The sequence below is a fragment of the Brevibacillus fluminis genome (assembly GCF_003710825.1).
In the GTDB taxonomy this organism is placed as follows: Bacteria; Bacillota; Bacilli; order Brevibacillales; family Brevibacillaceae; genus Brevibacillus_D; species Brevibacillus_D fluminis.
In genome coordinates, this window is record NZ_RHHQ01000007.1 from 57,672 (window position 1) to 173,014 (window position 115,343).

Sequence of the window (115,343 nt, forward strand, 5' to 3'; positions counted from 1 at the left end):
CACGCTGTGGACATGATTTCCTTCACCGGCGGTACTGTAACAGGCCGCAGCATTATGAGAGCGGCTACAGGAAACTTGAAAAAGATTTCCCTGGAGCTGGGCGGTAAATCCCCGAACATCATTTTCGCGGATGCCGATTTCGAAACAGCGGTTGATTACGCCCTGTTCGGAATTTTCGCCAACCAAGGCCAAGTTTGTTCCGCAGGCTCCCGCCTCTTGGTGGAAGAGTCCATCTACGATCGCTTCATCGAGCGATTGGCAGAACGCGCTTCCCAAATCCGCGTAGGCAACGGCCTGGATGAGGGCACAGAAATGGGCCCATTGGTTAGCCAACAACACATGGAAAAAGTTCTTTCCTACATTGAAATCGGCAAACAGGAAGGCGCTCGCCTGATCTGTGGTGGTAACCGCATCACGGCGGACGGCAAAGACAAAGGATATTTCGTAGAGCCAACCATCTTTGTCGATTGCAACCAAGACATGCGCATCGTCCAAGAAGAAATTTTCGGACCTGTGCTGGCCGTTTCCAAATTTAAAGATGAAGCAGACGCGATCCGTCTGGCAAATGATTCGATCTATGGCCTTGCTGGCGGTGTCTTCACGAAAGACGGCGCGAAAGCAATGCGCGTGATCAAAAAACTGCGCGCAGGTATCACCTGGATCAACGCCTACCACCCAACTTACAACGAAGCGCCATGGGGCGGTTACAAACAAAGCGGTATCGGCCGCAGCCTGGGTACATTCGGTTACGAAGAGTACACAGAAGTGAAACAAATCAACATCAACCTCGATGTTCAACCGACAGGCTGGTTCGAGAACTAACGATTAGCCGGGTTGGTATCAACCTTTTAGCGGGTTCGCGCTCAAGCGAACGAGCCCGCTGCTCATTTGGGGAATCATAAAATTTACCTTATATAGGAGGGCAACAACATGACAAACCAAACTGCTACCTCAGCAAAAGAAAAATACGCAAGTGTATACGAGTATTCCAATCAAGTACTGGATCTGATCGCAAAGCAAGACATCACGAAGGAAGAAGCGGCATGGGTAACACGCCAAACCGTTGAAAACTTCCGCGATCACGTAAACCCAGGCTTCCTGCAATACCGCAAATCCGTAACAAAAGATACCCAGTTCGCATCCGTAGAGTGGAAAGACTCCGGTCTGAACGCTTTCCAAGATGTTAACGGCAAAGAATACATCGACTGCTTGGGCGGTTTCGGTATCTACAACGTAGGTCACGGCCATCCAAAAGTAAAACAAGCGGTTATCAACCAAATGAACCGTCAAGCACTGCACAGCCAAGACTTGCTCGACCCATTGCGCGCAATGCTCGCAAAAATCCTGGCTGACGTAACACCAGGCGACCTGAAATACGCTTTCTTTGGTAACTCCGGTACAGAAGCTGTGGAAGCAGCTTTGAAACTGGCGAAAATGTACAGCAGCCGTACAACTTTCATCGCAACAACAAAAGCTTTCCACGGTAAGAGCTTGGGCTCCCTGTCCGGTACAGCAAAAGGCGTATTCCGTAAACCATTCCTGCCAATGATCCCAGGCTTCAAGCACGTTCATTTCGGCGACATCGACATGATGCGCAAAACGTTCGAAGCTTGCGCAATGACAGGTGAAGACGTAGCAGCGGTAATCCTCGAGCCAATCCAAGGTGAGGGCGGCGTTAACTTGCCACCAGAAGGTTACCTGCAAGCGGTTCGTGCACTTTGCGATGAGTTCGGCGCACTGCTCATTTTCGACGAAGTACAAACAGGTATGGGCCGTACAGGTAAAATGTTCGCTGCAGAACACTACGATGTTGTACCAGACATCATGTGCTTGGCAAAAGCATTCGGCGGCGGTATCATGCCAGCAAGTGCGACCATCGCTTCTGAGAAAGTATTCAGCAGCTTCTTCGAAAACCCATTCATGCACACAACAACATTCGGTGGTAACCCACTGGCTTGTGCGGCAGCGATCGCTACTTTCAACGTACTGATCGAAGACAACTTGCCACAACGTGCATCTGAGCTGGGCGACTACATGCTGAAAGGCCTGCGTGAAGCAGCTGCCAACTACGGCGATAAAGTAATGGAAATCCGCGGTCTGGGTCTGTTGATCGGTGTAGAATTCCACAACGACGAGATCGGTTACGAAGTGTCCAAGGGCTTGTTCGATAACGGCATTCTGGTTGCGGGTACACTTATCAACGCGAAAACCATCCGTATCGAACCACCACTCACACTGACGTATGAAGAAGCGGATAAAGTTATCGCTACCTTCAAAAAAGTGTTGGGCGAGGTTAAAATCTAAGCTCCTTGCAAGAGAAGAAAGAGGACTGTGTCTACACGAGTCCTCTTTTCTTTTTCACATAGATAGAATCAGTATCGAAATACGATTATAATAATGTTAGAAACTGACTAAGTAGTCTACAGGAGGATTTATGGCTTCGAAATGGTTCGTGAGAAAGGCTTACACTGTTTCATTTGAGTCATCTGCGAATGAAGTGTGGAGCATCATGTCTCGTTACAATGAACCGTATGTCTTTATTACGGACCCGCATAACGAGGGTAGGATTGCGGCGTTCATTCGCAACACAGACATCATTCCATTTTTCGATAATACCGAATGGATGAAACGGTCGGTCCGTGAACTGCCGTATCACACCCATTTGATCAGCATACAGCGCGGTGCAGACATGCTAGACTTCTTCAAGGTGTTCGGCGAGGAAGTCGTGGTGATCTTGAATCAGGATGGCGAGCATGAGGGCTATTTGCAGCGCGAGGATATTCTCGCTTATTTGCTGACCAACCAATCGACAGACTGGATTCGCTCGCTGCTGAACTCCATTCCGATGGGGATTTTGATCGCAGATGTGCATGGACGAATTGAAAATTTCAGCTTGGAAGCATTGCGGATGATCCGCGTCGAGCCTGATGAACTGCGTCAGCAGCGCGTGGGCGATCTGCTGGATGCGGAGCAATTCGCCAAGGTTGTTGAAAACGGGGAAACCATCCTCAACCATATCATCATCAATGACCGGATCGGGGTTCTCGCCGATTTCGGACCTGTTCGCAACCAGTACGGAAAAGTAACCGGCGTTATCGTCGTCCTGCAAGACTTGCCGTACATCGAGAACATGGCAATGGAGCTCGAGTACGTCAAAAACTTAAACATGGACATGCAGGCGATCCTTTCTTCCATTTATGACGAGATTTTGGTCGTCGATGAAAAAGGCGTGCTCTTGCGTTACAGTGGCAACTTGATCAAAGACTTCTGGGAAATTGACAAGGAACAGCTGATCGGGATCAATCTGATGGAGCTGGAGCATGAGGGGACGTTTTTCGCCGCGATCGTCAAGATGGTCTTGGAGCGCAAGAAAAAAGTATCCGTTACGCAACAGAGCCGTTCCGGCAAAGACGTGCTTGCCGTAGGAAATCCGATTTTTGATGATAAAGGCAAGCTGGAGCGGATCGTCATCGCTCTTCGCGACATCACCGAAACCGTGATGCTCAAGGAAGAGCTGCGGCATGCGCAGAAGATGTCGGAGAAGTACAAGAAAGAGCTTGAAACACTGCTCGATCAAAAAACGTACGTGAAAAACCACCAGGTGATTTACGGCAGCGAAAAAATCGAGAAAGTGATGAAATACATCCAAAAAATCGCCGCAACCTCTTCGACGGTTTTGCTGACGGGTGAGTCGGGTGTCGGGAAAGAAGTGTTTGCCCGGACGATTTATGAGATGGGGCCGCGCAGCAGCAAGCCGTTCGTGAAGGTAAACTGCGGGGCGATTCCGGAAGCGCTGCTGGAAAGCGAGCTGTTCGGCTATGAAAAAGGCGCGTTTACCGGCGCCAACGCCAGCGGCAAGCCCGGATACTTCCAGATGGCCAACAAGGGGATTCTTTTCCTTGACGAGATCGGCGAGATGCCGCTCAACCTGCAGGTGAAGATTTTGCGCGTCCTGCAAGAGCGCGAGATCATTCCGGTCGGTGGCTCAGAAGTGGTGGAGGTCGATGTGCAAATCATCGCCGCTACGAATAAAAACTTGGAGAAGATGGTGGAGGAAGGTACGTTCCGCGAAGACTTGTATTACCGACTGAACGTGATTCCGATCCAAATTCCGCCTCTGCGTGAGCGTCCAGAAGACGTGCCATTGCTCGCACTCCATTTTCTGCAAAAGTTCAATGAAAAGTACGACCGCCACACACAGCTGTCGCAAGATGCCTTGGACGTGCTTGAATCATATACATTCCCAGGCAACGTGCGCGAGCTGCAAAATATTATCGAGCGAATTTGCGTAACATCCGATGAAGAGCTGATTGAATCGGACGTGATCATTCCGTTGCTGAAAAAAGGGAAGAAAAACCAGATGGCCAAACGGATGAACAAGATCATGCCGCTGAAGGAAGCGACGAAAGCGATGGAAGAAGAACTGATCAAAATGGCGATGGATGAATTCAAAACAACCTCGATGGCAGCAAAAGTCCTGGGAGTCAGCCAATCAACCATAAGCCGAAAATACCAGGAGATTACGGAGAAGCTTAGTCGAGGTGAGAAGGTTGGGTTTAAGATTTGACGTGGTCGCTCCCCGCGACGGCTCCATTGAACGTGTCATGCTGCGCGAAGGCGAAAAAATAGAAGAAGGCACGCCGATTTTTTCGCTGCAGTCCAATGGGGTCAATTGCGAAATCCTTGCCCCCGTTACGGGGATCACGGAATCGTTGGAAGTTGAGCAAGGGGATATCACGATATCTGGCATGATTTTGGCTGTCATTGTTCAGCGGTAGCGCAATGCTGTACAAGGGAATGGCACAAACACATGAATGGTTCATATTCGTTTTACTTGCATGAAAGTGTATCCGCGAAAACAACGGGTACACTTTTTTGTAATTTCCGTCTCAAAAAGTAAAAAGCTGCTCCGTACATGGATGTAACCATGACACGTAGAGCAGCTTTTTTGTTCTTCGCTAGTTATTGACTTGCAGCGTTTCATCCAGCCATTCAAACATACGCTGGTTGAAGTACAGCAGGGCACCGAATTGGCAATGCTCCTCCGCGCTTTCTTCTGCGGTGAAGCGCATGAATGTTTTCGGGCAGGTGAGCGCGTCGTATAGCATCTGAGGTTGACCGGCAAAGAAGTGATCTTCGGCCGCTTCAACTACGAGCGTCGGGCAGGTGATTTTGTCCGCTACACCGGCCAAAGTGATTGGCTCGGTTTTTTCGATCAGCTCATGGATATTTTTTGCCTGGTAGGTGAACATCCCGTTTTCAATCGCCCAGCGAACCCCGATGCTTTTGCTCATCAACACACCGATAAATTGCTCAACGAATGCTGGATTTTCGAAGTCCTGCGGGTTGCCTGGATAAAATCTGCGTCCGATTTCACCGAATTGATTGGAAAACAGGCCGTCGTTCGCCACGCAAGCAGCGAGGCGATGTTCATAGGCGGCAGCGCGAGGAGCCAGGTAACCGCCGAGGCTGATGCCGATGATCGCGATCCGTTTGGCATCCACTTCCGGCCGCGTCTCCAAATAATCAACCATAGGTGTCACGACTTTTTCCCAGTCATGGCGGAAGGGGAGCCGTTGCTCACGGATAACCGCGCCTTGGCCCGGCCCTTCGAACGTCAGGCAGTTGTAGCCTCGCTGCAGTGCTGACGCCACTACTTCTAAGTACAGCTCTTCCCCAGTCGAATCGAAGCCTCCATGAATGAGCAAGGTCGGTCTTGGCGACTCATCCACCCGATAAAAGTAGCCTGGCAAAAACGTGTCTTCATACGGGATTTTCACTTCATCGACCGGCGTATCAAACAGCTGGATGGCTTTGCGGAATGCGTTGCGGCTTTTTCCCCATGTATCCAGAATCCGCGGATCGTTTTGGTCGCCGTGCAAAAAGAATTCCGCAGTTCGGTAGTAGTTGTGCGCGCGTAGGTAGCACTCCCGCGCACTGACCCGTTTGCCGCGCGACATGCTTTCTTCCGCGAGCGCATGAATCCGCTCGGCAGTTTTGTACCACTCGTTGTACCAGCTTTCGAAATTCCCCTCCTCGATACGATAAGCGGTGGTCAGGCATTCCCCGATATCGGCTCCGCCGAAGGGCGCGTACCCCATCGTACGCAGCAGTTCAAAGGAAAAGGTTTGGTCTTCAAAAATACATTTCATAATGGATGAGTCCTCCTTTAATCGATGACAATTTATAGGTTCGATTTGATCTAAAACAAAAATAACCTAAAATCAATTTTAAGTCAACAATAATATAGGTCATAATTAACCTATTTTCGTGAAGTGAAGTAATTAATGTTTGAAGAGAGATTAGATCGTGAAAGCTCTGACTTTTCGTGGGTGGATTGCTGGTTGAAAAATATTAGGTTAAAATTAACTTAGGTTAATATTGTTACTAAAGAAAACAAGGGAGTTGTCTTGATGAGTGCAATCCGTTATGTCCTGCTTACCTTGTTGGTGCGCGAACCGCTTAGCGGCTACGATATCAAACAGCAAATGAACAGCCGGATCGGTCCTTTTTGGAAAGTGGGCAGCAATCAAATCTATCCCACGCTGTCAAAGCTGCGAGCGGACGGATACGTCAAACTGCAAGGCGTCAAGCTGCATGAGTATCGCCCCGCACGAAAGCTGTATGAGATTACGGAGCAGGGGAGAGAGGCATTGAAACAGTGGACAGTCGAATCGGGCGGGCTTGGCACGATCCGCGATGAATTGCTGCTGAAGGCGTACAACCTGTGGTTGGTCGACCCGGCCAAAATGATCGTTCGGGTTGAGGAGATCAAAAAACAGCACGAGGGGATACTAGCTGATTATTTGGCAAAAGTCGAAGAGCTAAAGCCCTTGCGCGATTCACGCTTGAAGATGGACCCGATCTCATCGAGCGTCGCGGTTGTCGAGTTCGGAATCCAATATGAAAAGCTCTATATCGACTGGTGCAATCGTTTGCTGGCGGGAATGGGCGATGATTAATCTTTGATCTGGTGGTGAAGTGGTAATCGAGGCCATGTATTGTCGAGCGAACTGTGGTAATGTATTTTTATAGAAAAAAGAAAGTTTATCAAAGGGGGAGCTTATGTCAGTCTTGGCCGGCATTCAAACATCCATCGAGTATTTCAAACACACCTACCCAGAGGAAGAAGTGTGCCTCGCGCTTTATGATTCCGAGAAACTGATTGCCTATTTACCTGGGAAAACGATCGATTTCAAGCTTTCCATCGGCTCTCCGTTGTCCGGCATCGCAGGTACGGTCACGGAACAATCCTTTCGCGCGGGACGTTCAATGCGCGATGAACGCGGCCCTGAAGCATTCGGATTTTCCTATATCGCATCGGCCACACCGATCTATGAAGAACAGCGAATTGTAGGTGTGCTGACCGCAATCGTCTCCAACGAGAGAGTGGACTCGCTGCGTCAATCAGCGGAGGATTTATCTGCAGTAGCGGAGGAGGTATACGCTACATCGGAACAAATGACGAAAGGGACTGACAAAATCACGACATTGCTGCAAGAGCTCTCGGAAAAATCAAGCCAGATGACAACAGATATCACCAACATGAATCGACTTCTCGAGATCGTGCACGAAATGGCGGCACAGTCGCATTTGCTCGGGTTGAATGCGGCGATCGAAGCAGCGCGAGCAGGCGAGAATGGACGCGGCTTCGCGATTGTAGCGCAAGAAATCCGCAAAATGGCTGCTCAATCGAAAAAATCGGCGAGCGATATCGCCGTGCAGCTGCAGCACTTTCTTCAAGACATCAAGACGATGGATCGATCCATACAAGAGATTGCCGCTTATGCAGAGCAGCATTTGTCTGGTATGCAGGAGTTAAATGCATCGTTTGAGCAAGTGTCCAGCACAGCTTTTCGGTTGCACGAGGGGGCATCGGTGAGCCGGAAGCAGTAGTTTTGTTGCTTTTCAAAAAACCGCTGGTCGGTATTGCGTTATGTGAAACAATCATTTCTTTTCGACACCGAACGATCGCCAGTGTGTATTTATCAAAACTTCATAATTTGGCAGTAAATCAAAGGGGGAAAACAGAGCGAAATCGGTTACAATAGAAGAAATACTCTCTACAACGAAGGAAGAATGACCAGTGTCTGAACTGAAAAACTTATTTTCGCGATGGATTGCGACCAGACAACTACTGCGAATTGAGGTGGTTCGGGAAAAAGCGGAGCGCCAGTCATTTGCTGGCCGTCTTCTGCAGTATTCAGAAGAAAACGAGCTCTTGCTGATCTATCATGACGACGAAAAACAAATCTACAATTTCAAGCTGAATGAAATCGATAGTATACAACCAGCAGGAAAAGGCACCGATTGAAAAGCTTCGTTACATTAATGAAGCTTTTTTATTTTTCATTCCTACGGTATGATTGAATGGAAGAAAAGGGAGTTGCTTCCAAGAAGATGGATGATTTTAAAAACATAGGTTATTTGTCTATCGGCACACCGCGTCAGCGAGAGGCCTTCACGGTCATGAAAAAGCTTGGGATCATGGAGACGCTGCAAGCGTTTGATCCGATTTTGGTAGGGACGATCCCGCTGGATATTGATATCGGGTCGAGCGATCTGGATATCGTCTGCTGTACCACAGAGATGGACCGGTTTTCTCAGACGGTTTTTCGCGCGTATAGGCAGCTTGGCGCGTATGCCGAAAGCCGCACGATTGTGCGCGGAATCGAAACTGCGGTGATCCAGTTTCAATGTGACGGCTTCTTGTTCGAGCTGTTCGCGCAGCCTGTACCGAGTGATCGGCAAAACGGGTATCGGCATATGGTGATTGAGGCCCGGATGCTTGCAGCCGGTGGAGAGCGCATGCGCGATGAGATCAGGAGGCTGAAACGCGCGGGGATGAAGACCGAACCTGCTTTTATGCATTATTTGCAATTGGCTTGTGATGATCCGTATGAAAGATTGCTTGCATTTGAAATGGTGTGCGATGAAGAGCTTTCGCGCATGCTCGCTCGTTGACGGGGGTGGTTGGGTGGAATACCAGTGCAGACATGTCGGCGATCAAGCGATGGATGTGGTGTTTGAGCAAGTCATATGCGAGCGCATCAATCAACTGGTGAACCGATTGCGCAAAAGCTTGGAGCGGCGCCAGATCAAGGGCGTTATCGAAATGTTGCCGTCATACGCGGTACTGACGATCTATTATGATCCAGCGCTGCTCGCTTACGAGCGACTTGTTGCCGCAATTGAAGCATCGTACCGAGACTTGCGGCATGAGCCAGCAAATGTGCGCAAAATGTGGCTCCCGGCACTCTATGGGGGCAGTGGCGGCCCCGATTTGGCTGATGTGGCACGGCTCGCTGGATTGACCATCGATGAGGTGATCAGGCTGCATGCGGGTGCGGTCTACCGGGTTTACATGCTAGGCTTTGCTCCCGGCTTCCCGTATCTGGGCGGATTGCCGGATTCGCTGGAAACGCCAAGGCTGGCAACTCCGAGAGCAATGGTGCGAAGCGGTTCGGTCGGGATCGCGGGCTCGCAAACCGGCATCTATTCGCTTGATACGCCAGGTGGTTGGCGCATTATCGCGCATATGCCTGTTCCGCTTTTTCAACCAGAAAAGGAACAGCCCTTTTTGCTCGCTGCCTCCGATCTAGTGCAGTTCGTACCGGTAGAAATGGTGGAATATTTCGATATTTGCCGCGAGATTGAGCGCGGAATCTATCAGGTAAAGGAGGAAATCACATGCCCATCGATTTGAACTGTGACATGGGAGAGGGCTATGGCCGTTATCATGTTGGAAACGACGAAGGGATCATGCCCTACATCAGCTCGGCCAATATCGCCTGCGGGTTTCATGCTGGCGACCCGCAGGTGATGCGCCGGACGGTACAATTGGCCAAGCTGCACGGCGTAGCCATCGGAGCCCATCCGGGTTTGCCTGATTTGGCTGGCTTCGGCAGGCGGGAGATGGAGCTATCTGCAGACCAGCTGTATGCGGACACCGTTTATCAAATCGGGGCGTTGAACGGGTTTTGCTTGGCGGAAAACGTCCGAATGTCGCATGTCAAGCCGCACGGAGCTCTATACCATATGGTGAATCGAGACCGCGAGCTGGCATGTGCGCTGGTGGAGGCGGTGATCGCAATCGACCGCGAGCTGGTCATCTATACATTGCCGCAAGGGGAGCTCGTGCAAGCGGCGCAAGCAGCGAATCTGCGGGTCGCGCGGGAATTTTTCGCTGATCGCGCCTATCAGGCGGACGGCACGCTCGTCGCACGCACGCATCCGCAAGCCATGATCAAGGATGCGGCCAGTGCGGCAGCGCGCGTTGTGAACATGCTCGCCGGGCAGCGAGTAGTGACGGTGACCGGCGAGGAGATTGACATGCAGGCTGAGACGGTCTGCATTCATGGTGATGAGCGGCAGGCCGTCCTATTTGCGCGCAGTATCCGCACCGAGTTGGAGCGGTTGGGAGTCGTGGTGAGTGCGTGTGAACGAACGTGATGGCCAGATTGAAGTCGTGAAGCCTGGGACGCTGACTACAGTTCAGGATTTGGGGCGGTACGGCTATCAGCAATACGGCGTACCGGTGAGCGGTGCCGCCGATTCGATTGCGCTGCGCGTCGCGAATCTTTTGGTTGGTAATCCGGAATCGGCTGCCGGGCTGGAGCTGACGCTGACAGGTCCAATCCTGCGGTTTGCTGCAGACAGCTTGATTTGCTTGACAGGCGGGACCGTCGGCGCGACGCTCGACGGCAACCCGATCGATATGTACAAAAGCATCATTGCACAAGCGGGCTCGACGCTTCGCGTGGGTCCGATCGTGCGTGGATGCCGCGCCTATCTCGCTGTGCACGGCGGAGTCGACGTCCCGCACATCATGGGAAGCTGTTCCACTTACCTGAAAGGCAAGATCGGCGGTTTTCAGGGAAGGGCGCTTAGCGCAGGTGATCGCCTCGCAATTGGCTCGGGCCGAAACGGTGGTGAGACGCACGCCAAAGTGTTGAAGCAGATGGCCAACCGCCGCCTGCATCCGTCGAGAATACCGGATTACCCCATGAAAAAGCAGGTGCATGTCATCTTGGGACCGCATATCGATGCATTTACGGAAGAAAGCGCTAAGCGATTTTGGGCAGAGAGCTATGCTGTGACGACTCAGGCTGATCGGATGGGCTTGCGCTGCCACGGCGAGCCACTCAGCCATAAAAGCGGTGCAGATGTAATCAGCGGAGCTGTTCCCGTTGGTGCTGTGCAGATTCCGGCAGACGGTCAGCCGATCATTTTGCTTTGCGATCGGCAGCCGACAGGCGGTTATACGCGGATCGGGACGGTCATCACCGCTGATTTGCCGCTCGTCGCGCAGGCGAGACCGCAGGATATGCTGCACTTTCAACCGGCTTCGCTGCAAGAGGCACACCGGCGTTTGGCAGAGAGCGAAAGGTGGTTGAGACAGCTGCGCCTCGCATGCTTGGCAGGAAGGAGGGAGTGTTTATGAACGAGCCGTGGAGCAAAGAGAAAAAATGGTTCTTGTCGGAAGTAGAGGGATTGCTGGGGATGATCCCTTTTCCCATGCTGGTCGTATCGGTTGAGGGAAAGGTTCTTCATGTGAACAGCGCGGCTGAATACGTCTGGAACTGCCCGCAAATTACGCTGTTTCAGCAATCGCTTGGCCAACTGGTCGATTCTGCCCTCTTGCTGGAAACCGTGCGAAAAGGCAAGCCGGTTCGGGATTTGGCGGTGACGATCGTCGACCAGTCGGGCAAAAGGCTGTCCTATCTGTGCAAGGTGCACCCTTTGTATGTGGAGCGCGTAGCCGAGGGAGCGATCCTACAATTCGCCAAGCCTCCCGCAGAACAGGAACGCGAGCAAAAACGGCGAAATGCCACCCGCTACAGTTTTGATGACATTCGCGGGTCAAGTCCTGCGCTCCTTGCCTTGAAGGAACAGGGGCGCAAAGTGGCCGGCAACGACTCAACCGTGCTGATCCGCGGCGAAAGCGGGACCGGCAAGGAGGTGCTGGCCCAAGCAATCCATTCTTCGAGCGAAAGGGCTGGCGGTCCCTTTATCGCGATCAACTGCGCGGCGATACCGGAATCACTCTTGGAAAGCGAATTGTTTGGCTACGAGGAAGGGGCATTCACTGGCGCGAAAAAAGGCGGCAAGCAAGGCAAGTTCGAGCTGGCGAATGAAGGCACGCTTTTTTTGGACGAGATTGGCGATATGCCGCCGTTTTTGCAGGTCAAGCTGCTGCGCGTCTTGCAGGAGCGGCGCGTAGAGCGGATCGGCGGCGCTGTGAGCATTCCGGTAAACGTCCGCGTCATCGCCGCCACACACAAAGACATTACAGAAATGATGATGACCGGGCAGTTTCGTGAGGATCTGTTTTTCCGACTGAACGTCATTCCGCTGTACGTGCCTCCGCTGCGTGAGCGGAAGGAAGATTTGTATGAGCTGATTTTGCATTACATGAAGAAATTCGGCGAGAGGTTTCAAAAGCCGCCGAAGCGGCTTTCCACTGAAGCGTTCCAATGCCTGCAGCGCTATCGGTGGCCCGGCAACATCCGGGAGCTGGAAAACATCGTCGAATATATTGTAAGTTTGGAAACGGGCGATTTAGTCACCGTCAACAGTTTGCCGGGATCGGTTCGCGAACGGCTGCAGGAAGCGGTAGAGCAGCCCGAATTGCCGCAGCAGACAGAAGGGCGTATGCCGGGGATCGATACGCAGATGCCGTTGGAAAAAACGGAAGAACTGTTGATCATGCACGCCTTGCAACGCTTCGGCCAAACGACGGAAGGGAAGAAAAGGGCGGCGGAATCACTCGGGATCAGTGTTGCGACCTTATACCGCCGTTTACATAAGCTGCAGCGGCAGCAAAAATTCTCGAAATGAGAAAGCTCGCGAAAATTTGATTGAATACGCGAAAAACTGCGAAATGATTAACTTATCATCTCTCTCATCTTGAAGTAAGTTACTCGCAGAGGCCAAAACCTCTCTTTTTTTTTGCGAAACATGCTTACGAATGATTGGCACAATTATTGAAAAAGAAAAGAAAGAAGGAGGTGCGTCGCGTGAGAATGTGGATTCATGAGCGGGACGTGCTGGCTATCGCCCAAGGTGCGGAGTATTTGGGCTCTGGAGGTGGAGGCATTTCGCCGATTTTGCAAGGTTTGACCGCCAGAGCTGTCGCCGAATATGGTCCGGTTCCACTTGTGCCGGCATTTGAACTGAACGATCAGGATTGGATTGTTCCGGTATCCTTCATCGGCTCCCCGCTGATGTTTAATGAAAAATTCATGACCGGCTTCGAGGTGGTTGAGGCGCTCCGCGAGCTGGAGCGTGTTCGCGGGATTCAGGCAGCCGGTTTGACAACGCTGGAAATCGGCGGCTTGAATGCGTTGACCCCGATATTTACCGCCGCTATGACCAGGCTGCCCGTCATCGACTGCGATGGCATGGGGCGTGCATTTCCCCAGCTACAAATGACGAGCTTCCACGCGTTCGACATACCGGCAAGCCCATTTGTATTTTGCAGCGACCGAGGGCAGTGCAATTTGCTGGAGAATGCGACCAGTTGGCAAATCGAAGAGGCGCTGCGTGCTAACGTGCTGATGATGGGCGGTTGGGCGGTTTGTTCCGGTTATTCCATGCAAGCGAGACGGTTGAAGGAGAGCGCGTTTCTTCAATCGTACTCCGTATGTCTGGGGCTTGGCGAAGCGGTGATTGCCTCTGGCGGAGATATCCACCGTTTTTTTGCGAGCATGGAACAGACCTTTCAATCCTCGCTTTACGGCAAACCGGTAAAAATTATCGAGGGAAAAGTCGTGGACCTGCAGCGTGAGATACGCGACGGGTTGCTGAGCGGTCAGTTGATCGTGCAGGGGACAGGCAGCCACATTGCCGAGCAGGTGGAGGTTTCGTTTTTGACGGAATTCACACAGGTGAAGCGTGGCGGGAAGACATTGGTCACAGTACCGGACCTCATCTGCATCCTTGATGCCGACACAGCAGAGCCGATCATGATCGAGGATTTGGAAAATCACTACAAAGTTTGGGTCATCGCGATTCCGTGCCCGTACTTGATGAGGCATCCGAAAATGCTGGAAGTGGTGGGACCCGCAAGCTTCGGCATCGCCAGCGACTACGTACCGGTCGATCAGCGGTGGCAGCAGGGCGAGGTGATGAAATGATGTACCGATTAGGCATCAGCATCGATAAAAACTGGGCTTCCTGCGTGCTGGTCGATGCAGGAAATCAGATCGTCGCGACTGCGGATGGTTCAGGAAACATTGGCGTCACGGATACGATTGTCACGCTGCTCAGGAGGCTGTTTGCGGATAAGGAGATCACGCTGCAGGAGATCAGCCATGTGATGATCGCGACAAATTGCGCCTTGTCCCGTCTGCAGGACAGCGAGCAGCTGTCACGTGTAGCAGTCATTCGGTTGGGACAGGCATCCGACAGCCTCCCGCCGCTGTGGGGAGCTGACGAGACGCTGCGCCAAGAGCTCGGTCTCTGGTGCGGGCGATTGAAGGGCGGACATGAGATCGACGGGACGCCGTCGTTTGGCGGAGGGCCGTCCATTGCAGACACCGAGCGGTTATTGGATAGCATTCAGCTAGAGCAGTATCGCTCCTTTGCCGTCACTGGCATTTTTTCTCCGGTCAACAAAGAGCAGGAGATTCGCATTGGCTCGTGGCTGCATCAGCTAGCAGGGGAGCATACCAATGTCACCTTCTCATACGAGCTGGGCGGGATTGGCTTTATGGAGCGGGAGAACGCGGCGATTTTAAACGCTGCGCTGTCTTTGCGCATGCGCGCGGATTTTGAAGGGATGCGGGAGCGGATTCGCTGCTTCGGCTTACAGGCGCCGCTGTTTTTTGTCCAAAATGACGGAACCCTGCTCCCGTTCGATGCTGCACTGCGCCAACCGTTGCGCCTGTATTATTCGGATTTTTCCGGAAGCTTGCTTGGCGGACTGCACGCTTGCGGGCGGAAGGACGCGATCGTTATCGATGTGGCGAGTCATGAGATAAGGATCGGAATGCTGGAGAACGGGTTTCCAAAAGAGCGCAGGCAAGGCCAGCGGACCGCAGGCGTCCGCTTGAATCTGCAAATTCCCGATGTGGTCACCATCGCGTGGAGGCGCGGCGAATCGGTCGGCAGCAGGCTAATCGAGCTTGTTTTTCACGCGATCCAGCGGTTTCAGCCTCATTACGACCGCTTACCGCTCATTTTCGTAGGGGAACGAAGCCAGCAGCTTGTATCGAGCTTCACCTATCCGTGGGCAGAAGTATTTGTCCCGGGCATGTATCGAACGGTCCGAGCGGCAGGTGCATGTATCGCGCCGGTCGGCGGAACGGTGGACCGGATGTATTGGCTTGAGGAGATGAGCGAGGAGCAGGCGTTGGCAAGCGCGCAAGAGGAAGCGGTGTCAGTGGCAATTGAGGCGGGAGCGGAACCGGAAAGCGTCCAGGTGCTGTCTGTGCAAAACATTCCGCTGGCCTATGTGCCAAGCAAAGCCGTGCGGATCAAAGCCAAGGCGATCGGCAGGCTCCCACAAGCAGGCAGTCCTATCGGCGTTTAGCTTCCCTGAACCTTTTCGTTTTTTTCGATCACCGCGTGGCAGCATGTGGCCTGCCAGCAGTTCGGGGGAGTTGATCGATCCCCTCCAAAGTCCTAGACAATCTCTGGAAATCAAATGGGAACCATGACGCCGGACACTATCACGCCTTAAAGGATGTGACTATAATGGAAAAAAATGAAAAGGTAAGGGAGCTATTCGAGATGCTGTACCAACGCAAAGAAGGGTTTCGCTATCGGTTTCCCACCCCGCACGATGCGATGCTGACGATTGAGCAGGGAGAGCGCCCCATTGGGCAAAAAGATCAGGTCAAGCTGCTCGATATCAGCTTGGGGGGAGCCAAATTATCCGCGCCAGGCCTTAACATCCGGTATGAGCAGGAGCCCAAGCATGTGTCACTCTCTTTTTTGCTCAATGACAAGTCGTTTACCATTCGCGGCATGATGATATGGAAGCAGCTTTACCTAGGCGAATATCGCTATGGCATAAGGTTTGAGGCGGAGCGGTACTCGCAATCGGAATTATTGAACGAACTAAAAAAATGCGCAAAAAAAGAGGCTTCTTGCTGAAGCAGCAGGAATAATTCGCCAATTGTCGAATCTAATCGAACGAGGACAGCATGGAGGAGGAGAACAATATGGGGGGTTCCGTTCGGGCCAAGATGTTTGGCGGGTTTATTCTCGTCTTGCTGCTGCTTATTATCGTTGGCGTAGCAGGCATCATTCAAATGAACGGATTAGGCAAAAAAATCGATGAGGCGAGCAAAGTCTGGGTTCCAAAGGTCACCTTGCTAGGTTCATTAAACACGCAATTATCTGACATCGAGAGACAACTTTTGCAAGTGATGAGCGAACCGATTCCTAGCGAGGTAGAGCGGCTGGAGGAGAATTTGACTAAGTCCATCGAAGACTTCACGAAAGCGGAACAAAGCTATGTGCCGATGATTTCGTCTGCGCAAGAGAAAAAGAGTTTTGGCGATTTCGAAAACACGTGGGCATCGCTTCAGAAAAAGATTCCTGTCATCGTTCAGGCGAAGCGGGACGGAAAGCAATACGAGCAATTCGTATTTTTCCGGGATGCGCACACGGATTATTTGATCGCGAGCGGACTGATCAGCGATTTGGTGGAACGCAACAAAAAGGACGTCAACAATGACGCGGCGGAAGCGGCAATCGCTACAGTCAATGGACTGATACTCATTATGATCGTTTGCGTTGTAGCGATTCTCATCGGCCTCGCGATCGCTTTCGTTATTTCCAGAATGATTAGCCTACCGCTTTCGATGATCGCACGCCAGGTAAAACAAGTGACAGACGGCGATTTGCAAGTGGAGCCGCTGCCGACCAAGCTGAAGGATGAAGTGGGCGACCTGATCCGCAACTTTAACCAGATGACGGCCAATTTGCGGACGGTGATCGGACAAGTCTCGATGAACTCGCATCAGGTAGCCGCCACTTCGGAAGAGCTGGCCGCGATCGCGGAGCAGACGGTCCATTCGTCCATGCAGATCGCCAGCTCCATCCAGGAAGTCGCTGCAGGATCGGAAAAGCAGATCGTTGCCGTCGAGCAATCGACAAAAGCGGCTGAACAGATTAAAGAAGGCATGGACGATATTGCCCAAAGCATGGAGCAGGCGACCCAGTCTTCCCAAACGGCTGCCGACAAAGCGACGGCGGGGAACCGCATGGTCGTCCGCGTCGTGGAGCAGATCAACCAGATTGACCAGAAAGTGTCAGGCTCAGCAGAAATCGTCTCCCTGCTGGGGACGAAATCGCATGAAATCGGCAGCATCGTTTCGATGATCACCGATATTGCGAGCCAGACAAACTTGCTTGCGCTCAATGCAGCGATCGAGGCGGCGCGCGCTGGCGAGCAGGGCCGAGGGTTCGCGGTAGTAGCCGACGAGGTCCGAAAGCTGGCCGAGCAGTCGGGTTCTGCGGCAGGGCAAATCAGCCAGCTGATCAGCGAGATTCAGGCAGAGACCGAAAAGGCGGTCGCTTCCATGCAAGAGGGTACTATCGCGGTCAGCGAAGGGAAACATCTTGCGCAAGAGGCCGGTGAGGCGTTCCAGGAGATTTTGTCCGCAGTCGATCAGGTACTTGAGCAGGTGAAGGACGTGTCCGCTGTCGTCGCGCAGGTAGAGGGCGGAGCCGACTCGATGGTCGATTCGATTCAGCATATCGCAGAAGTGACCTCGACCGCCCAGCAAAGTGCGGAGGAAGTCGTTGCGGCAACGCAGCAGCAGAGCGCTTCCATGCAGGAGGTCGCAGCTTCGACCGACAATTTGGCGAAAATGTCAGAGCAGCTGCAGCAGACGGTCGGCAATTTCCGTCTATAATGCATCACCACATGCCCCTAAGCGTAAAAGCTTGGGGGTTTCTTTATGCGAAAATTTCTTGCCACATACTGGACAGCGATTTCATGGTAAGATGAGGGAAGTTGGTTTATGGGGGTTGGAACATGCGTTATGTCAGCATTGAGCAGGTGGAACCAGGAGACGTATTATACCGCAGCATCTATACCAGTGATGGTTTGACACTGCTGCAGGCCGATATGCAGCTGACGGTCGGCATGATCAACAAGCTGCGCCGATTCGGCGTTACCATGTTGTACATAAAAGATCCGTTAATGGACGATGTCAAGATGGAGGACGTGCTATCGGAATCCACGCGCAAGGAAGCCATCTCCAATTTGTCCACGGCTATGCAGTGCGTTCAGACGGGAAAGTCGATCGACTTGCGCGGCATACAGAAAACATCGACGAACATCATTGATGAATTGCTGAAAAACAGGAAGGTTCTCGTCAACCTTACCGATATCAGGACAAATGATAACCATTTGTTCATTCATTCGCTCAACGTGTGCATGATGGCGACTGTGATGGGGATTAGTTTGGGATACAATATGAATCAGCTGAAGGAACTGGCGATGGGCGCACTTCTGCACGACATCGGCAAAGTAAGCAAAGATGATGAAGACGCGGCGAATGGCGAGCTGGGCGAACAGCATCACTCGTGGGTAGGGTTTAATTTGCTGCGCCGCAAGTACGAAATGAGCATCGTGTCGGCACATGTCGCGCTCCAGCACCATGAATGGGTGAATGGTAAAGGCGAGCCGCGCGGGATGGTCGGTGCCGATATCCATGACTTTGCCAAAATCGTAGCGATTGCGAACTACTATGACAATCTGATCTCCCCGTTTTCCACAGAGGAAGAAACGCTTCACCCGTATGAAGCGTGCGAAAAAATTACGGCGCTGGCCAACTTCCGTTTCGATCATGAGATGGTGATCCGGTTTTTGCGCTCGGTGGCGACGTATTCGACAGGCTCTTCGATCAAATTGAGCACGGGCGAGGTAGGAGTAGTGATCGATCAAAACCGAGGGCTCCCGACTCGCCCGGTCGTACGTGTGATTAAACGGGACAAGCCGGCAAGTAAGCGGATGGATGAGGACCACGAAGTGGTCGATATCGATCTCAGTGCGGAGACAACGATCTTCATTACGGGCGTTTTGACATAAGATTGTGACAAAATCGAGTCATGCCGAAGCAAGCGCTGACATAGAATGACGCTTCCCCTCGTATGTATAGAGAAACGAGGCGGGGAGGCGAGTGACAATGCTGCTGTTTCTTTATGCGACATTTGCTTTTTTACTATTTGTTGGTTTTTTTGCTTACAAGGTGTATCGGTTTACGGTGGAGGATACGACTGCACATGACATGAATTTTGTCTGGGTGGACTTCCCCATTACACGAAAAGATATCCGTATCAAGTAGTTTTCAAGTAACTGCGTCTAGCAGTGCAAAAAAAAAAGCCTAGCTGGATCAGCTAGGTGAAAAAAACGAACGTCTATCTGATATATCGGCATAATAAAAATATTTTTTACGTTTCCTTAAAAGTTTATACTTCATACATGGGCTGCTTCCGCACGGGGGCGGCTTTTTTAACTTTGCAAACGAAGTAGCGACCGGCGAAATGGTAGAGCTTTCCTTTACAGGAATGCGACGAACGATTTACATCGCTTTCACATGCGATTAATAATCGTTCGATACAATCAAATCAACAAGTAGATAACGTAAGGTTGGAGCCGAGGAGAAACCTTGCAATAGGAGCTGTACCCCGTGACATATGTCAAAAGGGGGGCGGATGCCTATGCGAGGTTTCTCCTTTTTGTATCGAGAGGGGCATAGCGGATGATCAGTCAAGCGGAGTTTTATGAAAAGCTGACGAGTAAGCGAAAAATCGCTTCGGTAAAGGAAGCGAAAAATTTGGAAAAAGCATTGCAGGCAGATGTGAGCGCAGCTGTTCTTTCGATTGGGAATATCGGCATGATCCAGCGCTACGTCGACTTGTTTAAAAATCATCGGCTTCCTGTCTTTTTACATGTTGAACGCATCGGGGGCTTGGCGCAGGATCGTGAGGGCATCGCTTTTTTGGCACATATCGTCAAGCCGGACGGAATCGTCACGACCCGCAACAGTTTGATCAAGCTAGCAAAGCGGGAAGGTCTTTTGACCATTCAGCGGCTGTTTCTTGTGGATAGCGATGCGATTCGGTCTGGAATGAGCTCGGTACAGGAGACGCAGCCTGACGCCATCGAGCTGATGCCTGCGCTTTTGACCGATTCCATCGAGCGCTGCCGCCAAGAAGTGAATGTGCCGATTATTGCGGGCGGATTGCTCAAAAATCGGGAGCAGATGCTGGCCGCATTGGCGGCGGGCGCATCGGCCGTATCGATGGGAAGCCGTGAGCTGTGGAAGGAGAAAGTCGAACATGAACAACTATGATTGCCTGCTTTTTGATCTGGATGGCACCTTGCTCGACAGCAGGGAAATCGTGATTACAGCCGTGCATGCAACGGCGGAGCAATTTATTCCTGGGGTGTATTCCAAAGAGGCGGTGCTCGCTCGATTCGGCGAGTCGTTTACCGATTTTTTGGCCGAGTGGGATTCCATGCTTCAAGGCAGGTATGAACGCGATGATGTGTACCAAGCCTACCTGGCTCAGGCAAAAGAGCTAGAGGAAAAGTCGGTTCCGCTGTTTGCAGGCGTGAAGGAAAGCTTGTCCCGACTTGTGGAGCAAGGCTATCGCGTCGGTCTTGTCACCAACAAGCAGCGCGAAATCACGCTCGTGAATTTGGAAGCGGCCGGAATTGGCGGACTGTTTGAAATCGTCGTGACGTTGGATGACGTTGGAAACGGGAAGCCGAGCCCGGAGCCGCTGGAAAAGGCGATGGCGTATTTCGGCGTATCGCCAGCACGAACGTTGATGGTGGGAGACAGCATCTACGATTTGGAGGCGGCGCGCGCAGCACGTGCGGCATGCGCGATTTTGGAATGGTATGGCCCGGGAGAACTCGGCGAGCGATCCCCTGATTATCGATTTGCTAGCCTCGACCAATTGCTCGAGAGTTTGACCCAAGCCCAAGCGGAGGAGAAAGGAAGGGTAGCGCATGGCACAAGTGTTGTTGAAGCAGGTGGAAAAAACGTATGACAAGCAGGCGGTAGTGAAAGAATTGCAGCTTACGATACCAGACGGTTCATTCACGGTTTTGCTCGGGCCATCCGGCTGCGGCAAATCGACGACCCTGCGCATGATTGCCGGATTGGAGAGTGCCACCAAAGGAGAGATCTGGATTGGCAATACGCGTGTCAATGAGCTTCCGCCTGGCAAGCGCGACATCGCCATGGTGTTCCAAAACTATGCGCTGTACCCGACGATGAGCGTCTACAACAACATTGCGTTTGGTCTGAGGAACCGCGGGGTTTCCCGCACGGAAACGAAAAAGCTGGTTTACGAAATTGCCGAGATTGTCCAGCTGACGCCCTATTTGGACCGTAAGCCGAGCCAGCTGTCCGGCGGGCAGCGGCAGCGTGTGGCATTGGCGCGGGCGATGGTGAAGAAGCCGCAGGTGTTCCTGATGGATGAGCCGCTTTCCAACCTGGATGCGAAGCTGCGCAACCAGATGCGCACCGAGCTGACGGACTTGCACAAGCAGTTGGGCACGACCTTCATTTATGTGACACATGACCAAGTGGAAGCGATGACGATGGGCGACCAGATTGTGGTGATGAACAACGGGCAAATCCAGCAGGTCGCATCACCTCTTGACATGTATCGTGATCCGGCCAATCTGTTCGTCGCCCAATTTATTGGCTCGCCGCCGATGAACATTCTTTTTGCAGACGATGAGAAGCCGTTCGTGATGGGATTCAGGCCGGAAAAAGCAGTGATCAAAAGCGGGGGTTCCCAAGCGAGGGCGGCGTTGGCCGGACAGCTGCAAGACTACCATATGCGAGGCGAGATTGCATCCCGTGAGATTCTCGGCTCGGAAACGCTCTATCATATCACCACCCCGCAAGGACGGGTCACAGTCAAAACAACGTCCGATCAGCTGCATGAGATCGGCAAGGCAGTCTCCTTAACGATTTCGAAGGCTGATTTGCATTTCTTTGAAAAACGGACGACCGCTCGGATTAATGGCGATCATTCCGGCATTTTGGACAGTTTGCAAACGGGGGTGCTGGTGTAGATGGTCTGGGCGAAGGTTCGGCCCTATGCGTACATAGCGCCTGCACTCATCAGTTTCGCCGTGTTCTTGTTTTACCCGATCCTATCCATCATCTATCTCAGCTTTCATGACTGGACGCTGTTGAATCTGGAAGAGATGGACTGGGTTGGGCTGCAAAACTATGCGGATTTGTTCGCCGAACGCGATTTCCAAGAAGTGCTGTGGAATACCACGTTGTACACACTCGTTACGGTCGTCCTCGGATTGGGGCTGTCCTTTTTGCTGGCACTGTGGCTCAACCGCAAGGCGAAAATTTACGGCATCATGCAGGCGATGGTGTTCAGTCCCCATATCATTTCGCTCGTCTCCGTCTCCATGCTCTGGGTATGGCTGATGGACCCGCAGTTCGGGTTTCTCAACGCGCTGTTGGAGTGGCTCGGCTTGCCGGGGTACACATGGCTCACCGATCCTAAGAGCTCGCTTGCTTCCTTGATGCTCGTCAATATATGGAAAGGCTTGGGCTACAACACGCTCGTCTTCATCGCCGGGCTGCAGAGCATCCCAAAAGACATTTACGAGGCGGCAGCACTGGATCGCTTTTCGCCGTGGAAAAAGATTTGGCACATCGTCATCCCGATGCTGTCGCCGACGCTCTTTTTCCTCTTGATCATCAACACGATCTCGTCGTTCCAAGCGTTTGACACCGTCGCCATCATGACAGGAGGTGGGCCGGTTAACAGCACCAACATGCTGGTCTACTACATTTATCAACAAGGGATGGATTTTTATAACGGAGGCTTGGCATCCGCCGCGTCGGTAGTCTTGCTGATCATCGTCGGCGTGCTGACGGCTGCTCATTTCTTGTTCATGGCAAAACGCGTGCATTATCGCTAAGGAAAACGATCAAAAAAGGAGGAAATGCGTGTGAGTCGCATCGCACTGCGGGCGTTTAAAACCGTGGAGTGGATCGGTCTGGTGATCGTCGGTCTGGTGTTCGTCTTCCCGTTTTTATGGATGGCCTCGACCGCATTCAAAACAATGCCGGAGGTGCATCAATTTCCGCCCAATCTGCTCCCTACTTCTTGGCAATGGGTGAATTTCGCGGATGCCTGGAATTCTGGTCCGTTTCTCACCTACATCATCAACAGCATGATCGTCGCATTTGGCATTTTGGCGCTGCAATTTTTGATCGGCGTGCCAGCCGCTTACGCCTTTGCACGTTATCAGTTCCCCGGGCGTAATCTGTTGTTCGCCTTGACGCTAATCGTGCTGATGGTTCCGAGCCAAGTCGTCTTTTTGCCAATCTACATCGAGCTAAGCAATTGGGGGCTGGTGAATACGCTGTGGGCGTTGATATTGCCATCCGCTGCCAGCGCATTCGGAATATTTCTACTCCGCCAAGCATTCATGCAGGTGCCTGACGAGGTGATTGAGGCAGCTCGGCTTGACGATGCCTCCGAGTGGAAAATCATGTGGACGATCATGGTACCGATGGCCAAACCGGTCTTGGTGACGTTTGGGCTCTTCAGCTTCATCTACCACTGGAATGACTATTTCTGGCCGCTGATTATGACCAACAGCGACGAGGTGCGAACGCTGCCGATCGGAATTTCCAATCTACATATGTCGGACGGCGGCACCTTGTGGAATGTGATGATGGCGGGCAACTTGATTTTGGTTTTGCCGATTCTCATCGTGTTTTTTCTGGCACAGCGCCAAATCATTCAGGCGTTTGTCTACCAATCCAAATAAAAGAGTGGAGGAATCAAGAATGAAAATGGCAAAAAAAGCAGGGACGCTCGCATGTGTGCTGGCAGTAGGATTGACGACCTTGATGACGGGGTGTGCGACCAAAGGAGCCGAGCAGCAGGCTCAGCCACAATCATCGGGCAATAGCTCGACGCAAACCAGTGCGCAGCCTGCAAGCACGGAGCCGGTCAAGCTGGATTTCTGGTATGCGGTTGGCGGAGCAAAAGGGAAAAAAATCGAGGAGATGGTGAAAAAATTCAATGAAAGCCATCCTGGCATCGTGGTAAAGGCGGCGTACCAAGGCTCCTATGCCGAAAACCATTCCAAGGTGCTCGCGGCGGTTGCGGCAGGCAATCAGCCTGATATTACAATGGTAGAGATCGCTTCGATCGGCGCTTTTGCCGACGCCAAAGTGTTGACTGACCTCGGACCTTATTCCCAGGGTGAGGAGAGCAAATATATCGACGGACTGATGAAAAATTCCTACTGGAAAGACAAATTGTACGCCGTTCCGTTCAATCGTTCCACGCCAATCATGTATGTGAACCAGGACATGCTGAAAGCCGCAGGCCTCAACCCAGAAGGCCCGAAAAGCTGGGATGAGCTGAAGTCCTTCTCCAGCGCGCTGGCTAAAAAAGAGGGCGGCAAAAACGTCCGTTACGGCTTCTCCACACCGGTCGACATCTGGTTCTATGAAGCGAGCGTCTTCGAAAGCGGCGGTACGATTTTGAGCGAGGATGGAAAGCAAGTGACCCTCGACAATGAAGCGGGCAAAGCGCCGATCGCGCTCTGGTCGAAAATGGTGAAAGACGGCAGTATGAAAAACCCGCCGGGTGAAGGCTACGATTCATGGGATGTGGCGGAGCAAGATTTCCTTAACCAAAAAGTCGGCTTGATCTATTCCACGACGGGGTCGCTCGGCGAGCTGGGCAAAAATGCAAAATTTAAAATGGGAACAGCGTTCTTGCCAGCTAACAAAAACTTCGGTGTGCCGACTGGCGGTGCAAATTTGGTGATTTTGGCCAAATCGACGGATGAGGAGAAAAAAGCTTCGTGGGAATTCCTCAAATGGATGACCGATACGCCGCAAACGGTTGACTGGTCGATCGCTTCCGGTTATATGCCAGTTACGAAAGAAGCGGTTGACTCGTCGGAAATGAAAGCCTTCTACGATAAAAATCCGAACTTCAAAGTAGCGGTTGACCAACTTCAATACGGCTATGCCCGTCCGATGGTGCCTGGCTATAAAGAGCTGCAGGACGTGATCCAAAAAGAAGTGCAGCGCGCGATGCTTGGCCAATCCACACCGGATGAAGCGATGAAAGCCATTACGGAAAAAGGCGAAAAGCTGCTGAAAAAATAAGCACGACTCCGGATGGAGAGAGAGGAGAGGCGACTTATGCATGTATGTATGGCCCATCGCGGCTGGTCAGGAAAGGCGCCGGAAAACACGATGGCAGCAATTCAACTGGCATTGGGTGAACCGGGTGTTCAGGCGATTGAAATCGATGTGCAGGTCACCAAAGATGGCGAGCTCGTGCTGATGCATGATTTCACCCTCGAGCGGACGACAAACGGCGCAGGCCCGGTCAAGGCGCACACGCTTGCGCAAATCCAGTCGCTTGATGCGGGCAGCTGGTTTGGCCCTGCGTTCACAGGAGAACGTGTGCCGACCCTTGAAGAAGTGCTGATGGCCGTACGCGGCAGATGCATGTTGAACATCGAATTGAAAACTGCTGGCGACCTTTATCCCGACCTGGCGCAAAAAGTGGTCGAGCTGGTCACGCGCCACGAAATGCAGGCAGAGGTGATCATCACGTCCTTTGATCATGAGGTGATCAAACGGGTGCATGAGCTTGATCCGTCGTTCACCACCGGGCTGATCATTTATGGCAAACCGACACTGCTTACCGAACAGCTGCGGGAGACGGGCGCGACCGTGATCTCTATCGCTTATCCGTATGTGACGGCGCCGTTTGTGCGCGATATGCACGAACAAGGCTATCAGGTGCTGGCGTGGACGGTGGACGACGAGCAAAGTATCGAGACCGTGCTGGCGTACCATCCTGATATCCATGTTTGCACCAACCATCCTGATCGTATGATTGGCTTGCTGCCGGCTTAAGGGACAGGCGTAAACAATCATGAGTAAGCAAAAAGCCTTGCTGGCGCGATAACAAGCGCACGAGCAAGGCTTTTTCTTCGTGGAAAAGCCGCTCCATAGCTTCTCGCTGTGAAACGGCAGATTAACCCGATCGTTACCGCACGCCGGGTGGCAGTGCCGGACGAGTGTAGTTGAGCGGCTCGTCGAAGGTAATGTAGTCCAGGTTGACTGTTAAGAGCAGGTAGCGTCTTCCGGTGGCAGGGTCGCTGATGATGATGTGATCGCGGCCAGCTGCTTCCACAACGCCTTTAAAAATTTTGGCATTCCACTGGCTGTTGTTTTCGTACGTCATGTACAGCGTTGCGACTTTGCCCAAATTCATGCGCAAAATGTTCTCGACATACGATTCCTCGATGAAAGGCGCAGGCTGGGTGCCCGGAGCTCCAGGTATGAATGAACCGCTTGGATTTTGTGGCATAGTTTGGAATGGCGGGGAAGTCTGAGCATACAGTTGATTCGGATCATAAGGCTGATATGGATAACTGACGAATTGCGTGCTTGAGCTTGATTTACTCTTCGACATGAAACTCTCTCCCTTGAAGAAATGGTTTTCTTTATGCGGCTTTGGCTCTACCAAGTTGCGGGGGCATGCTTTTTTCTTCAGAACACCCGCGGGCAGTCTGCCCGAGTCGGTACAAAGAAACAGTGAGCTTTGTAGCGCCCTGAATTGCGCTGATCCCACCAGGTATCAGGGCAAGCCCCTGTCGGTCGGTAAAACCATAGGGCATTGGTTGCCGGATGAGTCCACTCGCCATTGATGGTACGCCGCGCCAGACGTTTTTCCCTTTCGCGAGCCCGCTGATAAAAATACGGCTTCGTCACAGATTCGTAGCCACCGGGTGATTGGTAGACCATCTGTCGCATCGTGCGGATATTTTTGAAATCCAAGCAGTTGGCGAGAATCCGGTTGACACCGACATTGCCCACCATCAGCTGGCCCAGCTCCTCTTCACCCTCTGCTTCAGCCCGCAACAGCCTTGCCAAGAGATCAACAACTGACGAGTTCACCTTGATTACGGCCATGATCTCACCCCCTGTATCCGCAATACCTTATCAATATATTGGGGTGTCAAAAATAGGTGAATGACCGAGGGCAAAAGAACAGCCCAAAAGACGTCGCTTTTGGGCTGAGAGGTTTATTTTGATAAAAATTTTTGCTTTCGTTTGCTAAGGATGTACCAGCCTGCTGCCAAAATTACCGCAACGCCGAGCAGGGATACCTCCAAATAATTGTCCAAGAGCACCTTGGCCTGTTTTCCGTAAAAGTGAAACAATGTGCCGATCAAGAAAAACTTTGAGCCCCGACCCAGAATGGAGTAGAACATCAAGCGCGTCAGCGAAAAATTGAAGACGCCGCTCAAAATGGTGAAAACCTTGAAGGGAATCGGCGTAAACGAGCCGATGATCACAGCCGCGTCGCCATTTTTTTCAAACATCTCCATCGCTTTGTTGGCCCATTTGGCCGGAACCAATTTATGCATCAGCGGTTTTCCCAGCCATTTTCCAAGCATGTATCCGATCGGCGCACCAAGCACAGAGCCGGTAAACGCAACGGTCGCGATCCGCAGCGAAGCTTCCGGTTCGATGAGGCTCATCGCGATTTGCAGGAAAAAAGGTGGAACGGGCAGAACAATCGCATCGAGAAATGACAAAGCGAACAAACCGGCTAGGCCGTATTGCATAAATAATTGGACGATTGAATCGAACATGGATTTCTCCTTTTTCTTTTCCTTCTTACGGCTATTATACAGGTTTTGTCCAATCATTAGAACGTTTGCATTGACGCTCACCAGCTGTCTCATCTACTATTTAGAATAGATGCAACTTTTTGGGAGGGCGCAATGAAGGATATCGGATCGGGACAACTCATATTTTACGCACCAGATGGGGTAAAAGTTACACTTAAAGGAGAGATTTTGATCCGCGGCGAACGCGTCACGGTCACGGAAATCATCTATTTCAACGGAAAGCCAAACGGCGCCCGCGAAATCAACATGCCACTAGCGCAATGCATTATCAATTGGGAGCCGGAAATTTTCGAATCGATTGGCTTTGAATCATAAAAAGTAAGAAAAAAACCTGTCTGCGGACAGGTTTTATATTTTAATATATTTTTTTTCCATTATTGAACCAGCAGCGAAGGGATTTTGGCAAGAAAGTGGAGCGAAAGCTTTGACAAGGCCAGCCAGGCTTGGGCGAAAAAATGAAAACTCTTTTGCGCCACATCTACATCCTGGGATGCTCCCGCCGCGTAGCGTGTGGCATTTGGGGCGCAGTTTTCATTTTTTCGCTCAAGCCGTTCACCCCGACCCCCAGCAGGCATTGTCATGTCTTTCGTGTAACTTTCTTGCCAAAATCCCCTCCCCTCCACCAAAGCTAACCGCCGACCTCACATCAAAGGTAAAAAATCAACCTCCGAAAATGCAACAATTTAGTTAACTTACTAAAATGACTTACACTTCAACCGCCGGATTTCCATAGCTATCATTTGGACGGATATGTTAGGATGAGAGAGGGAATTAAGTGAGAGGAGGAACTTCCGTGATTGACAACATATTAGCTCGCGCTATCGCGGGGGAACGTTTAGGACTGGAGGATGGCTTGGCGCTGTTTGAAAGCGACCAGATTGAAAAAATCGGTCATGCCGCCAATCAGGTGATGGAGCGCCTGCATCCAGATCCAATCGCCACATTCGTTATCAGCCGCAACATCAACTATACGAATGTATGCGACACCTACTGCCGATTCTGTGCCTTTTATCGGGCGCCAGGCTCCGAGGAAGGCTATGTGCTGCCTGACGAGGTGATCCTGCAAAAGATTCAGGAAACGATCGATGTCGGCGGCACGGAGATTTTGATGCAAGGCGGGACCAACCCGGATTTGCCATTCGAGTATTATTTGAATCTCCTGCGCAAAATCAAAAAACATTATCCGCAAATCACGATGCATTCCTTCTCAACGGCAGAAGTTGCGAAAATGTCGCAAGTTTCCGGGTTGCCGATTGAAGAGGTGCTCAAACAGCTGAAAGAAGCGGGACTCGATTCGTTGCCGGGCGCCGGCGGCGAAATCCTCGACGACCGGACGCGACGCAAGATTTCTCGCCTAAAAGGCTCCTGGCAAGAATGGGTCGATATCCAAAAAGCGGCGCATCGTGCAGGATTGCCAGGCAGTGCAACGATGGTCATCGGTTTTGGCGAGGAGATGGAGGAGCGCGTGCTGTCCTTGCTGCGTATCCGTGAGGCACAGGATGAGACAGGCGGCTTCCCAGCGTTCATCACATGGACGTTCCAGCCGGACAATACCAACATGAAGGCCGTTAACAACACACCGGAAGAATATTTGAAAACGCTGGCGATTTCCCGCCTGATGCTCGACAACATTCAGAACCTGCAAGCGTCCTGGGTGACCATGGGGCCTGAGATCGGCAAGCTTTCCTTGTCCTACGGCGCGAACGATTTCGGCCAAACCATGATGGAAGAAAACGTCGTATCCGCAGCAAGCTGCTCCTATAAAATGAACACGAACATGATTTTGCAGCTGATTCGCGAATGCGGCAAAATCCCTGCACAACGCAATACCAAATACGATATTCTTCGCGTGTTCAAAGAAGGCGAACAGGCGGAAGTCGATTTTTCAATGCAAAATTAATTCGTGTAAAACGTCCTTTCCTGATGCTATTTATAGATGGCGTCGGCAAGGGCGTTTTTTTACATGCCGCTTGGAAAAGAAAGGGTGATCGTACCGGCATCTGCTGCCGATACAGTAATGAGGACGTTTTGAAGGAGGAGAAGAAGGGTGAAAGCAATCAAAATGACGTTTCTTGCCATTCTGCTCGTGGCACTCGGGTTTACCCAAATCGGATTTGCGCAAACGAGTGCGGCAGGCGAAGATGGCACAGGGCAGCAACAAGAGGTAGGAACCCCGGTAACCGGCATCTCGTTGTCCAAAAGCGGACTTACGCTAAATGTTGGAGATGTCGGCTCCCTGACAGCCACCATTACGCCGGCCGATGCGGTGAATCAAGCGGTAAAATGGGCATCCACCGACGAGTCGATCGCTAGTGTCGTAACATCCGATCAATCGGACAATCTGACCGTTTCCGTGAAAGCCAAGGCTGCAGGTGAGGCATTTATCACCGCTACCACTGTCGACGGGGCGTACACGGCCATAAGCGTCGTAAAAGTTACTAGCCCGGCGGAAAAAAGATTGGACAAGCTAAGCCTAAACGAGAAAAGCATGACGCTGCTCGCAGGGGATAGCAAACAGCTGAAGCTGACGGCAGAATACAAAGACCGCTCAAAAGAAGATGTGACGGCAAAAGCGGAATGGGTCGCAATTCCGAAAGCGGTTGTGGAAGTAAACAACGGCCAAGTGACGGCAAAAGGCCAGGGACAAGCCTGGATCATCGCGAGCTATGGTGGTGAATTCGTCAAGCTGGAAGTGAAAGTGGTCGCTGAGCGCGAACTGAAAAAACTCGTCGCGAAGCAAGACCGCGTCAAACTGGCAGTCGGCGAAACCAAAGCTGTGCAGCTGACCGCCACCTACACGGACGGAACGACAGAGGATGTCACCGCCAAAGCGGACTGGAAAAGCTCTGACGACACGCGCCTCCAGGTGAAAGCCGGTCAACTGACGGCAATCGCGGCAGGCAACCCCCTCGCGCTCGCCAGCTACGGCGGTCAAACCGCGTTCATTCGCGTAGAAATCAAAGCAGAGGCAGAAAAACAGCTGTCCAAAATCGAAATCCGTGACGAAAGCGGAAAGCGCAAGACAAAAGTAGAGCTCAAATCAGGCCAAACCGCGACGATCAAAGTCGTCGCCATCTATAATGACAAAACGGAAACCGACATCACCCAAGATGCGACATACACCAACAGCAAAAAAACAATCGCTGATTTCGCCAACGCCACCATCACAGCGAAAGAAAAAGGTGTAACGACAATCACCGCAAGTTACAGCGGCAAACGCGCACAAGTAACAGTTCAAGTAAAAAAATAACAAACAAAAAGAAATCCCATAAAATGTGGGATTTCTTTTTGTTTTATCCCCCAAAATTCATATGAATGAGGGGGATTCCCAGCAGCGAAGGGATTTTGACAAGAAAGTGGAACAAAAACTTTGACAATGCCAGCCAGGCTTGGGAGAAAAAATGAAAACGCCTTTGCGCCACATCTACGTCCTGAGATGCTTCCGCCGCGCAGCGTGTGGCATTTGGGGCGCAGTTTTCATTTTTTTCGTCCAAGCCGTTCACCTCGACCCCCTTGCGGGCTTTGTCATGTTTTTGTGGAACTTTCTTGTCAAAATCCCCGTCTAACCCCCAAAGCCTATACACAAGCGAAAGTCAGATGAATTTACCATCCACTCTGAAAGTATATCGCACCTACCCGTACATATACTGTAAGTACACGACGATTGGCGGTGATCAGTGTGCAAACGATATCAGTCTATCTGAACAAAGGCACCCCGGTTCTTCATGCGGCATTTCGTTCAAGCATCGTCTCGGTCAGTCAAAAAGTCTGTACGGACCCTGTCATGATTCATCATCGTGAACAGGAGCTGGGGCAGCTGGAACGGTTCACGTTCTCGGCATGGAGCAGCGGCGAGTATACGCTGGCAACCCGGGATGTTGTGCGCTCGTTCGTTGCGATCGTTATCTCCGAATGGGTTGTGCGCGCGGTGGAGCCGGAATTGACGGATTATCTGCTCAAACGCGAATGCGCTCTCCGACAAATCGAATCCACAGAAGACATCCGCCCGTTTCTGCAGGTGGATCATGCGGACGTGCAAAGGGCCAAAATTTATAAAAAGGTGTACGAGTACCTTGATCAAGAGGACAGCCTTAATCTTGGCGGCTTTATCCGTTTCCGTTTAAAAGAGTATGTACAGGTGCTGAAAGAAGCAACGATCTCGGCGATTGACGAATTTTTGGAAGAAAAGCAGTACAAAGAATTCGTCGCCCTGCTGCGTCACTTCATCTCCATTCAGGAAGCGCAGTGCGAGGTTATACATGTTGTCGCCAGCGAAAACCAAGAGTTTTTGCTGTATGACCATAATGAACAGCCCGTCATCCTGCCGCAGCTCGATCATCTACGTTTGTCTGGAGAAGGGCATGACCGTGATGAGGATTTTTTGATCAGCGCGCTAATGACGCTAGCTCCGAAACGGATTGTCCTGCATTCGCTCGATGATCAGCAAATGCTGATGCAGACGTTAGTTAGTTTGTACGGAGAGCGAATTTCGCAATGCTCCGCCTGCGCTCATTGCCTGCGCTTGACGATCAACAACCCTTTCACATATAATAGATGAATAAGAATTCAACAAACATGCTATGAAAAGGACATGGACGTTAGTTGGACGCTCCAGAGAAGCGGGCCTTTGGCTGTGAGCCCGCCGCGAAAGAGTAACGATCTACCCCCTTTGAGCAGCAGTCGGGAACCGGTCTTTTTAGACCGTCAAGTATCGGCTGCCGGATCCACGGCCGTTATCCGTTTTAGAGGGATTGGTTTGCGAGACGTCCGCAATCAATCTGAACTAGGGTGGTACCACGAGAACAAAGCGCTCGTCCCTTTTGGGATTGAGGGCTTTTTTTATTTTACTTTTGAAAGGGAGTTATGAAAGTGGCACACGTACAAGTGACTTTTCCAGATGGCGCCGTTCGCGAGTTTTCGGCTGGCGTAACAATCGAAGACATCGCGGGTTCCATCAGCACAAGCCTAAAGAAAAAAGCGATTGCCGGCAAACTGAATGGCAAAGTGGTTGATCTGTATACAGAGGTAAATGAAGACGCAGCGATTGAGATCGTGACGCTCGATTCGGAAGACGGCCTGGAAGTATATCGCCACAGCACGGCGCATCTTTTGGCGCAAGCGATTAAACGTATTTACGGCAAAGAAGTTCGCCTCGGGATCGGTCCGGTGATCCAAGACGGTTTCTACTATGACATGGACCTGCCTGTCCAGCTGTCCCCGGAAGATCTGCCGAAAATCGAAGCGGAAATGGAAAAAATCATCAAGGAAGATTTGCCGATTCGCCGCAAAGAAGTATCCCGCGAGGAAGCGCTGGCTACCTTCCAAGAGCTGAACGATCACCTCAAGCTGGAACTGATCCGCGACTTGCCAGAGGGTTCCGTCATCACAATTTATGAGCAAGGCGAATTTTTCGACTTGTGCCGCGGACCACACTTGCCGTCTACTGGTGTCATCAAATCGTTCAAGCTGATGAGCGTAGCAGGCGCATACTGGCGCGGGAATTCGGATAACCAAGTGCTGCAGCGCGTATACGGCACCGCTTGGCCGAAAAAAGCAGACCTTGATGAATACCTCCATTTTATCGAAGAAGCGAAAAAACGCGACCACCGCAAACTGGGTAAAGAGCTGGAGCTTTACATGTTCTCCGAGGAAGCGCCAGGCATGCCATTCTACTTGCCAAACGGCTTCACAGTTCGCAATGAGCTGGAGCAATTCTCCCGCCGCTTGCAGCAGCTGGCGAGCTACACTGAGGTGCGCACACCGTTCATGATGAACGAACGTTTGTGGCAGCAATCCGGTCACTGGGATCACTACCATGAGAACATGTACTTCTCCGAGGTAGAGAATGCTAAATTCGCTCTCAAACCGATGAACTGCCCAGGCCATATGATGATTTACAAAAACAAAAACCATTCCTACCGCGATCTGCCGATCCGTTATTCGGAGTTTGGCCAAGTGCATCGCCATGAGTATTCCGGTGCGCTCAACGGGATGATCCGTGTGCGTACGTTCTGTCAGGATGATGCTCACGTATTTGCTCGCCCTGACCAGATCAAGAGCGAAATCAAAGGAATGATCAAGCTGATCGACACCATTTACAACGTGTTCGGCTTCCAATATACGGTGGCACTTTCCACTCGTCCGGAAGACTCGATGGGCTCCGACGAGCTGTGGGAAATCGCGGAAGGCTCCTTGCGTGAAGTATTGGAGGAGCTGGAAATGCCGTATGAAATCAAGGACAAGGATGGCGCTTTCTACGGTCCGAAGATCGACTTCCAAATCACAGACTCGCTGAAACGCCGCCACCAATGCGGAACCATTCAGCTTGACTTCCAAATGCCAGAGAAATTCGACCTGACTTATGTTGGTGCAGATAACGAGAAGCACCGTCCGGTTGTTTTGCACCGTGCGATGTACGGCTCGATGGAGCGTTTCCTCGGTATTTTGGTTGAGCACTACGCAGGTGCGTTCCCGGTATGGCTCGCTCCGACACAGGTGCGTTTGATGACCATCAATGAAGTGCACGTGCCGTATGCGGAAAAAGTGAAAGAACAGCTTATCCTCGCAGGTGTACGAGTTGAGTTGGATGCACGCAATGAAAAAATCGGCTACAAAATCCGCGAAGCGCAAGTTTCCAAAATCCCGTACATGCTGGTCATCGGGGAAAAAGAAGCAGCGGACGGCACTTTGTCCGTGCGCAAACGCGGCGTAGGCGACGAGGGCGCATTCACGACAGAAGACTTCATTGCGAAAATCTCCCAAGAGATTGCAAGCCGTAAGTAGTCCTTGACATTGGGACTGGACACGAGTAATATAGAAAAAGTGAATGAACACATCATATTTCGAGAACAAGAAGAAGCGCCCAGCTTCTCACCTGACTAGACGTCCTTTCGGATTGTTTACGGGTATCTCTCTACTAAGAATTCGATTCGTTTGTTATTCTTGCTAGGTGAGTTGTGTGCGGGCGCCCCGGCGTCCGCACATTTTATTTTTGTCTCGAAAGATGACGGAGGTGGCAAGTATTAGCAAGGATCAAATGTTGGTCAACGAAGCGATTCGTGCTCGTGAAGTTCGATTGATTGGAGCAGACGGAGCTCAGCTTGGGGTTGTAAACATTCGGGAAGCATTGCGCATCGCGCAAGAAGCGGAGTTGGATCTCGTAAACGTAGCGCCAACTGCGAAACCGCCCGTTTGTCGGATTATGGACTACGGTAAGTTCAAGTACGAGCAAGCCAAGAAAGAAAAAGAAGCACGTCGGAATCAAAAAATTATTGAGCTGAAGGAAGTTCGCTTCTCTTCTAACATTGAAGAGCACGATTTCCAAACGAAGCTTCGCAACGTCCGCAAATTTATTGAGGACGAAGACAAGGTGAAATGCACGATCCGTTTCCGCGGCCGTGAAATCACTCACTCTGAAATTGGTCAACAGGTTCTTGAACGTGTCGCGACTCTATGCGAGGATATCGCAGCGGTTGAGCGTAAGCCAAAGATCGAAGGTCGCAGCATGATCATGATTCTTACACCAAAAGCAGAGAAGTAACACTGACTCAAGACAGGAGGATGTCATTATGCCTAAAATGAAAACCCATAAAGGCGCTGCGAAGCGTTTCAAAAAGACTGGTACAGGTCAACTGAAACGTGACCGTGCTTTCGGAAGCCATTTGTTCGCTAACAAAACGACAAAAGCGAAGCGCCATCTGCGCAAAGCTGCTCTCGTTTCCAAAGGTGACCAAAAACGCATTGAGCAAATGCTTACATACCTGTAAGCTACTCAGGCAGGTTAAGTTTTTGCATTGCAAAAATCCATTCTACGCAGCATGCGCTCCCTAAGTGTCCTTGTGACCGCCATGCTCGAATTATCAGGAGGAATTCAGTATGCCAAGAGTAAAAGGTGGCATTGTAACGCGCCGTCGTCATAAGAAAATTTTAAAGCTGGCTAAAGGCTATTTCGGTTCTAAACACCGTTTATTTAAATCTGCAAACGCTCAGGTAATGAAATCCCTGATGTATGCATACCGTGACCGCCGTCAGAAAAAACGCGATTTCCGCAAACTGTGGATCACTCGTATCAACGCTCAAGCTCGCTTCAACGGTCTGTCCTACAGCCGTCTGATGCATGGCCTGAAAGTTGCTGGCGTTGAAGTAAACCGCAAAATGCTCGCTGACCTCGCAGTCAACGACAAACCAGCTTTCAACGAGCTGGCAGCACTGGCTAAAGGTAAAGTGAACGCGTAATAACGGTTCATTCCAAAAAGCACTCGCAATCTTGCGGGTGCTTTTTTTCTTTGCGTGGAAAGAGTAAGATAGGGGGAGACTGGCCTTTTTTCCAGTAACGTGCAGAAGGGACGATAAAAATGGAAACGATTGCAAAAACGGGCTATATCCTTTCGTTCGCAGCCGACGCGACGCCGGTGACGACCGTCGAATCGGGCAGCGACATTGTCGTAGAGACGTACGACTGCTTTAAAAATGTACTGCAAACCCCGTCAAAAGGGGTATATGCCAAATATGACGAGCTGAATCCGGCAACAGGGCCGATCGCGGTGGCGGGGGCAGAGCCGGGAGACACGATTAAAGTGACGGTGAAAAAGTTTGAGCTCGACCCAGTCGGAACGTTTTATGTGACGCCGACTGATTTTTTGAAAAATTGCGCGACCGAACCGGAAGTGAAGCGGATCAAAGTTGAGGAGGGGCGTGTCCACCTGGATGAAAAGCGCTCATTTCCGGTCAAGCCGATGATCGGCGTAATTGGGGTGTCACCTTCAGAAGGGGCGGTTTCCACGGTGCGACCAGGAACTCATGGCGGCAATCTGGACTGCAAGGAAATTACGGAAGGCTCAAGAGTCTACCTTCCTGTCGGTGTCGCCGGAGGGAATCTGGCGCTTGGCGATTTCCATGCGCTGATGGGCGATGGCGAGCTGGCAGCATGCGGTGTGGAGATCGGCGGCCGTGTACAACTGCACGTCGAGCTGATCAAGGGTGTCAGTGTACAAACGCCCGTTGTAGAGGACGAGCAGGCGTTTTACGTGCTGTCAAGCGCAAAGGGGCTAGATGAGGCGTGTGAAAATGCGGTCGCGGCTTCGGTCGCTTTCCTGCAGCCGCGTATGCCGGATGTGCCTGCAAACGACATCGTGATGATGGTCGGCCTTTTGGCAGACATGCGCGTATCGCAAATGGTGAATCCGCTACGTACAGCGAAAGTCGTACTGCCGAAAACAGCGTTTCCGGTTACCTTCTAGCTGAAAAATTGCCAATATTCGTGACCATGCGTATTGACAAATCAGTCTGGGCTCGGTAATATGGGAACAACCAATTAAACTGAATAGCACTCTTCTTATCAAGAGAGGCGGAGGGACTGGCCCGATGATGCCCGGCAACCAATTGTTCATTTTCCATGAACAATAAGGTGCCAATTCCTGCAGAGCATATCATGTGCTCTGAGAGATGAGGAGGATTTGCTTACCGTCCGTGTATCCAAAACCTTCTTTCGTCTCGAAAGAAGGTTTTTTTATTGTGTAAATAGAGCCATAACAGATGAACGGTCCAACAGGAGGAGAGAGAAAACATGCATATTGAAACACAGCTGGCACAGATTGGAACAGGAAAAGACAAAGTGGCGGGAGCGGTCAATTTCCCGATTTATCCGGCGACAGCATACCGTCATCCGGCTCCGGGGGAAAGCACAGGGTTTGACTACACACGCACGGCTAACCCGACGCGTTCGGTGCTCGAAGAAGCGATCACTGTGATCGAAAAAGGCGACGGTGGATTCGCTTGTGCATCCGGGATGGCAGCGATCCAAACGATCATGGGTCTTTTTGCACAAGGTGACCACCTGATCGTATCGCTCGATTTGTACGGCGGTACATACCGGCTGTTCGAGCAGGTGCTGAGCCGTTATGGCCTGACCTTCTCGTATGTGGATTTGCGAGAGCCGCAATTGGCTGAAGAAGCGATTTTGCCCAATACGAAAGCAATTTTGGTGGAGACGCCGACCAACCCGCTGATGCAGATCACCGATATAAGCGCAATCGTCGAGATCGCGAAGCGGCACAGCTTGCTCACCATCGTTGACAACACGTTCATGACGCCTTACTATCAGCGTCCACTGGAGTTGGGAGCAGATCTAGTATTCCACAGCGCTACAAAATATCTCGGCGGCCACAACGATGTGCTCGCAGGACTAATCGTCACAAAAGGGCAAGAGCTGACTGAAAAAATCCGTTTTCTGCACAACTCGATCGGAGCGGTACTTGGACCGCAAGACAGCTGGCTGTTGATCCGCGGGATGAAGACGCTGGCGATACGCATGGAACGTCACCAGGAGAATGCCTTGAAAATTGCGCATTTTCTCAAAACACACCCACAAGTAACAGAAGTATTTTATCCAGGATTGGATGAGCACCACAATTATGAGGCGCAGGTCAAACAAGCATCCGGTTTTAGCGGCATGGTATCATTCCGAGTTCGCCACGCTAGCCAGGTGCCGGGCTTCCTCAGCAACCTGCAAGTGATTTCGTTTGCGGAAAGCCTGGGCGGTGTCGAATCGCTCTGCACCTATCCTGCTACACAAACACATGCCGATATCCCGGTTGAAGTGCGCGAAAAAGTAGGCGTATGCGATCGCCTGCTCCGCTTGTCAGTCGGAATCGAAAACGCAAACGATTTAATCGCAGACCTCGATGCGGCGCTGAACGCGTCATGTAAATCCGAAGGGAGAGAGTCGTAATGGAATTTGCAACCCGATTGCTGCATGGCACAAGCGGAATTGATTCGGTTACCGGAGCATCCAGCATTCCGATTTTCCAAGCGTCTACGTTCCACCAGTTCGATATCGATAAGCCCGGGACGTTTGACTATGCACGTTCCGGCAATCCGACCCGTCAAGCATTGGAGGAGGCGATCGCACATCTGGAAGGCGGCGCGCGCGGATTTGCGTTCTCGTCCGGCATGGCGGCGATCTCCAGCGTATTCCTGCTCTTTTCCGCTGGTGACCATCTGGTTGTATCGGAAGACGTGTACGGCGGGACGTTCCGCATCCTGACGAAGGTGCTTACCCGTTTCGGCATCGAGGCCACCTTCGTGGATACGACAAAGCCCGAGCTGGTGGAAGCGGCGATCAAGCCGACGACTAAAGGGATATACTTGGAGACGCCGTCCAACCCGACGCTGAAAGTAACGGATCTGCGAACAGTTTGCGCAATTGCCAAAAAACACGGATTGCTGTCCATCGTCGATAATACGTTTTTGACGCCATATTACCAGCGTCCATTGGAGCTGGGAGCCGATATCGTGATCCACAGCGCCACCAAGTTCATCGGCGGCCACAGCGACGTGGTTGCAGGTCTGGCAGTGACTCACGATGAGGAGCTGGGCAGTCAGCTGTATACAATCCAAAACGGCTTCGGCGCGGTGCTCGGTGCGCAAGACTGTTGGCTCGTCATGCGTGGTCTCAAAACACTGAAGACACGACTCGATGCAAGCACGGCGTCAGCGGGCAAGCTGGCGGAATGGCTTACTGCACAGCCAGGTGTGGAGCATGTTTACTATACGGGCTTGGCCTCGCATCCCGAGCACTTTTTGCAGCAGCGCCAAGCGAGTGGCCACGGAGCGGTTTTGTCGTTCCGCCTCGCCGGACGCCCGCAGGTGAAGGCGTTCTTCGATGCCGTCAAGCTGCCGCTTGTAGCCGTGAGTCTAGGAGCAGTCGAAAGCATTTTGTCCTATCCTGCGATGATGTCGCATGCGTCCATGCCGGTAGAAGAGCGCGCGGCGCGGGGCATTACCGACGGCTTGATCCGCCTGTCCGTCGGTCTGGAGGATATCGAGGACCTCAAAGTGGATTTGGCCCAGGCGCTCGCTGCAGCAGCCAAGGTCCAGCAAATCACGGCAAGCGCGGTTTAGAGGAAGGTCGGCTTTGCCCAGGAAACGTGAAAATTTGCCATGCCCGTTGCCGGAGATGCTAGCAGCGGGCTTTTTTCTCTGATTCTGTGATTCGGAAGTCCAGATAAAAAAAGCTTGGCAAAACCAAGATTTGTCATGTGATAATGGAGAGGATGTACAGGCAATCGAAACGGTGAAAAAGGGGAATCCTCTATGTTGCTCGACCAAAAACGTTCAGCATTGCTCGTAGAGAAAGCGCTTTCAGAAGGGATGAGGCTCGGCATTTTCATTTCGGTCGCGGTGGTGGACGAAGCGGCCCACCTGCTCGCATTTTCACGCCACAAAGAAGCGGAGATCGTCAGTATTACGCTTGCCCAGGACAAAGCGTACACGGCGCTCGTCAACCGAATGTCGACGGCGCAGCTCGGGAAAATGTGTGAGCCTGGCGCAGAGCTGTATGGCTTGCAGCATAATCTCGGCGGCAGGATGGTCATATTCGGAGGAGGAGTCCCGATTCGGGACGGACACAACCGTTTGATCGGCGCCATCGGTGTGAGCGGCGGAACGGTGGAGGAAGACATCCGCTGTGCCGAAGCGGCGATTCAGAGCTTGCTGGAATCGCTTTGAGGGGGTTTGAATTCTGAATCATCGGCCAACTTCTCCTACATTGACTTCCCAGAAAAGAAAGGTGTATGGTGAACGGGACAACGTATGGAGGGGGAACGAGCATGGAACTGCGTGTAACGCCGGCGGCGATCGCTTGGTTTGAAGAAGAATGGGGCTTGGAAAAAGGCAAGCACGTGCGATTTTTTGCCCGTTATGGTGGGAGCAGCACGGTGCAGGACGGCTTTTCACTGGGCGTCGCCGTCGAAGAGCCGCGTGATGTCGCACTAGAAGCAGAAGTCAACGGCATCTTGTTCTACGTCGAAAAGGACGATATCTGGTATTTGAATGAAAAGAACATGACCGTTGATTTTGATGCCAAGAAAAACGAAATTATATATGACTTTTCCTAGAAAAAAAGCAGGGCTCGCGAAGGAGGCTTAGCGTGAAATTTATCGATAATCAGGGGATTACCGACCCGCGTATCAATCTAGCTATTGAAGAATATGCATTGAAACAGCTTCCGAACGACGACGATTACCTGCTGTTTTACATAAACGAGCCGTCCATCATCATCGGCAAAAATCAGAACACCATCGAAGAAATTAACGCCGATTACGTCAGCGAGAACAACATTCACGTCGTGCGCCGTCTTTCTGGCGGTGGAGCGGTATACCACGACCTCGGCAACCTGAACTTCAGCTTCATCACCAATGACGATGGCGAATCATTCCACAATTTCAGCAAATTCACCAAGCCGGTGATCGAAGCGCTGAAGCAAATGGGTGTAAATGCAGAGCTGAGCGGACGCAACGACATTCAGGTCGGTGAACGTAAAATTTCTGGAAACGCACAGTATGCATCGAAAGGACGAATGTTCAGCCATGGCACGCTTCTGTTCGATTCGCAGATCGAGAGCGTCGTCTCGGCATTAAAGGTCAATGCTGAGAAAATCCAGTCGAAAGGTATCAAATCGATCCGCAGCCGCGTCGCTAACATCACTGAATTCCTCACCGAGCGGATCACGATCGAGGAATTCCGCCAGCGCGTGCTTGCTTCGATTTTCAGCGGAGGCGATGTGGAGGAGTACAAGCTGACCGAGCAAGACTGGACCAGCATTCACGAGCTGTCACGCGAACGCTACCAAAACTGGGACTGGAACTACGGGAAATCGCCGAAAAGCAATTTCCGCCAAACCAAGCGCTTTGACGCAGGCACGATCGAGGTGCAGCTTGTTATTGAAAAAGGCAGGATCGCCCAGGCAAAAATTTATGGCGATTTCTTTGGCGTTGCGGATGTCGCAGAAATCGAAGCGCAGCTGACCGGCGTTCCTTATGAGAAGGAAGCCGTCAGCCAAGTGTTTGCGGGCATTGAGCTAGGCAAGTATTTTGGCAAGATGGATGCAGAAACGCTGCTGCCGTTATTTTTCTAACACGTAAGGCAAGAACACCTCGAGTAAAGTGGGCGGGCAACAATCAGGATTGGGGGCGAAACATGAAAGTCAAACGAATCGTCAGCAATATCCAAGCGCACGACCCGCAGGCAGCCAAACGTTTTTATCAGGATGTGCTCGGGCTCGACTTACTGATGGATCACGGATGGATCGCGACTTACGGCAGTGCGGAAGAAATGAGCATCCAGATCAGCTTCGCCACCGAGGGCGGCTCCCATACGCCTGTGCCGGAACTCTCGATTGAGGTGGACGATGTTGATGCTGCTCACGAACGCATGCGGGAGGCGGGATTTGCGATCGAATACGGACCGGCAGATGAACCGTGGGGCGTTCGGCGGTTTTATGTTCGCGACCCGTTCGGCAAGCTTGTCAACATTCTTGCACATCGCTAAAACCACAGGCAGACCACACAAAAAAGAAAAGCGCAGTCGGATTGTTTGCGATCCGCTTGCGCTTTTCATCTATTTGTTGACCTTACCGCGTTTCCAAAATGTAGCCTTTTCCTTTTTCCACGTACTTCTTCTCCACGACCGAAATCTCCTTGATCGCGGGCGGAGTCAACAGCTGCCTGCGAAACTGGCTTTCTGCATAGGAGAAGGCCTTCTCATCCGATTCTGCCAAGACAATGGCGGCGAATGATTCGTTCTCTACCGTGACAATTTCGACCTTGTATAAAAACATCCGAATCCCTCCTATGCCATGCAGCGTTTTGTTTGCTTACACCGTTTCCAAAATTCGTTCGAGCTGAGCCTGTACCGCTTCATGCCCGACGCGGCGAACGAAGGAGTGGAATTTCTCTTCCTGTGCCGAGCGGTTTTCTTTATAGTACTCGATCAAGGCACCGATGACAGGTGCAACGCGGTCTCCGAGCACACGCCCTTTCAGACGCTTGTTGAAGCTGGCATCAGGGCCGAGGCTGCCGCCGACATGGATATCGAACGCATCCTGCATCCCTTGATCCGTTTTGACCAATGCGCCTTGCAGACCGATGTCGGCGATTTGCTGCTGACCGCACGAGTTCGGGCAACCGTTCACATGCAGGCGAATCGGCGTGTCGATCTCCACGTTTTCGTCCAGCCAGGTTGCGATGGAAACCATCCGCGCTTTTGTCTCGACGATCGCCAGGTTGCAGTATTCATTTCCTGTGCAGGATACCGCGTAGCCGATGAAGGTGCGCGGGAATGGAGTCAAACGCGCAAGCAGCGGTTCAGCCAACAGCGCCTGCACATGCTCGTCCGGCACGTTTGGAATGATCAAGTTTTGCGAGTTACAGGCTCGAACGATTCCGGAACCGTATTTGTCAGCCAAATCGGCGACGTTTTCGAATTCGTCGGCCGTCAGTCGGCCAACGGGCAAGAGCAATCCTACATAGTTGAGCCCCTCTTGCTTTTGTTTATGCACGCCGGTGAAGTAGCCTGCATTCCAGCCGACGGTGCGGTCGGTTCCGCGTTCTGGCATCGGTCCGATCAGCTCGATCAGCTTCTCCTGGAATTTTTCCGGGCCCCAGTCAGCGACGAGGAATTTGAGACGCGCATGGTTCCGTTTTTCACGGTAGCCGTAGTCACGGAAAATGCGGGTGACGCCATCCGCCACTTTTTTAACTTCATGCTGCTGGATGAAAATGTCGAGCTGCTTGGCCAAAAACGGCTTTGCCGACAATCCTCCGCCAACCCATACGTGGAAGCCAAGCACTTCCACGCCATCGACCACTTTGGAGGCAGGCGTAAAAGCGATGTCGTTGATTTCAGCGTGACCTGTATTGTAAATGTTGGACGAAATCGACATTTTGTATTTGCGCGGCAAATTGGAGAACTCGCGGTTGAGCAGGAAGTAGTTTTCCAGCTCATACACCAGATCTGTGGTATCGAACAGCTCATTGGGATCAATTCCTGCCAGCGGGTTGCCGACAATCGTCCGCGGCACGTCACCACAGGCTTCATAAGAGAACATGCCGACTTTTTCCAGACGGGAAAAGATGTCCGGCAAGCTTTGCGTTGTCAGCCAGTGAAACTGGATCGCCTGACGTGTGGTTACGTCGATCACATCACGGCCGTAGACGCGGCTGATTTCAGCCAGCGTGCGGACTTGTCCGCTATTGAGAAAACCGGAAGGAATACGGACACGCATCATGAAAAATCCGTCGCCTTTCGGTTTTTGCTCATAAACGCCTGCCCATTTAAAAAATGTCAGGTCATCTTCAGTAAAGGCGTCATAGCCTTGATCAGCGATTTCTTTTATTTTTTCGATAATGTCCAAACCGTCCCGTTCAAGCTTCACCAGCTCCAGCTTGCTCAATTTGGATAAATCCGTTTCCCAGGGTCTAGTTACTGTCTCGCTCATCAATGAATCCCCCAATTTTATTCACACTATTTTTGTCGGAATACTTTGTATGAAGTATACGTGTCATTTTTTGTCGGGTCAACAATTTTTTCATTGCTATTATCAAATCTTTTAGTTGTTGACAGAATAATCTGGAACGGATAATATGGGATCAATGTAATTCCGATTGGAAAAGTATGAATAAAAAACATTGGGTAAACACGCACCCAGAAATTTGTTGCTTTCATAAGATGGAGAGCGAGTGCACAAGGAGGGAATGAAGCAGATGGGAAACAACCGCAGCTTGACTGAGGAGGAGATTACGCTTCAAGCGTATCGACTGGAGGGGCAAAGCGCCTCAGACGTAATTAAATGGGCAACAGACCAATTTGGACTGGACATCGTCCTCGCATCCAGCTTCGGCGCCGAGGACGTCGTGCTGATTGATTTGCTGCACAAGGTGGCGCCTTCTACCCCGATCTTCTATTTGGACACGAACAAACACTTTGAAGAGACGTATCAAACAAGAGACCGCCTGGCCGAGCGCTACGGTGTTGACTTCATTCAAGTACTGCCTGTCCTTACATTGGAGGAGCAAGCGCAGCAGCATGGCGACGAGCTGTGGAAGGCCGATCCGAATCTTTGCTGTAACATCCGCAAGGTAGAGCCGCTGACCCGCGTGCTTGGCCAGTTCCAGGCCTGGTTTACCGGGATACGCCGCGATCAGGCTCCTACCCGCGCGAATTCGAAAAAAATCGAGTGGGATAGCAAGTTCAACCTGGTCAAATTCAATCCGCTGGCAGACTGGACATCGGAGGATGTCTGGAAGTACATCCGCGAAAATGACGTTCCTTATAACCCGCTGCATGACAACCACTATCCAAGCATCGGCTGTGATGTCTGCACCCGCCAGGTTATGCCGGGTGAAGATCCGCGAGCAGGACGATGGGCAGGATTCCAGAAAACAGAGTGCGGCTTGCACAAATAGAGGAGGAACATCACCATGCCACAACCTACATCACTCCCGCACGGCGGCGTGCTTATCAATCGACTGGCTGATGCAGCGGCAACTGGCGAACAACTTAATTCTCTTCCGGTTATCACTGTTGACAGCTGGGCGATTTCTGATATCGACTGCATTGGGATCGGGGCGTTTTCCCCGCTTACCGGCTTTTTGAATGAAGCCGATTACCAAAGCGTCGTGGAGTCGATGCGACTTGCCAATGGAACGATCTGGTCGATTCCGATCACTTTGGCCGTTGATGAATCCTATCAGACTTTGTCAATAGGACAGCAAGTGCTGCTGCGCGGGGAGGATGGCGTCGATTACGCAATCCTGACGATTGAAAGCAAATACGTGCCTGACAAACAAAAGGAAGCCGTACAAGTTTATCGTACGGATGATTTGGAGCACCCTGGCGTCCGCAAGCTGTTTGAGCGTCCATCGCTTTATTTGGGCGGTCCGATCACGGTTTTGACGCGTCCCGAGCGCGCTCAATTCGGGGAATACTATTTCACGCCGGAAGAGACGCGTGCGATCTTTGCCGAAAAAGGCTGGCGCACGGTTGTCGGCTTCCAGACGCGCAACCCGGTCCACCGCGCACATGAGTACATCCAAAAAGTGGCGATGGAGACGGTTGACGGGCTGTTCCTCAATCCGCTCGTCGGCGAAACCAAATCCGATGATGTGCCGGCGGTTGTCCGGATGGAGAGCTATACTGCGCTTTTGCAAAACTACTATCCGGAAAACCGCGTCTTCCTCGGTGCCTTCCCTGCGGCCATGCGCTATGCAGGTCCGCGCGAGGCCGTCCACCATGCGATCGTGCGCAAAAACTACGGCTGCACGCATTTTATCGTCGGACGCGACCATGCGGGTGTGGGCAACTACTACGGAACGTATGACGCCCAGCACATTTTTGCTCAATTTTCACCGGAAGAAATCGGCATTTCGCTGATGTTCTTCGAGCACAGCTTCTACTGCACCGCGTGCTCCTCGATGGCAACGACCAAAACATGCCCGCACGACAAATCGGCACACCTGACCTTGTCAGGCACCAAAGTGCGTGAGCTGCTGCGCAGCGGCCAGGTACCGCCGCCGGAATTTTCACGTCCGGAAGTCGCAGCGATCCTGATCAAAGGGATGAGAGAAACAACCAACGTGTAAAAAAAGTGAAGCGAGCGCTGCTGAGCGCCCGCTTTTTTTTGCGGGTAGATGTATCCGCTTACATCGAAAAAGCCCAAGGGATACCTCTGTTTGACTGATCATTCGTTCGGTGAAAAGTTCAGGTAAAAATATTTTGATTCGTTGACACTCAGAAAACCCCTAGCTATAATCAGTTTAACAATTTATTTTCAGACAACAATAAACAATTTCAAAAATTGTTGAATTGGAACTACACAGGAAATCGTGATCATTCGATCAATTCCGAGATCCTAATATCATAACAAGCATTGAAGAGGATAACTCTTATTTTGTGTCCTTCACAGAGAGCCCGAGATGATGAGAAACGGGTAGGACACAGTAGGATGGCTCACCTCTGAGCTGCCGACTGAACGCTGCTACTGCAGTTAGTAGGTATAGGCCGACTGACCATCGTTAAATGGTCGCAGTCCAAGAGACTGCACAAGGTCGAGATTCCGTGAGGGCTCGACAAAATTGGGTGGTACCGCGAAACCTTTTCGCCCCAAGCAGACATATTACAAGTGTCGGGGAGAAAGGGTTTTTCTTATTTTTTCAGATAGGAATTAATGGAGGATGGAGGAGAGAACATGAGCGTAGAAGCGGCTGAATTAACCAAAAAGAAACAAATGCCCGAGATGACGTTTGGCGAAGAAGTAACGGGTGCGGAAGCATTGCTGCGTTGCTTGATTTTGGAGCAGGTTGAATACGTGTTTGGATACCCCGGAGGAGCTGTTCTGCCGATTTACGATTCACTGTACAGCAGCTATCTGGATCATGTCCTGACCCGTCACGAGCAAGGCGCAATCCATGCGGCAGACGGCTATGCACGGGCAACGGGCAAGCCGGGCGTCGTGATGGCGACCTCCGGACCGGGAGCGACGAATCTGGTAACGGGGATCGCTACAGCGCAAATGGATTCCATTCCGCTGGTCTGCATCACCGGAAACGTGGCGCAGAGCCTGATTGGAACGGATGCTTTCCAGGAAGCGAATATCACAGGGATCACGCTGCCGATCACCAAGCATAACTACTTTGTCCGCGATGTTCGCGATCTACCGCGCGTCGTAAAAGAGGCCTTCTACATCGCTTCGACCGGCCGTCCAGGTCCGGTGCTCATCGATATTCCAAAAGATGTAGCCAATGCAAAAGCTCCATTCTATTATCCGGAAACGATTGAGGTAAGAGGCTACAAGCCGACACTCACGCCGAGCGATGAGGATGTGCAAGAGTTCATCGCAGCGATCCAAACGGCGAAGCGTCCGGTCATTCTCGCAGGGGGCGGAATTCTCGCAGCCAGCGCACATGAAGAATTGCTGGCATTTGCAGAAAAATCACGCATTCCCGTCATCAACACCTTCATGGGTCTCGGAGGCTTCCCTGGCACACATGAGCTGGCACTGAACATGCCGGGTATGCACGGTAGCTACACTGCAAACCAAGCGCTGCTCAATGCAGACTGTATCATTGGGCTCGGAGCTCGATTCGATGACCGGATCACGATGGGCCGGACGAAGGAATTCGGACCAAATGCACGCATCGTGCACGTCGATATCGACCCGGCTGAGCTTGGCAAAAACGTCGAAACGGCTGTCACAGTTGCGGGCGACGTGAAAAGCACATTGATCAAAGCGATCCCGCTGATTGCAGCTTGCGACACAGCAGCATGGCTCGATCAGCTGAAAACGTGGCAGACAGAACAGCCGTACCGCTATCATGCGGAAGAAAACGTGCTGAAGCCGCAGCAAGTCATCGAAATGATTTATGAAACAACAAATGGTGAAGCAATTGTTTCCACTGACGTTGGTCAGCACCAAATGTGGGTGGGACAATTCTATAAATTCAAAAACCCGCGTTCCCTGATCTCCTCTGGCGGTTTGGGCACGATGGGATTTGGCTTCCCGGCAGCGGTCGGTGCGCAGTTCGCTCACCCGAATCGCACGGTCGTCTCAGTCTCCGGCGACGGTGGCTTCCAGATGACCAACCAGGAGCTGGCGATCGTCGCACAATACAAATTGCCGATCAAGATCGTCATCATCAACAACCAATGCCTCGGCATGGTGCGCCAGTGGCAGGAAATCTTCTATGAGAACCGCTACAGCGAAATCGATCTGACTTGCAGCCCTGACTTTGTCAAGCTGGCAGAAGCTTACGGCGTTCGTGGCATGCGTGCCAGCACACCGGAAGAAGCTAAGAAGGTTTGGGAAGAGGCACTCGCCTACAATGGTCCGGTTGTCATCGACTTCCGCGTAGCGAATGGTGAGAATGTACTGCCGATGGTAGCTACCGGCGACACACTTGACCAAATGATGTTACTGGAGGACAAATAGATGCAACGTCATACGATCGCAGTTCTCGTAAACGACCAGCCGGGAGTTTTGACACGCGTTGCCAACCTGTTTGGGCAAAGAGGCTTCAATATCGACAGCATCACGGTAGGCGCTACCGAAGAAAAAGGCCTCTCTCGCATGATCATCTCCACTGGCGGCAGCGACCAGGAAATCAATCAATTAATGAAGCAACTGATCAAATTGATCGACTGCCTGTCCGTCACCAACCTGAGTGAAAACCAGATGGTATCCCGCGAACTCGCCTTGATAAAGGTGAATGCGGCACCGAACCAGCTGGTCGAGCTAAACGGCATCGTTGAGCCTTTCCGCGCAACGATCGTCGATATCGGACCATCGTCCTTGATCGTTCAGGTCACAGGCGATTCTGAAAAAATCGACGCGCTCGTCACCTTGCTCGAACCTTACGGCATTGCCGAACTAACCAGAACAGGATCACTTGCCATGGCGCGCAGCATCGTTGCCGTGCCAGCTAGTGTGGAATAATATCCCAATCCTAATCAAACCAAAATTTATTGAACTAATTGGAGGAAATCAAAATGGTTAAAATGTATTACGATGCAGACGTGAACAAATCCTTTATCCAAGGTAAAACGGTAGCAATCATCGGTTACGGAAGCCAAGGCCACGCACAAGCACAAAACCTGCGCGATTCCGGCGTAAACGTAGTCATCGGTCTGCGTAAAGGTAAATCGTGGGAACAAGCTGAAATGGACGGCTTCAAAGTATTCACTGTAGATGAAGCAACCAAACAAGCAGATATCGTGCAAATCCTGCTCCCAGACGAAACACAAGCGAAAGTATACTATGCTGAGATCGAGAAAAACCTGAAACCAGGTGCAACACTCTCCTTCTCCCATGGCTTCAACGTTCACTTTGCACAAATCGTTCCTCCAGCTGACGTGGATGTTATCTTGGCTGCTCCAAAAAGCCCAGGTCACCTCGTTCGCCGCGTTTACGCAGAAGGCTTCGGTGTTCCAGGCTTGATCGCTGTTCACCAAGACGCTACTGGCAATGCAAAAGACATCGCGCTCGCTTATGCATGCGGCATCGGTTGCACTCGTGCGGGTGTTCTGGAAACTTCCTTCCGTGAAGAAACCGAAACAGACCTGTTCGGTGAGCAAGCAGTATTGTGCGGTGGCGCAAGCGAACTGGTTAAAGCTGGTTTCGACACGTTGGTAGAAGCGGGTTATGCTCCTGAAATGGCATACTTCGAGTGCTTGCATGAACTGAAGCTGATCGTTGACCTGATGTATGAAGGTGGCTTGGCTCGTATGCGCTACTCCATCTCCGACACAGCTGAGTTCGGTGACTACAGCATCGGTAAACGCATCATCACCGATGAAACTCGCAAAGAAATGAAAAAAGTATTGTCTGAAATCCAAGATGGTACATTCGCTCGCAATTGGATCTTGGAAAACCAATCCAACCGCGCAGCATTCAGCGCACGTCGCCGCATCGAATCCGAGCATGGCATCGAGCAAGTTGGTGCAAAACTGCGCGGCATGATGCAATGGATCAACAAATAAGCTAGCACAGCACGAAAAAATAGAGAGTAGTCGTCGGATTTTCGACGGAGGAGGAAAGCAAATGCGGACAATCGAGATTTTTGATACGACCCTGCGCGATGGCGAACAATCTCCAGGCGTAAACTTGAATACCCAGGAGAAGGTGGAGATTGCGTTACAGCTCGAGCGATTGGGCGTAACGAGAATTGAGGCTGGTTTTGCTGCAGCTTCACCGGGGGATCTTCGGTCGGTGGCAGAGGTGGCACGCCGTGTAAAGCACGCCACCGTCGTCAGTCTCGCACGATCTACCCAAAACGATATTGACAAAGCGTATGAAGCATTGAAGGACGCGAAGGATGCTTGCCTGCACGTTTTCCTGGCAACATCCCCGATCCATCGCGAATACAAGCTGCGTATGACCAAAGAGCAAGTGATCGAAAACGCGGTTGCCGCAGTGAAGCACGGGAAAAAATACTTCAGCCAAATCGAGTTTTCGGCGGAGGATGCATCCCGTACGGAAATCGAGTTTTTGGCTGAAGTAGCTAAAGCGGTTATCGATGCAGGCGCTACCATTTTCAACATTCCAGATACCGTAGGCTACACAACACCTAAGGAATACGGAAACATTTTCCGCGAAATGCTTGTACGCGTTCCTGGCGCAGAAAAAATCAAGCTGAGCTGCCACTGCCACGATGACCTTGGCATGGCGGTTGCCAACAGTCTGGCGGCAATCGAAGGCGGTGCAACGCAGGTAGAAGGAACGATCAACGGGATCGGTGAACGCGCCGGTAACGTGGCGTTGGAAGAAGTGGCTCTCGCACTCGATACGCGCAAAGACATTTACCAAGCGACAACTGCGCTGAACCTGCAAGAAATCGCCCGCACCAGCAAGCTGGTCAGCCGTCTTACCGGTATGATCATCCCTGGCAACAAGGCGGTCGTTGGGGCCAATGCGTTTGCGCACGAGTCCGGCATTCACCAAGACGGCGTCTTGAAGCATGCATCCACCTACGAAATTATCCAGGCGGAAAAAGTTGGCTTCAAGTCGAAACAGCTGGTCATGGGTAAACACTCCGGCCGCGCTGCGTTCAAAGATAAGTTGAACGAACTGGGCTATACATTGGAGCAAGCGGAAATCGACAAAGCGTTCGTCGCTTTCAAAGAGCTGTGCGACAAGAAGAAAGAGGTCAGCGATGAAGATATCCTCGCCCTGATCGATGCCAAGCTCGTCACCGAATCCGAGAACGAAACGTTCAAGCTGGAGACTGTGCAGCTTGCATACGGTAACACGACCGTTCCGACAGCAAGCGTGCGCCTGATCAAAAACGATGGCACTACGATTGACGAAGCAGCAATCGGCAACGGTTCTGTCGACTCGATCTACAAAGCGATCGATCGCGCTACCGGAGAAGAAGTTGAATTGGTGGATTACCGCATCGCTTCCGTCACACACGGCCAGGATGCGCTGGGTGAAGTATTCGTTCGTCTGCAGCAAGGTGATATCATCGTGCAAGGACGCGGCGTCAGCACCGACGTTTTGGAAGCAAGCGCGTTTGCGTACATCCGAGCCATCAACAAAATCATTGAAAAACGCGGCGAGAAGCTTGTCGTCAGCGCGCAATAAACGAAAAGCAAACGTTCAAGTCGTGCGAATCGAATCGCACGACTTGAAATCTATTTTCGCAGCAGAAGCAAAATAATATTAGATAGAAAAGCGGGATGAAGATGACAAAACAATATAACATCGCATGCCTGCCAGGGGATGGCATCGGACCGGAGATCGTCGCAGAAGCGGTCAAGGTACTGGAGCTTGTGGCAGAGCAAACTGGAGTAACATTCAATTTCAGCTATGGTCGCATCGGTGGAATCGCGATCGACGAAGACGGAACTCCATTGCCGGATGAAACCTTGCGCATCGCCAAAGCGGCGGACGCAGTGCTGCTCGGCGCGGTTGGCGGTCCGAAATGGGACCAGAACCCAGGACATCTCCGTCCAGAAACGGGCTTGCTCGGCATTCGCAAAGGGCTCGGCCTATTCGCTAACCTGCGTCCTGCAACTATGACAGACAGCCTGCTTGAAGCGTCCACGCTGAAGCCAGAAGTTGTTGCTGGCGTCGATCTGATCGTGGTTCGCGAGTTGACCGGTGGCATTTATTTCGGTCAGAAGAAGCGTTTCACAGACGAAAACGGCAGAGATACCGCTGTCGATGAATTGATTTACAATGAAGATGAAATTGAGCGAATTATCCGTGTATCCTTCGAAATCGCGCGCAAACGCAGCAAAAAGCTGTGCTCGGTGGACAAGGCAAACGTGCTCGAAAGCTCTCGCCTCTGGCGCAAAGTGGCTGAGCGCGTAGCAGCGGATTATCCAGATGTTGAGCTGACCCACCAGTTGGTTGACTCCTGCGCGATGCAATTGGTGCGCGCACCGAAGCAATTCGACGTGATCGTGACGGAGAACATGTTCGGGGATATTCTGAGCGACCAAGCGGCAATGCTCACCGGTTCCATCGGTATGCTCGCTTCCGCAAGCTTGGCGGAAGGCAGCTTCGGCCTGTTTGAGCCGGTACATGGCTCCGCGCCTGACATCGCAGGTAAAGGAATCGCCAACCCGCTCGCAACCATTCTGTCCGCAGCGATGCTGCTCCGTCTCTCCCTCGGCCTCGACGATGCGGCTGATAAGGTGGAGAAATCGGTGTGGGCTGTGCTAGACGCCGGTCACCGCACAGGCGACATCGGCGCAGACAAGTCCAAAGCGCTCGGTACGATCGCAATGGGCGAACTGGTTCGCGAAGAACTGAAAAAGCAATTCGCAGCGAAATAAGTTATGCATAAGCGAAAAGTCTGATCCGTGTGGTCAGACTTTTTTTGCATACGAATCCATGAAAGGGTGCTGACCAGTGGAAAAAGTAAATATTCAGGAGAAATTGTCATTATTCCAAGAGTACTGGAGCCCCAAAATAGCAGGGGAGTTAAATGATTCTTATGTGAAGCTGGTCAAGCTCAAGGGTGAGTTCGTTTGGCACCATCATGAGCATGAAGATGAGATGTTCCTTGTCGTGAAAGGGACGCTGCGAATCAAATTTCGGGACAAAGACGTCGTGCTGCAAGAGGGAGAGTTCCTCATTGTGCCAAAGGGCGTCGAGCATATGCCTGTAGCTGACGAAGAAGTTCATGTGCTTCTGCTTGAGCCGAAAACGACGCTCAATACGGGAAATACGGTGAACGAAAGAACGGTATCCGATCTGCAATCCATTTGAACGTGAAAATCAAGCGTCATGTGCAAATCATCATGAAAAAAGCAGCCGAATTACATAAAAAAGACCTGTCCCTCAAGCGAGGAGCAGGTCCTTTTTTCGCGTTATTCTCCTATTTGGAAGCCAGATCGCGTCTCCGGAACACAAACCACGATGAAACGAGCAAAATCAGCAAATAGGCAGCGATGATCGAAAGTGACGAGGCGATCCCCATACCTGGAACGGGAGGATTGCCCTCCGCATAGCCGGACAAATCAGCATGCAGAAACAAATAATACTTCAGCCATGTGTACCGCTCGACAAAGAAGCTAAGCGGGCCGCCACTTACACTCAACACGAGTGTAATCACGATTGCTGCCGAGTTGTTGCCAAGCAAAATGGACAGTGCATAGGCAATGGTAAGTAAAATGAAAGTTTCGATGAAACGGAAGCCGGCGTTGGCAAGCACGGGGACAATCGGGCTCGTGAGCGCGATTTCGCCTGTTTTTCCTACCGAGACGATGGGCTGTCCCATCTGGGCAAACCCGTACGTAAACATCGAGGTGAGAAAGGATACTACGAGCAGCAGGACGTACATGCCGGCCGCCGTCAGAACCAGCGTCAAAAACTTGGACATATATATTTTGGTCCGCGTCGGCGGGCGGGTGAGCAGCAGCTTGATCGTGCCCCATTCGAATTCCTTGGTAAGAATCCCGCTGGCGAAAACGACCATAAACAGGCCGATTACGCTAGAAAGAAACAGCGAGTTGTCCAAGCCACGCCAGATGTTGACAGGATTCGGATCGATGTCGTGGGCGAGCGCATATTCCTGTGCCTTTATCTCGTTTGCCAGCTCAGTCCGTCGTTCGGGTGTGAGAGCGGAGGAGGAGGCGAGCTGCGTTTTCATGTCTTGAATCTGACTTTGCACAGTCTGGTGCCAATCAGCTCTCGAGTTGAGTGCATCATCCAGCCTTTGGACGGCGATGTTCGTTCCGACCGTCAGCACGACGAAAATGACAAGGGAGATCAGCACACCCCTGCGGAAAAACAGCTTCATGAATTCGTTCGAGATCAGCTTGATCATGAGTGAGCCACCCCTTTTGTTACCTCCAGGTAGATGGCTTCAAGCGATTGCTGTTCGGCATGTACCTCGAAAATGTTGATTCCTTTGGCTGCCAGACGTGCGACCAGCGCAGGGATATGATCCCTTCCGAGTGTCAGCGTAAAGCCATCCAGCTTCCATTGTGGCGCCATCTCCGGCAGTTCATCGCGGAACAGCTGCTGGACTTGCTCAAGCGGTTCGACGGTGAAATGGACCACACGCTGCTGCGACTCGTCTGTATCCGTGGCATGCACGCTCGCGACATCGACCAATCGGCCGTGCTGCATGATGGCGACGCGGTCGCAAATCAACTGCATTTCGGCGAGCTGGTGACTGGAGATCAGCACAGCAACGTCCTGCTCCTTAGCTAGCATCCGCAAATACGTGCGCAGCTCATGAATCCCTTTCGGATCGAGGCCGTTTGTCGGCTCGTCAAGTATCAGCACGCTCGGCTTGTGCAGGAGTGCCTGTGCCAATCCCAGCCGCTGCCGCATTCCTAAGGAATACGTGCCGACTTTGTCATGAATGCGCTCGCTCAGCTGGACCTGCTCGACAATCGCATAAATGTCGCGGGCCGGCACGCCGCCAGGCATCATGTTGGCATAGTGGAGCAAGTTATGGTAACCGCTCAAAAAGGGATACAAGTCCGGATTTTCAATAATCGCTCCGACGTGTGAGATGGCCTGTGAATAGGACTGCTTGATGCTGTGTCCCTCGATCAATACATCGCCTTCCGTCAAACCGGACAGGCCGACCATCATGCGCATGGTTGTCGTTTTCCCAGCTCCGTTTGGGCCGAGCAAGCCAAGCACCTCCCCTTTGTTCACGGTCAAGGAGACGTTGTCAACAATTCGTTTTCCGTTGATGATTTTGGTTACATGACGCAATTCCATTGCGTATCCATTTGACATGAAACTACCTCCGAAACTCTCTCTTTTTCCGGCTATGCTTAGACGCATACAGCCTTCCTTTCCAAAAAAACGCTCCCTGCGTCGGGTTGTGAACCTGAATGAGCTCGCACCGCTTGGAAGTACCTGTTATAAATACGGCTAACGATGATAAAATGTTTCATCTTTGCACAGGAACTGGACGCCCTATCGTTCCTCTACTATACTGAAGGCATTAGTACAAGGATGGCCCATTTTTCAGAAAAATAGCGCGGGTAACAAAAAAAAGCGCGTTTGCGTAAGCATCTGCGCTTTTTTGATCGTTATCCAATCGTGATTTTTCCTTTTGGATAACGATAGTATTCTTTTTTCTTGCGCAATGTCAGCGCGTAGGCGATGGTGAGCGGCCCGACCCGCCCGGCGAACATGGTCAAGACGAGCACTGTTTTTCCGGAGATCGACAGGTGCGGCGTAAGACCCATGGAAAGACCGGTCGTTGCAAAGGCCGAGGTCGCCTCAAACAGGATCATCAAGAAATCCGCGCCTTGTTCGGTAATCGTTAAGATCATCGTAACCGCAATGAGGAGCGAGAGCGCAATCAGCGTGACCGCCAATGATTTGTAGATCATCTGGGAAACGATCCGCTGGCGGAAAAAAATCACGTCTTCCTTCCCTTTTGCCTGTGCTATAACCGCGCCGACCAGTGTGGCGAAGGTGGTGGTTTTGATACCGCCACCGGTCGAACCAGGCGAGGCACCGATGAACATCAACAAGATAATGATGAAAAGCGAGGAATGCTGCATATCTCCGATGTTGATCGTATTGGAGCCAGCCGTGCGCGCCGTGACCGATTGATACAGCGAGCCGAAAACCTTACCCATGAAGGAAAGCGGCTGGAGCGTCTTCGGATTGTGGTACTCGAAAATGAAGATTAGGATCGTTCCAGCGGTGATCAAAGCAGCTGTGGTTGCCAGCACCACTTTGGTATGCAGGGAAAGGCGTTTGGTGTGGCGGTATTCATAGACTTCACTCATGACGATGAAACCGATCCCACCCATAACGATGAGCGAGCAGATGACGAGATTCACCACAGGATCGGCGACATAGTCGGTCATGCTGCGGAAATCGCCCATCAAATCAAAGCCGGCGTTGTTAAAGTTCGAGATGGCGTGGAAAAATCCGTAATATACGGCTTTGCCAAGTGGCATATCAAATGCAAAGCGGATCGACAGCAAAATGCCGCCGGCGCATTCGATCAAGGCCGTAAAGATCAGAATCATTTTGGCCAGACGCACGATGCCCTCGATGGAAATGTGATTGAGAGACTCTTGCAACAGCAAACGCTCGCGTAAGGAAATCCGTTTGCGCAAAATCAGTGCAAAAAACGTGGCGAACGTCATGAAGCCGATCCCGCCGATCTGGATCAGCGAGATCACGACGATTTGGCCAAAAGTCGAAAACGTCGTGCCGGTATCGACCACGACGAGTCCGGTTACACAGGTGGCCGATGTCGCTGTGAAGAGGGCATCGATCCAGACAAGCCCTTGGCCGTCATTGGTGGCGATCGGCAAATGCAAAAGGGAAGCACCGATCAAAATAATGAGCGCAAACCCAAGGACAAGCGTTTTTGGCGGATCAAGATGAAGAAAGGCTAACCATTTTCGCAGCATGTTTGATCATTACGCTCCATTGTTATAAGAATAGGAATAACGTTTTCAATAGTATTTCCGTAACAGGGCAAAAATGCGCAAAGCACCCAGTTATCTCGCAAGTATAGCCGAGAAGTGCGAAATTGAAAATAACCGAATTTTTTGTGAGGAGGCAAAGGACATGAGCACAACGGAACATAAGGCAGAGGCCCCGAAAACGGTCGGCTGCAAGGTCATTACTGTGTCAGACACTCGCACCGAGGAGACAGACAAGAGCGGCCAACTGATGAAGCAGCTGCTGGCGGAAGCGGGACACGAGTGCAGAAGCTATGAAATTGTCAAGGATGAAGCGGAAGCGATTGTGCAGGCGATCAAGCGCGGGGCAAAGACAGAGGGCGTGGAGGTCATTTTGCTGAATGGCGGGACCGGAATCGCCAAGCGGGATACGACGTTAGAGGCAGTCAAAGGTATATTGGTAAAAGAAATGCCGGGCTTCGGTGAAATTTTTCGCATGCTTAGCTTTACCGAGGATATCGGCTCCGCTGCTATTTTGAGCCGTGCGATTGCAGGCACCTATCAGGAGAAAGGCGTCTTTTCCGTGCCGGGTTCTACTGGTGCCGTGAGGTTGGCGATGACGCGCCTGATATTGCCGGAATTGGGCCATGTGGTAAGAGAGCTGCGAAAATAGAAGACAAAAACGTCAAGGGGGAGAAATCCAAGCTATGTTTGGCGGTCCGGCGACTCTTTTGTTATAATGAATTGTTAGATCAAACGAGGAGATTTGCCATGAACATTTTGCTTACCACCTTGAACGCCAAGTTTATCCATTCGTCATTGGCTTTGCGCTATTTGCGCAGCTATACCAAACCGTATTTTCCGCAAGTAGAGCTAGTTGAATATACAATTAACGATGTGACCCTAACGATTGCGGGCGATATCCACAAGCGCAAGCCGGATGTCGTGGCGTTCTCTTGTTACATCTGGAACATCCGGGAGACGCTCGACGTCATCGCGATCTTGAAAAAAATTATGCCGGACGTGCCGATCATTTTCGGTGGACCGGAAGTCACCTATGATGCCGATCATTGGCTGAAAAAGCAGGCAGACATCGACGCGATCGTGCTCGGTGAAGGGGAAGTAACGTTCCTGGAGGTTTGCCAGGAGCTGGCCCGCTGCAAGGAAAGTGGAGAAAAGCCGAACTGGGGCTCCATCCCTGGCCTGGCTTATCGGGAAGGCGAGCATGTCCGCTTTTCCGCACCGCGCGAGCAGATTGGCGACCTGAATACGATCCCATCACCGTTTGAAGAGGATTTGCCGGAGCTGAACAATCGTGTCGTTTATTTCGAGGCGTCACGCGGCTGTCCGTTCAAATGCCAATACTGCCTGTCCTCGATCGAGGATGGCGTGCGTTATTTCGACATTGATCGAGTAAAACGCGATTTGATGCGTTTGATCAAGCACGGGGTCAAAACGATTAAATTCGTGGATCGTACGTTCAATATCCACAAAAAATATGCGATGGAAATCTTCCAGTTTCTGATTGATAACCATAATGGGACCGTGTTCCAATTCGAGATTACGGCCGATATTTTGAAACCGGATATCGTTGATTTTCTCGCTGAGAATGCACCTCCTGGCGTGTTTCGTTTCGAAATTGGCGTACAGTCGACGAATGATGCGACAAACCGCCTCGTTCAGCGGATTCAAAAGTTTGACAAGCTGAGCTACACGGTAACGAAAATCAAAGAGTCCGGCAAAATTGACCAGCACTTGGACTTGATCGCAGGATTGCCGGAGGAAGACTACCAGTCGTTCCGCAAAACGTTCAACGACGTGTTTGCGCTGCGTCCTGAAGAACTCCAGCTTGGCTTTTTGAAAATGCTTCGCGGGACAGGCGTGCGGGCGCGCGCTGCCAATCATGGCTACATTTATATGGACGAGGCGCCGTACGAAATTTTAGGCAACAATGTGCTTTCGTTTGACGAAATGCAACGGATCAAGCGCGTGGAAGACATTTTGGAGAAGTATTGGAATGCCCACCGGATGGACCATGCCCTCGAATGGCTGGTGTCGCGCAGCTTTGAGACACCGTTCGACTTTTTCCAGGAGTTCGGTGACTTTTGGGAAGAGAAAGGCTGGAATCGACTGGGCCACCAATTGGAGGATTTGTTCGGTCGTATCCATTATTTCCTCGGAAATCGACAAACGAACGAATTCGCACATGTGGAAAGCCTGCTGAAATTCGACTATTTGCTGAATGCAAAACACCGTCCGCGCAAAATTTGGTGGAACGATCCAGTGGATAAGAAAGATTTGCAGACGGTTCATGAGCTTGTTGTGGAGCAGTCGGCTCGTCTGCGCGCCGATTTTGCCGAGCACGCGGCTCAAGAAAAGGAGTATGCCAAGCATACGATGATGGCTCGTGTCTCATTTGACATTGAGCGCTGGCTGCAGGATGGCGAGGTTATCGAGGGGGATTATGCCCTTGTCGTCTATTATCCGTATCTGCAAGAGAGCGACAACACGTTTGTTTGCGTCTCGCTTGTTGATCGCCATGCAGGGATGTCACGGTAGCTGTGAGAAACCTTTTGAACGAATAAACGTATTTCTACTAGCAACGCAATAACGAACGCCCGTTATTGTCCTGACATTAATCCATGTTATGGTGATGGATAAGGAGAAGGTAACACAATGGACTTTAGTCTTGATATGCTCTTGGGGATCATTCAACAATATGGCTATCTAGCCTTGTTTTTCATGCTCTGGCTGGGAATTGTCGGGTTGCCGATTCCAGATGAGCTGGTGGTGGCTGCCGGAGGATTCCTCGCATCGCGAGGGCTCCTCTACCCTCTCTATGCCTTCTTGGCGGGGTATTTCGGAGTCGCTTCCGGTCTGACGATCGGTTATCTGCTGGGCAGGTGGTTCGGGAAGCCAATCCTGCGCCGCCTTTCCCGAAAACCCAAGATGCATGCGTATATCGTAAAGTCTTCATCATTGATCGAGAAGTATGGCACCTTCTCCCTTTGCATAAGTTATTTGCTTCCTGTAGTCAGGCATGTGGTTCCCTATATTGTAGCGATGGGTGGGATGAGCTACCGCCGCTATGCGCTCTACTCCTATACGACCGGGTTAGTCTGGACAGCAGGCTTTTATTTTGTCGGTCATTTCTTTGGACGAAACATGGAAATGGTGGTTGCCTTGACCCGCAAATACGGGTTCATTGCGCTGGGGATCATCATTATCCTGATCGTGATCATTTTCATCATCCGCCGGATTTTCTTGGGCAAACAATCGTGCAAGATCGAGGGGGAATAACATGGGCAAAATAAAAACCCATGGCCGAAACCGCAACCTGGTGCTTGTGATCTGCTGGGCGATCCTGCTTTTCGGATTATTTACAGCACAACCCTCATACATATGGAGTGGCTTCCTTTTGCTGAATCTGTACGCTTTTTGGTTGACAGGGACGGATAAACGCTCGGCAAAGGCGGGCTCGTTCCGCATACCCGAACGCAGTCTGATGACAGTCAGTGCGCTGGGCGGCGCTCTTGGCATGCTGATCGGGATGAAAACCTATCGGCACAAGACGCAGCATGCAAAATTTCAGTACGGCGTACCAGCGTTTCTTATCGTGCAATTCGTGGTCGCGATCGCGGCTTACCGTTACTTAGGATGAAGGGGAGTGTCAGGATGGATCAAAGATTGCAGATGTTTCGCGAATTGACGGAGGCACCGGGGGCGCCTGGCCGAGAAGGGGCAGTTCGCCGAATTATGCGGGGCTATGTTGAGCCCTACGCCGACGAAATTCTTCATGACAATCTCGGCAGCCTGATTGCCAAGAAAACCGGTATAGCTGATGGACCGAAAATTGCGATCGCTGGACATTTGGACGAAGTCGCATTCATGGTGACCCAAATTACCGAGGACGGCTACATCAAATTCCAGCCGTTGGGTGGCTGGTGGGCGCATGTCGTTTTGGCACAACGCGTCCAGATTCAGACGAAGGATGGCTTTGTCGATGGGGTGATCGGCTCTGTGCCGCCTCATTTGATGACATTGGAAGCGCGTCGGAAAATGGTCGAGGTCAAAGACATGTTTATCGACGTAGGCGCGTTTAACAAGAAGGAAGCGGAAGAGTTTGGCATCCGGCCTGGGGACGCGATCATTCCTGTTTGCCCGTTTACCGTCATGAAAAATCCAAAGCTGCTAATGGCAAAGGCGTGGGATAACCGGATGGGCTGCGCAGTTGTCGTCGATGCACTCAAGCAACTGCAGACCGAACAACACCCGAATACCGTTTACGGAATCGCGACGGTTATGGAAGAGGTAGGGACGCGCGGTGCGGGCACAGCAGCTCGCTTAATCCAGCCGGATATCGCATTTGCAATCGATGTCGGCATCGCTGGCGACACCCCTGGGATCAACCGGAACCAAGCCAATACGAAAATGGGCGGAGGCCCTGAGCTGTGCCTATACGATGCGCGAATGATCGCCCATCAAGGGCTGTTGCAGCTGGTGATGGATACTGCAGTCGAAGAAGGCATCCCTTATCAGTTGACGACAATTCCAGGGGGTGGCACAGACGCTGGACCGATGCATACGACAGGCAACGGTGTGCCGTCTTTAGCGATTTCCGTACCGGCGCGCTACATTCACAGCCACGCCTCGATCATTCACTATGACGATTATGAAAATTTGGTGAAGCTCATCGTGGCAGTACTCAATCGTCTTGACCGCGAAACCGTGGAGAAGCTGAGAACATACGAATAAAGCAAAAGGAGCAGGTATGATGCCTGCTCCTTTAACGTTCTTGTTTCGTTTATACCGGAGAAGAGGTCTGCGGAATATGCGACGCTATCGTGCTGACCATTTGCTGACGCTGCGATGTGTCGCTGTTTTGCCACAGGACCTCGAACAATACACCGAGTCCAGGCAGCGTTTTTTCTTGGCCGGAGGAGATGGCGTCGCTGATCGTATCCTCTACAGCATTTGAATCCGAACCCTGCATTTTGTACATGATGGCTTGACGCAAATTCAACGAGTTGATGTTCATGCCTTCAGCTCCCTTCTTTCTTTAGGGTCGTTCACGCATGAGTAGTATTCGTTGGCACGGGTGGCTTCATACCTGCTATTATGAGGGATGGGAAGTATGTTATAATGCACCCAAGCTACTGGGAAAACAAGGAGTGGAAAGCATGTCGAAGCAATTTGCCGTCATCGGGATGGGACGCTTTGGTTCAAGCGTGGCCCGGACGTTATATGAGATGGATTATGAAGTAATGGGGATCGATGAGGATGAAGAGCGAATCAATGAAAACATCCAATACGTGACCCACGCGGTTGCGGCTGATTCCACTGACGAGATGGCGCTGAAGGAAATCGGTATCCGTAATTTTGACGTCGTGGTCGTCTCGATCGGTGCAGACATCCAGGCAAGCATCCTGACGGTCCTCATCTTGAAAGAGCTGGGTGTGAAAAAAATTGTGGCGAAGGCACAGAACGAGCGACATGGGCAAGTACTGTACAAAGTCGGCGCAGACCGGGTTGTCTTTCCGGAGCGCGACATGGGCGTGCGCGTTGCCCACAACCTGATCTCGGCAAACGTACTGGATTTCATTGAGTTGGCGGAAGATTACAGCGTGGCAGAAGTGGCCGCATCGCCCAGCATGCTCGGTAAAACGATTCGCCAGCTGGATGTACGTGCAAAATACGGGGTTAACATCATCGCGATCAAAAGCAACGATCGTTTCAATATCGCACCGCGTCCCGATCAGATGATTGAGCGTAACGATGTCCTTGTCGTCATCGGACATAATTTGGACCTAAAGGAATTCGAGGAGCAAGCATAAACAATGGAACAAGAGATGATCACGTCCATACATAATCCGCAAATCAAGCGGTTGCACCAATTGTTGAATCGAAAAGGCAGGGAGGCGTCCGGCACATTTTTGGTTGAGGGCGTTCACCTTGTAGAAGAGGCGCTTCAATCCGGGGCCGCGGTCAAAACGGTCATCTATGATATGGACCGGGGCATCGATCCTGCATGTGAAGCGTCACTGCGTGTCTATGACAGGCCGTTAAAGCGGATAGCCGTCACAGAACAAGTGCTGGCCAAGCTGTCGGAGACCAAATCTCCACAAGGCATCGTCGCCGAGGTAAGCCAGCATTCGGTTGACTGGCAGGCGTGGAAACAGAAATACGAGCAGGCAGGCTCCGCTTTTGTCGTTCTGATGCTCGACGAGCTGCAAGACCCGGGCAACCTGGGAACGATCATCCGCACGGCGGAAGCGGCTGGCATCGACGGGATTGTCGTCGGCGAAAACAGCGTGGATCTGTATAACGGGAAAGTTTTGCGTGCGACGATGGGGGCAATTTTCCGTCTGCCATTGTTCCGTCTGCCACTGCCAGCGGCTTGTGAGGAGCTCGGTGCGATGGGGACGCGGCTTTTGGTAACGTCCGTTCACGACGGCAGCGTCGCGTACGATGAGCCTGTCTACGACGGCCGCATCGCGATCGTCATCGGGAATGAAGGGAGAGGCGTCTCACCGGAAATCAGCCGACTCGCAACCACCCATGTCCACATTCCGCTGTATGGAGCTGCGGAATCGCTCAATGCGGCGGTTGCCTGCGGTATCATGTTGTATGAAGCGCGCCGCCAGCGGAAAGAATAAGAAGAAACCAAAAAGCGCAGAGCAGGCAATCAGCTGCTCTGCGCTTCGTTCATCTCCAGAGAAGCCGCTTTTTTTGCTTTATACTCTTCACGAGCGACAGACCATTGATCGCGCGCCATATTGATAATCCCGGACTCAATGGTGCGGTTTTTCATTTCGACCGTTTTGGAGAAATAGAGGATCGCTTTGTCATATTGTTCGATGCGGCGCATCAGTTCGCCGATCAAATAAAGCATGCGTGTTTCGGACATGTCTTTGTCCTTGTTAACAAAATCGGAGTGGGTAAACGATTTTTCGTACTCGCCCACGGATAGTTGGAGAAAGCGCTGTTCTTCCTCCGGTTTGTCCACAAAGCGATACAGCCATGCCAATCGTAAATACAGCCCCGCTTTGACGCAATAGGCTTCCTCTTTCAAAATCGCAGTGTAGATCGCCAGCTTGTAGGATGCGATCGCTTCTTCATAGCCGCGAATCCCGCCAAATTCCTTCGGCGTCCATTTGCTTGTGATGTTGTCTTGGATGCGCTTCTTGACGTGAGGCGGCAAGTAATTGCTGAATTGGTCGGTAAAGCTGTAGCCGCAAGATGGGCACACGGTAACGGTGTAGAGGATCGGATTGAGGCGCTGCTCTTTGTAATGGGTGCAAAAGTCGGAATCCCGCTTCAGCAATTGAAGCTGATTGCTGCGCACCCGTTGGGAAACGAACGTCGTTTCGCAAGCGTGGCATGTCCATTTTCGGTCAAAAAGTGCGTCGAGATTGATGGCCATCCTGGCCACCCCCTATGTATGTAGTAGTTTATGCCTGTTTTTTCTGATCATATTTGCATGAATAGCTGAATTGCGATATAATTTCTCACAAGTTAGTTATAGCATAAAGCATTGATGGAGACTAGTACATAGGAACTATGGCTTTTGCAGGGAGGAAGTGTCGTTGACTGGAAGCACTTCTATCGCTATACCTATGGAATTCCCTCCGGAGTAGGCTTCCGAAACCTGTAATTCAGGAAAGTAAGGAGTTTTCGGGTGATTCCGTTACCAATCAACTGAGTGAAACAACACGATTGTTTAACTAGGGTGGTACCGCGAGCAACGACTCGTCCCTTATTGGGGCGGGTCTTTTGTATTTTTAAGCAGAATGGAGAGATGGAAGTGCAAACCAGATTGAATGAAATGAGGCAAACGGCGCTTGAGCAGATCGCTCGTGCGACGGAAGGCACGCAGCTGCAAGAGCTGCGTGTCAAGTATCTGGGCAAAAAGGGTGATTTGACCGAAATTCTTCGCGGCATGGGTAGCTTGTCCGCTGAAGAGCGTCCTTTGGTTGGGCAAATCGTGAACCAAGTGCGTGAAGCGCTGGAAACGGCCTTTTCTGCCAAGCAAGAGGAGCTGGAACAAGCCGTATTGGCGCAAAAGCTGGCTTCCGAGCAAATTGACGTGACGCTGCCAGGACGTCCGGTGCCCGTGGGCACCATGCACCCGCTGTCCCGCGTGATCGAAGAAGCGGAAGATATTTTCATCGGATTGGGCTTCGAGGTGGCGGAAGGTCCGGAAGTGGAATTGGATCATTACAATTTCGAAATGCTGAACCTTCCGAAGGATCACCCGGCTCGCGACATGCAAGACTCGTTTTACATCACCGAGGAGATCTTGCTGAGAACCCAAACCTCGCCTGTACAGGCACGCACGATGCTGGAAAAGGAAGGCAAAACCCCGATCAAGATCATTTGCCCGGGTAAAGTGTACCGCCGCGATGATGACGACGCGACGCACTCCCACCAGTTCATGCAGATCGAAGGTCTTGTTGTCGGCAAAGGCATCCGCATGAGCGATCTGAAAGGAACGTTGCTCACATTTGCTCGCCAAATGTTTGGTGAAAAGCAGCAGATTCGTCTGCGTCCGAGCTTCTTCCCGTTCACGGAGCCAAGCGTGGAAGTAGATATTCAGTGCGTAATGTGCGGAGGCGAAGGCTGCCGCATGTGCAAACAAACAGGCTGGATCGAAATTTTGGGTGCGGGCATGGTTCATCCGAACGTGCTGCGCATGGGCGGCTATGACCCTGAGGAAGTGAGCGGATTCGCGTTCGGGATGGGCGTAGAGCGCATCGCACTTTTGAAATACGGCATTGACGATATTCGCCATTTCTATACGAACGACGTGCGTTTCTTGCGCCAGTTCAACCGGAGCTAGGGAGGAGAACAGAGGAATGAAAGTATCTTATAATTGGCTGGCCGATTATGTTGATTTGACGGGTGTGACCCCGGATCAATTGGCTGAACTGTTGACGAGAAGCGGAATTGAAGTAGAAGGAGTAGAATCGCGCAACGGCGGTGTGTCCAACGTCGTAGTCGGCTATGTGAAAGAGCGCAGCAAGCACCCGGATGCGGATCGTCTGAACGTTTGTATCGTAGATGCGGGACAGGGCGAGGATTTGCAGATCGTCTGTGGCGCACCAAATGTGGATAAAGGACAAAAAGTACCGGTAGCGCTGATCGGCGCGAAATTGCCAGGCGGTCTCGCAATCAAGCGTTCCAAGCTGCGCGGCGTCGAGTCTCAAGGCATGATCTGTTCGGCAAAAGAGCTGGGCATCAACGACAAGCTGCTCGCTAAAGACCAGCAGGAAGGCATTCTCGTGTTGCCAGCTGATGCGGAAATCGGCATGGATGCCGTTTCGTACCTTGGTCTGGACGATTACGTGCTGGAGCTCGGCTTGACGCCAAACCGTTCTGACTGCCTGAGCATGCTGGGGGTAGCGTATGAAGTAGCGGCGATTTTGGGCCGCGATGTCATGCTGCCGGATACGAATGTGAACGAAAACGGCGGAGCCAATCCGGTTAAAGTATCGATTGAAGCAGGAGATCATTGCTACCAATATGCTGGTCGCCATTTCACCAATGCGACGATCGCAACGTCTCCGCAATGGCTGAAAAACCGCCTGATGGCTACGGGCATCCGTCCGATTAACAACGTGGTCGACGTAACGAACTATGTGATGCTCGAATATGGCCAACCGCTGCATGCCTTCACGGCAAAAGAAGTAGCGAACAACGAGATCGTCGTGCGCCTCGCCCAAGCGGGAGAAAAATTGGTGACACTCGATGATCAAGAGCGCACGCTGGATGCGGAAACGCTGTTGATCGCGGATCGTGAAAAAGGTTTGGCTATCGCGGGCATCATGGGCGGTGCCAATTCCGAAATCACGCCGGAGACAACCGAAATCATTTTGGAATCCGCCTATTTCACACCGCGCTCCATCCGCCGCTCGGCCAAAATGCTGGGTATGCGTACGGAAGGCTGCGTTCGTTGGGAAAAAGGCGTGGATCAATCGCGCGTCCTGGCTGCAGGCAATCGAGCAGCACTCTTGATCCAGCAGCTTGCTGGCGCAACTGTGTCCGTAGGCATCGCCGATGTATGCGTGAACACGATTGAGCCAAAAGTGGTGAAGGTCACCTTGTCCAAGCTGAACACGCATTTGGGCATGAGCTTGACGGCAGAAGACGTTTCCGGCATTTTCACCCGTTTGCAATTCCCGTTTGAAGTAGCAGAAAACGTATGGACGGTTACCGTGCCAACGCGACGCGGCGACATTACGCTGCCAGAGGACTTGATCGAGGAAGTGGCACGTCTGTACGGCTATGACAACATCCCGACCTCGCTGATGGAAGGGCAAACGACGCAAGGACAGCTGTCGGTGTCCCAGCAAGTCCGCCGCTCCATCCGCCATCACCTGATGGCATCCGGCTTGTCGGAAGCCGTTTCGTACGCGTTGGTATCCCCTGCTCGCGTGGATGAGGTCGAAGGACTACATGCAGGAGCAGTGCCGATTCCACTCGCGATGCCGATGAGCGAAGAGCGCAGCGTACTGCGTACCAGCCTGATCCCGAGCTTGCTGGAAACGGCCGCATATAACAAAAACCGCCAAAACCATGATCTCGCTTTCTTTGAGCAAGGCAAGGTGTTCATCACAAGCGAAACCAAACTGACCAAGCTGCCGGAAGAACCCCTCTATGTAGCCGGTCTGGTGAGCGGCGAGTGGATTCCGCAAAACTGGTCTGGGGCTAAACAGCCGGTCGATTTTTACCTGTTGAAAGGTATCGTCGAGTCGTTGTTCGCTCACTTGGGTATCGCTGCTGTGGCGTACCAACAGACAGCCAGCCGAAAAGGCATGCATCCAGGACGTACGGCTGATGTGTCGGTGAACGGCGAGAACATTGGTTATGTAGGCCAAGTGCATCCAGCTTTGGAAAAAGCCTATGACCTGACAGCGACGTATGTATTCCAGTTCGACCTGGACAAATTGATCAATTTGGCTAGCGAGCTGAAGGATTACCGTACACTGCCGAAGTTCCCGGCGATCACCCGCGACCTCGCGCTTGTCGTCGATCGTTCGGTGCCAGCGGCGAGCCTGACCGAACTGATTCACCAACAGTCCGGCGATTTGCTCGAATCGGTGACGCTGTTTGACGTGTACACAGGCGAGCGGATCACGTCCGACAAGAAAAGCTTGGCGTTCTCCCTGGTGTACCGCCATGCAGAGCGTACGCTTCAGGATGAAGAGGTGCAGCAGTCGACGGCAAAAGTGATCGAAGTGCTGAAGGAACAACTCGGCGCAGAGCTGCGGATGTAGTTTGTAGTTCCAGCGCGTTTTTCACGAGGAAATTCTTGACGAGCGTACCCAATTTCGGTAGTTTTAAAGGAACACGGTTGTAGTCTTGTGTAGTTGGGAGGAAACCTGCGTGCAGGAAGCGGGGAAAAATCGCATAACGGTAGAGATTTACGGTCAGCAATATCGGCTGAGTGGCAGTGCCAATGTGAGCCATATGCGGATGGTTGCCGGTTATGTGGATGACAAAATGAATGAGATTGGCCAAGGGAATACTCGACTGGATACAGCGAAAATCGCCGTTTTGGCTGCAGTAAACATGGCTGACGAATACATGCGTCTGAAGCAAGAGTACGAACAGCTGCTGAAAATCCTCCAGGCAGACGGCAAAGGACAATCGAAATAACGAACCTGCGGCAACCCTTCTTCACAGTTGTTCATGTGAATGAAGGGTTGTTCTTTCACATATCAAAAAAAGAGAGCAAAAATCCCGTGCAACGGATAGGGAGCGGGAGGAACGGGAGGCGGTTTGGCGTGTCGACATGGACGAAAGAACAGCTGATAGCATCAGCGAAGCGGCTCACGCTACAGGAAAAGGATGCGCTGCTTGGGCAGCTGCTCCACGAACAGAAACAGGTCGTGATCGCGTTCTCCGGGGGCGTTGACAGCACCTTTTTGCTGGCGCGTGCGGTGCAGGAGCTTGGAGCACAAGCGATTGCGGTCACAGCTGCGTCTGAGACGTTTCCGACGCGGGAGTTCGAGGCGGCGAAGCGGTTGGCTGAAGCGCTCGGCGCTCGCTGGCATCAGACTGAGATTCGCGAGATGGAGAACCCTAACTTCGTGGCGAATCCAGTCAACCGCTGCTTTTACTGCAAAGACGGGCTGTATGAGCATTTGGGCGAGTTGGCAGTAAAGAACGATTGGGGGGCCACGATCTGCGACGGCGCCAATATGGACGATCTGGGCGATTACCGCCCCGGACGAATCGCAGCAGCACAGCGCGGAGTACGCAGCCTGCTGCAGGAAGCTGGCTTTTATAAGGAAGAGATTCGCACACTGTCTCGTGAGCTCGGATTGACTACGTGGAACAAGCCGTCGTTCGCCTGCCTGTCCTCGCGCATTCCGTACGGCTCCGCCATAACTCTGGAAAAAATCGATCAGATTGACCGAGCCGAGGGCTATTTGCTGAGTCTCGGATTTCACCAGGTGAGGGTACGCCATCATAACACGATCGCTCGCATCGAGGTCATGCCTGATGATATCCCGATGCTGTTGGCCAAACGTGCGGATATCGACCGGGTGCTGCGCGAGATCGGTTTCCAATATGTCACACTGGATTTGTTCGGCTATCAAACCGGCAGCATGAATGCGGTGCTTAGTGGAGCTGTGAAAACGAACAATGGCTAAGATGACGGACATTTTGGAGCAGGTGCGCAAGGGGCAGCTTGGCGTAGAAGAAGCGGAGCGGCTGATTAGAGGGCTGACAGCGGAAGTAGGGCCGCCTACAGCCAGGCAAATTCGCAAAGATGAACACGATCGAACAGATGGTGTCGATCGAACGAAAACGGTTGACCGAGAAACATTTGATTTCGCGACGCTTGATTACGGGCGCGAGCAGCGAACCGGCTTTCCCGAGGTGATTTATGCCGCCGGGAAAACAGCAGAGCAGCTTTGCGCCATCTTCCGCGCATTGCGCAGCGAGCAAAAGATTGTACTAGCGACCCGTGTATCACAGGAGCAAGCCGAGCTCTTGCTCGAGCGCGAAAGCGATGTAGTATACTATGCGGACGCGCGCGTTGCCATCTGGAGCAGACGCCCGCTTGAGCCGGAGCGAAGTGGCTATGTCGCAGTTGTGGCAGCGGGAACATCTGACTGGCAGGTGGCACAGGAAGCGGCGTGGACGGTCCGGTCCATGGGTAGCGAGGCGCGGGTGATCGTCGACGTTGGTGTGGCAGGCATCCATCGCCTTTTTGCTCGCCTGGAAGAAATCCGAGGAGCCGCCGCTATCGTTTGCGTGGCGGGGATGGAAGGTGCGCTTGCCAGCGTGCTGGCCGGGCTTGTCGACAAGCCGGTGATCGCAGTGCCGACGAGTGTCGGGTACGGCGCTAATTTCGGCGGCATGGCAGCTCTTCTGTCGATGCTGAACGCTTGTGCGACCGGCATTGCGGTCGTCAATATCGACAACGGATTCGGTGCAGGCTATATGGCTGGCATGATCCATAGACAAACCGATTTTTAGAAAACCTGGCTACGCCATGGTTTTGGCTTAAGCCACGGTTGCACTTGATAAGAATTTGATAAATTATTATCTGTAGAACAAAAAGTAAGCCAAAAGAATGGCTTGCTTTTTTTATTTACGATCGATATAATGACATAAAATAACTAATATTCACACAAAATAACATCAATGAACAGAAATGAACAGCGGAAAGGAAGACCGAACGTATGGATTCCACCACACAAAGCTTGCTCTTTCCAGCTGAACGGCAGAAGGGGATTTACCAGCACCTGCAAAAAAACAGCTCGGCCAAAGTGAACGAGCTGGCACAGCTGTTTAATGTCTCGGAAATGACGATCCGACGAGATTTGGAGGAGCTGGAGCGCAAGGAAATGGTGAAACGCACCCATGGAGGGGCGCTCATCATCGAGGAAACCGGCCGCGATTTGAACGTAGAGGAACGAAAGACCAAACAGCTGGAAGAAAAGCGGATCATCGCGGAAAAGGCGCGATCGTTCATTCAGGAGGGAGACATCCTCGCGCTGGATGCGAGCACAACAGTCGCCGAGCTGGCCAAGCTTCTGTACGATATCCCCAATCTGACCGTTGTGACCAACAGCCTTTTGGTGGCGAACGCTGTCCACCTATACCCGAATGTCACCTTAATCATGTGCGGCGGCATCATGCGCCAGGAAGCCACGTCCTTTGTCGGGCCGCTCGCCGAATCGTTCCTGCAAAACTTTCACTTCACCAAGACCTTCTTCTCAAGCAATGCCATCCATCCCGTCAACGGAATCACCGACACCAACATGTTCGAAATCAGCATGAAACGAGTGATGATTTCCCGCTCAAAAGAAGCGATCGCCTTGTTAGATTCAAGCAAATACAACAAAGTGGCTTTTTCCAACGTCTGCCCATTCGATCAGGTGAGCACCATCATCACAGATGGACGATTAAGCCAGGAGATCCGGGAACCGTTCTTAGACCGGGAGATCCCGATCATATTCACAGACTGATACATGAGCATGAAAAACTGATGCTCAGAAAATAAGCGAGTAAGGGGTGCAACATGTTATTACAAGAGATGCGAACGGATGTATTGCGGTATGCGCAACGAATGTACAAAGCGGGGCTGACAGTAGGCGTTTCCGGAAATGTAAGCGCTATCGACCGTGAAAGTAATACGATTGCCATTACGCCGAGCGGCATGGACTACGATGAGCTGACACCGGAAGACATCACGCTCATCGATCTGGAGGGACAGGTGGTGGATGGCACCCGCCGTCCATCTAGCGAAAAAATGCTGCACATCAAAATTTATCAGAGCAGGCCGGATGTGAATGCCGTCTTTCACACGCATTCCACGTACGCGACGGCGCTTGCCGCGATGGGCGAGCCGATCCCGGTCATCCTGGCGGAAGTAGCGGCCATTGCGGGCGGTCCGATTCCTGTAGCTCCTTATGCGCGGTTCGGGACGCCGGAATTCGGTGACGTCGCGGTAGCTGCGATGGGCGACAAGCCGGCGGCGCTTCTGCAAAACCATGGCGTGGTTTGTGCCGGTAAAGATTTGCAAAAAGCATTTTTGATCGCAGTCGACACGGAAGAGGCAGCCAAAATTTACATGTTCAGCCTCATGGCAGGGAAACGGGCGATTCGCCTCAACGATGAGGAGATCCCGGTTTTGCATGAGATTTACGCGACGAGGTACGGCCAAAATCCGCTGAAGCCATAGAGTTAGGGGAGAAGAAGCGTGGAACAATATCGTGCGTTTTCCACCGAGGAAGCGATCGCGTATGCGAAGGAGCTGCCGGATCGCTTCCCTTCGTCAGCTAGCTTGCATGCCGAGGAGATCGGTGACGGCAATTTGAATTACGTGTTTCGCATTAAAGATAGTGAGAGCGGCAAAAGCGTTATTTTCAAGCAGGCGCTGCCTTATGTCCGCGTCGTAGGAGGAGATTGGCCGCTGTCGCTCGATCGGGCCCGCATCGAGGCGCTGGCGCTCAAGCTGGCTGCAGATGCGTGTCCCGGGCTTGTTCCGGAGGTTTACAGCTTCAATCAGGAGCAGGCGCTGATCGTCATGGAAGATTTGCACGATCACCTCATATTGCGCAAAGGCTTGATCGCGGGCAAGCGTTACGGGAATCTGTCCCGCGACATCGGCATTTACATGGCGCGCACACTGTTTTACTCCTCCGATCTTTATATGAATCCGGTTGAGAAAAAAGCGCGTCAGATTCAATTCCACAATCCTGAGCTTTGCAAGATTACAGAAGATTTGGTCTTCACCGATCCGTACTGGGATGCACCGTCCAACAATATTCCGGGTGAAATTCGCGACTTTGTCGAACCTTTTTTGTGGCAGGATGAAGCGCTCAAGCGGGAAGTGGCCATTCTCAAGCACGCATTTGTCACAAAAGCACAGACGCTGGTGCATGGCGACCTGCATACGGGCAGCGTGATGGTGACTGATTTGGGGACGAAGGTGATCGATCCCGAATTCGCGTACTATGGTCCGATTGGCTTTGATGTCGGGGCGATGCTGGCGAATCTGCTGCTCAGCTACTGCGCACAGCCAGGCCATCGGGTGGATTCGCAGCAGACAGTGGAGTACCGCAGCTACTTGCTGCAGACGATCGAGGAAATGTGGCTGTATTTCGAGGCGGAATTCCGCCGCTTGTACGAGACGGAAACGACAGAGCCGATGGCCAAAACGGCAGGATTTTATGACTGGTATATCCAACAAATTTTGCAGGATGCGATCGGTTTTGCTGGCTGCAAAATGATCCGACGCATTGTCGGGCTGGCACATGTGGCGGACATCGATACGATCGCGAATACCGAGATGAGGGTAGCCGCACAAAAACAGGCGCTCGCGATCGGCGCGGCGTTGATTAAAGGGCGCCAGCAGGCAACAGGCATTGATGCGATACTTGCAATCATCGATACAGCGAGATGAAGGAAGGGGATTTATAAGTGACGTATTTACAATCGGTAAAATGGGAAGAAGATGCATTGGTGCTATTGGATCAGCGCTTGCTTCCAACCAAACAGGAATATGTCAGACTAGAGACAGCGGAAGCGGCGTGGCATGCGATCAAAGATTTGACGGTTCGCGGTGCGCCGGCGATCGGCATGGCTGCGGCATACGGTCTGTACTTGGGGATTCGCCACTCTGCGCAAGAAACATTCGATGGGTTTTGGGCTGAAATGCGCGAACAATCCGATTATTTGAACGCATCCCGACCGACAGCGGTGAACTTGGGGTGGGCACTGCGCCGCATGGAGCAGAAGGCGCAGGAAGAAAAGCATCTGCCGATCTCAGAGCTGAAAGCGGTTTTATTGGACGAGGCCAAGCGCATCCAAGACTCTGACGAGGCGGCTTGCAGGGCAATCGGCGAATATGGTGCAGAGCTTTTGCAGGATGGGATGGGCATCCTCACACACTGCAATGCGGGTGGACTCGCTACAGGCCGCTATGGCACTGCGCTATCGCCGATTTACATCGCGGCTGAAAAAGGGGTTCATGTGAAGGTGTATGCTGATGAGACGCGTCCGGTTTTGCAGGGCGCAAGGCTGACGGCCTACGAGCTGCAGGAAGCAGGCATCGATGTGACGCTCATATGCGATAACATGGCGGCGATGGTCATGAAAAACGGCTGGGTCGACGGTGTGATCGTCGGGGCTGACCGGATCGCGGCCAATGGGGATACCGCGAACAAAATCGGCACATACGGCGTAGCACTTTTGGCGAAAGCGCACAACATCCCATTCTATGTGGCAGCCCCGCTATCCACCATCGACATCATGACACCGGACGGCAGCGCCATCCCAATCGAAGAGCGCGATGAGTCGGAAATCACGATCGGCTTTGGCACCCGTACCGCTCCGGAAGGGGTCAAGGTTTACAATCCGGCGTTCGATGTGACACCGCATGAATACATCACTGGTATCATCACGGAAAAAGGCATCATTCGGGCTCCTTTTGCCGAATCCATTCACAATCTTATGAATAATGAGTAGACGCACCGCGGTTTCAATGAGTCCAAAATATAGAGGGGGTTTCAACAAATGAAAAAAGTCCTTTTGACCGTACTGTCGGCAGCATTTGTGCTGACGGCATGCGGCGGTAACTCACAGACAGCCAACAGCGGTGCTCCTGCGGAAAAAATCAGCGGCGTGCCGGACGGGGTGCAGGGAGGCAAGAAAGTGGCGGTCATCCGCAACCTGCCTTCCGATGACCATACCAAGCAGTTTTTGGATGGTGCGCGAAGCGAAGGGGAGTCGTTCGGCTTCAAGGTCGACACGTTCATCGCGGACAACGACGACGCCAAGTTCCAAGAGCTGGTCGCCCAAGCGATCCAGAAAGATTACGACGGACTGATCATTTCCCACGGAAAAAAAGATTACTCCTATGACATGCTGAAGCCGGCAATCGATAAAAAGATGAAGGTTGTCACATTCGATACGGTCATCGAAAAGGATGGCAAAAACTTACCGGAGATCACAACGACGGCGCAGGACGACCACAAGCTGGCAGAGCTGTCGCTAAATGAAGTCGCCGCTCTGTCCAAGGACGGGCAGCCGGTCCGTGTGATCAAGCTGTGGTTCGGCCCAGGGGTGCCGCCGCTCGACCGCCGTCAGGAAATTTATGCTGATTTCGAGAAAAACAACAAAATCAAGACGCTTGAAGTCATTGGGCCAACGAATATGCAAGACATCCAAGGGGACATTGCGGCAAAAGTAAGCGCGATTTTGGCCAAGTATCCTGCCGGAACAGTCGATGCGATCTGGGGCTCATGGGATGAAATGTCCAAAGGGGCATTCAAGGCGCTTAAGGACAACAATCGGACTGACATCAAGCTTGTCTCCATCGACGTCTCTAACCAAGATATTAATCTGATGCGAGAAGACGGAAGCGTCTGGATTTCCACAGCGGCCGTCGATCCGAAACTGATCGGTCTCGTCGACATGCGTCTACTAGCGAAAAAATTAGCAGGTGAAGAGACACCTGCCACCTTTGACCTGGAAGCGCGACTGATCAAAAAAGACCAATTGAAACCAGAAACGAACATGACGACGCTGAAAGATGTGATCGAGGGCTGGGGTACATCCGATGTCTTCAATGAATCATGGATGCAAACGCTGCGGACCAATTTTGCGAAGAAATAAAATCGGCCGGGTAGAGGAACCGGAGCGGCTGCGCTTTACCGCCCGGTTTTCCTCGCTTTATTTTTGGGTGCAGATGGGGTGAAAAGGCATGGCGCAACAAGAGCGAACGACGTTAGATATGAAGGGAATCTCAATTGAATTTCCAGGGGTAAAGGCACTGTCCGATGTGGATTTTCAGGTCGAGTCTGGACGGATTCATGCGCTGATCGGCGCCAATGGAGCTGGTAAATCCACCTTGATGAAGGTGCTCTCGGGGGCCTATTCCCATTACACCGGTTCCATTCATCTGAATGGAAATCAGGTGACGATTCGTACGCCGCGCGACGCGAAGGAATTGGGAATCGATATCGTGTACCAGGAAGTCGATACGGCGCTGATCCCGTATCTCGACGTGGCGGAAAACATCATGCTCGACGTGATGGTGAACCGGATGAAGGGCAAGGTGTTCATCAATTGGAAGCACATTCACGATTCGGCTCGGAAGGTTCTGGAGCGTCTCGGCATCCAGCTGGATACACGCAAGCGCGTCCAGGACTTGACGCTGGCACAAAAGCAAATGGTGCTCATCGCGCGCGCCATCGCGGAGGAGCGCCGTTTTCTGATCTTGGATGAGCCGACTGCACCGCTCAGCCATAAAGAGACGGATGAGCTGTTCCGCGTCGTGCGCGAGCTCGCCAACCACCAAAATGTCGGCATCATCTTCATTTCCCATCGCCTGCCGGAGCTGTTCGAAATTTGCGAGGAGATCACCATCATGCGCGATGGTCAGGTGGTCACGCGCAACCCGATCGCGGAGCTGACCACAAAGCAGGTAGTGGAGTGGATGCTGGGCCGAAAAATGGACGAGACCTATGTGAAAAAGCAAACGGCTATCGGCGAACCGCTGCTAACAGTCAGTCATCTGTACGACCGCAAAGGCATGGTGCGCAACGTCAGCCTGCATGTGCGGGCCGGTGAGATCGTTGGCATTGCTGGACTCGTCGGAGCAGGCAAAACCGAGCTGTGCAAAACCATTTTCGGCGCGCATGCTGCGCAGTCGGGCGAGATCAAGCTCAAAGAGAAGAAGCTGCAAAACAAAACGCCGCACGCTGCGGTGAAGCAAGGGCTAGCACTCGTACCGGAAGAGCGGCGCAAGGAAGGCGTGCTGGTCGATGAGTCGGTCGTGAGCAACCTGTCTGCAGCGAGCCTCGGCGCATTCAGCAGTGCATTCGGTTTTGTAAAGCCGCGCGAGGAGCGAGCCGCTGCGCTAAAAATGATCGGTGACCTCGGAATCAAGACGCCGCACGAAAATCAAAAGGTAGCGCTCTTGTCGGGGGGAAACCAGCAAAAGGTTGCGGTCGGCAAATGGCTTTTGGCCGATGCGGATGTATACATGTTCGATGAACCGACAAAAGGCGTTGATGTCGGGGCGAAGCGCGATATTTTCAATCTGATCGCAAAGCTTGCGGAAATAGGCAAAGGCAGCATTTATGCAACTAGCGAGCTGTCGGAGATTTTGGCCATCACCGATCGGATTTATGTGATGTATGACGGCGCCGTCGTGAAGGAGCTTCTCACCTCCGAAACAACCGAGGAAGAAATTCTGTATTACTCTACAGGAGGGAATTGAAGATGCTTGCAAAAACAGAGCCTGCAAAAGGTCGCGAAAAGGTATGGCATGCATCGCTGCTTGCGTTCACCAACAAGTGGGGAACGGTGATGGCGATTCTGCTCTTGGTCATCTTTTTCACGGCCATGATGCCGCAATTTATTGAGTCATCCAATATTTTAACGATCCTGCGCAGCATCTCGATCGTGACGGTCATCGCCATTGGCCTGACGGTCTCCTTGACAGTAAACGGGTTTGACTTGTCCGTAGGGTCGGCGGCGACGTTTTCCAACTCGCTTGTCGTGTCCATGTACGTCTGGTACAGTATGTCCACCTTCGCTTCCATTGCGGTTGCACTTTCCGTAACGCTCGTCGTAGCGGCGGTCAACGCGTTTCTAATCGTCAAGGTGAAGATTCCAGACATGTTGGCGACGCTCTCCACTATGTTTATTTTCGAAGGCGTGGCGATGACGTATACGGGCGGCGGATCGATTTCCGAAGGGATGCCGCGGCTCGATGGGACGCCGACAGAAGGAAAGCTCACAGAAGTTTTCAAGCTGCTCGGACAAGCGCCTTACATCATTATCATCATGCTGGTCGTCGTCGTGCTCGCGCATATTTTCCTCAACTACACGAAGCACGGTCGCTATATGTATATCGTCGGCGGCAACCAGGAGGCAGCCCGACTCTCCGGGATTCCGGTTGACCGCTACCGGGCGATTGCGTATTTTCTGTCTACGTTTCTGGTTGCCCTCGGCGGCGTGATCCTTGCCTCGCGAATCGGTTCCGCCCAAATTAATGCGGGAGCTGGGTACTTGATGCCAGCCGTTGCGGCTGCGTTCATCGGCTTCTCTTTCGGTGGATTGGGCCGGCCCAATGCAATCGGAACATTTGTCGGCGCCGTTCTCGTCGGGGTGCTGGAAAACGGTCTGGTCATGATGTCGGTGCCGTATTACTCGCTCAATATCGTCAAGGGTGCGGTATTGGCTCTCGCCTTGGCGTCGACGTATTACCGCAAAAATTAATCAAGAAAAAGAAAAAAACGGCCAAATGAAGGCCGTTTTTTCTCTTCGTATGGGCTAGGTGTTTTGGCGGTTGCCCGCATCACCGTTGCGCAAGTCCATATGGTTTTTGATCGGGATGAACAAGTCAACGATTCCGATCACCAGCGAAGCGAGGAGTGCGCCTAACACCGTCACATGGAAGCCGGAAACGATGAACTGGGTAACATAGATCACGATGGCGCTGACGATAAAGCCAACGATTCCACGGCTGAAAGGAGAAACCCGATCGCCGAACATCGCCTCGATGACCCAGCCGATCGCAGCGATGACGATTGCTGCAAACAGCGCTGTCCAGAAGCTGCTAACTGTAAAACCAGGGACGAGAAAGCCAACGATCATTAACACGATGGCTGCAACGATGAAACGGATGACGTGACGCAGGATGGTCATCTTGTTTCCTCCTCAACTAAATCTTTAAGAGTTTCGATTTCATTTTGTGTAAAACGCCGAGCTGTTATACGGGCTAATATTTGGATTGGGCTTGCTGTTACGTGCTATAATGGGGGGACGAAGGCTAAAGGAGGCAAGTGGAGTGGAGCAACGGGTTTTTAAAACCTTGGAATATTATAAAGTGATCGCCATGCTTGAAGAAAAGGCGACATCAACATTAGGCAAGGAAAAGGCGAAACAACTCATTCCCTTTGCAACCATAGATGAAGTCAAAACAGCACAGGCAGCTACGGTGGAAGGAGCGACGGTGCTCCGGTTGAAGGGCAGCATACCGCTCGGCGGCATCCGTGATATCCGCAGTCCGCTCGAGCGCGCCCGTCTCGGCTCCATGCTCGCGCCGATGGAGCTATTGGACATTGCGAGCACGATTTTTTCCGGCAGACGGCTGAAAACTTTTTTGCTTGATCTTTGCGATGAAGAACCATTGCCGATCATCCAGATGACTGCAGAACGTATCGAAGGGCTACGCGAGCTCGAGCAAGTCATCAAAAGCTGCATTGATGAAAATGGCGAGGTGATGGACAGCGCAAGCGTGGAATTGCGTCAGCTGCGTCAGGAAATCCGTTCGCTTGAAGCACGTATCCGCGAAAAGCTGGATCAGCTGACTCGTTCGGCCAGCTATCAGAAGATGCTGATGGAAAACATCGTGACGATCCGTGGCGATCGGTTTGTTATCCCAGTGAAGCAGGAATACCGCAACGTATTTGGCGGAATCGTGCACGACCAGTCCGCATCGGGCGCAACGCTCTTCATCGAGCCGGAAGTGACGATGCAGATGAACAATAAGCTCCGGGAAGTGCGTCTCAAGGAAGAGCGGGAGATCGAGCGCATTCTATATGAACTAACGGTCAAAACAGGCGAGCACATCGAAGAATTGAAAGAAAACACCGATGCGCTTGCAGAACTCGATTTTATTTTTGCCAAAGCGCAGCTTGCTCACTCAATGAAAGCAACTGCCCCTGCACTGAACGATCATGGCTACATCCGCCTGAAAAAAGCACGGCATCCACTGATTTCAAAAGACGTGGTGGTGCCCATCGATATCGAGCTGGGCAATGAGTACAAAGCGATTATCGTCACTGGTCCCAATACGGGCGGGAAAACCGTTTCGATCAAGACGACAGGCTTGTTCGCCTTGATGGTAATGGCCGGTTTACAGATTCCGGTCGAAGAGGGCAGCGAGATGAGCATGTTCTCCTCCGTCTTTGCCGACATCGGCGACGAGCAATCGATTGAGCAAAGTTTGTCCACGTTTTCTAGTCACTTGACCAACATCATCGGGATTCTCCAAAGGATGGATGAGCGAAGTCTCGTGCTGTTTGATGAGCTGGGCGCAGGAACCGATCCAACCGAAGGGGCGGCGCTCGCGATGGCGATCATCGACCATGTGCTGCAAAAAGGCGCAAGCCTGATTGCGACTACGCACTACAGCGAGCTAAAAGCGTATGCCTACGATCGTCCTGACGTCATCAACGCGAGTGTGGAATTTGATGTACAGACGCTGCGTCCGACCTACCGGCTGCTGATCGGTGTACCGGGCCGTTCCAACGCATTTGCCATCGCGCGACGCCTCGGTTTGTCGCAAGAGATCATCGACATCGCACGAGGCTCCATTAGCGAGGAAGAGAACCAGGTCGAGACGATGATCGCCTCGCTGGAACGCAACAAAAAATCGGCTGAACATGAACGACAAACCGCCGAAAAGCTGCGCCGCGATGTCGAGGATATGCGCAAGCAGCTGGAAGCGGAACGAAACGCCTTTGCTGAGGAGAAAAACCGTCTCTTAGAGCAGGCGGAGGAAGAAGCGCGCATCGCTGTACAGCTGGCCCGCGAGGAAGCGGATCAGGTGATTCGCGAGCTACGGAAAATGCGTAAAGAAGGCGTGGAGGTCAAGGAGCATCTGCTGATCGACGCCAAGCAGCGTTTGAACAACGCCGTTTTGGAGCTGGAAAAAGAAAAGGTGAAGAAGCCGAAGGCCGTTCGCGCCACGCTGGTGAAGGTGGGCGATGAAGTGCTGGTGACGAGCTTCGGGCAAAAAGGCGTTGTGTTGGAAAAAGTGACGGATAAGGAATTCCTCGTGCAGATCGGTATTATGAAAATGAAGGTTAAGAGCGATGACATGCAGGTCATCAAGCCGTCAAAGCAGGAGCAGCCCCACGCGCAATACACAGCCGTCAAAGCGTCGCGTGACCGCGTGAAGATGGAGCTTGATCTGCGCGGCTACAATGTCGAGGATGGCATCCGGGAAATCGATCAATATCTCGACGAGGTGCTGCTTGCAGGCCTTCATTCCGTATCGATCATCCACGGTCACGGCACCGGCGTTTTGCGCAAAGGGGTTCACGACTACCTGCGCAACCACCGCCATGTCAAATCGTTCCGCTTGGGCGGCCAAGGCGAGGGCGGGGTCGGCGCAACCATTGTTGAAGTCAAATAAGGGGGCGAAACGCCACTATAAGGAGAGGATACAATGGCTGGATTACTGCACAATCCTTATTTCGCCACTGTCGCCTATTTTGCCCTGACCGGTTTGGCCATGATCCTGTTTCTGAGCATTTTCGAAATGGTCACCAAGTACCGCGTGTGGAACGAATTGAAACGGGGAAATTTGGCGGTCGCGATGGCCACCGGCGGGAAAATTTTTGGCGTGGCCAACATTTTTCGCTTTTCGATACAGCATAATGACAGTATGGGACAGGCGTTGGCCTGGGGCTCGTTTGGCTTTGTGCTCTTGCTGTTCAGTTATTTTGTGTTTGAATTTTTGACACCGAGCATCCATGTCGATGGGGAGATCGAGCGCGACAACCGGGCGATCGGCTTTATTGCGATGATCTTTTCCATCGGGTTTTCTTATATAATCGGGGCCGCATTGTCAAGATGACGATGTTATCCAGGTAACTGCGTTATGCAGTTATCCTGATAAAGGGAGGCTGCATATGGGAGCAGAACAAATTCCGGTGAAGGTGAAACACGCCGGTACAACGGAGGAAATCCTTGTTCGGCGCGGAGAGAATTTGCTGATGGCCATGGTCGATGCGGGCTTACCGGTGGCGTACCATTGCACGACTGGCAAATGCACGACCTGTCGCCTACGGATGGAGATACCTGCGGGATCCGCTGCACTGCCATGCGACACGGAGCGTTACCGCCTGGGCGAGCAGGCAATTGCCCAAGGCATTCGGCTTGCGTGCCGTGTGTTCGTGGAAGGGCCGATGCAGGTCGATTTGGAGCTGTCTTATTGATGCTTTTCCCACAACGAAGTATAATGAGGACTTGCAAGAGGAAAGCGAAAGCTAGAATAGCGAGGTGAACTCACCTTGGAAGTGCTATACAAGGTGCTCATCGTATTCTGCCTGCTGTTTATCGCATCAGGCGTTGTGTATTACCTGTATTATCTCCCGAAGGTTCCCAATGTGCCGGTACCAAGCGGCGCATTTGGCTCACTTCTTATGCAATTATTACCATGAGCGTCAGACGCTCACGAGTGAAAGAGGAGATTTGAACATGACCAGTTCTGTCCGTGTCGCGGTTGTGGGGCTTGGTTTCGTCGGGCTGCCGCTCGCTTTGACATATGCGATGAAAGGAGCAAGCGTCATTGGGCTGGATGTGCTGCCGCACGTGGTCGATGAGATCAACAGCGGTCATTCGCACCATTTGGAGCATTACCAAGGCAAAACGCTTGCAGATATCTTAAAGGAGCAGCTGGCTGCTGGACGTTTCCGCGCCACCACCTCCTATGAAGATGCAGCGCAAGCGGTTTCGAATTATATTGTTACCGCAGGCTTGCCGGTTCACAACGGTGATCCCGATCTCAGCCAATTGAAAAGCGCTGCGCAAACATTAGGTGCTGTCCTGAAAAAAGGCGATACCGTGATGATTCGCAGTACTGTCGTGCCGGGTACAACTCAGGAAGTGATCCAACCGATCCTCGAAGAGGTGACCGGACTTGTCGCAGGCGTGGATTTCTATTTGACCTATTGCTCCGAGCGCATCGCTGAAGGGCGTGCCTTCGAAGAGTTCATGCATATGCCGCTCGTCTTGGGCGGGATCAACGAAGCGAGCGTGGAAAAAGGAAAAGAGTTGCTTTCCTTTATCAACGACACCGAAATCACCGTTTCCGACATTCGTGTAATTGAAACAGCCAAAGTCATCGAGAATATTCAGAGGGATGTCAATATTGCTATGGTGCAAGAGTTTGCCCGCTTTTCCGAAGCCTTTGGCATCGATACCTTTGAATTGATCAAAGTGGCTAATACGCATACGCGCGTCAACCTGTTGACTCCGGGACCAGGCGTAGGCGGCTTCTGCTTGCCGAATGCGCTGCATTACCTTATGCCTAAGGCAAAAGAGCTTGGCGTGGCTTTGCCGCTTTTGGCAACGGCACGTAAGACGAATGACGCTGTGCCAGCAACGCTGGTCGGTATCCTGGAAAAGGCGCTCGTCGAGTCGGGCAAGACTTTGGCCAACAGCCGTGTCGCCGTGCTGGGGATCGCGATGAAAGACTTCTCCAACGATGACCGCGTGAGCCCGGTTCACGACATCATCGACAGCCTAAAAGCGCAGCATGCCGATGTCGTGTCCTACGATCCGGCCGTCCCAACTGTCCGTGAGCACAAGGTAGCGACGCTCGAGGAAGCGGTTCGTGGCGCTGACGCTGTCATTTTGGCCGCAATCCAAAAAGAGTTCGCCGATCTGGATTGGGCGCATGTTGTCAGCCTGATGGGCAAATCGCCGATCCTGTTCGATTTGAAAAACCACATTCCGCGCGAGCTGGATGCGACGGTAAACGTACTGCGCATTTGAGTATATGATCAAAGAAAAAAACCTTGCCGCGGCAAGGTTTTTTTCTTTTTCTTCTCGTTACCAAAACTTCGCGACACCAGCGAGGTTCAGCATCGCGCGCATTACTTTGTACATTTCATGCTGATCTTGGCACACGACAGATACCTCGGTTGTACCGAGCTTGTATTCCGAGCCTGGGATCAGTGCGGCCATCTCGGCTTGTCCGGCATGGGAGAATTCGATTTTCAGCTCCAGCGGCGTTTCGGTTGTGAGCGGTTGAATCTCTTTGATGCGAGCGAGCGCCTCGATGGTTTTTGATTTGATTTCCGCTTGGGCGGCAGACAATGGCAAACAGATGGCTGCTGTGCGGGAAGCGGCGGTTTTGACGATCGCGGTGCTGATGCCAGGAATCAAGCTTTTCGCTTCTTCCGCAATTTGGTCATCACCAGAAACCATGACGACAGGAACGCCCAGCAGGCCAGCATAAATTGCGTTAAAACCGAACTCGCCAACGACTTGTCCGTTCACATACAGGTTTTTGATGACGCCAGACATTGTGTGGCTGAGGACGCCAGGAGCGCCGTGGCGGGAATGGTAGCCCAGGAAGATGGCGGCGTCATAGGAGCTGTCCAGTCCATGCATCATGGAGTAATCGCGGCTCGTTCCAGAGAGCAGCTTGGCTTGTGGGTGCAGGTTTTCGATCAGGACGTTGCGCATGTTGTCATGGCTGTCAGCCACAAGAATGTCGGTTACGCCCGCTTCCAGTGCGCCTTCAATCGCAGCGTTAGCATCTGCGGTCATGAATTGACGGCCGCGATCGTAGTTGATGCCTTGATCGGGATCACAATATGTAACATCGATAATGCCTGAAATCCCTTCCATGTCGATCGAGATAAAGAGTTTCATGCTATGACACAACCTTTCAAAAATATTTCGAATTAATCTTCTCTTATCTCGACGGTTTGTGCAAGTAAATCGTTTGCTTTTTTTGCCAGTGGAGACAGACAAATAAAAAAACAGAGGTACCGGTGACAGGTACTTCTGTTTTTATCGTGCAGCATCGGCCAACAATTTACGGTACAGCTCCAGCGTCTGCCGAGCCATCTGGCCGATTGTGAACGTTTCCTCCACCTTGGCTAGAGCTGCGTCCGCGAACCGTGCGCGCAATGCTGGGTCAGCTGCCAGCCTTTCCATCGCCCGCACCAGCTCTGTAACGGAGTTAGGGGGGATCAGCAAGCCGTTTTGATCCTGGAATACGAGTTCTTTCACGCCGCCTACGCTTGTGGCAATCACAGGCACTTCCGCTGCCATCGCTTCGATGATGGTGTAGCCCATGCCTTCATACAAGGAAGAGTGCACGAACGTATCGAATGCGTGCAAGACAACAGGAATGTCCTGACGGAAGCCGGGAAAACGCACGTACTCAGTCAAATTCAGCTTCGCAGTCAAATCCTCCAGCCGCGTCCGTTCCGGTCCATCGCCGACAAGCACAAGCCGATAAGGGATCGCTCCTTTTTCAGCGGCGATCAACTGCGCAAATGCTTCCAGGATCAAATGCAAGCCTTTCACCGGCACAAACCGCGCCATCGTACCGAAAATGAAAGCGTCCTGCGGTAAGTTCCATTCCTGAAGCAAACGCTTGCGATCGGATTCCTTCAGCTGTGTTTGGCGAAACGGGGAGAGATCGATCCCGTTGAAAATCAGGCTGATTGCATCAGGTGCGACGCGATCTTGACGCAGCAGCTCGCCGATGGCTCCGCTGATCGCGATGTAATGCTTATTGTAATGACGGGTGAGCCGTTCCATCCACGATACGGCAAAATAGGCAAGCTTGCTGTGATAATCGTAGCGAAGGTTGCTATGTACGGTCGTGACGAGGACGGGAACCGAATGCTTGACGGCCAGCCGGGTAAAAAAGTTGGCTTTGATCCCGTGCGTATGGATGATATCCGGTTGATATGTATGGACCGCTTCCTTGATGCCTTGCAAAAGGCGCAAGTCAAAACGGCCGAATTGATGTAAAGGAATGACCTCGATATTGGCCTCCCGCAGCCGGGAAGCGAACACGGAATCATAGAAGCAGACAACAGCAACCTGCGCCTCTTCTTCCGGAAAGGCTTGAATCAGGTTGAGTATATGCTGTTCAGCGCCACCAAACTCTCCTCCCCCGATGACGTGGAGGATACGTAATTTGCTATTCATCGAATCCACCCGAACCTTTCCAAACAGACCATTTCCAATATAGCAGATGGTGATTACATTCGCAATAACACGCAAGATATGGTATGGTTATCAGTGAAATTTTTGCACAGGGAAGGTTAGTCCAATGACAAAGAAACGGTTGCTGATGGTTTGCTATGGGTTCCCGCCGATCGGCGGCGGAGGAGTTCCGCGCCCGTTGAAGATGGCGAAGTATTTGGGCGATTTTGGCTGGGATGTGACGGTTTTGACCGTGGAGCCCGGCTACCATGCAACGCTTGATCATAGTCTTTTGCAGGAGGTTCCGCCTTCTGTGCAGATTGTACGTGCCAAGGAATGGAAGGTTTTCGCCAGAGGAGGGGCAGCCGCGCCAACGCCAGCTGCGCAGTCTCAAGGAGCGAATCCTGCTCCTTCCGCAAAGGTACGCTTGAAAAAAACGATCATTGCTTTTTTGAAAAAAGTGAGGCCTTACTTAATGATACCAGACGATCAAATCCTTTGGTATCCACAGGCAGTAAAAACAGGGCAGGAATTGATGAAGCGGGAGAAATTCGACGCGATTTTTTCCACCTCCGGTCCAGCGACCAACCATCTGGTGGCCAAAAAGCTTGCAGATGAGTTCGGCTGCAAATGGATCGCGGACTTCCGTGACCCATGGACGCAGAACATGCATCAGACAGGCATCGAGTGGCGGGAAGCGCTGGAGGAGCGGCTGGAGCGCGGCGTCATGGCGAGAGCCGATGTTGTCACAACGGTAACGGCGACGTTCGTAGAGATGTTCCGCGAGAAGTACGGAGACACGATCAAGGCGATGAAGCTGATTTACAACGGCTTCGACCGCGCCGATTTCGCCGACTTGCAGCCGCAATTCGAGGTGCCGGACCGATTCCACGCTGTCTATGCGGGCATTCTGTACCAAAAGCGCAATCCGCGCTTGCTGCTCGAAGCTGTGCGCGAATTGATCGATGAGGGGCGTGTGGAACAGTCTGACATCCTGTTCAGCTTTGCAGGTGTGTTCGATTATCCAGGCTACACGGAAAACCGGGATTGTGTCGAAAGGCTGCAGCTCGGTGAACAGGTGCGCTTGCTGGGCAATTTGCCGCACAAACAGGCGCTTGGGCTGATGAAGGGCGGAGATGCCCTTTTGCTGGTCGGAGACGTATCGGCAGATGCCGGGGCTTACATCCCAGGCAAGCTCTATGAATACATGGGAATCGGCAAGCCGATATTGGCGCTGAACATGGCGGGAGAGGCGACTGAGATCATCCAGCAGTTCCAGCTGGGGGAAGTGTGCGACCCGACGGACAAAGACCAGATCAAGCAAGCGTATCTCGCTCTGTATCAAGCGTGGAAGGCGCAGAGAGCGCAGCAATCCGCAGGCGAGGTAGAAGGAGCCACCCGCGACGATGCAAGCTTCTACGAGCGTGTGAAGCCCTATGAGCGGCGGTATCAGGCGGAGCAGCTTGCCCTTGAGCTAGACAAGCTGCTTGCCATGGAACAAAGAAAGGAACCCTCGCATGTTTGAGGGTTCCTTTTTTCTTTGCCTTATTTCGACTCGCCGTGCAAATAATTGAAAAATGGCTGGTCAACCCAGAATTGGTATGGCGTAATCACGATGGATGGGTCGAGCTTTTTGAAGCCAGCAACAACGTCGGCGGATTTTTCATTGAGAGAAAACGGATGTGCAGTATACTGACCTTTTGAAATCAAGTTGTTGGTAATGGTTTGGTAGCCCTTCAGCTCGGTTTTGGAGAAGTACAGTGGCTGCCACCAGGAAGCGTAAATCAGGCCTTTTGGATTTTCTTCATTTTTCTTCGCGAACTTGTTGATCACTGCGTCGAAAGCTTCCTTATCTGCTGTATTGTTGAATTCAAAGCTGAGATCATACTCTTTTGAGTATGCGATGTAGTTGCCGTTTTCGATCTGTACCACTTTATAATCTGGGGTTTGGACAGGCTCGCCCCATTCTTTTAGATAGAGGAATGCCGATGTTTTTGGCTCGAACTGCACCTTAGCGTCCAAACCCTCGCTTTTCAGCAGACCGATCAATTGGATGGCATGCGTAATGTCGCTGTGTCCATAGGTCAAGGAAAGCGCCGGATCAAAGTTGGCGTTGAAGCGGTTGTCTTTCAGGTTGTAGCCGGTTACGAGGCTTTGCTTAACGGCCTCGTCGACAACTTTGCGCAATTCCGGAGCATCGATCAGGCTGGACGCAGTCCATGCTTGATACACTTTGCCGTAGATGTCGCTGTCGCTCACATAGCCCAAATAATGCTTGTACGCGCCGGTAAAGGAAAGCGCCTTGCCGATCAGCGTGCTTGCCAAATCAGCGGTGGCAGGCTTTTTATCAGTCAGCAAACCGTAGTAGGAAGCAGGGACGAGGTTCGTGTCGATCGCTGCAGCGAGCTCCTGTGCGGCGGTAGGTGCCAGGGCTTGTCCGTTTACGTTTGCTTTTGCCAACGCTTTCGCTACTTTTTCTTGCGGGTAGGAATAAGCAAGTTCTTTCAAACCAGCTGCGCGCACGGCCAGCGAAACAGCATCAGCAGCAGTCAAAGCGCTGTTTGCTTTCGTATCGGACGAAATAGCGGTTTTTTCAATTTTCAGTGCTTTCGCCAAAGCGTCGATGTAGCTCGCTTTTGTGATGGAAGCGGAAAATTGGATGTCATAATTTTCTTTCAGGTAAGCGGCGTAGTTTTCAACTGCTGCTGGTGCCACTGTGGCTGCTGCGGTAGGCGCAACGGTCGTTTGCGCGAATGCACTCGTTCCTATGCCGAGCGAAGAAAGCAGAATCGCGGAAGCGAGCGTAGTGCTCATCCACTTGTTGGTCTGGCGTTTTTGTTGTGTGGAAAACTTGTTCAAGGCTGTCATGTTCTCTCTCCCCCAATTAGAAAACTTGGCTTGGCCAAGCTGTTGCGCCGACAGAGTATACGGGATGAATAAAACCGATAAAAATAGTCGGCATTTGTATTGTTGACTAGGTTAGCATGTTTTTCCTCAACTGTCAATGCAATGAAAAAGAGCCGCCAGAAATTTTCTGACGGCTCGATGAATGAGCAGAACGGGTTTGTTTGCTCCGCATTAGTAAAGCAAATACTTCTCCACTTCACTGATGTCGGGGAGCTTGATGCCCGGATCGTTGTATTTGAAGAAAGTGTAGTTCACTTCCTGGTCCATGTATCCTGCACCTGGGAGCGGGATGATGATCCACGTCTGATATTTGAAAATCAGGTCGGAATCTTCTTTTTCGCTGTCTGTTTTGCCGTCGTTGCTGACCCAGATGGTGGTTTTGATCGTCGATTGCTTCAAAAGCTCCTGCATGTCAGGACGATCTGCAATTTCTTTTTTCAAGTCGCCAAATAGGTCGCTGTTGCTGCCCGCCAGCCACTGTGCGCCGCTGATCTTGATCTGGAAGGGCGTCGTATCCACACCCATGATCTTCTCGCTCGGCAACTGCACCGCATTGGTCAGGAACGGAAGCCAATCGTCAAAACCCTTCCATACGTCGAACGAGAGCGGCTGCTCTTGAGCAGTAATCCAATAGTCGCCGTTACGCAAATACGTTTTATCGTGATAGCGGTAATATTGATACGGCTGCGCGGCAATGCGCGCATTGACCAAATAGCCCTCCGGCTTGCTTACGATACCATCGAACATGCTGGTCGTCGTCCGGGACAGGATGGTGTTTTTCACATATCCTGTATACCAGAACTTTTGCGCATTCGGATCGGTTTCAGCCTTTTCAATTGCCTTTTTCAGACGTTCGACCGCGAGTGGACCTGCCGGCGTTCCGATATCGGTGGGAGCTGTTGACGTGTTTGCTTTCAATTCCTTTACGTCTGACGGGTAGGTGCAGCCGCCCAGCAGGAACGCGACCGACAAGCATACGGGAGCCACACGGCGAATTGCTTTAGGAAACATGACGGAACCTCCTTACCAGGCCGTAGCCGACAAGCGCTGCAAACAGCAGAATGACGATCCACATGACCGGCACATTGTGCTGTTTTAAGACGAGCACCTGATGCGTGCCGTAAATGGATGCGACGATTTCATTTTGCTTGTCGCCGTCGACATCGCCGATCTGTACGTTGATCAGCGGCAAATAAATTTTCCACGTTTGCTCAAGTCCTTGTGGCGTATAGTGGAAGCCAGCCAGATAGCGCAAATAGTAGTTGCTGACCCAGCTTTTCGCCTTGGCGATGATTTCCGGTTGGGGATCGTTGCCCACGGTGGCGAAGTTGGAGAAGCGGAACGCTTTATCCTTCGCAGCACTGACCCACAAGACATCCCACTTACCGTCAGCCAGCGGTTTGAGCACATAGGATGGCGTATTGGCAACCAGCATTTCGTCTACATTGTCGTGATCGATGTCTGCCACGATGATATCGCTCGTTGCCAGACCGTTGATTTCTTTACGAAGGATGGTATACGTATCCTGTGTCGTCCCATCCGGGTTGACCGTCATCACAGTCAAGTTTTCTCCGAGTAGGATCAAGCCTTCCTTACCGCCGGGCAGCCGCATCGTATCGAGCAGCTTGGTTGCAGTTGTCGGGGTTGAAAAGGCGACCCCGTTAAACGTCCCGCTCAGCTTGCCAGCGCGGATGGACAGGTTGGTGAACTTAGACCCGTGGCCAAACGTGGAACGGCTGTCCATCTGGCCGTTGTGCTCGGAGAATATCTTGTCCACATTGAGCATATCCAAGAGGAACGCGCGGTACGGGGCGGTCCCGGCCTGCATCATGCCCTCGGAATAAGGCTGGCGCTGCACGTTCGGCAGAAGCTGATCGCCTTTCATCATATAGTAAGGGAAGCCAGGGTAGTCGACCGGCATTTGCTCCTTGATGGCAGCCATGTCCTGGGCGGAAACTTGCTCATTCGGAATCCGCACCATTTCACCGTTTTTGTAGGTGAAAATGTACATGCTGATCGGCTCGGTTTTCAGCTTGACGATTTTCTCGGCGAGCGCGAGCTTTTCTTCAGGTGTCTCCGGCTTTTCTTCCTCTTCAGGCAATGGAGGCACTTCGTCCTTGTTACCGTAGGTGATGATCTCCATTTTGCCGTCATGGTCTACGTCATACAGGGTGATCGGGAAAAAGTCGGCCCACTCGCCTTGGTAGAGCTTAGGCGATTCCCATTTGACGTAGAAGTGATTCAGCACTGCCAAATTGTCGCGGTTAAACGTAAAGTTGCCGAGGAAAGCTATCAAAAGCAGCGCGATGATCGCATTCCAGCGCAGTTTACCGTAAAGCTTGGCCAAAATGACGATGACCAGCGTCGAGCCGATCACGCCTTGAATGATATGCTTCATCTGATCGGTTTCCAGCGTCTTAAAAGCGCGGTCCAGAAGCAAAAAGCCGATGGTAAAGACAGCGACCTCTTTGCGATGCTCCGGGCGGATCAAGTATAGCCCCAAAATGAGTACAGGGACAAAAACGATCAGCGCGATCCAGGAACCGTCTAGGAACGCCACCTTGATTACCAGATGGTATACAAGGAACAGAATTGCGGCATAAACCGCCCATAATAATGTTTGTAAACGGAAAATGTTGCGCATCGCGTTCCCCTCCTATCGCTGCTTCTGCAAGGTTTTCTCTGCCAGAAGCCCGACGAGAAAGCCCGTTGTGAGCCAGAAATACGTGCTCATGAACGGAACCTCGAAAATATTTTCAACCATATTGTGCAAGGCTGCAGCTAGCAAGCCGCAGAATATCCCCACATAGAGGAAGTAATGAGGGGATTTTCGCCGCTCCTGCGCGAATCGCAGCGCGTAGCGGAGCCCCATAAACATGAGAGTGAGCAGAAGGCCGGTGCCGAGAATGCCCGTTTCTGCGATCGTTTTGAACAGATAGCTATCCGAATAGATGGTGCCGAAATGACGAGATCCGACCGCACCGCCGTAATGACCAAGGCCTTTACCGAAGAGCGGTTCTTTCATCATCTCGTAGTACGAGTTTTTCCAGCGTGCGATCCGCCCGTCGCTTTCACTTTTCTCCAAATATTCCGCGGTGAAAAGGGTGCCGACACGATCCTTCACAGTGGAGAGGACTGGCATGTGCGGCACAAAGGAAAGCCCGGCAGCAAGCACGATGGCAGCAAGCGCGAGATAAAGCGTCAGACGTTTTTTCCACAAATAGCAGCCGACAAAGACCACGAAGCCGAATGCGAACCAGGCGCCGCGCGACATCGTGAACAAAAGCGCCGCGATGGTCGTAAGGCTGACGATCGCCCAGACGATTCGTTCTTTCTTGTCCTTGCTGTTCAGGAACAGGCCGATGGCGAGCGGTGAAGCGAACGCCATGAAGCTGCCCAATACGTTCGGGCTGGTTACGATGGAGAAGGCGCGCGTCCGTGTGCTCTCCCCGGCGTTCACCCATGCTTCAGGCGTCTGCACGCCCAGCACGACCTGCATCACGCCGATGAAGGCCACGACGAAGCTGACCAGGCCCAACACTTTCATGAATTTTGCTAGTTGTTCTTCAGAGGCGATCAAATAAAAGCCGATGAAGAAGGTGAGCACATACTCATAGATGGCCCGAAAGCCTTCGACGCTCGCATCCACATTGGACATGTCCGCGACCGTCATGCCAAGACCAAGCACAAAAAAAGCAGAAAACACATGCTTGATGCCGGGCATGATCCGCGCCCCCCGCAAAAACGGTGTGACGCAAAAGAGCAGGAGCACAATCAGCACTCCTTCATCCCACAACGAGGAGATGAACGAGATCGGTACAAATTTGCGTAATACATAGTCAACGATCGGAAAGCAAAGCAATAGATAGAGCCAATTGGCCGAAGCCATCGGCAGCTTGGTAATCGCATGTTTCATGAAAATTCGTCCCCCTGCGACATAGTTCAACCTAAACATTATAATGAAAGTATCTGAGAAATGCTATATGATCTAAGTTGGTAGTCTTAGCAAGTAGATGTGTGACAGACAGATGGGAGTTTTCAGATGAGCGTATTGAAGGCAGCCACATCCATTGTGGCGCTAACCTTGCTCGGGCGATTGCTCGGGTTTATCCGGACGATGTATGTATCAGATTTGTATGGGACAGGGGCGGCAGCGGATGCTTATTTTACGGCGCTGACGATCCCTATGACATTATTTATGGTCATTCCAGGCGCGATTAATGCGGTCTTGATTCCGACGATGCGCGGACTCATCGAGCGCAAGGCAGAAGGCGAGCGAGAGGCGTTGTACGGAAAAATGCTGGCGATGGTGACTCTGTTCTTCCTGGTGCTCTGCGCAGCGGGCACAGCGCTGTCGCCGCAAATCGCCGGTTGGATCGGTATGACCGGCCAGCGAGCTGCCCTGACTGCAGAGCTTCTCGCCTGGATGTGGCCGTCCGTCTTTTTCATTGGCGTGGCGGGCTTGTGGGCGAGCGTGATCAATGCGCACCAGCACTTTTTTACCCCTGCACTGGGGACGGTGACCAACGGTGCGGTTGTGATCGTCGCTATGTATGCGCTGGTGCCGGCTTACGGGCCGGTGGGTCTTGCGATCGCGACGACGCTCGGCTACATCGCCGCGGCAGTCCCGATGCTGCCGACGCTCAAGCGCTTTGGCTACGCGACCCGCTTTTCCTTCCAATGGAAAGAAGACGAGTCGCTCAAAGGGATGGGCGAGCGGGTCATCCCGATTATGATCGGCTCCTGCATCTCGCAGGCGACGACCTTTTTGGAGAGAGGGTTGACGGCAGGCCTCGGAGAAGGGAAAATCGCGGCGCTTTCTTATGCCAACCAGATTTTCCAGCTGCCGCTTGGCATATTCGTCGGCGCGTTTACACTGCCGCTTTTCCCGCTGCTCGCGAGCTATGTCAAGCGCGGCGAGATGAATTTGATGAAAGATACGCTGCAAAAAGGCTTGGCCTATTTATGGATGCTTATGCTTCCGGTCACGATCGGGATGATTTTGTTCGGCGAACCGGTGATCCGCCTGTTTTTTGTACGCCAAGGCGGCAAATTCGATGAGACGGGCGTCGCCTGGACCGTGTTGGGTCTGGCCTTTTACTCGCTTGGCTTGTTTGGGCTGGCTGCGCGCGATTTGCTGACGCGCGCCTTTTACGCGCTGGACAATACACGGACACCTGTGACCATCGGTGCTTGCGGAATCCTGGTGTATATCGCCTCGGCTTATGCCGGTATCCCGTCGCTGGGACATGGCGGCATCGCGCTGGCCGCGTCAATCTCTGCATGGTTCCAGGCAGTCTTACTGTTCATTTTACTGGCAAAGCGCATCGGAACTCCGGTGAGGCGGTCATTTTTGCTCACGTGCGGGAAGGTGACCGTCGCCGGGATCGTGATGGGCGCTGCGCTTTGGGCGGTCAAGCCGTTCCTTTCGCATTTTCATGTCCTGGTTCAGACCGTGGTCGGAATCGGCGGGGCTGCGATCGTGTATGCAGTCGTGCTGATCCTTTTGCGCGAATCGATGATTTTCGACGTCGCGTCCAAGTTTCTCAAACGAGCATCCCGCCCATCCAAGTAAACCGTCCCATCATAAAGGAAGCAAAGCCAGCTTACGAGTAAGCTGGCTTTTCGGCGTTTCCATGAAAAGGGTGAAAGGCATACCATAATTGGAAAAAACTGAACTACCAAAATCATAAAATTTCATAAGTATCAAAGAAAAATCTAAGAAATCTCTAATATAATGAAATCTTGATAAGTTCAAAAGAAATTGAATGAAAAAAGGTGCGATGAAAATGGTACGTAAAGCAAATGGAGTAAAGAGCGGTGAAGCCTTTACGAAAGGTACGAAGGCGTTTCCGATAGCGCTGGCAACGTTGCTTGTCGCGACACCGTTTCTATCGATCCCGAAGGCATATGCCGTTACTGATGTATCTGTAGATGCGGATGATTCGGACGTTGCTGGTGAAGACAGCGACTATACAATCAAATTCACCCCTGAGGAAGATCTGGCATCGGGTAATACGATCACGGTTTATTTTCCCGAGGAATTCAGCATTGACGATAATGTCAGCAAGAGCGATATCGAGGTGAATGGTGACACGCCGAAAAAAATCTCCTACGATGACTATGACAACTCGATCACCATCACATTGAATGGCGATTATTCGGCTGATGAAGAGATCGAAATCAACATTGCGGGCGTCATCACCAATCCAGATGATGCGGATGATTATGAGATCGAGGTAGGAACAAGCGAAGATAAAGATACGGATACTGCTTCCATTGAAATTACCGAAGATGATAGCAGCAGTAGCTCCGATGATGAATTCAATGTGAGCATCGGCGATGATGAAGAGGATACGGAGACTACATACGAATTGGGCGACATCGACCTTGGCAAGAACGAGCTGGAAAAAGGGAAGTGGGTTAGCGTTATTTTCCCTGACGATAGCATGGTTCCGGATGACATCGATACCTCGGATGTAGAAATCAATGGCTATGAAGTGTCCGACATCGACATTAGCGGTGATAAGGTAGACCTGAAAGTGCCAAGCAAGGCAGATACCGATGACACGCTCGATATTAATTTCATGAAGGGTGCCGGTATTACAAACCCGTCCGAAGATGACAATTACACGATCAAAGTGAAATACAACGGCAAAACGTATGAATCCGAAACGTTTGACATCACAGGATCCAGCAGCTCGTCTAGCTCCAGCTCCAGTTCGAGCTCCGGTTCCACCAGCTTGAGCGTTGATCCTGACGATTCAACTGTCGGCGCCAAAACAAGCTATACAATCGAGGGGAAATTCGGCAGCAAAAAACTGCAAAGCAGCTCGCAAATCAAGCTGGAATTCCCGTCGAGTGTCAGCATTCCAAGCATTTTGTCCACATCCGATTTCACGATCAATGGCAAAACGCCAAAAAGCGTCTATGGCTACGGCAATGTCCTGTACTTGACCACACCAGACAGCTTCAGCTCGACGAGCAACGTGACGGTCGAAATTTCGAGCGATGCCTGGATTTCCAACCCGAAAACAGCGGGAACGTATACGATTACCGCGACGGTAGACGGCAAAACGGTTACATCCGATTCCTATACCGTGACGGGAGGAGTCACTCCGACACCAACGCCAACTCCAACACCAACGACGCCGACTACGCCAACCACAACGACACCGGCGAATAACAGCACGGCAACGATCGCTCTGACCAACACGGCGCTGCAAAAGCCGACCGGTCTGACGATCAACCTGAAAGCATTGGCACAGCCTGTCCAAAAGAACGTAGACTTCCTTGAGGTTGTCTTCCCGGCTAGCTACAAACTGCCAGGCGCTGTATTGCCATCGGCTGTCACAGTAAATGGTGTGGCTTCGAGCTATGTCGGTATCCGCGGGCAAAACCTGCTGATCTATCCGGCGCAAGACTTGCCGGCAGCTACTGCTGCAACGATCGCGATCAACGCAAGCGCGAACATCGTTAACCCGGCAACGAAAAATACGTACAGCATCGGTCTGTACAGCTCGGAAGAAAAAAATCTGCTGTTCGCGCGCTCGGTAGGCGTGGGCGGTGCAGTCGCGCCGACGACTCCGGCTTCGAAACCTGCAGCGCCAACCATCGTGTACAACCCAGCATTGCCATCGAACGCTGCGGTGATCAAGCCGAATGTGCCATCCTTCATGCTCGGCGGCAAACTGTATCCGCTGGCACCGACAACCTATCTGGCAAGCAACTCGACCAGCATGGTGTCGCCGCAATTTTTCAAGGAAGCGTTGGCTCTGACCACCACGTGGAATAACAGCATGGTTGCAATTGTGAGCAATGCCAAGAGCGTGAAGCTGACTGTTGGCTCCAATGTGGCAGTTGTCGGCTCTACGACCATCACGCTGCCGACAAAAGTTGAACTGAAAAACGGCACGCCTATGATTCCGGTCAAAGCCGTTGCGGAAGCACTCGGTTACAAAATCGGCTGGGATGCAAAAACATCCAACGCTTACGTATACAAATAAACGAATCGCTTTATCGGAAAAAGCCGCAGAGACTATCTGCGGCTTTTTGTTCTAGCCAACCCAAGCGCATGCAAAAACCCCTCCCAACCGCCGAGTGATTCGGGGTGAGAGGGGTTTATCATGTTCCTGGATTTCTATTCTTGTTTTTGATAGACGCACACGACCATTTTGACGAAATACTCGCACAAGCCCGGCAGCTTGGCCAGCCCTGAGACGATGGAGCGGAGCGGAATTTCCTGCTGATAAACCGCGGGATACTTCACACCTTTTTGAATGCGGCGGAAGCGTGCGATCGTCATGCGGTTGATGTACGAGAAATACTCGGTGCCGTCGCCACGTTTACTGATTCGGAATGAGACGCGATCCTGACCGTCTGGCAGCGGGGCCACAAGCCTCTTGTAGGCGTTGATCATTGCCTGTTCGGAAAACAGGGAATGAACCCACGGAATGCCGATCGCATCGGAAAGGTGAGCACCATACGGATGATAGTAGGGCGGGAAGTTGATGTACAGATGGCCGCCTGGCTTGAGCACGCGGAAGCACTCAGCCAACGTTTTTTCCGGTTGGTCAACATGCTCCATCGCGTCGTTCATGATGATGGTGTCAAACGTCGCATCTGCAAAAGGCATCCGGGACGCATCACCTGTCATAAACTCTGCGATATCCGCCAAACCTTTCTCACGGGCGAATGCATTGCCTTCTTCCGCATAATGAGGGACGATGTCGATCCCGATGATTTTTTTCGGGCGGAATGTAGCGTAGTAGCACGTTTTGCCGCCACCGCCGCAGCCGATGTCCAATACGGTCTTATCCGTGAACATCTGCTCCTGCGTGTGGTAGGGCAAGAAAAACTGAATCGTTTGCTGCCCTTTTTGGAACTGCCATTCGGTATAGCTCATCTTCCCGCCATTCGCCAGATTGAACGGATGCACGGGAAGTGGGAACATGCGGTTTACTTGAAGCAATATCGTGGAAGACAAAGACAAAACGGTTCCTCCTTACCTCATCTTCAAGGCTTTCAGCACGAATTGGCTGGAGCGCATCGCTTCTGCGCTAAGCGTCTCAGAGCTTGCCACAATGCGGCTCTGTTCGGCGTCCAGCTGATCCAGCCGTTCCTGAATCAAGCCAAGAAGTCTTTCTGAGTCCAAATCACGTATATGACCAGCAGACGGCATATTAGCCCGCTCGACGAATCGGTCGATTTTGGGGTCATAGGATATGCCAATGAACGGAATTTTTAGCATGCAAGCGAGAATCAGCGAGTGCAGCCGCATTCCTATCACGTAGTTTGATGCTTTGAGCACACTCATGATATCGTGGAAGCTGACCGGATTTTCCAGCAGCATGGCACCTGGCTCCTTCATGAAAGAGATGATCTCTTTGGAAGGGGCGATATCGCTTGGATAGTGCATCGGTAAAAACAGGACATTCCAGCCTTTGCCGACAAAAAAATCGGCTGCATCGGCAACCGCCTGCTTAAAGCGCTCCTCTTGCTTCCAGTTGCGCGCGGAGAAGACGACCAGAGGGCGCGTCAAGTCAGCAAACAAAGAGGACAGCAGTTCTTGTCCCGGCTTGTCCGGAATGTCGTCAGGATGTATCGTAAGCGCAGGATCAGCCGTGACGTACAGAGGTGCCTTCGTGACGCCACAAGCTTTAAAATCCTGTCCTGATTCATAATCGCGTACCGTAATGACATCGACCCGGTTGACGACCTGTTTGATCAAGCGCCGACTGAGCGTGGTCAGGATCGGCCCGAAGCCTTGCGCATAAAAGACGACCGGCTTGCGAAGCAGCTTGGCGATCGTCACAATTCCTAAATAATAAAGGACGCTGCGAGGGCTTGTCACATCCTGCATCAATGTACCGCCGCCCATCACCAGCAAGTCGCAGCGTTTCAGTTCACGTACAATCGTAGAAGGACTCCATCGGTTGTATGCGGGAATTCCGAACAATTGTGCAGTTCGTTCCGGCTGGTTAGACAGGACGGACATTTCGATATGCGGTTGTTCCCGTCTAAGCGAGCTGATGATGCCATAGAGCACAACATCGTCCCCGGCATTGTTGAAGCCATAATACCCGGAGATGAGAATTCGCGGCATGAGAGTACCTTCTTTCTATTCGACGTGCATAAGAAGTACAACCTCAAGTATAATAGAGGAAATACAAGGAAGTAAAGCGGACTAGAGAACGTACATGATGCCGCCGCCGATCAAGGCGACTGCCAGGATGATGAAGCCGATCATCAGGTAGAGCATTCCCTTATCCTTGCGGCGACGATAAAAAAATTCATCAAACATGAAGCAACGCCTCCTAAGCGTGAAATCCACATTTTATATTACCATGTAGACACCATGAAAGACTACAAAACGAGTGAAAAAAGGAGTAAAAAATGAGTCGGTTTTGGCTGAAATATACGATTTCCCTTCCTGCGGATCTCGAGGAGGTCTTTCTCGCAGAGCTGTTGGACAGTACTTATACACTAGGTTGGACAGAACCGCAAATCGAGGTGATCGTGACGGAAAACGGATACGATTACCAGGAGCAGCCGGAACAGCCGGTTATCGCGTATGTGTTTGAACCGATGGAAGAGGAACAGCAGGCGCTAGTGGCGCGAATGGAAGAATACCTACAACGGTGGGAAGGCGCGATCTGCCTGAAGGCTGTGGAGCAGGTGAAAGAAGAGAATGAAAGCTGGAAAGACGAGTTCGTCCCCGTGCAAATTGGTAGTTTGACGGTCGCACCCTCATGGACAAAAGAAACCTTGCAAGACGCAGGCCCAGTTCTGTGGATCGATCCGGGTGCTGCGTTCGGGACAGGCTATCACGGCACGACCCAAGACATGCTCCGCTTTTTGCAGGAAATGGATGTGACGGGAATGCGTGTGATCGATATCGGAGCGGGTTCTGGTATTCTTTCTATTTATTGTGCGCTTCATCATGCCAAAAAACCGGTGTATGCGCTCGATTTGAACCCGGAAAGCGAGTACGAAATCAGGCAAAACCTGGCGCATAATGAGTTGGATGCAAGCAGCGTGGAAGTTGTGATTGGCGACGCCACCTCGCCAGACATGGCGGAACGCATTCCGGAAAAAGCCGACCTCATTTTGCTGAACATCGGCGGAGATGAGGACGTGGCGATTTTGCCGCTCGTCGGCAAGCTGCTGGCACCGGATGGCACGGTCATTTTCTCCGGACTGGTCGAATGGAACCGCGAGGCGATCGCGGACAAGCTGGTTACGGAAGGCTACAGCATCAAGGATCAGCGGCAAACGGATGAATGGGTCACGCTCATGGCCAAAGCGGCGCGTTAACGTATAGTCCTCCCCATACTAGGCAATACTGCGAAATATCCCCACCTAGGCTCACAGACGCACAGATGGGGATATTTTTCGTACGGATGATGAACCTATCACGATTCGATTCCGGCGGTTATGGGAGGAAGGGCATGAAATCAACTGCGTCTCGCGGTATCAAACAGGTGCTGGTCTATATGGGGGCCGCTATCCTGTTGGCGATTCTTGCATATGTAAGCTATACCTTTTATCACTACAGACAGATGACGCATGAGTGGTATCAGCCGCTCGCGGAAACACCAGCCGATGCGACGAACGTACAGGGGATGGAGCATGTGCTGATCAACCAACCGGCACCGGTGGACGAATTGCCGCTAGGTCCGCAAAAAACGTTGAAGCCGTTTACGCTCCTCTTGATCGGCATTGACAGTAGAGATGGCGAAAAGGCGCGATCCGACACGATGATTCTCTGCACCGTCCATCCTGCGGATCAGCGCGTGTACCTGTTATCCATTCCTCGCGACAGCTTTATGGAGCTGCCTGGCCGCGGCTATGACAAAGTAAATCACGCCATGGCGTTCGGCGGTCCCGGCATGGTCAAGACTGCTCTGCAAAACTTCCTCAATGTAAAAATCGACCGCTACATGACCATTGACTTCGACGGCTTTCGCAAAATTGTCGACGAGCTCGGCGGCGTGGAAATCAATGTGAAAAAGCGCATGAAATATACCGATCCTACCGATGACACCTATATCGATTTGAAGCCGGGCTTGCAGACGCTGAACGGCAAGCAGGCACTCGATTACGCCCGTTACCGCAAAAGCGATCTCGGGAAGGAAGACAGCGATTACGAGCGGATCGTCCGCCAGCAGGAAATCATCAAGGCATTGGCAGGAAAGGGCGACTCCGTCCAATCTTTCCTGAAAGCTTTTAAGCTGATGGACATTTTGGGCAAGCACGTCAAAACCGATCTGACACAGCAGGAAATCTCCTCGCTCTTAAAAACCTACTATGATCCGCAAAAAAACCATATCGAGACTGACACCTTACTGGGATCCGATGAGCGCATTTGGCGCAACGGGATTCGCGGCTGGTATTACCTCGTGCCGAAGGAGGAGCGCAAGCGGGTGCAAAAGCAACTGGAAAAAGAGTTGAGCTCGTAAAATAAGCAGTTCTCCTCTTGTTGCCCTTTGGTGAAAAAGAGTATGATAGGACGATAGATTTACTCTTTTGGGGGAGATTGCCAGATGAATTATCGGATTGTGCAGCAAGTGACGCTTGTCGACATGAATAATGAACTGATTAATGAAGTCTTCTTTGATCACGGGGTATTCGAAACCTTTTTCCTGCCAATCGGAAGTTCGGTTGTGACGCGGCCGCTCGGATTAAAACAATTCGAGGTCGTGCATGACAGACGGACCGATGATGTCGTCCGCTTCAAAATCATCGATACTGAAATCAATCTCGTGACACAAGGCCAGGAAGTTAGGGCGTTCCTCGAACCGATCACCCTGATCATCGGTCAGCATGATGTGGGCGAGTTTTACGAAGAATAGGAAAGTGAGCCGCTTTTTCAACGAGAAGCGGCTTTTTTTTTTGAGTTGGAAAAATCAGAACATTCACTTACAATGAAGGGAGGAAGAGGTTATGCAAATATCGGTAAACAGACCAGTAGAGTTGGGCCATACGAAGGATTGGAGGGTTTCGGACCATGTCAGATACCAAGCCTTGGATTGCCAACTATCCGCAGGAAGTCCCTGCTTCACTGGAATACCCCCGTGTTCCGGTGACAGCGTTTCTGAAACAGTCTGCGGAGCGTTTTCCTCATCAGAACGCACTCTATTTTCTGGGAAAGCAGATCACGTATGCACAGCTGCTGTCAATGTCGTATCAATTTGCACATTCCTTGATGCGCCGCGGCGTCAAAAAAGGAGACCGCGTCGCCGTCATGCTGCCCAATTGTCCCCAAGCCGTCATCGCGTACTACGGCACTTTATTTGCAGGTGGCACAGTGGTGATGACCAATCCGCTCTATACCGAACGCGAGCTGATTCATCAGCTGGTTGACTCGGGAGCCGAGGTCATCGTCGCACTCGACCAGCTCTATGGCCGGGTCGAAAAAGTCATGCCCCATGTGTCGCTTACGCACATCATCCTCACCAGCATCAGCGATTTTTTGCCCTTCTTCAAAAAAATGCTGTATCCACTCGCACAGCGAAAGCAAAAATCAAACGTTCCCGCCATTACGTATTCACAGGATGTTGAACCGTTTCTGCCTGTTTTAAATGAAAACGCTGCTACTCCAATCGAGGTTGAAATCGACCCTGCGCAAGATTTAGCGCTGCTGCAGTACACGGGCGGAACCACGGGCGTAGCCAAAGGCGTTATGCTCACCCACCGCAACCTTGTCGTCAATACCTTCCAGTGTCAGGCATGCCTCTACAAAATGGAGCAAGGGAAGGAAAAAATTTTGACAGCCCTGCCGCTGTTTCATGTATTCGGCATGACCGCAGCCATGAACTACGGCATATCCATCGGAGCGGAGATCATACTTGTGCCCAAATTCGATCCGGGCCAAATTTTGCAGTTGATCGATAAACAGCGGCCCAGCATGTTTCCGGGAGCGCCTACGATGTTCATCGGCCTCTTGAATCACCCCGAAATCCAAAAATACAATCTTTCCTCGATCAAAGCTTGCGTGAGCGGCTCCGCTCCGTTACCGCTGGAGGTACAGACCCGCTTTGAGGAGCTGACCCAAGGCAAAATTGCCGAAGGATATGGCTTGACCGAGTCATCGCCAGTCACACACTCCAATCCGTTTTGGGGGCGGCGGATCAGCGGTAGCATCGGTTTGCCATGGCCGGACACAGACTGCCGTATCGTTGACCCGGGTACGGGCGATGAGCTGCCGCAGGGCTCGATTGGCGAGCTTGCGGTCAAAGGCGATCAGGTAATGCTCGGCTACTGGAATCGTCCGGAGGAGACAGCGGCTGTCTTGCGTGATGGCTGGCTATTGACCGGTGATGTCGGGTATATGGACGAGGACGGGTATTTTTATATCGTCGACCGCAAAAAAGACATGATCATCGCCGGGGGCTTCAACATTTATCCGCGCGAGGTCGAGGAGGTGCTGTTTGAGCATCCGTCCGTTCAGGAAGCAGCTGTAGTGGGTGTGCCCGATCCGTATCGTGGCGAGACGGTCAAAGCCTTCATCGTCCCAAAAGCGGGCTGCGAGTTAAATGAGCAGGAGATGGACCAATTTTGCCGACAGCGGCTGGCTTCCTACAAAGTCCCGCGCGCTTATGAAGCGCGCAAGGAGCTGCCCAAGACGATGGTAGGGAAAGTGCTCCGGCGCCAATTGCAGGAAGAAGAGAAGAAGCGGCACGAAGACCAGTCAGCCAAGTTAGGCTGACAAATGAATACGTTGTTTCCGGGAGCGATGCTGCCCTATCCAGTCTGGCTGGGAGGGAAGATCGCTTTTTTTGTACTGTTCATCCGAGGTTCCGCCAAAAAGCATGGTGAAGCAGGTTTTGTAATAGGTGAGAGCAGGCGTTGACACTGCGCTTTGTCATCGTTTACACTTGGTGTGAATGAATGGTCATTCATTGTTGTTATTATCATCTGTTGAATCGAGTGGAGGTACTTATGGCAAAAAAAACGGGGGAAAAATATCAAGCCATTATCGATGCGGCCGTAAGGGTCATTGCGAAACACGGGTATCACAATTCCCAAGTCTCGCGCATCGCCAGAGAGGCGAAAGTGGCAGACGGTACCATCTATCTCTACTTTGAAAACAAGGACGATATCCTCATCTCTGTCTTTAACGAAAAAATGGGCCAGTTCATTGAAACATGCCGTGAACGAATCTCTACAGCAGGGACGATTCAGGAAAAGCTGTATATCTTGATTCATGCCCATCTAAGCCAGCTGTCGCAAAATCCCGAATTCGCCATTGTCACACAGATCGAACTGCGTCAGTCGAACGAGAAGATCAGCAAAGGCATCGGCGAGGTGCTCAAAACATATCTGACGCTGATCGACGGGATTATTGAAGAGGGCATCGCAGAAGGCATTTTCCATGAAGAGCTCGATGTGCGGATGGCGCGCAAAATGATTTATGGCACCATCGACGAGACGGTCACGTCATGGGTCATGAAACAGTGCAAATACGATCTCATCTCACTGGTAGAGCCGATTCATAACCTCTTCCTGTATGGATTGGTTCGCAGGTGAAAAAGCTTGTTCATCAATTGCTTTTCATCTCCGCCTATTTTTGGTACAATCAACGTATTAACAACAGACTGAGCGTTCGCTCAGTTTTGTTGCGCGGGTAAAGCCTTCTTTTTACGCAGCGGCAATCTTGATGAAACGTCTGCCAAAAGAGGTTTTCCAAGTTATATCGCGAAAATTGCTAAAATACTGATCATAGAGTATGGAGGGAGAGAACATGGCTTATACCACTGTACATTATGAAGTGGCGGATCGCGTCGCTTGGCTTGTGATCAACAATCCGCCGGCAAATGCGCTGAATCAGGCAACATTGACCGATTTGGGCGCCGCACTTGATGAAGCGGCAAAGGACGATCAAGTGAAAGCGGTCGTCATCACGGGAGAAGGGCGCTTTTTCGTTGCCGGAGCCGACATCAAGCAGTTCACACAGCTCGGTGAGGCAGAGGCGCAAGCGCTTTCGGAAACCGGACAGGCGCTATTTGCGCGCATCGAGGCGTTCCGCAAACCGGTCATTGCTGCCATTAACGGAGCCTGCCTCGGTGGAGGGCTGGAGCTCGCGATGGCTTGCCACATCCGTTTTGCTGCTGCAGAAGCAAAGCTCGGGTTGCCTGAGCTGAACTTGGGCATCATTCCAGGCTACGGTGGCACGCAGCGTCTGCCGCGGTTGGTTGGTCCGGGAAAAGCGACGCAGCTGATGCTCACCTCCGACATGATCGGCGGCGAGGAAGCCCAGCGTATCGGCCTGGTCGAAGCGGTATATCCAGTAGAAGTGCTGCTTGATGAAGTGAAAAAACTGGCTGCCGCGATCACCGCAAAAGGACAGCTCGCTGTCGCGTATACGCTAGAAGCGATTCAGGCAAGCTTTTCGGAAGACCATGATGCAGGATACCGCACCGAAGCTCGGGTGTTTGGCCAAGTGTTCGGTACCGAAGATGCCAAGGAAGGCATCAGTGCCTTCATCGAAAAACGGAAGCCCGAATTTTCCGATCGTTAAATATATGAGGAGGGGAATCTCATGAACATTCTGGTTGTGCTTAAATCTACGTTTGATACCGAGGAGAAAATCGTCATCCAAAACGGTGGCATCAGTGAAGACGGGGTAAAATTCATCATCAATCCGTACGATGAGTATGCCGTGGAAGAGGCGATCAAGCTGAAGGAAGAGCATGGCGGCGAGGTCACGGTTATTTCTGTCGGACCGGATCGCGTGCAAAGCGAGCTTCGCACGGCCCTGGCTATGGGTGCTGACAAAGCGGTGCTGGTTGACGATGAATCGCTGTTTGGCGACGAGTACACCACAGCGAAAGTGTTGGCTGCGGTTGCTCGCAAAGTCGGCTACGACATCATCCTCGGCGGCCAGATGGCAGTGGATTCCGGCGCAGGCCAAGGTGGTCCGCGACTTGCAGAGGAACTGGGCATCAACCATGTCTCCACAGCCGTGAAGCTCACAGTGGACGGTTCTACGGTAACAGTTGAGCGCGACATCGAGGGCGACCTGGAAGTGGTGGAAGCAACCCTGCCGGTTCTCATCACCGCGCAGCAAGGACTGAACGAGCCGCGCTACCCTTCTCTCCCTGGTATCATGAAAGCGAAGAAAAAACCGTTGGATATCCTCTCGGCAGATGACCTTGGTCTTTCCGCTGATGAAGTGAAAGCGAAAACGACGGTTGTCGATACGTTTCTGCCGCCGAAAAAGCAGGCGGGCCGCATTCTTTCCGGTGACATTCCTGCACAAGCGGCGGAACTGGTCCAATTACTGCGCAGCGAAGCGAAAGTGATCTAAGGAAAAGGAAGAGAGGGATATCCATGAAAAAAGTATTGGTACTCGCAGAAACACGTGATGGCAATATTCGCAACGTTTCCTTTGAAGCATTGTCCGCAGCGCAGGCAATCGCAGCAGGTGGCGAAATCACCGCAGCGGTTTTTGGACCGGGCGCAGGCGCACATGCAGCTGCACTTGCCCATTATGGTGCCGCCAAAGTCGTGGTCGTGGAAAACGAAGCGCTCGCGCAATATACACCGGACAGCTATACACAAGCATTTTCCCAAGTTATCGGAACGGTTGAGCCAGATGCAATCGTTGTCGGCCATACATCGATCGGTCGCGACTTGGCGCCGCGCATCGCAGCGCGCCTCGGATACGGTCTCGTCTCCGATGTGACATCGATTGAAGGAGACGACGTGTTCGTCCGCCCGATTTATGCGGGAAAAGCGTTCCAAAAACGCAGCTTTGCCGATAACAAAGTGTTCATCACCGTTCGTCCGAACAATATTGCACTTGTTGCCCCAGATGCGTCCAAAACCGCGGAAACTGTGGCGCTTGACGTCGAGCTGAAAGATCTGCGCACGATCGTAAAAGAGGTTGTTCGCAAAACCAGCGGCAAAGTTGACTTGTCCGAAGCGAAGGTCATCATTTCCGGCGGTCGCGGAGTCAAGAGCAAAGACGGCTTCAAGCCGCTGGAGGAGCTCGCTGATGTTCTTGGTGCAGCAGTAGGCGCTTCGCGCGGCGCGTGCGATGCCGATTATTGCGATTACTCTTTGCAAATCGGCCAAACAGGCAAGGTGGTCACGCCTGACCTGTATATCGCGTGCGGGATCTCCGGCGCGATCCAGCACTTGGCTGGCATGTCCAACTCCAAAGTGATCGTGGCGATCAACAAAGATCCGGAAGCACCGATTTTCCAAGTAGCGGATTATGGGATCGTCGGCGATTTGTTTGAAGTCGTACCGCTTTTGACGGCAGAATTTAAAAAAGCGCTGCAATAATCGCATCGCAAGGAAAAACCCACTCCCTCCCGGGCAGTGGGTTTTACACCATATGGTAGCTTTGCACACCATATTCCTGTAGAGCGAGTAAGATGTCAGTGGCGTCGTTCCCTTCGATGAGAAGGGCGATGTTGCCTTCCCCGATCTTGCTCTCGCAGTTGCTGCACTGTTCGAGGGAAAAGCCATGCTGCTGTAAGGAATTCGCATAGCTTTCGGTTTCGTCGAACGGATCTTGGGTGCCTGCCGACTCGTTTAACATGGTGATAGACGAGATGGAGGTATCCAGAGCCAACTGCGAGACGAAATGCTGGGCGGCGCGTTCATCGGGAAAAAAGGTTACAAACGTTGGCACAGCAGGCATCCCCTTTCTACCCCTATATGTTTGTACAACATCGGACATAATATGTGTGTGGCGAAGTGCGACTGCACGTGGTCATCTTTGACAATGGATGGTATACTTTACATTGGAAAGAGTATTACCGAATTATAGGAGGTAGCTATAAATGGCAATCGTAAACGTTTCTGACCAATCTTTTGGCCAAGAAGTAGAACAATCCGGTACTGTACTGGTTGACTTTTGGGCACCTTGGTGCGGACCTTGCAAAATGATCGCACCTGTTTTGGAGCAAATCGACGGTGAAGTTGGTTCTCAAATGAAAATCGTCAAATTGAACGTTGACGATAACCCGGATACAGCAGGTCGTTTTGGCGTTATGTCCATCCCAACGCTGATCGTTTTCAAAGACGGACAGCCAGTGGACAAACTGGTTGGCTTCCAACCAAAAGAAGCGTTGATGGCAGCGCTTGGCAAACACCTGTAAGGGTATATCCCTTTGGAGCAAAAGCAGCAGCACCCTAACGAAGAGGTGCTGCTGTTTTGGCGTTTTTTACAAGGATATAATTCATACATAATATTCTGATTTGATGTGAAGATGTATCGGGAGGTCTACTGTGTCGTTTTTTCGCAATTTACCGATAAAGGTCAAGCTGATAATATTGGTTCTCTTTGCAGGCATTTTCATGACAGGCATAGGGATTGTAGGATATTTACACATGATAAACATGGCTTCGAATTCGGAAGAGATGTACAATCAAAATCTCATCCCGATCGGGTGGATTGAACAAATCCAGATTAATAATGAAACGTTAGCGGCCACGACACTGGAAATGATCGCGAACCATGATGAAGAGTTGGAAAACACGCTAAGCGGGCGGATCAAACGGCTGAAGCAAGAGAACGACGTGCGCTTCTCGATGTTTGAAAAATCGCAAATGGGTGAAAACATGCACAGTATGGTCGAGTCCTATAAAGCTGCGGTGGTAGCCTACCTGCCGGAAAATGACAAGCTATTGGAACTGGCGGCTGACAATAAGCAGCAGGAAGCCTACGAGCTGTACCGCAGTAAAGTGCAGCAGCTGCGAGCGCAGGTGAATGATAAACTCACCACACTGGCTGATTATGCGCGCACGACTGCCAAACGGCTGAATGAAGACACGCTGCAAAGCGTTGGGCAGGCGCAATTTGCGATGACTGCGGCGAATGTGATCGCGCTGCTTGGGCTTGCCGTCTTGGGCTGGCAAATTTCCCGAATGATTACACTTCCGCTTGGCCAGCTGCAAGGATGCATGGCACAAGCGGAACGCGGCGATTTGTCCGTCGTAGGTACCTACCGCTCGAAAGATGAGATTGGGCGTTTGACCAACAATTTCAATAGCATGGTAGGCGGGCTTCGCGAGCTGATCCGTGGTGTCAGCACCCATGCGATCAGTCTCTCCTCCTCAGCCGAGCAGCTGTCGGCAAGCACAGAGCAGACGTCGGAAGCGACCAATCAAATCGCCTCTTCAATCCAGGAAGTATCACATGGCGCTGATCTTCAGCTGCAATCAGTGGAAGAAGGCGTGCAGGCGATGGAAGAGATTGCGATCGGAATCGAACGGGTGGCGCAATCTGCTATCACGGCCGCCTATACGTCCAAAGAGGCAAATGCAGAAGCAGAGCTCGGCAATGAAACGATTCGCAAAGTGATGGAACAGATGCAGCGAATCCAAACCACTGTGGATCAATCTGCGGACATGACGCGCCAGCTGGGGGATAAATCACAACAAATCGGCCAGATTGTCGAGACGATTGCCGAGATTTCCGCCCAGACCAACCTGCTCGCACTCAATGCAGCGATTGAGGCGGCCCGCGCCGGCGAGCATGGCAGAGGTTTTTCCGTAGTGGCCGACGAGGTACGCAAGCTGGCGGAGCAATCGCAAGTGTCTGCGGATAGCATCGCGGGCTTGATTGACGTGATCCGCCACGAGATGAATAGTGCCGTGACGGCGATGGACAAAGGCTATGCCGAAGTGTCCGAGGGCATGTCGGTCGTCAAGGAAGCGGGAGCTGCTTTTGAAAAAATTACACAGCGGGTCGATCAAGTGGCGATGCAGATGGAAGAAGTTTCGTCCGCATCGGAACAAATGGCGGCCAGCACCCGCAAATTCGCGGATTCGGTCAATTATATTGAGCAAATTGCGCGCGGTTCGCTTACAAATGCCCATTCTGTGGCGGCTTCCTCACAGGAACAGCTGGCCGCAATGGAGGAAGTTGCCGCTTCCACTGAAAGTTTGAACCAAATGGCCCAAGAATTACACGAACTGACAAGCCGTTTCAAGGTGTAAGCTAGAGTGAAGGATAGAGGACAGAGCAGTACGCTGTTTTCTATCTTTTCTTTTTGGGAAAGCAGAACATCTGTTTTTTTGCTACTATAAGAGAAGAGAATTCTGCTCGAATGGAGGCTGAGATTTTGAGCAGCTTAAAGGATAAATTGGCGGTGCTGCCGGATAAACCCGGCTGTTACCTGATGAAGAATAAAAATGGTGAAATCATTTATGTCGGCAAGGCCAAGGTGCTGAAAAACCGCGTGCGCTCCTATTTTACCGGGAGCCACAACGGCAAGACCCAGCTCTTGGTCAGCGAAATTACCGATTTCGAATATATCGTGGTATCCTCGGCCATCGAGGCGCTTGTGCTGGAGTGCAATTTGATCAAGCAGTATGACCCGCGTTACAATGTCATGCTGAAGGACGACAAGACGTATCCGTACATCAAGATTACAAACGAAAAACAGCCCCGACTGGAGATTACCCGAAAGGTGCTAAAGGATAAAGCGCGCTATTTCGGCCCGTACCCGAATGCGGGAGCGGCGCAAGAGGTCAAAAAACTGCTGGACCGCCTGTATCCGCTGCGTAAGTGCAAGACCATGCCCAAACAAGTATGCTTGTACTATCACATGGGGCAATGTCTCGCTCCCTGTGTGTACGAAGTGGAGGATGCGGAAAACCAGCGCATTGTTGAGGAGATCGACCGATTCCTCGATGGCGGCCATGAAGCAATGAAGACCCAGCTGACCGAAAAGATGATGGAAGCAGCAGAGGCGATGGAATTTGAGCGGGCGAAGGAGCTGCGCGACCAGATCCGCAATATTGAGGCTGTGATGGAAAAGCAGAAGGTCACCTTTACCGATACAGTCGATCGCGACATCCTCGGCTTTGCCGTCGACAAAGGCTGGATGTGTGTGCAGGTGTTTTACATGCGCCAAGGAAAGATGATCGAGCGGCAGACGACCTCCTTTCCTTACTATGGCGAACCTACGGAAGATTTCATGTCGTATGTGACGCAATTTTATTATGACAAGCAGCAGGTTTTGCCCAGAGAGATTTTACTGCCACAAGAAAGCGAACCAGAGCTTTTGGCGGAATGGCTGGGCGTCAAAGTGCTGACGCCGAAGCGCGGCAAAAAAGTCGAGCTGGTGCAGATGGCTAGCGAAAATGCGCGCATCGCGCTTGAGGAAAAATTCGCTTTGATGTCCAAGGACGACGCCCGAACGATCCAGGCGATGCACAATCTCGGCCATGCGATGTCGATCGGCACGCCGCACCGGATCGAAGCCTTCGACAACTCCAATATCCAGGGTGCGGAGCCTGTTTCGGCGATGATCGTGTTCACCGATGGCCGCCCGGACAAAAAAGAGTACCGCAAGTACAAAATCCAGACCGTGCAAGGGCCGGACGATTACGGCTCCATGCGCGAGGTCATTCGCCGGCGATACAGCCGCATGCTGCGTGAAAATCAGCCGTTTCCTGATCTGATCGTCATCGATGGTGGGAAGGGGCAGATTCAGGCAGCGATGGACGTGCTCGAAAACGAGCTTGGCTTGTTTATTCCAGTCTGCGGTCTTGCTAAGGATGACAAACATAAGACGGCGATGCTCCTGTTTGGTGACCCGCCCGAGCCGGTTCCGCTCAAGCGGGACAGCAACGAGTTTTATTTGCTTCAGCGGATCCAAGACGAGGTGCACCGTTTTGCCATCACGTTCCACCGCGCATCCCGTTCCAAAACGATGCTGTCTTCCCAGCTGGATGAAATTCCGGGAATAGGCGAAAAGCGCCGCAAGCTTCTTTTCCAGCACTTTGGTTCGCTCAAGAAGATGAAGGAAGCGACGGTTGAAGATTTCCGTCAGCTCGGCATCGGGGACAAGATCGCTCGGGAGATCATCAGCCATTTGCGAAAAATGGTTTGAAAAAGCATTGCCAATTGAGTTGTTATTTGCTATACTCTCACTATTGTTTCACCAACTTCATAAGACCTCACTTTCCTTTGGAAGTTGAGGTAGAGGCGCGAAAACCATAAGTACCCTCCTACCAGATTGGGAATCGAAGACGGGAGCGGAAAAGGGGAATTCGCCGAAGTGCATGGTGCTGCCCAAGTGCCTTGTGCTGGGTCTGTGTTGAAGAAACACAGGACTGTCATCTGCCTGATCTACCCGTCAAGCAGATGGAGAGCTATCTCACGGGAGCCGAATGTTTTTTTCGGCTGCGTGTACAAGGGAAGGAGGAGCTACTATGTCTATTACAGGCATCGACAGGAGTTTCCTTGTCGATGCCTTTTTTGTACAGATAAGAATTTATAAAATTCTTATCCAGTATAAGTGCAACCGTGGCTCCGCCAAAAAGCATGGCGTAGCCAGGTTTTCTAACATAAAAAATCAAAGAGAAAACGTCGATTCGGAGTCGGCAAAAAAGAGAGAGCCTACTGATAAAAACACAAAGAGAAAAACAGACATAAGTGGAGTGGGGAGAGAATACAATGGGAATCGTTGTGCAAAAGTTCGGAGGGACTTCGGTCGGAACAATTGAACGGATCGGGCGTGTAGCCGATCGAATCATCTCCTACAAAGAAGCGGGGCACCAAATGGTCGTCGTTGTCTCCGCGATGGGCAAATCGACAGATGTATTGGTAGACATGGCGAAAGAGATCAGTGCCCACCCGGACGAACGGGAGATGGATATGCTTTTGTCTACGGGCGAGCAGGTCACTATCTCGCTGCTCTCGATGATGCTGGAGAAAAAAGGGCATCGGGCTGTATCGCTGACCGGCTGGCAAGCGGGCATTACCACGGAATCGGTACACGGCAAAGCTCGCATCAAGCATATCGACAACGAGCGAATGAAATCGGAACTTGCAGAGGGCAACATCGTGATCGTCGCGGGCTTCCAAGGTATTTCTGAGGAAGGCGAAATCACTACGCTGGGCCGTGGCGGTTCGGATACGACGGCTGTGGCGCTGGCAGCCAGCCTGAAAGCGGACAAATGCGAAATTTTCACGGACGTATCCGGCGTGTATACCGCTGATCCGCGTGTCGTTCCGGCAGCGCAGAAGCTTGACGTGATTTCGTATGACGAGATGCTGGAGCTGGCAAATTTGGGGGCGGGCGTACTGCATCCTCGTTCCGTCGAATGCGCGAAAAAATATGGAGTTTGCCTTGTTGTGCGCTCCAGCTTTACAGATGAAGAAGGTACTTACGTGCAGGAGGGAATAACATTGGAAACAGGTAGAGTCGTAAGTGGAGTCGCACATGATGAAGATGTGGCAAAAATTACGGTAGTAGGTATGCCAGCACAGGTCGGTACATTGTCCCGCTTGTTCAACACGCTTGCTACCCATCATGTGAATGTTGATATTATCATCCAAAGCTCCTATGACGCCAAAGCGAGCAACATTTCCTTCACCGTAGCAGGCTCCGATTTGACCCACGCCCTGCAAACGCTGGAAGTGAGCCGTGCAGACCTTGGCTTCGACAAAGTGGAATACGAAGAAGCGTTGACCAAAGTGTCGATCGTCGGCGCGGGTATGGTCAACAATCCAGGTGTAGCGGCTGAAATGTTCCGCGAGTTGGCTCAGCAAGAAATTTCCATTAAAATGGTGTCGACCTCGGACATTAAAGTTTCGTGCGTCATCGCGTCGGAGTACGCAGATCGTGCCGTTCGTGCGCTGCATTCGATTTTCCAGCTTGATGCACAGGAAGTGGCGGTCGTTCACGGAATATAGGGACAAATGAATAAATATTGACAGTCTCGCCCTTGCAAGCGTATGATTAATGCAAATTGAATCGTAACTCTTATCTAGAGTGGCGGAGGGACTGGCCCGATGAAGCCCGGCAACCCCGATTTTCGGAGAGGTGCTAATTCCAGCAAACGTTTTGCGCGTTTGGTAGATAAGAGAGGGTCGAACTCTAATGAGAACACCCCTCTTTTCGTAACGTGAAAAGAGGGGTTTTTTAATTGGTCATGCGCGGGCAGGGGAGTGAGCAATTTTGCAGAAAATTGTGATTGAAGAGTTGACACTTGAGTCAGGGGAAGTGCTCTGTCAGGTAGAGGTAGGGTACAAAACATATGGGAGCTTTGATCCGGAACGCAATAACGCGGTTCTGGTTTGTCATGCGCTTACCGGGGATATGTATGCGGTGGGCGACGAGGAGCGTGCAGGCTGGTGGGAAGGGCTGATCGGGCCAGGCATGCCGATTGATACGAACAACTATTTTGTCATCTGTAGCAACGTGTTGGGTGGCTGTTATGGCACCACTGGTCCTGCGAGCTGTTCGCCGTCCACGGGTAAACCGTACGGCTCCGCGTTTCCTGTCGTGACCGTCCGCGATATGGTGACAGCCCAATACCATTTGGTAAAGCAGCTCGGCGTCGAGCATCTGTATGCCGTCATCGGCGGGTCGATGGGCGGCATGCAGGTGTATGAATGGGCCGTAACTTATCCAGACATGATGGACATGGTCGTTCCCATAGCGACATGTTCGCGCTTGTCGGCTATCTCCATCGCCTACAATGACGTCGGGCGCCAGGCGATTTGTAATGATCCGGAATGGCAGGGCGGACACTACTATCCGGGCCCCGGGCCGAAAAACGGTCTTTCCACGGCACGGATGCTTGGGATGATCACCTACCGAACGGCAGAGCTGTTTGAGGAGCGGTTCGGGCGCAGCCTACAGGCGAAAGCGAGCCAGCATCTGCATGATACGACGTTTCAGATCGAAAGCTATTTGCGCTATCAGGGGGAAAAGCTGGTCGAGCGTTTTGACGCCAACAGCTACCTGTACCTACTAAAAGCGATGGATACGCACGACATCGGCAGAGGTCGCGATGGGATCGAAGAAGCGATCAAGCACATCCGGGCAAAAGTGGTCAGCATCGCCATCACCAATGACCTTTTGTATCCGATCGAGCATCAAGAAGAGATGGCGGAGCTGATGAAGAAAAACGGAATCGCTGTCGACTTTTACACAATCGATTCCAAGTACGGACATGACGGCTTCCTCGTCGAGTTTCAAAAAATGGCCCGCCTCGTTGCCCCTTATTTCGCCTAATAATAAGGAAGAAATGTCAGTGATTCCTTCCACTGGCTTTTCTTACGCGGGCAAGCAATAGTTCCCAGCCTCATTTATAGAGGGGAAACGGTGGCTCCGCTGATCGCTGGCGAAGCCCCTTTTTTTGTACAGATAAGAATTTAAAAAATTCTTATCCAGTATAAGTGCAACCGCGGCTCCGCCAAAAAGCATGGCGTAGCCAGGTTTTCTAAAAAGCAGGCTTAAGGAGTTCTTCTTTCTTCTATTGTAATGAGCGCATGTTCAGGGCGGCTGTCTTTTGCACAAACGACTAAAAACTGCCCATGAAGCGGGCAGGGATCATGCAAGCGGCTGAGCGCCCCGGCCACGATACCGCACTCCAGCGCGAGAGAGCGCGAAAGACGTTCTGTCGTATAGTACATGAATTGCGGATGGGAGAGCCGGTAGCCGGCGAATTTCTTTTCGAGCTTCACGGGTTCGAGCTTGCCGAGTCCCAGTTGGATGAAGGTCAAGACCAGATCGTCCTCGCTCTGGATATTCAGCTCCGTGCCAAGGTCCCGACCAAGCCAATACAGGATCGATGCCTCGCTCTCGCCGAGCAAGCGGGTAAACAATGTCTCCCGGAGCAGATGATAGCCTGTATAGGGCATGTTGGCCTGTTCCAGACGGGCAAGCAGAGGGGCGGGGATCAGCGAGCGCAGCGGGCTGGTTTCTGTACGCATGAGGCACTCTCTCCTTTGACTAGCAGTAGCATTACGCTATACTCTATGAATGAAAATGACGCCAAATGACCGAAAACTCTTAATCGACAAAAAAAACTATCATTCAATCTAAAAAAAGAATAAGTCTATTCACTGTCT

Annotated in this window: 110 protein-coding genes, 3 riboswitches and 2 other annotated features (1 of these 115 only partly in view); of the genes, 87 read left to right on the top strand and 23 right to left on the bottom strand. The window is 51.9% G+C overall.

Translation table 11 applies throughout. The features are described 5' to 3' along the window. The 4 genes from EDM56_RS07115 to EDM56_RS07130 form a co-directional block, all read left to right on the top strand. Positions 1-822 carry the 3' portion of an aldehyde dehydrogenase family protein gene (locus EDM56_RS07115; protein WP_122917206.1) on the top strand. Its footprint begins 651 nt before the window's first position, so only the last 822 of its 1,473 coding nucleotides appear in the window; its start codon lies off the left edge, out of view; the stop codon is at positions 820-822. Between the two features lie 108 nt (positions 823-930). Continuing rightward, complete coding sequence (locus EDM56_RS07120; protein ID WP_122917207.1) at positions 931-2,304, top strand: putrescine aminotransferase; 1,374 nt, start codon at positions 931-933, stop codon at positions 2,302-2,304. A 130-nt stretch (positions 2,305-2,434) separates the two neighbouring features. Continuing rightward, on the top strand, positions 2,435-4,567 hold the full coding sequence (locus tag EDM56_RS07125; protein WP_122917208.1) for a sigma 54-interacting transcriptional regulator: 2,133 nt from the start codon (positions 2,435-2,437) through the stop codon (positions 4,565-4,567). Beyond that, positions 4,551-4,778 (top strand): biotin/lipoyl-containing protein, encoded by a 228-nt coding sequence (locus EDM56_RS07130; RefSeq protein WP_122917209.1) that lies wholly within the window; start codon positions 4,551-4,553, stop codon positions 4,776-4,778. The genes EDM56_RS07125 and EDM56_RS07130 overlap by 17 nt, the downstream gene beginning before the upstream one ends. Positions 4,779-4,958: 180 nt before the next feature. Here EDM56_RS07130 and EDM56_RS07135 read toward each other — a convergent pair whose 3' ends face one another. Then, positions 4,959-6,152: an alpha/beta hydrolase family protein gene (locus tag EDM56_RS07135; protein ID WP_122917210.1), complete on the bottom strand. Its 1,194-nt coding sequence runs from the start codon at positions 6,150-6,152 to the stop codon at positions 4,959-4,961. A gap of 261 nt (positions 6,153-6,413) precedes the next feature. Here EDM56_RS07135 and EDM56_RS07140 point away from each other — a divergent pair, with 261 nt between their 5' ends. The 21 genes from EDM56_RS07140 (at position 6,414) to EDM56_RS07235 (ending at position 25,916) form a co-directional block, all read left to right on the top strand. Next, complete coding sequence (locus EDM56_RS07140; protein WP_122917211.1) at positions 6,414-6,962, top strand: PadR family transcriptional regulator; 549 nt, start codon at positions 6,414-6,416, stop codon at positions 6,960-6,962. Positions 6,963-7,065: 103 nt separating this feature from the next. Beyond that, entirely contained in the window at positions 7,066-7,896 is an 831-nt protein-coding gene (locus tag EDM56_RS07145; protein WP_122917212.1) for a methyl-accepting chemotaxis protein, read from the top strand. A 190-nt stretch (positions 7,897-8,086) separates the two neighbouring features. Further along, a complete protein-coding gene (locus EDM56_RS07150; RefSeq protein ID WP_122917213.1) occupies positions 8,087-8,314 on the top strand; it encodes a hypothetical protein in 228 nt (75 codons plus the stop codon). Between the two features lie 86 nt (positions 8,315-8,400). Next, positions 8,401-8,964 carry a DUF4269 domain-containing protein gene (locus EDM56_RS07155; RefSeq protein ID WP_183192331.1) on the top strand — a complete coding sequence of 188 codons (564 nt, stop codon included), beginning with the start codon at positions 8,401-8,403 and terminating at the stop codon, positions 8,962-8,964. A 13-nt stretch (positions 8,965-8,977) separates the two neighbouring features. Beyond that, on the top strand, positions 8,978-9,706 hold the full coding sequence (gene pxpB, locus EDM56_RS07160; protein ID WP_183192332.1) for a 5-oxoprolinase subunit PxpB: 729 nt from the start codon (positions 8,978-8,980) through the stop codon (positions 9,704-9,706). Beyond that, positions 9,691-10,452, top strand: a complete 762-nt coding sequence (locus EDM56_RS07165) for a LamB/YcsF family protein (protein ID WP_122917216.1) — start codon at positions 9,691-9,693, stop codon at positions 10,450-10,452. The genes pxpB and EDM56_RS07165 overlap by 16 nt, the downstream gene beginning before the upstream one ends. After that, positions 10,433-11,443 (top strand): 5-oxoprolinase subunit C family protein, encoded by a 1,011-nt coding sequence (locus EDM56_RS07170; protein WP_122917217.1) that lies wholly within the window; start codon positions 10,433-10,435, stop codon positions 11,441-11,443. Before EDM56_RS07165 ends, EDM56_RS07170 begins: the two co-directional genes overlap by 20 nt. Further along, a complete protein-coding gene (locus EDM56_RS07175; RefSeq protein ID WP_122917218.1) occupies positions 11,440-12,840 on the top strand; it encodes a sigma-54 interaction domain-containing protein in 1,401 nt (466 codons plus the stop codon). Before EDM56_RS07170 ends, EDM56_RS07175 begins: the two co-directional genes overlap by 4 nt. A 185-nt stretch (positions 12,841-13,025) precedes the next feature. Next, positions 13,026-14,138 (top strand): S-methyl thiohydantoin desulfurase family protein, encoded by a 1,113-nt coding sequence (locus EDM56_RS07180; RefSeq protein WP_122917219.1) that lies wholly within the window; start codon positions 13,026-13,028, stop codon positions 14,136-14,138. Beyond that, positions 14,135-15,535 (top strand): hydantoinase/oxoprolinase family protein, encoded by a 1,401-nt coding sequence (locus EDM56_RS07185; RefSeq protein ID WP_122917220.1) that lies wholly within the window; start codon positions 14,135-14,137, stop codon positions 15,533-15,535. Before EDM56_RS07180 ends, EDM56_RS07185 begins: the two co-directional genes overlap by 4 nt. A gap of 164 nt (positions 15,536-15,699) precedes the next feature. Further along, complete coding sequence (locus tag EDM56_RS07190; protein WP_122917221.1) at positions 15,700-16,101, top strand: PilZ domain-containing protein; 402 nt, start codon at positions 15,700-15,702, stop codon at positions 16,099-16,101. A 68-nt stretch (positions 16,102-16,169) separates the two neighbouring features. Further along, positions 16,170-17,870, top strand: a complete 1,701-nt coding sequence (locus EDM56_RS07195) for a HAMP domain-containing methyl-accepting chemotaxis protein (protein WP_183192334.1) — start codon at positions 16,170-16,172, stop codon at positions 17,868-17,870. Positions 17,871-17,992: 122 nt separating this feature from the next. Continuing rightward, positions 17,993-19,051 carry an HD-GYP domain-containing protein gene (locus EDM56_RS07200; RefSeq protein ID WP_122917223.1) on the top strand — a complete coding sequence of 353 codons (1,059 nt, stop codon included), beginning with the start codon at positions 17,993-17,995 and terminating at the stop codon, positions 19,049-19,051. Positions 19,052-19,148: 97 nt separating this feature from the next. Beyond that, entirely contained in the window at positions 19,149-19,307 is a 159-nt protein-coding gene (locus tag EDM56_RS31410; RefSeq protein WP_183192335.1) for a hypothetical protein, read from the top strand. A gap of 417 nt (positions 19,308-19,724) precedes the next feature. Continuing rightward, positions 19,725-20,318 (top strand): glycerol-3-phosphate responsive antiterminator, encoded by a 594-nt coding sequence (locus EDM56_RS07205; protein ID WP_425456286.1) that lies wholly within the window; start codon positions 19,725-19,727, stop codon positions 20,316-20,318. Next, positions 20,305-21,024, top strand: a complete 720-nt coding sequence (locus tag EDM56_RS07210) for an HAD family hydrolase (protein ID WP_122917224.1) — start codon at positions 20,305-20,307, stop codon at positions 21,022-21,024. Before EDM56_RS07205 ends, EDM56_RS07210 begins: the two co-directional genes overlap by 14 nt. Next, on the top strand, positions 20,984-22,063 hold the full coding sequence (locus tag EDM56_RS07215; RefSeq protein ID WP_122917225.1) for an ABC transporter ATP-binding protein: 1,080 nt from the start codon (positions 20,984-20,986) through the stop codon (positions 22,061-22,063). The genes EDM56_RS07210 and EDM56_RS07215 overlap by 41 nt, the downstream gene beginning before the upstream one ends. Further along, positions 22,064-22,936 (top strand): carbohydrate ABC transporter permease, encoded by an 873-nt coding sequence (locus EDM56_RS07220; RefSeq protein WP_122917226.1) that lies wholly within the window; start codon positions 22,064-22,066, stop codon positions 22,934-22,936. Positions 22,937-22,975: 39 nt separating this feature from the next. After that, on the top strand, positions 22,976-23,794 hold the full coding sequence (locus EDM56_RS07225; protein ID WP_425456289.1) for a carbohydrate ABC transporter permease: 819 nt from the start codon (positions 22,976-22,978) through the stop codon (positions 23,792-23,794). Between the two features lie 19 nt (positions 23,795-23,813). Beyond that, a complete protein-coding gene (locus EDM56_RS07230; RefSeq protein ID WP_122917228.1) occupies positions 23,814-25,154 on the top strand; it encodes an ABC transporter substrate-binding protein in 1,341 nt (446 codons plus the stop codon). A gap of 36 nt (positions 25,155-25,190) precedes the next feature. Then, complete coding sequence (locus EDM56_RS07235; RefSeq protein WP_122917229.1) at positions 25,191-25,916, top strand: glycerophosphodiester phosphodiesterase; 726 nt, start codon at positions 25,191-25,193, stop codon at positions 25,914-25,916. Between the two features lie 133 nt (positions 25,917-26,049). Here the strand turns inward: EDM56_RS07235 and gerQ are convergent, their stop codons facing one another. The 3 genes from gerQ to EDM56_RS07250 all read right to left on the bottom strand — a co-directional run bounded on the left by gerQ (position 26,050) and on the right by EDM56_RS07250 (position 27,664). Then, positions 26,050-26,478 (bottom strand): spore coat protein GerQ, encoded by a 429-nt coding sequence (gerQ, locus tag EDM56_RS07240; protein ID WP_122917230.1) that lies wholly within the window; start codon positions 26,476-26,478, stop codon positions 26,050-26,052. Positions 26,479-26,555: 77 nt separating this feature from the next. Then, a complete protein-coding gene (locus EDM56_RS07245) occupies positions 26,556-26,978 on the bottom strand; it encodes a cell wall hydrolase (protein ID WP_122917231.1) in 423 nt (140 codons plus the stop codon). 113 nt (positions 26,979-27,091) lie between these two features. Then, positions 27,092-27,664, bottom strand: coding sequence for a YqaA family protein (locus EDM56_RS07250; RefSeq protein ID WP_122917232.1), 573 nt, complete (start codon positions 27,662-27,664; stop codon positions 27,092-27,094). Between the two features lie 132 nt (positions 27,665-27,796). On the opposite strand from EDM56_RS07250, the gene EDM56_RS07255 reads away from it, so the two are divergent. The 3 genes from EDM56_RS07255 (at position 27,797) to EDM56_RS07270 (ending at position 30,953) form a co-directional block, all read left to right on the top strand. Then, a complete protein-coding gene (locus EDM56_RS07255) occupies positions 27,797-28,018 on the top strand; it encodes a hypothetical protein (protein WP_122917233.1) in 222 nt (73 codons plus the stop codon). A gap of 478 nt (positions 28,019-28,496) precedes the next feature. Then, entirely contained in the window at positions 28,497-29,603 is a 1,107-nt protein-coding gene (gene mqnC / locus EDM56_RS07265; RefSeq protein ID WP_122917235.1) for a cyclic dehypoxanthinyl futalosine synthase, read from the top strand. A gap of 147 nt (positions 29,604-29,750) precedes the next feature. Continuing rightward, positions 29,751-30,953, top strand: coding sequence for an Ig-like domain-containing protein (locus tag EDM56_RS07270; protein WP_122917236.1), 1,203 nt, complete (start codon positions 29,751-29,753; stop codon positions 30,951-30,953). Positions 30,954-30,996: 43 nt separating this feature from the next. On the opposite strand, the gene EDM56_RS07275 is transcribed toward EDM56_RS07270, so the two are convergent. Beyond that, positions 30,997-31,197 (bottom strand): hypothetical protein, encoded by a 201-nt coding sequence (locus EDM56_RS07275; RefSeq protein ID WP_148040365.1) that lies wholly within the window; start codon positions 31,195-31,197, stop codon positions 30,997-30,999. 185 nt (positions 31,198-31,382) lie between these two features. On the opposite strand from EDM56_RS07275, the gene ytxC reads away from it, so the two are divergent. The 12 genes from ytxC to EDM56_RS07335 all read left to right on the top strand — a co-directional run bounded on the left by ytxC (position 31,383) and on the right by EDM56_RS07335 (position 42,031). Then, complete coding sequence (gene ytxC / locus EDM56_RS07280) at positions 31,383-32,261, top strand: putative sporulation protein YtxC (RefSeq protein ID WP_122917238.1); 879 nt, start codon at positions 31,383-31,385, stop codon at positions 32,259-32,261. Between the two features lie 13 nt (positions 32,262-32,274). Next, positions 32,275-32,525, top strand: a binding site (T-box leader). Between the two features lie 41 nt (positions 32,526-32,566). Further along, positions 32,567-34,486, top strand: a complete 1,920-nt coding sequence (gene thrS, locus EDM56_RS07285) for a threonine--tRNA ligase (protein ID WP_183192337.1) — start codon at positions 32,567-32,569, stop codon at positions 34,484-34,486. 253 nt (positions 34,487-34,739) lie between these two features. Then, entirely contained in the window at positions 34,740-35,243 is a 504-nt protein-coding gene (gene infC, locus EDM56_RS07290) for a translation initiation factor IF-3 (RefSeq protein ID WP_183192368.1), read from the top strand. A gap of 28 nt (positions 35,244-35,271) precedes the next feature. Then, entirely contained in the window at positions 35,272-35,469 is a 198-nt protein-coding gene (gene rpmI / locus EDM56_RS07295; RefSeq protein WP_122917240.1) for a 50S ribosomal protein L35, read from the top strand. 109 nt (positions 35,470-35,578) lie between these two features. Then, the gene (gene rplT / locus EDM56_RS07300) at positions 35,579-35,938 is read left to right on the top strand and encodes a 50S ribosomal protein L20 (protein WP_122917241.1); all 360 of its coding nucleotides are present in this window, start codon (positions 35,579-35,581) and stop codon (positions 35,936-35,938) included. Positions 35,939-36,057: 119 nt separating this feature from the next. Next, positions 36,058-36,942 (top strand): acetamidase/formamidase family protein, encoded by an 885-nt coding sequence (locus EDM56_RS07305; RefSeq protein ID WP_122917242.1) that lies wholly within the window; start codon positions 36,058-36,060, stop codon positions 36,940-36,942. 92 nt (positions 36,943-37,034) lie between these two features. After that, positions 37,035-37,154, top strand: a riboswitch (SAM riboswitch). Positions 37,155-37,268: 114 nt separating this feature from the next. Next, on the top strand, positions 37,269-38,432 hold the full coding sequence (locus EDM56_RS07310) for an aminotransferase class I/II-fold pyridoxal phosphate-dependent enzyme (protein ID WP_122917243.1): 1,164 nt from the start codon (positions 37,269-37,271) through the stop codon (positions 38,430-38,432). After that, complete coding sequence (locus tag EDM56_RS07315; RefSeq protein WP_122917244.1) at positions 38,432-39,604, top strand: aminotransferase class I/II-fold pyridoxal phosphate-dependent enzyme; 1,173 nt, start codon at positions 38,432-38,434, stop codon at positions 39,602-39,604. Before EDM56_RS07310 ends, EDM56_RS07315 begins: the two co-directional genes overlap by 1 nt. Before the next feature lie 192 nt (positions 39,605-39,796). Further along, positions 39,797-40,210 carry a GlcG/HbpS family heme-binding protein gene (locus EDM56_RS07320; RefSeq protein WP_122917245.1) on the top strand — a complete coding sequence of 138 codons (414 nt, stop codon included), beginning with the start codon at positions 39,797-39,799 and terminating at the stop codon, positions 40,208-40,210. 101 nt (positions 40,211-40,311) lie between these two features. After that, positions 40,312-40,599, top strand: a complete 288-nt coding sequence (locus tag EDM56_RS07325; protein ID WP_122917246.1) for a HesB/YadR/YfhF family protein — start codon at positions 40,312-40,314, stop codon at positions 40,597-40,599. A 32-nt stretch (positions 40,600-40,631) separates the two neighbouring features. After that, on the top strand, positions 40,632-41,618 hold the full coding sequence (gene lplA / locus EDM56_RS07330; protein ID WP_122917247.1) for a lipoate--protein ligase: 987 nt from the start codon (positions 40,632-40,634) through the stop codon (positions 41,616-41,618). Positions 41,619-41,680: 62 nt separating this feature from the next. After that, entirely contained in the window at positions 41,681-42,031 is a 351-nt protein-coding gene (locus EDM56_RS07335; protein ID WP_122917248.1) for a VOC family protein, read from the top strand. A gap of 82 nt (positions 42,032-42,113) precedes the next feature. On the opposite strand, the gene EDM56_RS07340 is transcribed toward EDM56_RS07335, so the two are convergent. Then, a complete protein-coding gene (locus EDM56_RS07340; protein WP_122917249.1) occupies positions 42,114-42,320 on the bottom strand; it encodes a DUF3906 family protein in 207 nt (68 codons plus the stop codon). Positions 42,321-42,356: 36 nt separating this feature from the next. Then, positions 42,357-43,979 carry a nitrite/sulfite reductase gene (locus tag EDM56_RS07345; protein ID WP_122917250.1) on the bottom strand — a complete coding sequence of 541 codons (1,623 nt, stop codon included), beginning with the start codon at positions 43,977-43,979 and terminating at the stop codon, positions 42,357-42,359. Positions 43,980-44,244: 265 nt separating this feature from the next. Here EDM56_RS07345 and EDM56_RS07350 point away from each other — a divergent pair, with 265 nt between their 5' ends. From EDM56_RS07350 to EDM56_RS07385, 8 genes are all read left to right on the top strand, one after another. Further along, the gene (locus tag EDM56_RS07350) at positions 44,245-44,946 is read left to right on the top strand and encodes a phosphoadenylyl-sulfate reductase (RefSeq protein ID WP_122917251.1); all 702 of its coding nucleotides are present in this window, start codon (positions 44,245-44,247) and stop codon (positions 44,944-44,946) included. Between the two features lie 15 nt (positions 44,947-44,961). Next, positions 44,962-46,122 (top strand): sulfate adenylyltransferase, encoded by a 1,161-nt coding sequence (gene sat, locus EDM56_RS07355; protein WP_122917252.1) that lies wholly within the window; start codon positions 44,962-44,964, stop codon positions 46,120-46,122. Positions 46,123-46,727: 605 nt separating this feature from the next. After that, positions 46,728-48,467, top strand: a complete 1,740-nt coding sequence (gene ilvB, locus EDM56_RS07360; protein ID WP_122917253.1) for a biosynthetic-type acetolactate synthase large subunit — start codon at positions 46,728-46,730, stop codon at positions 48,465-48,467. Beyond that, positions 48,468-48,971, top strand: coding sequence for an acetolactate synthase small subunit (gene ilvN, locus EDM56_RS07365; RefSeq protein WP_122917254.1), 504 nt, complete (start codon positions 48,468-48,470; stop codon positions 48,969-48,971). A gap of 53 nt (positions 48,972-49,024) precedes the next feature. Next, positions 49,025-50,014 carry a ketol-acid reductoisomerase gene (gene ilvC / locus EDM56_RS07370; protein ID WP_122917255.1) on the top strand — a complete coding sequence of 330 codons (990 nt, stop codon included), beginning with the start codon at positions 49,025-49,027 and terminating at the stop codon, positions 50,012-50,014. Positions 50,015-50,075: 61 nt separating this feature from the next. Next, positions 50,076-51,617: a 2-isopropylmalate synthase gene (locus EDM56_RS07375; RefSeq protein ID WP_122917256.1), complete on the top strand. Its 1,542-nt coding sequence runs from the start codon at positions 50,076-50,078 to the stop codon at positions 51,615-51,617. Positions 51,618-51,718: 101 nt separating this feature from the next. Next, the gene (gene leuB, locus EDM56_RS07380; protein WP_122917257.1) at positions 51,719-52,816 is read left to right on the top strand and encodes a 3-isopropylmalate dehydrogenase; all 1,098 of its coding nucleotides are present in this window, start codon (positions 51,719-51,721) and stop codon (positions 52,814-52,816) included. Positions 52,817-52,892: 76 nt separating this feature from the next. Next, a complete protein-coding gene (locus EDM56_RS07385) occupies positions 52,893-53,252 on the top strand; it encodes a cupin domain-containing protein (RefSeq protein WP_122917258.1) in 360 nt (119 codons plus the stop codon). 109 nt (positions 53,253-53,361) lie between these two features. Here EDM56_RS07385 and EDM56_RS07390 read toward each other — a convergent pair whose 3' ends face one another. The 3 genes from EDM56_RS07390 to EDM56_RS07400 form a co-directional block, all read right to left on the bottom strand. Continuing rightward, a complete protein-coding gene (locus EDM56_RS07390; RefSeq protein WP_122917259.1) occupies positions 53,362-54,312 on the bottom strand; it encodes an ABC transporter permease in 951 nt (316 codons plus the stop codon). Next, positions 54,309-55,241 carry an ABC transporter ATP-binding protein gene (locus tag EDM56_RS07395; RefSeq protein ID WP_246009300.1) on the bottom strand — a complete coding sequence of 311 codons (933 nt, stop codon included), beginning with the start codon at positions 55,239-55,241 and terminating at the stop codon, positions 54,309-54,311. Before EDM56_RS07395 ends, EDM56_RS07390 begins: the two co-directional genes overlap by 4 nt. 299 nt (positions 55,242-55,540) lie before the next feature. Then, positions 55,541-56,887 (bottom strand): TrkH family potassium uptake protein, encoded by a 1,347-nt coding sequence (locus EDM56_RS07400; RefSeq protein WP_122917260.1) that lies wholly within the window; start codon positions 56,885-56,887, stop codon positions 55,541-55,543. Between the two features lie 160 nt (positions 56,888-57,047). Here EDM56_RS07400 and EDM56_RS07405 point away from each other — a divergent pair, with 160 nt between their 5' ends. The 5 genes from EDM56_RS07405 (at position 57,048) to EDM56_RS07425 (ending at position 61,636) form a co-directional block, all read left to right on the top strand. Further along, the gene (locus EDM56_RS07405; RefSeq protein WP_122917261.1) at positions 57,048-57,554 is read left to right on the top strand and encodes a MogA/MoaB family molybdenum cofactor biosynthesis protein; all 507 of its coding nucleotides are present in this window, start codon (positions 57,048-57,050) and stop codon (positions 57,552-57,554) included. 98 nt (positions 57,555-57,652) lie between these two features. Further along, positions 57,653-59,440, top strand: a complete 1,788-nt coding sequence (locus EDM56_RS07410; protein ID WP_122917262.1) for a B12-binding domain-containing radical SAM protein — start codon at positions 57,653-57,655, stop codon at positions 59,438-59,440. 117 nt (positions 59,441-59,557) lie between these two features. After that, entirely contained in the window at positions 59,558-60,181 is a 624-nt protein-coding gene (locus EDM56_RS07415; protein ID WP_122917263.1) for a DedA family protein, read from the top strand. A 1-nt stretch (position 60,182) separates the two neighbouring features. Beyond that, entirely contained in the window at positions 60,183-60,542 is a 360-nt protein-coding gene (locus EDM56_RS07420) for a DUF1294 domain-containing protein (protein WP_122917264.1), read from the top strand. A 14-nt stretch (positions 60,543-60,556) separates the two neighbouring features. Next, complete coding sequence (locus EDM56_RS07425; protein WP_122917265.1) at positions 60,557-61,636, top strand: M42 family metallopeptidase; 1,080 nt, start codon at positions 60,557-60,559, stop codon at positions 61,634-61,636. Positions 61,637-61,685: 49 nt separating this feature from the next. Here EDM56_RS07425 and sspI read toward each other — a convergent pair whose 3' ends face one another. After that, positions 61,686-61,919 (bottom strand): small acid-soluble spore protein SspI, encoded by a 234-nt coding sequence (gene sspI / locus EDM56_RS07430; RefSeq protein WP_122917266.1) that lies wholly within the window; start codon positions 61,917-61,919, stop codon positions 61,686-61,688. A gap of 142 nt (positions 61,920-62,061) precedes the next feature. On the opposite strand from sspI, the gene EDM56_RS07435 reads away from it, so the two are divergent. Continuing rightward, the gene (locus EDM56_RS07435) at positions 62,062-62,715 is read left to right on the top strand and encodes a potassium channel family protein (RefSeq protein ID WP_122917267.1); all 654 of its coding nucleotides are present in this window, start codon (positions 62,062-62,064) and stop codon (positions 62,713-62,715) included. A gap of 3 nt (positions 62,716-62,718) precedes the next feature. Then, complete coding sequence (locus EDM56_RS07440; protein ID WP_122917268.1) at positions 62,719-63,537, top strand: TrmH family RNA methyltransferase; 819 nt, start codon at positions 62,719-62,721, stop codon at positions 63,535-63,537. A gap of 29 nt (positions 63,538-63,566) precedes the next feature. Here the strand turns inward: EDM56_RS07440 and EDM56_RS07445 are convergent, their stop codons facing one another. After that, positions 63,567-64,304 (bottom strand): DUF2225 domain-containing protein, encoded by a 738-nt coding sequence (locus EDM56_RS07445; RefSeq protein WP_122917269.1) that lies wholly within the window; start codon positions 64,302-64,304, stop codon positions 63,567-63,569. A gap of 102 nt (positions 64,305-64,406) precedes the next feature. Next, positions 64,407-64,641, top strand: a binding site (T-box leader). A gap of 44 nt (positions 64,642-64,685) precedes the next feature. Here EDM56_RS07445 and pheS point away from each other — a divergent pair. The 12 genes from pheS to EDM56_RS07505 all read left to right on the top strand — a co-directional run bounded on the left by pheS (position 64,686) and on the right by EDM56_RS07505 (position 78,133). Continuing rightward, complete coding sequence (gene pheS, locus EDM56_RS07450) at positions 64,686-65,720, top strand: phenylalanine--tRNA ligase subunit alpha (RefSeq protein ID WP_122917270.1); 1,035 nt, start codon at positions 64,686-64,688, stop codon at positions 65,718-65,720. Positions 65,721-65,736: 16 nt separating this feature from the next. Beyond that, positions 65,737-68,157: a phenylalanine--tRNA ligase subunit beta gene (pheT, locus tag EDM56_RS07455; RefSeq protein WP_122917271.1), complete on the top strand. Its 2,421-nt coding sequence runs from the start codon at positions 65,737-65,739 to the stop codon at positions 68,155-68,157. 109 nt (positions 68,158-68,266) lie between these two features. Next, positions 68,267-68,539, top strand: a complete 273-nt coding sequence (gene zapA, locus EDM56_RS07460) for a cell division protein ZapA (RefSeq protein ID WP_122917272.1) — start codon at positions 68,267-68,269, stop codon at positions 68,537-68,539. 128 nt (positions 68,540-68,667) lie between these two features. Then, the gene (larE, locus tag EDM56_RS07465) at positions 68,668-69,540 is read left to right on the top strand and encodes an ATP-dependent sacrificial sulfur transferase LarE (RefSeq protein ID WP_183192338.1); all 873 of its coding nucleotides are present in this window, start codon (positions 68,668-68,670) and stop codon (positions 69,538-69,540) included. After that, positions 69,533-70,372: a nickel pincer cofactor biosynthesis protein LarB gene (gene larB / locus EDM56_RS07470; RefSeq protein ID WP_122917273.1), complete on the top strand. Its 840-nt coding sequence runs from the start codon at positions 69,533-69,535 to the stop codon at positions 70,370-70,372. Before larE ends, larB begins: the two co-directional genes overlap by 8 nt. Before the next feature lie 206 nt (positions 70,373-70,578). Further along, complete coding sequence (locus EDM56_RS07475; RefSeq protein WP_122917274.1) at positions 70,579-71,367, top strand: DeoR/GlpR family DNA-binding transcription regulator; 789 nt, start codon at positions 70,579-70,581, stop codon at positions 71,365-71,367. A gap of 53 nt (positions 71,368-71,420) precedes the next feature. Further along, entirely contained in the window at positions 71,421-72,083 is a 663-nt protein-coding gene (locus EDM56_RS07480) for a class II aldolase/adducin family protein (protein WP_122917275.1), read from the top strand. Positions 72,084-72,101: 18 nt separating this feature from the next. After that, positions 72,102-73,307, top strand: coding sequence for an S-methyl-5-thioribose kinase (gene mtnK, locus EDM56_RS07485; RefSeq protein WP_122917276.1), 1,206 nt, complete (start codon positions 72,102-72,104; stop codon positions 73,305-73,307). A 17-nt stretch (positions 73,308-73,324) separates the two neighbouring features. Next, complete coding sequence (gene mtnA, locus EDM56_RS07490; RefSeq protein WP_122917277.1) at positions 73,325-74,371, top strand: S-methyl-5-thioribose-1-phosphate isomerase; 1,047 nt, start codon at positions 73,325-73,327, stop codon at positions 74,369-74,371. A gap of 48 nt (positions 74,372-74,419) precedes the next feature. Then, a complete protein-coding gene (locus EDM56_RS07495) occupies positions 74,420-75,520 on the top strand; it encodes a sugar ABC transporter substrate-binding protein (protein ID WP_122917278.1) in 1,101 nt (366 codons plus the stop codon). Between the two features lie 88 nt (positions 75,521-75,608). Further along, positions 75,609-77,129, top strand: a complete 1,521-nt coding sequence (locus EDM56_RS07500; RefSeq protein ID WP_122917279.1) for a sugar ABC transporter ATP-binding protein — start codon at positions 75,609-75,611, stop codon at positions 77,127-77,129. Positions 77,130-77,131: 2 nt separating this feature from the next. After that, positions 77,132-78,133, top strand: coding sequence for an ABC transporter permease (locus tag EDM56_RS07505; RefSeq protein ID WP_122917280.1), 1,002 nt, complete (start codon positions 77,132-77,134; stop codon positions 78,131-78,133). A gap of 54 nt (positions 78,134-78,187) precedes the next feature. Here the strand turns inward: EDM56_RS07505 and EDM56_RS07510 are convergent, their stop codons facing one another. Continuing rightward, positions 78,188-78,562, bottom strand: coding sequence for a phage holin family protein (locus EDM56_RS07510; protein WP_122917281.1), 375 nt, complete (start codon positions 78,560-78,562; stop codon positions 78,188-78,190). Between the two features lie 142 nt (positions 78,563-78,704). Between EDM56_RS07510 and EDM56_RS07515 the strand changes: the two genes are divergently transcribed. The 4 genes from EDM56_RS07515 (at position 78,705) to EDM56_RS07530 (ending at position 83,425) form a co-directional block, all read left to right on the top strand. After that, on the top strand, positions 78,705-81,059 hold the full coding sequence (locus tag EDM56_RS07515) for an endonuclease MutS2 (RefSeq protein WP_122917282.1): 2,355 nt from the start codon (positions 78,705-78,707) through the stop codon (positions 81,057-81,059). Positions 81,060-81,092: 33 nt separating this feature from the next. Continuing rightward, on the top strand, positions 81,093-81,503 hold the full coding sequence (locus EDM56_RS07520) for a DUF350 domain-containing protein (protein ID WP_122917283.1): 411 nt from the start codon (positions 81,093-81,095) through the stop codon (positions 81,501-81,503). Between the two features lie 55 nt (positions 81,504-81,558). Further along, positions 81,559-81,864 (top strand): 2Fe-2S iron-sulfur cluster-binding protein, encoded by a 306-nt coding sequence (locus EDM56_RS07525; RefSeq protein ID WP_122917284.1) that lies wholly within the window; start codon positions 81,559-81,561, stop codon positions 81,862-81,864. 262 nt (positions 81,865-82,126) lie between these two features. Continuing rightward, positions 82,127-83,425 (top strand): nucleotide sugar dehydrogenase, encoded by a 1,299-nt coding sequence (locus tag EDM56_RS07530; RefSeq protein ID WP_122917285.1) that lies wholly within the window; start codon positions 82,127-82,129, stop codon positions 83,423-83,425. Positions 83,426-83,482: 57 nt separating this feature from the next. Here EDM56_RS07530 and EDM56_RS07535 read toward each other — a convergent pair whose 3' ends face one another. Both EDM56_RS07535 and EDM56_RS07540 read right to left on the bottom strand, forming a co-directional pair. Beyond that, positions 83,483-84,310, bottom strand: a complete 828-nt coding sequence (locus tag EDM56_RS07535; protein WP_122917286.1) for a M55 family metallopeptidase — start codon at positions 84,308-84,310, stop codon at positions 83,483-83,485. A gap of 141 nt (positions 84,311-84,451) precedes the next feature. Beyond that, positions 84,452-85,606, bottom strand: coding sequence for a glycosyltransferase (locus EDM56_RS07540; RefSeq protein ID WP_122917287.1), 1,155 nt, complete (start codon positions 85,604-85,606; stop codon positions 84,452-84,454). 124 nt (positions 85,607-85,730) lie between these two features. Here EDM56_RS07540 and EDM56_RS07545 point away from each other — a divergent pair, with 124 nt between their 5' ends. Then, positions 85,731-87,128, top strand: coding sequence for a glycosyltransferase (locus tag EDM56_RS07545; RefSeq protein ID WP_122917288.1), 1,398 nt, complete (start codon positions 85,731-85,733; stop codon positions 87,126-87,128). A gap of 20 nt (positions 87,129-87,148) precedes the next feature. Here EDM56_RS07545 and EDM56_RS07550 read toward each other — a convergent pair whose 3' ends face one another. From EDM56_RS07550 to EDM56_RS07565, 4 genes are all read right to left on the bottom strand, one after another. Further along, entirely contained in the window at positions 87,149-88,471 is a 1,323-nt protein-coding gene (locus EDM56_RS07550; protein ID WP_246009301.1) for a hypothetical protein, read from the bottom strand. Positions 88,472-88,681: 210 nt separating this feature from the next. Next, positions 88,682-89,521 (bottom strand): hypothetical protein, encoded by an 840-nt coding sequence (locus tag EDM56_RS07555; RefSeq protein WP_122917289.1) that lies wholly within the window; start codon positions 89,519-89,521, stop codon positions 88,682-88,684. Continuing rightward, the gene (locus tag EDM56_RS07560; RefSeq protein WP_122917290.1) at positions 89,511-91,154 is read right to left on the bottom strand and encodes a hypothetical protein; all 1,644 of its coding nucleotides are present in this window, start codon (positions 91,152-91,154) and stop codon (positions 89,511-89,513) included. The genes EDM56_RS07555 and EDM56_RS07560 overlap by 11 nt, the downstream gene beginning before the upstream one ends. A gap of 12 nt (positions 91,155-91,166) precedes the next feature. Further along, positions 91,167-92,426 carry an O-antigen ligase family protein gene (locus EDM56_RS07565; RefSeq protein ID WP_122917291.1) on the bottom strand — a complete coding sequence of 420 codons (1,260 nt, stop codon included), beginning with the start codon at positions 92,424-92,426 and terminating at the stop codon, positions 91,167-91,169. A gap of 126 nt (positions 92,427-92,552) precedes the next feature. Between EDM56_RS07565 and murJ the strand changes: the two genes are divergently transcribed. Beyond that, complete coding sequence (murJ, locus tag EDM56_RS07570) at positions 92,553-94,085, top strand: murein biosynthesis integral membrane protein MurJ (protein WP_122917292.1); 1,533 nt, start codon at positions 92,553-92,555, stop codon at positions 94,083-94,085. A 214-nt stretch (positions 94,086-94,299) separates the two neighbouring features. Continuing rightward, complete coding sequence (locus EDM56_RS07575; protein ID WP_122917646.1) at positions 94,300-96,516, top strand: copper amine oxidase N-terminal domain-containing protein; 2,217 nt, start codon at positions 94,300-94,302, stop codon at positions 96,514-96,516. 134 nt (positions 96,517-96,650) lie between these two features. Here the strand turns inward: EDM56_RS07575 and EDM56_RS07580 are convergent, their stop codons facing one another. Both EDM56_RS07580 and csaB read right to left on the bottom strand, forming a co-directional pair. Beyond that, entirely contained in the window at positions 96,651-97,502 is an 852-nt protein-coding gene (locus EDM56_RS07580; protein ID WP_122917293.1) for a class I SAM-dependent methyltransferase, read from the bottom strand. 12 nt (positions 97,503-97,514) lie between these two features. After that, the gene (gene csaB, locus EDM56_RS07585; RefSeq protein WP_122917294.1) at positions 97,515-98,615 is read right to left on the bottom strand and encodes a polysaccharide pyruvyl transferase CsaB; all 1,101 of its coding nucleotides are present in this window, start codon (positions 98,613-98,615) and stop codon (positions 97,515-97,517) included. Positions 98,616-98,905: 290 nt separating this feature from the next. Here csaB and EDM56_RS07590 point away from each other — a divergent pair, with 290 nt between their 5' ends. From EDM56_RS07590 to EDM56_RS07625, 8 genes are all read left to right on the top strand, one after another. After that, positions 98,906-99,826, top strand: a complete 921-nt coding sequence (locus tag EDM56_RS07590) for a 50S ribosomal protein L11 methyltransferase (RefSeq protein ID WP_122917295.1) — start codon at positions 98,906-98,908, stop codon at positions 99,824-99,826. Between the two features lie 134 nt (positions 99,827-99,960). After that, positions 99,961-100,971, top strand: coding sequence for an LCP family protein (locus tag EDM56_RS07595; protein WP_122917296.1), 1,011 nt, complete (start codon positions 99,961-99,963; stop codon positions 100,969-100,971). 84 nt (positions 100,972-101,055) lie between these two features. After that, the gene (locus EDM56_RS07600) at positions 101,056-101,364 is read left to right on the top strand and encodes a hypothetical protein (protein ID WP_122917297.1); all 309 of its coding nucleotides are present in this window, start codon (positions 101,056-101,058) and stop codon (positions 101,362-101,364) included. A gap of 155 nt (positions 101,365-101,519) precedes the next feature. Then, positions 101,520-103,220, top strand: coding sequence for an AMP-binding protein (locus tag EDM56_RS07605; RefSeq protein WP_122917298.1), 1,701 nt, complete (start codon positions 101,520-101,522; stop codon positions 103,218-103,220). Positions 103,221-103,453: 233 nt separating this feature from the next. After that, complete coding sequence (locus EDM56_RS07610; protein ID WP_122917299.1) at positions 103,454-104,041, top strand: fatty acid metabolism transcriptional regulator FadR; 588 nt, start codon at positions 103,454-103,456, stop codon at positions 104,039-104,041. A 214-nt stretch (positions 104,042-104,255) separates the two neighbouring features. After that, positions 104,256-105,032: an enoyl-CoA hydratase gene (locus EDM56_RS07615; protein ID WP_122917300.1), complete on the top strand. Its 777-nt coding sequence runs from the start codon at positions 104,256-104,258 to the stop codon at positions 105,030-105,032. A gap of 21 nt (positions 105,033-105,053) precedes the next feature. Continuing rightward, positions 105,054-105,821, top strand: a complete 768-nt coding sequence (locus EDM56_RS07620; RefSeq protein WP_122917301.1) for an electron transfer flavoprotein subunit beta/FixA family protein — start codon at positions 105,054-105,056, stop codon at positions 105,819-105,821. A 23-nt stretch (positions 105,822-105,844) separates the two neighbouring features. Next, the gene (locus EDM56_RS07625) at positions 105,845-106,804 is read left to right on the top strand and encodes an electron transfer flavoprotein subunit alpha/FixB family protein (RefSeq protein WP_122917302.1); all 960 of its coding nucleotides are present in this window, start codon (positions 105,845-105,847) and stop codon (positions 106,802-106,804) included. Between the two features lie 43 nt (positions 106,805-106,847). Here EDM56_RS07625 and EDM56_RS07630 read toward each other — a convergent pair whose 3' ends face one another. Then, positions 106,848-107,156 (bottom strand): hypothetical protein, encoded by a 309-nt coding sequence (locus EDM56_RS07630; protein ID WP_148040366.1) that lies wholly within the window; start codon positions 107,154-107,156, stop codon positions 106,848-106,850. Between the two features lie 151 nt (positions 107,157-107,307). Here EDM56_RS07630 and trxA point away from each other — a divergent pair, with 151 nt between their 5' ends. The 5 genes from trxA to metX all read left to right on the top strand — a co-directional run bounded on the left by trxA (position 107,308) and on the right by metX (position 114,504). Further along, positions 107,308-107,625, top strand: a complete 318-nt coding sequence (gene trxA / locus EDM56_RS07635; protein ID WP_122917304.1) for a thioredoxin — start codon at positions 107,308-107,310, stop codon at positions 107,623-107,625. A 130-nt stretch (positions 107,626-107,755) separates the two neighbouring features. Continuing rightward, complete coding sequence (locus tag EDM56_RS07640; RefSeq protein WP_122917305.1) at positions 107,756-109,468, top strand: methyl-accepting chemotaxis protein; 1,713 nt, start codon at positions 107,756-107,758, stop codon at positions 109,466-109,468. Between the two features lie 122 nt (positions 109,469-109,590). Continuing rightward, entirely contained in the window at positions 109,591-111,369 is a 1,779-nt protein-coding gene (gene uvrC / locus EDM56_RS07645; RefSeq protein WP_221175970.1) for an excinuclease ABC subunit UvrC, read from the top strand. Between the two features lie 82 nt (positions 111,370-111,451). Further along, positions 111,452-111,642: riboswitch (Lysine riboswitch) on the top strand. 293 nt (positions 111,643-111,935) lie between these two features. Continuing rightward, positions 111,936-113,177 (top strand): aspartate kinase, encoded by a 1,242-nt coding sequence (locus EDM56_RS07655; protein WP_122917308.1) that lies wholly within the window; start codon positions 111,936-111,938, stop codon positions 113,175-113,177. Positions 113,178-113,244: 67 nt separating this feature from the next. Next, a riboswitch (SAM riboswitch) is annotated at positions 113,245-113,350 on the top strand. A 92-nt stretch (positions 113,351-113,442) separates the two neighbouring features. Then, positions 113,443-114,504, top strand: a complete 1,062-nt coding sequence (gene metX, locus EDM56_RS07660) for a homoserine O-acetyltransferase MetX (protein WP_122917309.1) — start codon at positions 113,443-113,445, stop codon at positions 114,502-114,504. A gap of 221 nt (positions 114,505-114,725) precedes the next feature. Here the strand turns inward: metX and EDM56_RS07665 are convergent, their stop codons facing one another. Continuing rightward, complete coding sequence (locus tag EDM56_RS07665; protein WP_122917310.1) at positions 114,726-115,205, bottom strand: DUF2507 domain-containing protein; 480 nt, start codon at positions 115,203-115,205, stop codon at positions 114,726-114,728. Positions 115,206-115,343: the final 138 nt, after the last annotated feature.

Bases quoted from the DNA above. Each gene is read 5' to 3' on its own strand.
- EDM56_RS07220 (WP_122917226.1), top strand. From the start codon at position 22,064: ATGGTCTGGGCGAAGGTTCGGCCCTATGCGTACATAGCGCCTGCACTC.
- EDM56_RS07620 (WP_122917301.1), top strand. From the start codon at position 105,054: ATGAACATTCTGGTTGTGCTTAAATCTACGTTTGATACCGAGGAGAAA.
- EDM56_RS07155 (WP_183192331.1), top strand. From the start codon at position 8,401: ATGGATGATTTTAAAAACATAGGTTATTTGTCTATCGGCACACCGCGT.
- EDM56_RS07255 (WP_122917233.1), top strand. From the start codon at position 27,797: ATGAAGGATATCGGATCGGGACAACTCATATTTTACGCACCAGATGGG.
- EDM56_RS07575 (WP_122917646.1), top strand. From the start codon at position 94,300: ATGGTACGTAAAGCAAATGGAGTAAAGAGCGGTGAAGCCTTTACGAAA.
- EDM56_RS07205 (WP_425456286.1), top strand. From the start codon at position 19,725: ATGATCAGTCAAGCGGAGTTTTATGAAAAGCTGACGAGTAAGCGAAAA.
- EDM56_RS07410 (WP_122917262.1), top strand. From the start codon at position 57,653: ATGAACATTTTGCTTACCACCTTGAACGCCAAGTTTATCCATTCGTCA.
- EDM56_RS07415 (WP_122917263.1), top strand. From the start codon at position 59,558: ATGGACTTTAGTCTTGATATGCTCTTGGGGATCATTCAACAATATGGC.
- EDM56_RS07445 (WP_122917269.1), bottom strand. From the start codon at position 64,304: ATGGCCATCAATCTCGACGCACTTTTTGACCGAAAATGGACATGCCAC.
- EDM56_RS07200 (WP_122917223.1), top strand. From the start codon at position 17,993: ATGCGTTATGTCAGCATTGAGCAGGTGGAACCAGGAGACGTATTATAC.
- EDM56_RS07560 (WP_122917290.1), bottom strand. From the start codon at position 91,154: ATGCGCAACATTTTCCGTTTACAAACATTATTATGGGCGGTTTATGCC.
- sat (WP_122917252.1), top strand. From the start codon at position 44,962: ATGCCACAACCTACATCACTCCCGCACGGCGGCGTGCTTATCAATCGA.
- EDM56_RS07120 (WP_122917207.1), top strand. From the start codon at position 931: ATGACAAACCAAACTGCTACCTCAGCAAAAGAAAAATACGCAAGTGTA.
- EDM56_RS07230 (WP_122917228.1), top strand. From the start codon at position 23,814: ATGAAAATGGCAAAAAAAGCAGGGACGCTCGCATGTGTGCTGGCAGTA.
- ilvB (WP_122917253.1), top strand. From the start codon at position 46,728: ATGAGCGTAGAAGCGGCTGAATTAACCAAAAAGAAACAAATGCCCGAG.
- leuB (WP_122917257.1), top strand. From the start codon at position 51,719: ATGACAAAACAATATAACATCGCATGCCTGCCAGGGGATGGCATCGGA.
- EDM56_RS07350 (WP_122917251.1), top strand. From the start codon at position 44,245: ATGGGAAACAACCGCAGCTTGACTGAGGAGGAGATTACGCTTCAAGCG.
- ilvC (WP_122917255.1), top strand. From the start codon at position 49,025: ATGGTTAAAATGTATTACGATGCAGACGTGAACAAATCCTTTATCCAA.
- thrS (WP_183192337.1), top strand. From the start codon at position 32,567: ATGAAAGTGGCACACGTACAAGTGACTTTTCCAGATGGCGCCGTTCGC.
- EDM56_RS07425 (WP_122917265.1), top strand. From the start codon at position 60,557: ATGGATCAAAGATTGCAGATGTTTCGCGAATTGACGGAGGCACCGGGG.
- sspI (WP_122917266.1), bottom strand. From the start codon at position 61,919: ATGAACATCAACTCGTTGAATTTGCGTCAAGCCATCATGTACAAAATG.
- EDM56_RS07375 (WP_122917256.1), top strand. From the start codon at position 50,076: ATGCGGACAATCGAGATTTTTGATACGACCCTGCGCGATGGCGAACAA.
- EDM56_RS07250 (WP_122917232.1), bottom strand. From the start codon at position 27,664: ATGTTCGATTCAATCGTCCAATTATTTATGCAATACGGCCTAGCCGGT.
- EDM56_RS07595 (WP_122917296.1), top strand. From the start codon at position 99,961: ATGAAATCAACTGCGTCTCGCGGTATCAAACAGGTGCTGGTCTATATG.
- EDM56_RS07440 (WP_122917268.1), top strand. From the start codon at position 62,719: ATGGAACAAGAGATGATCACGTCCATACATAATCCGCAAATCAAGCGG.
- EDM56_RS07505 (WP_122917280.1), top strand. From the start codon at position 77,132: ATGCTTGCAAAAACAGAGCCTGCAAAAGGTCGCGAAAAGGTATGGCAT.
- trxA (WP_122917304.1), top strand. From the start codon at position 107,308: ATGGCAATCGTAAACGTTTCTGACCAATCTTTTGGCCAAGAAGTAGAA.
- infC (WP_183192368.1), top strand. From the start codon at position 34,740: ATGTTGGTCAACGAAGCGATTCGTGCTCGTGAAGTTCGATTGATTGGA.
- EDM56_RS07195 (WP_183192334.1), top strand. From the start codon at position 16,170: ATGGGGGGTTCCGTTCGGGCCAAGATGTTTGGCGGGTTTATTCTCGTC.
- EDM56_RS07340 (WP_122917249.1), bottom strand. From the start codon at position 42,320: ATGTTTTTATACAAGGTCGAAATTGTCACGGTAGAGAACGAATCATTC.
- EDM56_RS07140 (WP_122917211.1), top strand. From the start codon at position 6,414: ATGAGTGCAATCCGTTATGTCCTGCTTACCTTGTTGGTGCGCGAACCG.
- EDM56_RS07655 (WP_122917308.1), top strand. From the start codon at position 111,936: ATGGGAATCGTTGTGCAAAAGTTCGGAGGGACTTCGGTCGGAACAATT.
- csaB (WP_122917294.1), bottom strand. From the start codon at position 98,615: ATGCCGCGAATTCTCATCTCCGGGTATTATGGCTTCAACAATGCCGGG.
- EDM56_RS07215 (WP_122917225.1), top strand. From the start codon at position 20,984: ATGGCACAAGTGTTGTTGAAGCAGGTGGAAAAAACGTATGACAAGCAG.
- EDM56_RS07545 (WP_122917288.1), top strand. From the start codon at position 85,731: ATGACAAAGAAACGGTTGCTGATGGTTTGCTATGGGTTCCCGCCGATC.
- EDM56_RS07245 (WP_122917231.1), bottom strand. From the start codon at position 26,978: ATGGCCGTAATCAAGGTGAACTCGTCAGTTGTTGATCTCTTGGCAAGG.
- EDM56_RS07400 (WP_122917260.1), bottom strand. From the start codon at position 56,887: ATGCTGCGAAAATGGTTAGCCTTTCTTCATCTTGATCCGCCAAAAACG.
- EDM56_RS07530 (WP_122917285.1), top strand. From the start codon at position 82,127: ATGACCAGTTCTGTCCGTGTCGCGGTTGTGGGGCTTGGTTTCGTCGGG.
- EDM56_RS07345 (WP_122917250.1), bottom strand. From the start codon at position 43,979: ATGAGCGAGACAGTAACTAGACCCTGGGAAACGGATTTATCCAAATTG.
- EDM56_RS07475 (WP_122917274.1), top strand. From the start codon at position 70,579: ATGGATTCCACCACACAAAGCTTGCTCTTTCCAGCTGAACGGCAGAAG.
- EDM56_RS07540 (WP_122917287.1), bottom strand. From the start codon at position 85,606: ATGAATAGCAAATTACGTATCCTCCACGTCATCGGGGGAGGAGAGTTT.
- EDM56_RS07190 (WP_122917221.1), top strand. From the start codon at position 15,700: ATGGAAAAAAATGAAAAGGTAAGGGAGCTATTCGAGATGCTGTACCAA.
- rplT (WP_122917241.1), top strand. From the start codon at position 35,579: ATGCCAAGAGTAAAAGGTGGCATTGTAACGCGCCGTCGTCATAAGAAA.
- EDM56_RS07600 (WP_122917297.1), top strand. From the start codon at position 101,056: ATGAATTATCGGATTGTGCAGCAAGTGACGCTTGTCGACATGAATAAT.
- EDM56_RS07495 (WP_122917278.1), top strand. From the start codon at position 74,420: ATGAAAAAAGTCCTTTTGACCGTACTGTCGGCAGCATTTGTGCTGACG.
- EDM56_RS31410 (WP_183192335.1), top strand. From the start codon at position 19,149: ATGCTGCTGTTTCTTTATGCGACATTTGCTTTTTTACTATTTGTTGGT.
- EDM56_RS07500 (WP_122917279.1), top strand. From the start codon at position 75,609: ATGGCGCAACAAGAGCGAACGACGTTAGATATGAAGGGAATCTCAATT.
- EDM56_RS07625 (WP_122917302.1), top strand. From the start codon at position 105,845: ATGAAAAAAGTATTGGTACTCGCAGAAACACGTGATGGCAATATTCGC.
- EDM56_RS07175 (WP_122917218.1), top strand. From the start codon at position 11,440: ATGAACGAGCCGTGGAGCAAAGAGAAAAAATGGTTCTTGTCGGAAGTA.
- EDM56_RS07550 (WP_246009301.1), bottom strand. From the start codon at position 88,471: ATGACAGCCTTGAACAAGTTTTCCACACAACAAAAACGCCAGACCAAC.
- EDM56_RS07310 (WP_122917243.1), top strand. From the start codon at position 37,269: ATGCATATTGAAACACAGCTGGCACAGATTGGAACAGGAAAAGACAAA.
- EDM56_RS07395 (WP_246009300.1), bottom strand. From the start codon at position 55,241: ATGTCAAATGGATACGCAATGGAATTGCGTCATGTAACCAAAATCATC.
- EDM56_RS07325 (WP_122917246.1), top strand. From the start codon at position 40,312: ATGGAACTGCGTGTAACGCCGGCGGCGATCGCTTGGTTTGAAGAAGAA.
- EDM56_RS07665 (WP_122917310.1), bottom strand. From the start codon at position 115,205: ATGCGTACAGAAACCAGCCCGCTGCGCTCGCTGATCCCCGCCCCTCTG.
- EDM56_RS07605 (WP_122917298.1), top strand. From the start codon at position 101,520: ATGTCAGATACCAAGCCTTGGATTGCCAACTATCCGCAGGAAGTCCCT.
- EDM56_RS07615 (WP_122917300.1), top strand. From the start codon at position 104,256: ATGGCTTATACCACTGTACATTATGAAGTGGCGGATCGCGTCGCTTGG.
- EDM56_RS07335 (WP_122917248.1), top strand. From the start codon at position 41,681: ATGAAAGTCAAACGAATCGTCAGCAATATCCAAGCGCACGACCCGCAG.
- EDM56_RS07390 (WP_122917259.1), bottom strand. From the start codon at position 54,312: ATGATCAAGCTGATCTCGAACGAATTCATGAAGCTGTTTTTCCGCAGG.
- EDM56_RS07535 (WP_122917286.1), bottom strand. From the start codon at position 84,310: ATGAAACTCTTTATCTCGATCGACATGGAAGGGATTTCAGGCATTATC.
- gerQ (WP_122917230.1), bottom strand. From the start codon at position 26,478: ATGTCGAAGAGTAAATCAAGCTCAAGCACGCAATTCGTCAGTTATCCA.
- EDM56_RS07525 (WP_122917284.1), top strand. From the start codon at position 81,559: ATGGGAGCAGAACAAATTCCGGTGAAGGTGAAACACGCCGGTACAACG.
- EDM56_RS07135 (WP_122917210.1), bottom strand. From the start codon at position 6,152: ATGAAATGTATTTTTGAAGACCAAACCTTTTCCTTTGAACTGCTGCGT.
- EDM56_RS07435 (WP_122917267.1), top strand. From the start codon at position 62,062: ATGTCGAAGCAATTTGCCGTCATCGGGATGGGACGCTTTGGTTCAAGC.
- EDM56_RS07405 (WP_122917261.1), top strand. From the start codon at position 57,048: ATGAGCACAACGGAACATAAGGCAGAGGCCCCGAAAACGGTCGGCTGC.
- larB (WP_122917273.1), top strand. From the start codon at position 69,533: ATGGCTAAGATGACGGACATTTTGGAGCAGGTGCGCAAGGGGCAGCTT.
- EDM56_RS07165 (WP_122917216.1), top strand. From the start codon at position 9,691: ATGCCCATCGATTTGAACTGTGACATGGGAGAGGGCTATGGCCGTTAT.
- EDM56_RS07235 (WP_122917229.1), top strand. From the start codon at position 25,191: ATGCATGTATGTATGGCCCATCGCGGCTGGTCAGGAAAGGCGCCGGAA.
- EDM56_RS07480 (WP_122917275.1), top strand. From the start codon at position 71,421: ATGTTATTACAAGAGATGCGAACGGATGTATTGCGGTATGCGCAACGA.
- rpmI (WP_122917240.1), top strand. From the start codon at position 35,272: ATGCCTAAAATGAAAACCCATAAAGGCGCTGCGAAGCGTTTCAAAAAG.
- EDM56_RS07590 (WP_122917295.1), top strand. From the start codon at position 98,906: ATGAGTCGGTTTTGGCTGAAATATACGATTTCCCTTCCTGCGGATCTC.
- EDM56_RS07510 (WP_122917281.1), bottom strand. From the start codon at position 78,562: ATGACCATCCTGCGTCACGTCATCCGTTTCATCGTTGCAGCCATCGTG.
- EDM56_RS07125 (WP_122917208.1), top strand. From the start codon at position 2,435: ATGGCTTCGAAATGGTTCGTGAGAAAGGCTTACACTGTTTCATTTGAG.
- murJ (WP_122917292.1), top strand. From the start codon at position 92,553: ATGAGCGTATTGAAGGCAGCCACATCCATTGTGGCGCTAACCTTGCTC.
- pheT (WP_122917271.1), top strand. From the start codon at position 65,737: ATGAAAGTATCTTATAATTGGCTGGCCGATTATGTTGATTTGACGGGT.
- EDM56_RS07420 (WP_122917264.1), top strand. From the start codon at position 60,183: ATGGGCAAAATAAAAACCCATGGCCGAAACCGCAACCTGGTGCTTGTG.
- EDM56_RS07320 (WP_122917245.1), top strand. From the start codon at position 39,797: ATGTTGCTCGACCAAAAACGTTCAGCATTGCTCGTAGAGAAAGCGCTT.
- EDM56_RS07520 (WP_122917283.1), top strand. From the start codon at position 81,093: ATGGCTGGATTACTGCACAATCCTTATTTCGCCACTGTCGCCTATTTT.
- EDM56_RS07210 (WP_122917224.1), top strand. From the start codon at position 20,305: ATGAACAACTATGATTGCCTGCTTTTTGATCTGGATGGCACCTTGCTC.
- ilvN (WP_122917254.1), top strand. From the start codon at position 48,468: ATGCAACGTCATACGATCGCAGTTCTCGTAAACGACCAGCCGGGAGTT.
- EDM56_RS07145 (WP_122917212.1), top strand. From the start codon at position 7,066: ATGTCAGTCTTGGCCGGCATTCAAACATCCATCGAGTATTTCAAACAC.
- EDM56_RS07555 (WP_122917289.1), bottom strand. From the start codon at position 89,521: ATGTTTCCTAAAGCAATTCGCCGTGTGGCTCCCGTATGCTTGTCGGTC.
- EDM56_RS07315 (WP_122917244.1), top strand. From the start codon at position 38,432: ATGGAATTTGCAACCCGATTGCTGCATGGCACAAGCGGAATTGATTCG.
- EDM56_RS07305 (WP_122917242.1), top strand. From the start codon at position 36,058: ATGGAAACGATTGCAAAAACGGGCTATATCCTTTCGTTCGCAGCCGAC.
- EDM56_RS07565 (WP_122917291.1), bottom strand. From the start codon at position 92,426: ATGAAACATGCGATTACCAAGCTGCCGATGGCTTCGGCCAATTGGCTC.
- EDM56_RS07185 (WP_122917220.1), top strand. From the start codon at position 14,135: ATGATGTACCGATTAGGCATCAGCATCGATAAAAACTGGGCTTCCTGC.
- EDM56_RS07610 (WP_122917299.1), top strand. From the start codon at position 103,454: ATGGCAAAAAAAACGGGGGAAAAATATCAAGCCATTATCGATGCGGCC.
- EDM56_RS07180 (WP_122917219.1), top strand. From the start codon at position 13,026: ATGTGGATTCATGAGCGGGACGTGCTGGCTATCGCCCAAGGTGCGGAG.